At 37.6% G+C, this 115,343-nt stretch carries 110 protein-coding genes, 3 tRNA genes and 2 pseudogenes (2 of these 115 running past the window's edge); 96 read left to right on the top strand and 19 right to left on the bottom strand.

The features are described 5' to 3' along the window. The 6 genes from K4422_RS03805 to K4422_RS03780 form a co-directional block, all read left to right on the top strand. On the top strand, positions 1-497 hold the 3' portion of the coding sequence (locus K4422_RS03805; protein WP_230709263.1) for an AraC family transcriptional regulator. 334 nt of this gene lie to the left of the window's left edge; the window shows 497 of its 831 coding nt (coding positions 335-831); its start codon lies beyond the left edge, outside the window; its stop codon occupies positions 495-497. 207 nt (positions 498-704) lie between these two features. Further along, positions 705-1,382, top strand: coding sequence for an SDR family oxidoreductase (locus tag K4422_RS03800; protein ID WP_230709261.1), 678 nt, complete (start codon positions 705-707; stop codon positions 1,380-1,382). Between the two features lie 624 nt (positions 1,383-2,006). Beyond that, on the top strand, positions 2,007-4,208 hold the full coding sequence (locus K4422_RS03795; RefSeq protein ID WP_230709259.1) for a hypothetical protein: 2,202 nt from the start codon (positions 2,007-2,009) through the stop codon (positions 4,206-4,208). A gap of 13 nt (positions 4,209-4,221) precedes the next feature. Beyond that, positions 4,222-4,749: a hypothetical protein gene (locus tag K4422_RS03790; protein WP_206905218.1), complete on the top strand. Its 528-nt coding sequence runs from the start codon at positions 4,222-4,224 to the stop codon at positions 4,747-4,749. Positions 4,750-4,776: 27 nt separating this feature from the next. Further along, the gene (locus K4422_RS03785; protein ID WP_230709257.1) at positions 4,777-5,400 is read left to right on the top strand and encodes a hypothetical protein; all 624 of its coding nucleotides are present in this window, start codon (positions 4,777-4,779) and stop codon (positions 5,398-5,400) included. A 21-nt stretch (positions 5,401-5,421) separates the two neighbouring features. Then, on the top strand, positions 5,422-5,670 hold the full coding sequence (locus K4422_RS03780; RefSeq protein ID WP_230709254.1) for a hypothetical protein: 249 nt from the start codon (positions 5,422-5,424) through the stop codon (positions 5,668-5,670). A gap of 146 nt (positions 5,671-5,816) precedes the next feature. Here K4422_RS03780 and K4422_RS03775 read toward each other — a convergent pair whose 3' ends face one another. Then, positions 5,817-8,534, bottom strand: coding sequence for an FtsX-like permease family protein (locus K4422_RS03775; protein ID WP_230709253.1), 2,718 nt, complete (start codon positions 8,532-8,534; stop codon positions 5,817-5,819). 12 nt (positions 8,535-8,546) lie between these two features. Then, the gene (locus K4422_RS03770) at positions 8,547-9,248 is read right to left on the bottom strand and encodes an ABC transporter ATP-binding protein (RefSeq protein WP_206905204.1); all 702 of its coding nucleotides are present in this window, start codon (positions 9,246-9,248) and stop codon (positions 8,547-8,549) included. 151 nt (positions 9,249-9,399) lie between these two features. On the opposite strand from K4422_RS03770, the gene K4422_RS03765 reads away from it, so the two are divergent. Both K4422_RS03765 and K4422_RS03760 read left to right on the top strand, forming a co-directional pair. Next, on the top strand, positions 9,400-9,972 hold the full coding sequence (locus tag K4422_RS03765) for a TetR/AcrR family transcriptional regulator (RefSeq protein WP_230709251.1): 573 nt from the start codon (positions 9,400-9,402) through the stop codon (positions 9,970-9,972). Positions 9,973-10,105: 133 nt separating this feature from the next. After that, entirely contained in the window at positions 10,106-10,804 is a 699-nt protein-coding gene (locus tag K4422_RS03760; RefSeq protein WP_230709249.1) for a YcjF family protein, read from the top strand. A gap of 176 nt (positions 10,805-10,980) precedes the next feature. On the opposite strand, the gene K4422_RS03755 is transcribed toward K4422_RS03760, so the two are convergent. Genes K4422_RS03755 through K4422_RS03740 form a run of 4 tightly spaced genes read right to left on the bottom strand, consistent with a single transcriptional unit; the run spans position 10,981 to position 14,448 of the window. Next, positions 10,981-12,105 carry a glycosyl hydrolase family 8 gene (locus K4422_RS03755; RefSeq protein ID WP_206905195.1) on the bottom strand — a complete coding sequence of 375 codons (1,125 nt, stop codon included), beginning with the start codon at positions 12,103-12,105 and terminating at the stop codon, positions 10,981-10,983. Between the two features lie 33 nt (positions 12,106-12,138). Beyond that, positions 12,139-13,449: a glycosyltransferase family 2 protein gene (locus K4422_RS03750; RefSeq protein ID WP_230709246.1), complete on the bottom strand. Its 1,311-nt coding sequence runs from the start codon at positions 13,447-13,449 to the stop codon at positions 12,139-12,141. Further along, positions 13,442-13,579 carry a hypothetical protein gene (locus tag K4422_RS03745; protein WP_206905189.1) on the bottom strand — a complete coding sequence of 46 codons (138 nt, stop codon included), beginning with the start codon at positions 13,577-13,579 and terminating at the stop codon, positions 13,442-13,444. Before K4422_RS03745 ends, K4422_RS03750 begins: the two co-directional genes overlap by 8 nt. A gap of 11 nt (positions 13,580-13,590) precedes the next feature. Further along, entirely contained in the window at positions 13,591-14,448 is an 858-nt protein-coding gene (locus K4422_RS03740; RefSeq protein ID WP_230709244.1) for a hypothetical protein, read from the bottom strand. 536 nt (positions 14,449-14,984) lie between these two features. Here K4422_RS03740 and K4422_RS03735 point away from each other — a divergent pair. The 6 genes from K4422_RS03735 (at position 14,985) to K4422_RS03710 (ending at position 22,616) form a co-directional block, all read left to right on the top strand. After that, entirely contained in the window at positions 14,985-16,430 is a 1,446-nt protein-coding gene (locus K4422_RS03735; RefSeq protein ID WP_230709243.1) for an amidase, read from the top strand. A gap of 131 nt (positions 16,431-16,561) precedes the next feature. Next, positions 16,562-17,413 carry a transporter substrate-binding domain-containing protein gene (locus K4422_RS03730; protein WP_230709240.1) on the top strand — a complete coding sequence of 284 codons (852 nt, stop codon included), beginning with the start codon at positions 16,562-16,564 and terminating at the stop codon, positions 17,411-17,413. Further along, a complete protein-coding gene (locus K4422_RS03725; protein WP_206905179.1) occupies positions 17,413-18,081 on the top strand; it encodes an amino acid ABC transporter permease in 669 nt (222 codons plus the stop codon). The genes K4422_RS03730 and K4422_RS03725 overlap by 1 nt, the downstream gene beginning before the upstream one ends. A gap of 541 nt (positions 18,082-18,622) precedes the next feature. Continuing rightward, positions 18,623-20,356, top strand: a complete 1,734-nt coding sequence (locus K4422_RS03720) for an ABC transporter ATP-binding protein (protein ID WP_230709238.1) — start codon at positions 18,623-18,625, stop codon at positions 20,354-20,356. A 51-nt stretch (positions 20,357-20,407) separates the two neighbouring features. Further along, positions 20,408-22,162, top strand: coding sequence for an ABC transporter ATP-binding protein (locus tag K4422_RS03715; RefSeq protein ID WP_230709236.1), 1,755 nt, complete (start codon positions 20,408-20,410; stop codon positions 22,160-22,162). Positions 22,163-22,256: 94 nt separating this feature from the next. Then, a complete protein-coding gene (locus K4422_RS03710; protein WP_206905173.1) occupies positions 22,257-22,616 on the top strand; it encodes a hypothetical protein in 360 nt (119 codons plus the stop codon). 110 nt (positions 22,617-22,726) lie between these two features. Here the strand turns inward: K4422_RS03710 and rnhC are convergent, their stop codons facing one another. After that, a complete protein-coding gene (rnhC, locus tag K4422_RS03705; protein WP_206905171.1) occupies positions 22,727-23,683 on the bottom strand; it encodes a ribonuclease HIII in 957 nt (318 codons plus the stop codon). A gap of 211 nt (positions 23,684-23,894) precedes the next feature. On the opposite strand from rnhC, the gene K4422_RS03700 reads away from it, so the two are divergent. From K4422_RS03700 to K4422_RS03615, 18 genes are all read left to right on the top strand, one after another. Further along, positions 23,895-24,344 carry a cell division protein ZapA gene (locus K4422_RS03700; RefSeq protein ID WP_206905364.1) on the top strand — a complete coding sequence of 150 codons (450 nt, stop codon included), beginning with the start codon at positions 23,895-23,897 and terminating at the stop codon, positions 24,342-24,344. A 3-nt stretch (positions 24,345-24,347) separates the two neighbouring features. After that, positions 24,348-24,896, top strand: a complete 549-nt coding sequence (locus K4422_RS03695) for a CvpA family protein (RefSeq protein ID WP_206905169.1) — start codon at positions 24,348-24,350, stop codon at positions 24,894-24,896. Positions 24,897-24,967: 71 nt separating this feature from the next. Next, positions 24,968-27,337 carry an endonuclease MutS2 gene (locus K4422_RS03690; RefSeq protein ID WP_230709234.1) on the top strand — a complete coding sequence of 790 codons (2,370 nt, stop codon included), beginning with the start codon at positions 24,968-24,970 and terminating at the stop codon, positions 27,335-27,337. A gap of 218 nt (positions 27,338-27,555) precedes the next feature. Then, positions 27,556-27,870 carry a thioredoxin gene (gene trxA / locus K4422_RS03685; protein ID WP_206905164.1) on the top strand — a complete coding sequence of 105 codons (315 nt, stop codon included), beginning with the start codon at positions 27,556-27,558 and terminating at the stop codon, positions 27,868-27,870. Between the two features lie 421 nt (positions 27,871-28,291). Next, positions 28,292-29,311 (top strand): LacI family DNA-binding transcriptional regulator, encoded by a 1,020-nt coding sequence (locus K4422_RS03680; protein WP_230709232.1) that lies wholly within the window; start codon positions 28,292-28,294, stop codon positions 29,309-29,311. Beyond that, positions 29,308-30,210 carry a ribokinase gene (gene rbsK / locus K4422_RS03675; RefSeq protein ID WP_230709230.1) on the top strand — a complete coding sequence of 301 codons (903 nt, stop codon included), beginning with the start codon at positions 29,308-29,310 and terminating at the stop codon, positions 30,208-30,210. The genes K4422_RS03680 and rbsK overlap by 4 nt, the downstream gene beginning before the upstream one ends. Beyond that, on the top strand, positions 30,185-30,583 hold the full coding sequence (rbsD, locus tag K4422_RS03670) for a D-ribose pyranase (protein ID WP_230709228.1): 399 nt from the start codon (positions 30,185-30,187) through the stop codon (positions 30,581-30,583). Before rbsK ends, rbsD begins: the two co-directional genes overlap by 26 nt. Before the next feature lie 12 nt (positions 30,584-30,595). Further along, on the top strand, positions 30,596-32,080 hold the full coding sequence (locus K4422_RS03665) for a sugar ABC transporter ATP-binding protein (RefSeq protein ID WP_230709226.1): 1,485 nt from the start codon (positions 30,596-30,598) through the stop codon (positions 32,078-32,080). A 2-nt stretch (positions 32,081-32,082) separates the two neighbouring features. Then, positions 32,083-33,048, top strand: a complete 966-nt coding sequence (locus tag K4422_RS03660; RefSeq protein WP_206905147.1) for an ABC transporter permease — start codon at positions 32,083-32,085, stop codon at positions 33,046-33,048. A 124-nt stretch (positions 33,049-33,172) separates the two neighbouring features. Further along, positions 33,173-34,096, top strand: coding sequence for a D-ribose ABC transporter substrate-binding protein (locus K4422_RS03655; RefSeq protein WP_230709225.1), 924 nt, complete (start codon positions 33,173-33,175; stop codon positions 34,094-34,096). Between the two features lie 501 nt (positions 34,097-34,597). Then, positions 34,598-36,811 (top strand): L,D-transpeptidase family protein, encoded by a 2,214-nt coding sequence (locus K4422_RS03650; RefSeq protein ID WP_230709223.1) that lies wholly within the window; start codon positions 34,598-34,600, stop codon positions 36,809-36,811. Positions 36,812-37,066: 255 nt separating this feature from the next. After that, a complete protein-coding gene (gene uvrC / locus K4422_RS03645) occupies positions 37,067-38,857 on the top strand; it encodes an excinuclease ABC subunit UvrC (protein ID WP_230709517.1) in 1,791 nt (596 codons plus the stop codon). 263 nt (positions 38,858-39,120) lie between these two features. Further along, positions 39,121-39,747: a hypothetical protein gene (locus tag K4422_RS03640; protein ID WP_230709221.1), complete on the top strand. Its 627-nt coding sequence runs from the start codon at positions 39,121-39,123 to the stop codon at positions 39,745-39,747. A gap of 255 nt (positions 39,748-40,002) precedes the next feature. After that, positions 40,003-40,443, top strand: a complete 441-nt coding sequence (locus tag K4422_RS03635) for a hypothetical protein (protein ID WP_230709219.1) — start codon at positions 40,003-40,005, stop codon at positions 40,441-40,443. 117 nt (positions 40,444-40,560) lie between these two features. Continuing rightward, the gene (locus K4422_RS03630) at positions 40,561-40,875 is read left to right on the top strand and encodes a PadR family transcriptional regulator (protein WP_230709216.1); all 315 of its coding nucleotides are present in this window, start codon (positions 40,561-40,563) and stop codon (positions 40,873-40,875) included. A 68-nt stretch (positions 40,876-40,943) separates the two neighbouring features. Further along, positions 40,944-41,600 carry a DUF2812 domain-containing protein gene (locus K4422_RS03625; RefSeq protein ID WP_230709214.1) on the top strand — a complete coding sequence of 219 codons (657 nt, stop codon included), beginning with the start codon at positions 40,944-40,946 and terminating at the stop codon, positions 41,598-41,600. A gap of 51 nt (positions 41,601-41,651) precedes the next feature. After that, positions 41,652-42,551, top strand: a complete 900-nt coding sequence (locus K4422_RS03620; protein WP_206905114.1) for an ABC transporter ATP-binding protein — start codon at positions 41,652-41,654, stop codon at positions 42,549-42,551. Next, positions 42,544-43,797 (top strand): ABC transporter permease, encoded by a 1,254-nt coding sequence (locus K4422_RS03615; RefSeq protein ID WP_230709212.1) that lies wholly within the window; start codon positions 42,544-42,546, stop codon positions 43,795-43,797. Before K4422_RS03620 ends, K4422_RS03615 begins: the two co-directional genes overlap by 8 nt. Before the next feature lie 189 nt (positions 43,798-43,986). On the opposite strand, the gene K4422_RS03610 is transcribed toward K4422_RS03615, so the two are convergent. After that, the gene (locus tag K4422_RS03610; RefSeq protein WP_206905108.1) at positions 43,987-44,697 is read right to left on the bottom strand and encodes a gamma-glutamyl-gamma-aminobutyrate hydrolase family protein; all 711 of its coding nucleotides are present in this window, start codon (positions 44,695-44,697) and stop codon (positions 43,987-43,989) included. A gap of 129 nt (positions 44,698-44,826) precedes the next feature. Next, positions 44,827-45,201, bottom strand: a complete 375-nt coding sequence (gene gloA / locus K4422_RS03605) for a lactoylglutathione lyase (RefSeq protein WP_206905105.1) — start codon at positions 45,199-45,201, stop codon at positions 44,827-44,829. Between the two features lie 132 nt (positions 45,202-45,333). Between gloA and K4422_RS03600 the strand changes: the two genes are divergently transcribed. Beyond that, on the top strand, positions 45,334-45,777 hold the full coding sequence (locus tag K4422_RS03600) for an NUDIX hydrolase (protein ID WP_206905093.1): 444 nt from the start codon (positions 45,334-45,336) through the stop codon (positions 45,775-45,777). A gap of 297 nt (positions 45,778-46,074) precedes the next feature. Then, positions 46,075-47,790: an ABC transporter ATP-binding protein gene (locus K4422_RS03595; RefSeq protein WP_206905091.1), complete on the top strand. Its 1,716-nt coding sequence runs from the start codon at positions 46,075-46,077 to the stop codon at positions 47,788-47,790. A 297-nt stretch (positions 47,791-48,087) separates the two neighbouring features. Here K4422_RS03595 and yidA read toward each other — a convergent pair whose 3' ends face one another. From yidA to K4422_RS03580, 3 genes are all read right to left on the bottom strand, one after another. Then, on the bottom strand, positions 48,088-48,900 hold the full coding sequence (yidA, locus tag K4422_RS03590) for a sugar-phosphatase (RefSeq protein WP_206905089.1): 813 nt from the start codon (positions 48,898-48,900) through the stop codon (positions 48,088-48,090). A 141-nt stretch (positions 48,901-49,041) separates the two neighbouring features. Next, on the bottom strand, positions 49,042-50,400 hold the full coding sequence (locus K4422_RS03585) for an HD domain-containing protein (protein ID WP_329957724.1): 1,359 nt from the start codon (positions 50,398-50,400) through the stop codon (positions 49,042-49,044). Between the two features lie 65 nt (positions 50,401-50,465). Beyond that, positions 50,466-51,272, bottom strand: coding sequence for a lipoate--protein ligase family protein (locus K4422_RS03580; RefSeq protein WP_230709211.1), 807 nt, complete (start codon positions 51,270-51,272; stop codon positions 50,466-50,468). Positions 51,273-51,539: 267 nt separating this feature from the next. On the opposite strand from K4422_RS03580, the gene K4422_RS03575 reads away from it, so the two are divergent. The 4 genes from K4422_RS03575 to K4422_RS03560 all read left to right on the top strand — a co-directional run bounded on the left by K4422_RS03575 (position 51,540) and on the right by K4422_RS03560 (position 54,643). Then, complete coding sequence (locus K4422_RS03575) at positions 51,540-51,974, top strand: DUF1934 domain-containing protein (protein ID WP_206905085.1); 435 nt, start codon at positions 51,540-51,542, stop codon at positions 51,972-51,974. 75 nt (positions 51,975-52,049) lie between these two features. After that, positions 52,050-52,664: a DNA-directed RNA polymerase subunit delta gene (gene rpoE / locus K4422_RS03570; protein WP_206905082.1), complete on the top strand. Its 615-nt coding sequence runs from the start codon at positions 52,050-52,052 to the stop codon at positions 52,662-52,664. A gap of 153 nt (positions 52,665-52,817) precedes the next feature. Then, positions 52,818-53,345, top strand: coding sequence for a hypothetical protein (locus K4422_RS03565; protein WP_230709209.1), 528 nt, complete (start codon positions 52,818-52,820; stop codon positions 53,343-53,345). Then, on the top strand, positions 53,342-54,643 hold the full coding sequence (locus tag K4422_RS03560) for a glycosyltransferase family 2 protein (protein WP_230709206.1): 1,302 nt from the start codon (positions 53,342-53,344) through the stop codon (positions 54,641-54,643). The genes K4422_RS03565 and K4422_RS03560 overlap by 4 nt, the downstream gene beginning before the upstream one ends. An 89-nt stretch (positions 54,644-54,732) precedes the next feature. Here the strand turns inward: K4422_RS03560 and rpoN are convergent, their stop codons facing one another. Then, entirely contained in the window at positions 54,733-56,058 is a 1,326-nt protein-coding gene (gene rpoN / locus K4422_RS03555) for an RNA polymerase factor sigma-54 (RefSeq protein WP_206905074.1), read from the bottom strand. A gap of 52 nt (positions 56,059-56,110) precedes the next feature. Between rpoN and K4422_RS03550 the strand changes: the two genes are divergently transcribed. The 16 genes and pseudogenes from K4422_RS03550 to K4422_RS03475 all read left to right on the top strand — a co-directional run bounded on the left by K4422_RS03550 (position 56,111) and on the right by K4422_RS03475 (position 74,039). Next, positions 56,111-56,182 (top strand) — tRNA-Arg (locus K4422_RS03550). A gap of 412 nt (positions 56,183-56,594) precedes the next feature. Beyond that, positions 56,595-57,632: a sugar-binding transcriptional regulator gene (locus K4422_RS03545; protein ID WP_206905071.1), complete on the top strand. Its 1,038-nt coding sequence runs from the start codon at positions 56,595-56,597 to the stop codon at positions 57,630-57,632. Between the two features lie 38 nt (positions 57,633-57,670). Then, entirely contained in the window at positions 57,671-58,672 is a 1,002-nt protein-coding gene (gene gap / locus K4422_RS03540) for a type I glyceraldehyde-3-phosphate dehydrogenase (protein WP_206905069.1), read from the top strand. Between the two features lie 99 nt (positions 58,673-58,771). Beyond that, on the top strand, positions 58,772-59,962 hold the full coding sequence (locus tag K4422_RS03535; protein ID WP_230709205.1) for a phosphoglycerate kinase: 1,191 nt from the start codon (positions 58,772-58,774) through the stop codon (positions 59,960-59,962). Between the two features lie 80 nt (positions 59,963-60,042). After that, on the top strand, positions 60,043-60,798 hold the full coding sequence (gene tpiA, locus K4422_RS03530) for a triose-phosphate isomerase (RefSeq protein WP_206905056.1): 756 nt from the start codon (positions 60,043-60,045) through the stop codon (positions 60,796-60,798). A gap of 117 nt (positions 60,799-60,915) precedes the next feature. Further along, on the top strand, positions 60,916-62,220 hold the full coding sequence (gene eno, locus K4422_RS03525) for a phosphopyruvate hydratase (protein ID WP_230709204.1): 1,305 nt from the start codon (positions 60,916-60,918) through the stop codon (positions 62,218-62,220). Between the two features lie 204 nt (positions 62,221-62,424). Next, a pseudogene (locus tag K4422_RS03520) lies at positions 62,425-62,697 on the top strand (phage integrase N-terminal SAM-like domain-containing protein); the annotation flags it as partial. A gap of 12 nt (positions 62,698-62,709) precedes the next feature. Then, on the top strand, positions 62,710-63,357 hold the full coding sequence (locus tag K4422_RS03515; protein WP_230709513.1) for a tyrosine-type recombinase/integrase: 648 nt from the start codon (positions 62,710-62,712) through the stop codon (positions 63,355-63,357). 368 nt (positions 63,358-63,725) lie between these two features. Continuing rightward, positions 63,726-64,571, top strand: coding sequence for a toll/interleukin-1 receptor domain-containing protein (locus K4422_RS03510; RefSeq protein WP_230709203.1), 846 nt, complete (start codon positions 63,726-63,728; stop codon positions 64,569-64,571). Next, positions 64,568-65,413, top strand: coding sequence for a macro domain-containing protein (locus K4422_RS03505; protein ID WP_230709201.1), 846 nt, complete (start codon positions 64,568-64,570; stop codon positions 65,411-65,413). The genes K4422_RS03510 and K4422_RS03505 overlap by 4 nt, the downstream gene beginning before the upstream one ends. Continuing rightward, a complete protein-coding gene (locus tag K4422_RS03500) occupies positions 65,400-65,897 on the top strand; it encodes a TIR domain-containing protein (protein WP_329957726.1) in 498 nt (165 codons plus the stop codon). Before K4422_RS03505 ends, K4422_RS03500 begins: the two co-directional genes overlap by 14 nt. Positions 65,898-66,089: 192 nt before the next feature. Next, positions 66,090-67,613: a class I SAM-dependent DNA methyltransferase gene (locus K4422_RS03495; protein ID WP_230709198.1), complete on the top strand. Its 1,524-nt coding sequence runs from the start codon at positions 66,090-66,092 to the stop codon at positions 67,611-67,613. Further along, positions 67,603-68,829, top strand: a complete 1,227-nt coding sequence (locus tag K4422_RS03490; protein ID WP_230709197.1) for a restriction endonuclease subunit S — start codon at positions 67,603-67,605, stop codon at positions 68,827-68,829. Before K4422_RS03495 ends, K4422_RS03490 begins: the two co-directional genes overlap by 11 nt. Positions 68,830-68,832: 3 nt before the next feature. Continuing rightward, positions 68,833-69,915: a hypothetical protein gene (locus tag K4422_RS03485; RefSeq protein ID WP_230709196.1), complete on the top strand. Its 1,083-nt coding sequence runs from the start codon at positions 68,833-68,835 to the stop codon at positions 69,913-69,915. Then, entirely contained in the window at positions 69,908-73,006 is a 3,099-nt protein-coding gene (locus K4422_RS03480) for a type I restriction endonuclease subunit R (protein WP_230709195.1), read from the top strand. The genes K4422_RS03485 and K4422_RS03480 overlap by 8 nt, the downstream gene beginning before the upstream one ends. A 76-nt stretch (positions 73,007-73,082) precedes the next feature. After that, positions 73,083-74,039 (top strand): hypothetical protein, encoded by a 957-nt coding sequence (locus K4422_RS03475; RefSeq protein ID WP_230709194.1) that lies wholly within the window; start codon positions 73,083-73,085, stop codon positions 74,037-74,039. Positions 74,040-74,484: 445 nt separating this feature from the next. On the opposite strand, the gene K4422_RS03470 is transcribed toward K4422_RS03475, so the two are convergent. Continuing rightward, complete coding sequence (locus tag K4422_RS03470; RefSeq protein ID WP_230709192.1) at positions 74,485-75,042, bottom strand: TetR/AcrR family transcriptional regulator; 558 nt, start codon at positions 75,040-75,042, stop codon at positions 74,485-74,487. 90 nt (positions 75,043-75,132) lie between these two features. On the opposite strand from K4422_RS03470, the gene K4422_RS03465 reads away from it, so the two are divergent. Then, positions 75,133-76,044, top strand: coding sequence for an SDR family oxidoreductase (locus K4422_RS03465; protein WP_230709191.1), 912 nt, complete (start codon positions 75,133-75,135; stop codon positions 76,042-76,044). Positions 76,045-76,077: 33 nt separating this feature from the next. On the opposite strand, the gene K4422_RS03460 is transcribed toward K4422_RS03465, so the two are convergent. Further along, entirely contained in the window at positions 76,078-76,923 is an 846-nt protein-coding gene (locus K4422_RS03460; protein WP_230709189.1) for an SDR family oxidoreductase, read from the bottom strand. Positions 76,924-77,055: 132 nt separating this feature from the next. Here K4422_RS03460 and K4422_RS03455 point away from each other — a divergent pair, with 132 nt between their 5' ends. Then, positions 77,056-77,652 carry a TetR/AcrR family transcriptional regulator gene (locus K4422_RS03455; RefSeq protein ID WP_230709187.1) on the top strand — a complete coding sequence of 199 codons (597 nt, stop codon included), beginning with the start codon at positions 77,056-77,058 and terminating at the stop codon, positions 77,650-77,652. Positions 77,653-77,679: 27 nt separating this feature from the next. Beyond that, positions 77,680-77,787: pseudogene (locus K4422_RS13545) on the top strand (hypothetical protein); the annotation flags it as partial. Between the two features lie 150 nt (positions 77,788-77,937). Here the strand turns inward: K4422_RS13545 and K4422_RS03450 are convergent. Continuing rightward, entirely contained in the window at positions 77,938-79,143 is a 1,206-nt protein-coding gene (locus tag K4422_RS03450) for an MFS transporter (protein WP_230709184.1), read from the bottom strand. A gap of 149 nt (positions 79,144-79,292) precedes the next feature. Continuing rightward, positions 79,293-79,745, bottom strand: coding sequence for a MarR family transcriptional regulator (locus tag K4422_RS03445; RefSeq protein ID WP_230709512.1), 453 nt, complete (start codon positions 79,743-79,745; stop codon positions 79,293-79,295). 204 nt (positions 79,746-79,949) lie between these two features. Here K4422_RS03445 and K4422_RS03440 point away from each other — a divergent pair, with 204 nt between their 5' ends. From K4422_RS03440 to K4422_RS03400, 9 genes are all read left to right on the top strand, one after another. Then, the gene (locus K4422_RS03440) at positions 79,950-80,897 is read left to right on the top strand and encodes an ABC transporter permease (RefSeq protein WP_230709182.1); all 948 of its coding nucleotides are present in this window, start codon (positions 79,950-79,952) and stop codon (positions 80,895-80,897) included. Next, positions 80,894-81,847 carry an iron chelate uptake ABC transporter family permease subunit gene (locus K4422_RS03435; protein ID WP_206904988.1) on the top strand — a complete coding sequence of 318 codons (954 nt, stop codon included), beginning with the start codon at positions 80,894-80,896 and terminating at the stop codon, positions 81,845-81,847. The genes K4422_RS03440 and K4422_RS03435 overlap by 4 nt, the downstream gene beginning before the upstream one ends. Continuing rightward, entirely contained in the window at positions 81,844-82,620 is a 777-nt protein-coding gene (locus tag K4422_RS03430) for an iron ABC transporter ATP-binding protein (protein ID WP_230709180.1), read from the top strand. Before K4422_RS03435 ends, K4422_RS03430 begins: the two co-directional genes overlap by 4 nt. Before the next feature lie 33 nt (positions 82,621-82,653). Continuing rightward, positions 82,654-83,592: a siderophore ABC transporter substrate-binding protein gene (locus K4422_RS03425; RefSeq protein ID WP_230709178.1), complete on the top strand. Its 939-nt coding sequence runs from the start codon at positions 82,654-82,656 to the stop codon at positions 83,590-83,592. A 104-nt stretch (positions 83,593-83,696) separates the two neighbouring features. Further along, positions 83,697-84,089 (top strand): GntR family transcriptional regulator, encoded by a 393-nt coding sequence (locus tag K4422_RS03420; protein ID WP_206904975.1) that lies wholly within the window; start codon positions 83,697-83,699, stop codon positions 84,087-84,089. 33 nt (positions 84,090-84,122) lie between these two features. Continuing rightward, entirely contained in the window at positions 84,123-85,514 is a 1,392-nt protein-coding gene (locus K4422_RS03415; protein ID WP_230709175.1) for a PH domain-containing protein, read from the top strand. 201 nt (positions 85,515-85,715) lie between these two features. Further along, positions 85,716-85,841 (top strand): methanol dehydrogenase, encoded by a 126-nt coding sequence (locus K4422_RS03410; protein WP_206904973.1) that lies wholly within the window; start codon positions 85,716-85,718, stop codon positions 85,839-85,841. 47 nt (positions 85,842-85,888) lie between these two features. After that, on the top strand, positions 85,889-87,583 hold the full coding sequence (locus K4422_RS03405) for an oleate hydratase (protein WP_230709174.1): 1,695 nt from the start codon (positions 85,889-85,891) through the stop codon (positions 87,581-87,583). Positions 87,584-87,908: 325 nt separating this feature from the next. After that, a complete protein-coding gene (locus tag K4422_RS03400) occupies positions 87,909-88,922 on the top strand; it encodes a branched-chain amino acid aminotransferase (RefSeq protein ID WP_230709173.1) in 1,014 nt (337 codons plus the stop codon). A gap of 48 nt (positions 88,923-88,970) precedes the next feature. Here K4422_RS03400 and spxB read toward each other — a convergent pair whose 3' ends face one another. Together spxB and K4422_RS03390 are read right to left on the bottom strand one after the other, a co-directional pair. Beyond that, positions 88,971-90,695, bottom strand: coding sequence for a pyruvate oxidase (spxB, locus tag K4422_RS03395; RefSeq protein WP_230709171.1), 1,725 nt, complete (start codon positions 90,693-90,695; stop codon positions 88,971-88,973). A 137-nt stretch (positions 90,696-90,832) separates the two neighbouring features. Continuing rightward, positions 90,833-91,534 (bottom strand): TIGR00266 family protein, encoded by a 702-nt coding sequence (locus K4422_RS03390; protein WP_230709169.1) that lies wholly within the window; start codon positions 91,532-91,534, stop codon positions 90,833-90,835. Positions 91,535-91,722: 188 nt separating this feature from the next. On the opposite strand from K4422_RS03390, the gene K4422_RS03385 reads away from it, so the two are divergent. The 30 genes from K4422_RS03385 to K4422_RS03240 form a co-directional block, all read left to right on the top strand. Continuing rightward, positions 91,723-92,667, top strand: coding sequence for an alpha/beta hydrolase (locus tag K4422_RS03385; protein ID WP_230709511.1), 945 nt, complete (start codon positions 91,723-91,725; stop codon positions 92,665-92,667). A 142-nt stretch (positions 92,668-92,809) separates the two neighbouring features. Beyond that, entirely contained in the window at positions 92,810-93,079 is a 270-nt protein-coding gene (locus K4422_RS03380) for a (4Fe-4S)-binding protein (protein WP_206904966.1), read from the top strand. A gap of 1 nt (position 93,080) precedes the next feature. Further along, positions 93,081-93,350 (top strand): GNAT family N-acetyltransferase, encoded by a 270-nt coding sequence (locus K4422_RS03375; protein ID WP_230709167.1) that lies wholly within the window; start codon positions 93,081-93,083, stop codon positions 93,348-93,350. Between the two features lie 162 nt (positions 93,351-93,512). Next, complete coding sequence (secG, locus tag K4422_RS03370; protein WP_071865626.1) at positions 93,513-93,749, top strand: preprotein translocase subunit SecG; 237 nt, start codon at positions 93,513-93,515, stop codon at positions 93,747-93,749. Positions 93,750-93,856: 107 nt separating this feature from the next. Then, the gene (locus K4422_RS03365) at positions 93,857-94,606 is read left to right on the top strand and encodes an alpha/beta hydrolase (protein WP_206904961.1); all 750 of its coding nucleotides are present in this window, start codon (positions 93,857-93,859) and stop codon (positions 94,604-94,606) included. Positions 94,607-94,609: 3 nt separating this feature from the next. After that, positions 94,610-96,982 carry a ribonuclease R gene (gene rnr / locus K4422_RS03360; protein WP_230709165.1) on the top strand — a complete coding sequence of 791 codons (2,373 nt, stop codon included), beginning with the start codon at positions 94,610-94,612 and terminating at the stop codon, positions 96,980-96,982. 174 nt (positions 96,983-97,156) lie between these two features. Next, positions 97,157-97,615: an SsrA-binding protein SmpB gene (gene smpB / locus K4422_RS03355; RefSeq protein ID WP_206904952.1), complete on the top strand. Its 459-nt coding sequence runs from the start codon at positions 97,157-97,159 to the stop codon at positions 97,613-97,615. A 295-nt stretch (positions 97,616-97,910) separates the two neighbouring features. Beyond that, positions 97,911-98,627 (top strand): F0F1 ATP synthase subunit A, encoded by a 717-nt coding sequence (gene atpB, locus K4422_RS03350; protein WP_071865630.1) that lies wholly within the window; start codon positions 97,911-97,913, stop codon positions 98,625-98,627. Positions 98,628-98,719: 92 nt separating this feature from the next. Continuing rightward, positions 98,720-98,935 carry an ATP synthase F0 subunit C gene (gene atpE / locus K4422_RS03345; protein ID WP_016171491.1) on the top strand — a complete coding sequence of 72 codons (216 nt, stop codon included), beginning with the start codon at positions 98,720-98,722 and terminating at the stop codon, positions 98,933-98,935. 91 nt (positions 98,936-99,026) lie between these two features. Continuing rightward, positions 99,027-99,545 (top strand): F0F1 ATP synthase subunit B, encoded by a 519-nt coding sequence (gene atpF / locus K4422_RS03340; protein WP_206904950.1) that lies wholly within the window; start codon positions 99,027-99,029, stop codon positions 99,543-99,545. Then, positions 99,532-100,074, top strand: a complete 543-nt coding sequence (atpH, locus tag K4422_RS03335) for an ATP synthase F1 subunit delta (RefSeq protein ID WP_206904947.1) — start codon at positions 99,532-99,534, stop codon at positions 100,072-100,074. Before atpF ends, atpH begins: the two co-directional genes overlap by 14 nt. Positions 100,075-100,097: 23 nt before the next feature. Continuing rightward, a complete protein-coding gene (gene atpA, locus K4422_RS03330) occupies positions 100,098-101,663 on the top strand; it encodes a F0F1 ATP synthase subunit alpha (protein ID WP_206904943.1) in 1,566 nt (521 codons plus the stop codon). Positions 101,664-101,677: 14 nt separating this feature from the next. Beyond that, positions 101,678-102,580 carry a F0F1 ATP synthase subunit gamma gene (locus K4422_RS03325; protein ID WP_206904940.1) on the top strand — a complete coding sequence of 301 codons (903 nt, stop codon included), beginning with the start codon at positions 101,678-101,680 and terminating at the stop codon, positions 102,578-102,580. Positions 102,581-102,609: 29 nt separating this feature from the next. After that, positions 102,610-104,016, top strand: a complete 1,407-nt coding sequence (gene atpD / locus K4422_RS03320) for a F0F1 ATP synthase subunit beta (RefSeq protein ID WP_206904937.1) — start codon at positions 102,610-102,612, stop codon at positions 104,014-104,016. Between the two features lie 13 nt (positions 104,017-104,029). Then, the gene (locus K4422_RS03315) at positions 104,030-104,449 is read left to right on the top strand and encodes a F0F1 ATP synthase subunit epsilon (protein ID WP_206904934.1); all 420 of its coding nucleotides are present in this window, start codon (positions 104,030-104,032) and stop codon (positions 104,447-104,449) included. A 330-nt stretch (positions 104,450-104,779) separates the two neighbouring features. Beyond that, entirely contained in the window at positions 104,780-105,013 is a 234-nt protein-coding gene (locus K4422_RS03310) for a DUF1146 family protein (RefSeq protein ID WP_206904931.1), read from the top strand. 94 nt (positions 105,014-105,107) lie between these two features. Continuing rightward, the gene (gene murA / locus K4422_RS03305; RefSeq protein ID WP_230709162.1) at positions 105,108-106,406 is read left to right on the top strand and encodes a UDP-N-acetylglucosamine 1-carboxyvinyltransferase; all 1,299 of its coding nucleotides are present in this window, start codon (positions 105,108-105,110) and stop codon (positions 106,404-106,406) included. 19 nt (positions 106,407-106,425) lie between these two features. After that, entirely contained in the window at positions 106,426-106,602 is a 177-nt protein-coding gene (locus K4422_RS03300; RefSeq protein ID WP_016171500.1) for a DNA-directed RNA polymerase subunit beta, read from the top strand. A 507-nt stretch (positions 106,603-107,109) separates the two neighbouring features. Next, on the top strand, positions 107,110-107,778 hold the full coding sequence (locus K4422_RS03295) for a 3D domain-containing protein (protein ID WP_230709161.1): 669 nt from the start codon (positions 107,110-107,112) through the stop codon (positions 107,776-107,778). Between the two features lie 107 nt (positions 107,779-107,885). Next, on the top strand, positions 107,886-108,182 hold the full coding sequence (gene yidD / locus K4422_RS03290) for a membrane protein insertion efficiency factor YidD (RefSeq protein ID WP_230709159.1): 297 nt from the start codon (positions 107,886-107,888) through the stop codon (positions 108,180-108,182). Between the two features lie 735 nt (positions 108,183-108,917). Continuing rightward, a complete protein-coding gene (locus K4422_RS03285; RefSeq protein WP_206904919.1) occupies positions 108,918-110,099 on the top strand; it encodes an ABC transporter substrate-binding protein in 1,182 nt (393 codons plus the stop codon). Positions 110,100-110,266: 167 nt separating this feature from the next. Further along, complete coding sequence (locus tag K4422_RS03280) at positions 110,267-111,145, top strand: branched-chain amino acid ABC transporter permease (RefSeq protein ID WP_230709157.1); 879 nt, start codon at positions 110,267-110,269, stop codon at positions 111,143-111,145. A gap of 9 nt (positions 111,146-111,154) precedes the next feature. After that, positions 111,155-112,129 carry a branched-chain amino acid ABC transporter permease gene (locus K4422_RS03275; RefSeq protein WP_230709151.1) on the top strand — a complete coding sequence of 325 codons (975 nt, stop codon included), beginning with the start codon at positions 111,155-111,157 and terminating at the stop codon, positions 112,127-112,129. Next, entirely contained in the window at positions 112,110-112,886 is a 777-nt protein-coding gene (locus tag K4422_RS03270; protein WP_230709150.1) for an ABC transporter ATP-binding protein, read from the top strand. Before K4422_RS03275 ends, K4422_RS03270 begins: the two co-directional genes overlap by 20 nt. Next, positions 112,886-113,587, top strand: coding sequence for an ABC transporter ATP-binding protein (locus K4422_RS03265; protein WP_206904906.1), 702 nt, complete (start codon positions 112,886-112,888; stop codon positions 113,585-113,587). The genes K4422_RS03270 and K4422_RS03265 overlap by 1 nt, the downstream gene beginning before the upstream one ends. Positions 113,588-113,590: 3 nt before the next feature. Continuing rightward, positions 113,591-114,244, top strand: coding sequence for a CBS and ACT domain-containing protein (locus K4422_RS03260; RefSeq protein WP_230709149.1), 654 nt, complete (start codon positions 113,591-113,593; stop codon positions 114,242-114,244). 124 nt (positions 114,245-114,368) lie between these two features. Next, on the top strand, positions 114,369-114,629 hold the full coding sequence (locus tag K4422_RS03255; protein ID WP_206905334.1) for a DUF2969 domain-containing protein: 261 nt from the start codon (positions 114,369-114,371) through the stop codon (positions 114,627-114,629). Between the two features lie 87 nt (positions 114,630-114,716). Continuing rightward, positions 114,717-114,800 (top strand) — tRNA-Tyr (locus tag K4422_RS03250). Between the two features lies 1 nt (position 114,801). After that, positions 114,802-114,873 (top strand) — tRNA-Gln (locus K4422_RS03245). A gap of 324 nt (positions 114,874-115,197) precedes the next feature. Further along, positions 115,198-115,343, top strand: the 5' portion of a protein-coding gene (locus K4422_RS03240) for an aldose epimerase family protein (RefSeq protein WP_230709148.1). It continues 844 nt past the right edge of the window; the window shows 146 of its 990 coding nt (coding positions 1-146); its start codon is at positions 115,198-115,200; its stop codon lies off the right edge, out of view.

The raw sequence follows: 115,343 nt of genomic DNA, 5'->3' as shown, positions 1-115,343 counted from the left end.
AATATAGCAAGAAATCTTCTTTTTCCTATCGATTCTTAGCTATAACTACGCGAAATTTAGAAATTCTGAATAGCCTTAAAAAGAATGTAAATGATATTAATTATCTGGATGTCTATGAGTTGTTGATTAGTAGTCTAAATAATATCGATAAAAATCAGTATCTGACGAATCAGGAGGAAGAGTTGATTATTTATCAATTGCTGGATTATGTTCATAAAAATTTTCAAGAACCAATTACAGTGCAAGCTATTGCACAGACAATTCCAATAAGTAAGAAAAAGTGTACCAACTTGTTTAACAACTATACCCATCTTTCACCAATCAATTACGTAATCGACTATCGCCTAAATCAGGCGAAAAAAATGCTGTTAGAAACCCAACAGGATGTAGTCGAAATTTGTTTTGCAACAGGCTTTAACAATGTTAGTTACTTTATAACGCGTTTTAAAGCGAAATATACGCTGACGCCATTTCAGTTTCGTAAACGCTTTGGCTAAGCTGTGTTTTTATCTGGAAGTGCGGATAAGATCGTATCTTTCTGGTAAAAATCTCTTTCGTTTAATTTGCTTAAAGTCTAATGAAAAGGAATTTATAGGTTAAATTGCTATAATAAAGAATAAGGTAGAAAGAGGTAACAGTAATTTTTGAATTCTAGCTAAAGCTGTTATCAAACTGTTTGTAAACGCAAGAAAGAAGGAAGTAAGATGAAAATTTTAGTAGTAGGTGCAAATGGGAAAGTGGCAAGACATTTTGCCAATCAGATCAAAGAACATCCTTTGCTGCAAGAAAAAGCAGTCATTCGCAATGAAGAACAAATTCCATTTTTTAGGGAACGGAAAATTGAAACAGTACTATTGGATATCGTCAATAATTCTATCGAAGAGTTTGCAGCTGCCATGAAAGATGTGGATGCTGTTGTTTTCAGTGCTGGAGCAGGTGGCAAGGGCTTAGATAAAACGATTATGATCGATTTGGACGGCGCAATAAAAATTATGACAGCAGCTGAAATTGCTGGCGTTAAACGATTTGTCATGGTTAGTACCTTTAAAACAGGGCGCAAAGAAATTACCCGAGAAATTAAGGAAAACTCTTCTTTGACTGTTTACACAATTGCCAAAAATTATGCCGATGAATGGTTGAAACATCGTACCAATCTAGACTGGACGATTATTCATCCAGGTTCTTTAACCAATGAAGTTGGAACGGGCAAAATTAAATTAGCAGACAATCTAACAGGAGAACTTGAAAAAAATACGATTCCAAGAGAAGACGTGGCAACCGTGATTCTGGCAACACTGGAAAATGATGCAACTATCGGAAAAGAATTTGAAGTTGTTTCTGGCGATAGCTCAGCTTTTGAAGCTATCAAAGGGCTTAATTAACTTTTCCTCTGAATAGAAAAAACGATACAGGTAGTGCAAGATTTCTTGCACTGCTTTTTTTTGTGAATAGATTTAATTTTTTGTCCAACAGGGAAGGTTATATTACATCTGCATAATAGCTTTTTTGAAGCTAAACCGCAATTTTAGCTTAAGACGTAGCAGCAATAAGCTAGTGGGAGAGTTTTCTATCAAACTAATCATTTTATTATTTTTATCTTTAAATAACGATTTTAAAAATAATTACCAGTGATTATAAAACGAAATTTATTTTGCGTTAAATTTAAGAAATTTTTCCTTGATAGTTGACTGACTATTTTTTGAATCATCAAAAATTTTGTGAATAAAGTTTTTTTCATAAATTTTATTTTATATTAAAAATAAAAGAAAGATAAATTTATGTTTTATGAATATTTTTCGGAAATCGTGCTAAAATATAAAAGCGCTTTATTCAAAATGTTTTATTTTTTTTGCGAATCTAGATAAAATAATAAGTGTAATTAATAAAAAGTAATCGGCTTTATAATTATTGAAAAAAAACAAGAAAATTTAATGGGAAGTTGGTGAATTATGAAAAATACTTTTATTGTACTGTTGTCGGCTTCTTTGATTAGTACATTTGTATTCATGAATGGTCCAGTAAATGTTGCTGTTTCTGAGCCAACCAACGCAACTTCAGAACTTTTAGAGAGTACAGCCAGTCAAGAAAGTACTTTTAATTCAGCCGATATTCTGAAGGAAACAAATTTTTCAAACACAAATGGGACAAACGCAACAACGACAATTGAATCCACAACAGAGACGACAACAAGATCAGACAGTACCACCCCTGATACATCTCTAGAGAAAACTAAAAAAGTTACAACTTTTGCTGCGACAGCTGACGCTGTGGAAGATGGAAGTGAAGGAAATCCATATTTGGTTGAGACGTTTGCTGAGTTACAAAATGCGGTAAAACAAGCTATTCCTTCAGGTTCAGATGCACTTTATATTCAGCTGGCAGCGGACCTCACATATGACAGTGAATCACTAGCATATAATAAAAATACTGTAGTGAATGGTCTGAAAAATCCGAGTCTTGATGCAACAGACCCAGACAATCACTATGCAATTTTGTATACAGGAGATACCACCAATAATTCTAAAATCACGGCCTCGGGTCAAATAAAATTGACTTATAAAAACATTAATATTGGAAATAGCCAGTATCCTGATAATACCTTTTACGGATTTGTTCAGCTTAATAGCGGAAACAATACTTTTGAAGTTGAAAATATTTACTATAATGTTCGAAACGGTGCGCAACCTTTTTATGCTGGCGCAAGCGGAAATAGTATCATTTTTAAAGGAGTAAATACATTCATATGTGATGGTCAAACACATGGTGGTGAATTTTCAGAGGGATATGAAACGATCACTTTTGACAAGGGAAGCAAGACTACTATCTACAGTGATTCCGATGGTGGAAGCGCCTTATTATGGGATAATCCTATTACTGTCAATGTTGATGAAAACGCATATGTTTCTATTAAATCTAGTAAAGGTCGGCTTTTCTATGGCGGAAATAACAGTTCCTTAATTGTTGAAAAAAATGGTTTTTTTAGCTTTGAAAAAATCCCACCTGTTAACAATAAAGACGGGACAAAAGCTGATAACGACATTTCTGCGTCTTCAGACGTAAGTATGGAATTTAAAGAAAACTCCATAGGTATTTTCAAATCTATGTACAATAGTAAGGCAATAAACATGAAAACAACCACCATAACCGCCAGTGAGCCTAAGTATATATTGTTTGATTTTCAAAAAAACACAGCAAATTTCATGGCTGGAACTATCAATTTAACTAGACCGCAAATTGAATCACCCACAAACTACCAGCTTAACTATCTTAACAATGGAATTGTTAAATCACTAGTATCACCATTTTTACCAAATCACACTGAGGTAATCACGACTTCAAATCCAAGTGGAACTAATCAAGGCTTGATTTATGAACAAGGCCTCTCCCTTACCGGCGTTACTGGAACTCCGAACGCGTCGGTTTCTGAAAATAAAAGTCAAATTGAAGCTGACATAGACGGCTTTGTCCCTAATGATCGTACATTAACAAGTGTTGATTACCTGCTATCTAAAGAATCACTTCACGGAGGTGGTGACATCAATTCTACTGGTGTACAACAGGCAATAAATAACGCTTTTAATTCCAGTGACAGTTCTTACCTAAGAAAAACGGTTACTCTCACTACAGAAAACATAGATACAAGGACTATTTTTGAAAATCTAGCAGGTGGTGATTATTACTTATATGCACGAGCCACAGGGGAAGTCACCGAGGGATTTCCATCCACTACTTTATGGGTGACTACTGCTTCTGAACCGCTATCTCTTGCAAAAGTAATCAACACAAGTATCCCTGTAAATATGATATTCAAAAGTCCTACCACTGAATTTGGGAAAGCTGAAAATGCAGAGGAATATGAGTTTATCAATAATAGTAACATTCCGATTGCAGTAGACTTGACGGAAGTTGCTCCCACCGCTGAGTCAGATTCGGATGTTACTCTAGCAACCGACTTGGGTTCATCAGATACCTACAAATTGTTGCTAAACCTAGCGACAAATTATACAGATGAAACAAATAATCCGTTAGTTTGGGGACCACTCACTGAGGGGCCAATTTCTGAAGATAGCAAAGCCATGCTACTAGAACCATTCTGGGAGACAGATAAGAATCAAGCGGAAGTTTATCTCACCGGAAATTATTCTGGCCCGGTTTCAGAAGTTAAAAAAGTCGCCTACAACTTTACCTTTACGATTTCAGCGCAATAGGAGGAGATGGAAAATGGAAACAAAACAAGAAAATAAATCAAAGAAACGTATCTTATGGCTTTTGCTTTTATTGCTTGTAGCTATTGGTGGAATAATTACCTATCGCTATTTTACGCACAAAGATGAAGTCCCTGTTTCTATTGTCAGTGGTGATTTTCTTCCTGACGGTAAGGACGCGCAGAAAATTTCAGAAGAAGAGATGGCGAAATACGCTCAGGCTGCAGTAGATGCCAGTAATTTTAATATGGTAATTGCATCTGAGGCTACGGTCAATGAAAAAACTGCTATGAGTGAGTTGTTTATTCAAAATCCGCCTAAAAATGCTTATCCTGTTAACGTGGAAGTGCGCTTGGATGATGGTAAGGACTTAATCTATACTTCTGGCGCTATCAATCCCGGAGAGGAGATTAAGCAAGCTAAATTAGAAAAAAAATTGACAAAAGGCGTTCATAAAGCAACCGCAACATTTAGCTTATATGATCCAGAAACAAAAGAAAAACAAGGACAAGTCGCATCGGGATTAACCTTAATGGTGAACTAATAAAAAATGAAAAAGGAGCACGAGTATATGAAAAGGAAAGTGATTGCAGGACTGCTGTTAAGTAGCTGTGTATTAGGAGTAGCAATGCCGGTGTTTGCACAGGATGGGACGGAAGCTGACCTACAAGAGGATTATAGTGGTCAAAACTCAGTTGAAATCGAAGTAAATGGAACTTTAGGGGCAGATAATACAAATCCTGGTGCAACTATTACTGAAGGTGATGATAACTGGATTAATGTGACAGTACCGACAAAAACGATTTTTTATAATACTGCTAAGGACCCAGTGATTAAGTCACCAGATTACAAGATTACAAATAATTCGGGGCGACCTGTGTCAGTATCGCTAGAAAGATTTGAAAATGATGATACTAATACTAGCCTAACATTACCAAGCAGCTATTCCTTAAACTTACAAGTTGAAGGGAAGCAACCTATATCAAACATTGCGACATCAAATACTTCCACTGACTTTACAACTTCTACACCTCTGATTGATTTAGCAAATAAAGATGGCCGTATGGCGTTGGCTGACGAAGTAGATGCAAGTTCGAATGTGGCGACATTCAAATATACTGGTACTGCAAATGCTACTACCCAAGTGCAACCAAAATATACCATGACTCTAAAATTTGACGCTGTTGCTTGGTAATAGCCATACTGGAGAAAGCCTATGGATAATCAAATTGAAGTAAATGGCTGGCTAGGGAGGACTTCTGATTCTTCAGAAGAAGCAATTTATCAAGTTGATGCGACCTTTAAGGAAAAAGAAGGGGCTTTGGTTTCTAAAGTGTCTTCAGGTAGTTACCCGCAAACAAATGAGGTTGCCTCATATCAAATTGCTAGTTTGGGAATTATAATTTGTTTGATAGTGCTTATAATTTGGAAATTAAAAAACCTCTCTATGGTAAAGAATGAATAACAATGATTCATAAAATTGAAATAGTGTTTAAAATAAAACCCTTATTTTGGCAAAGCAGGTGCTTGCATATTACGTTTAGCAAGCTTCCTGTTTGTAAAATAAGGGTTTTTGAGTTAGAAAGATAATTTGTTTTAAGTTAGTTTTTTCTATTCGTTTGACTTCAAGGCATCAATCATATTGATATGTTTTAGTTTGAAGTGAGTTACAAGCATGACGATTAAGGTAAAGATAATGGTTAGACCGCCAGAATAAAGATAGGCTGCGGGTTTGATAACCAAAGGAAAGACCATATTTTCCATCGAGGCTTTATCTAAGATAAAGTGGGTTAAAACCCTGCCGACACCAAAGCCTGCAATAATTCCCAAAATAGTGAAGATGATATTCTCTCGGACGATATACATAGTTACTTCCTTGTCAAAAAAGCCTAATACTTTAATGGTGGAAAGTTCTCGCACCCGTTCGGAAATATTGATATTGGTCAGATTATACAAGACGACAAATGCCAGTAATCCCGAAAGTGTCACTAAAATCCAGACGATTGCATTTAAATTGGAGATGGACTGATTTTGCGTTTCAATTTGTTTGGAAATAAAAGTCGTGTTGACGACTTTTTTAGTATCTAATAATACTTGGGCAAGATTATCTTCTTCTTTTGTCGTCATCTTGTTGGTTTTAAGCAATAAACTATTGGCTGAAAATTTTTGGTTGGTAACTTTCTCATAGTAAGGGCGTGTCATGTACAAAAAGCTACCAAGATAGTTTTGGGCGATGCCAGCGATTTTGATTTGCTGTTTCTGTTGCTTGCTATCGTAAATATAAAGGGTATCGCCTTTTTTGATGTCATAAAACTCTGCCATTTTTTGGGTGATGACAGCACCAGTATTTGTCAGCGAAATTACCTTATTGTCTTTATTATGAAGGTGTAAATAATCTTCAAATTCTTTTGCTGCGGTTGGCACCATTAATGTGAGACTTTGTGTTGCCTGATTATTTTTGCGTATTTCGACGGTCTCATTGTGACTAGCCATAAAACTTGTGACTTGTTCATCGTTTTTTAGTGCATTGGTGATCGCTGTAGTATCTGCTACGGGTAAATCATCTTCTAGGCTGACAATTCCTTGGTAAGCAATGATTGGACCAAATTGTTTTGCAGCAACTGAAGATAAGGAGTCTTTTAAACCAAAGCCGGCTAACATTAAGCCGGTGCAACCGGCAATGCCGATAATTGCCATTAACATACGGGCTTTATAGCGAAATAAATTGCGATAGCTAACTTTTTGATTAAAGCTTAAACGTGACCAAAGGGGTGTAATGTATTCTAAAAAAATCCGTTTGCCGGGCTTTGGTGCTTTTGGCTGTAAGAGTTGAGCTGGTTTTTCCCGTAATTCTTTGGTTAAAACGATGAGGGCTGAACCTAAAGTAGCGAGTAAAAAGGCGATAATCGCTTTTAAAATAGGGTCCCAGTCGTAAAAGACATAAGCTTTATTGAAGGAATAGCGGTCGCTCATTAAATAAAAGATAATCCGGGGCAAGAAATTCGTACCGCTGACAACGCCTAAAACTAGCCCAATACTGGCAGCGAGTAAGGAGTAGATGACATATTTTTTCGCTATTTCTGCCTTTGTATAGCCTAGTGCTTTTAATGTCCCGATTTCACGGCGATTTTCTTCGACCATCCGCGTCATGGTGGTAAAGGTAATTAAGGCTGCAATGAAAAAGAAAAAGACTGGGAAGACGTCTGCGATTGCGGCGATACGGTCAGAAAGGCTACCAAATTCTTGGAAACCAACATTGTCAAAGCGATCATTATAGCGATAAACAATTTCCTTCATATTTTTGATTGTAGCTTCTGTTTTTTTTATTTCTGCTGTTCCAGTTGCTAAGTCTGACTGATTTTTTTTCAAAGTCGCTTCATTGGTTGCTAGCTGCTTTTGTGCTGTTGTTAATTCTTGTTGTGCGGCTGTTTTTTGTGGTTCGGGTAACAAGTTGATTTGCGCTGCTTGTAAGGCGAGTTTATCTTTTGCTTGTTGTAGTTGCTCTTGCGCGTTTTCTAATTCTTTTTTACCAGTGGCAATTTTTTCTTTTTGGAGACGAAGTTTTTCTGCTGCGTCTGCTTGAATTTCTTTTAAGCGTGCATTTGGACGCTGAGAAAGTTTGTCTTCAATGAGCGCGGTATTTTTTGCCATTTGTTCTTTGTAAGCATTACTGTAGGTTTCGTATTTTTTTACATTGGCAAAGCTAAGATACATGACCGCTTCTACTTCTGCTTTAAAAAGTTTTTTTGGCAAATAAGCAAAATAAGAAACACTGCCATTGCCAACATTGGCATAGCCCCGTTCTACTTCACTGATAAAAAGAGGCGAGGTCACAAAACCAACGATTTTAAATTGTGTGCTTTTTAGTTGCTCATGGTCGTTGATCGTGTATGTATCGCCAATTTTATAACCTTCTTTTTTTGCCAAGTGATCTAAGAGAATTTCATTATCTTTTTTAGGCAGAGCGCCGCTTGTGAGCTCTAAGTGATTTTGGTTATTTTCTTGATCGTAAGAAAAGACCTGGATGACTTCATTTTTCTTTGCATCCGCATAAAAGAATTGATAGCCACTCTCGATTGAAAGTCCGGTGATATCGTCTAAGACATCCTTATCAGCGTTTGTAATGCCGCCTGTTGAGACGACTTGCAGATCCGAAAGTTTGCGTTCTTTTAAATAAACGTCAGCGGAGTGATCTAAAACTGGTTGTGTCGTTTTAATGCCCACGTAAAGTAGCGTCCCTAAAAAGATAATCAAAATAATGGCGATAAAACGCCCTTTAGATTTTGTTATTTCACGAAATGTAGCCTTTAAATAGGTTTTATTTTTCATTTTACCAGCCACCTACCAAACTATTTCGTCAATTGAAATTGGATTTTCGTTTATTTCAACTGAGCGTACCTTCGCGTCATTAATGCGAATCACGCGGTCGCCAATTGGTGCTAACGCAGAGTTGTGAGTGATGATTAAAACGGTGTTGCCATTTTTGCGACTCGCGTTTTGTAAAAGTTTTAAGACTTGTTTTCCTGTTTCAAAATCCAAAGCGCCTGTCGGTTCATCACAGAGGAGTAATTTAGGATTTTTTGCAAGGGCACGGGCGATGGAGACCCGCTGCTGTTCACCGCCGGATAATTGTGACGGAAAGTTATTGAGGCGGTTTTGCAAGCCGACATTTTCCAAAGTTTGAATAGGATCAAGTGCTTTTTTAGAAACTTCTGTTGCAAGCTCGACATTTTCTTTGGCTGTTAAATTGGGAACTAAATTATAAAATTGGAAAACAAAGCCCACATCTGTCCGGCGATAGGCTGTAAGCTGTTTGTCGTTATATTTGGCAATGTCATTACCAGCGACGAAAATTTCGCCTTCATCTGGAGTATCCATGCCGCCTAAAATATTTAGCACAGTAGATTTTCCTGCACCACTAGGACCAAGAATAATGGCAAGCTCGCCTTTTTCAACGGAAAAACTGAGGGAATCATTGGCGGTAATGGTTGAATCTCCCATTTTGTAGCGCTTCGATTCATTTTTTACTTCTAAAAAGCTCATGGCTATTTTCTCCTTTAATTGAACAACTTGTTTAATTAATGATACTATGTCAGTATACGAGGAGTTTGGAAACAAAACAATCAGCAATCTTTTTTTGCTTGTTATTAAATAGACAAACTGCCATTTATTTGTTTAGAAAAAGGAGGAAATTATGGTTGGTACCAAGAATAATCGCCGTAGCCAAATGACGAAAAAAATCATTCAACAGGAATTTTTACAACTCTTACAAAATAAGGAATTAAGTGTTATTACGATTACCGAAATCGCAAAAGCCGCTGATATAAATCGTGGGACCTTTTATAAATATTACACAGATCCCAGTGATTTGATGCACCAGATTGAAACAGAATTTTTTAGCGATGTTTTGCAGCGTTTAAATGCCAAACAGCCAGACTTTAATACATGGTTGGAAAATCTCTTGGCCATTTTTGTGGAAAACAGACAGTTGGCGACAATTATTTTATTAAATCAAACCAAAGAACAAAATTTCAATTTGTTACTAGAAGAGATCAAACCTTCTTCTATTGCCCGTTTTGCAGCTGTCTTTGGTACGAAGAACCAAGCGGATTTGGAGCTTTACTTTTCTTATTTTGTCAGTGGTGCATTGGGTTGTATCAAAACGTGGCTGCTACAATATCCAAAGAAAAATCCCCACGAAATTGTCCAAATTTTGCAGAGTTCTTTTCCGGCAAATATCGCACAACAGTTAGAGCTGCGTAATTAAAAAGTAAGCTTAATTACGTTAAAAACGTAATAGTTGTTTAAAACAGGCAAAAAGTATATTTTGAAAGTAGTAGCTAATGTAATTTACCTTTTGGTAAGAAATGCCGGAAATAAAGAATGAGAAGGGGACGATTATGGTGAAATTTCCACGCCGCCGTCAAAATGGCGCTGAAGTAAAAAGGAAGGAAGATTTGGAAGAAAAAATTGTTCTAGCTGACACTGAAGTTGATGATGCTGCATTTCAATCTTTTTTTGGTGATGTCGTAAAAAAATTACCAAATTCTGCTGCGGCGATTATCATGAAGACATTTGATAGCACCAAAGAAAAGGCAGAATCCTTGTTAGCGACCACCCGCAGTCGCTTTGACAGTGTTTTTGATCCGTTTTTAAAGGGTGTGGATGAAACAACCCAAAAGAAATCCCATGGAATCATTCATATGGCTTCATTGAGTGCGGCGATTATTGGTTTGTCGCCAATTCCATTTTCGGATGCTTTTTTATTAGTGCCAGTGCAGTTAGTCATGATGGCGCGACTTCATAAAATTTTTGGCCAATCTTGGTCAGAAGGAATAGGAAAAAGCATGACAAAGGAGCTGGTGGTCGTTAGTTTTGGCCGCAGTGCAGTCGGAAATATTTTGAAATTTATTCCCGTTGTCGGCACAATCGGAGGCGGTGCAGTCAACGCCGTAGTCGCAATGGCCATCACTGAGTCTTTGGGCTGGGTAACGGTAAAAATGTTGAATGATGGTGAAGATATTTTTGAACAAGTGATGTCCTTTAAGGGGCAGTTCAATACATTGTTTAAAGCTTTGCAATCTGCTAATAAGAAATAACTAAAAATCCCGTCGCTACAACAGTTATGACGAAATTTCGTCTTTGATTGTAGGTACGGGATTTTTTTATTTGCGCGTAATTTCGTTAAATCCTAGCTGGCTATCAGTGGCGCAAGGGAATTCATTATCTTTACTTTTACTGTTAGTCAGCTCAGCTGATCGCGTTTATACAGCTTTTATTTTACGTCGAGATTTTTATACATTTCTAAAACGGAAAGGACTTTCAGCGTTTCGTCGTAATAATTTTGACCGTGAATTGGCTCTTGGATGACCCATTTTTGTGAGGTAACTAAACCACTATAAGGATCTTCGTGATAAGCGCCGACTAAAACGGGGGCAGAAAAGCTTTGATTTTGGTAATCTACTAATGCTTTGCCCTTTAAATTGTAGCCAGCAAAGACCATATTCTCTTTTTCAAAAAAGCGTAACATTTTACTTAAGATAGGTGCCAGGCGTTTGTCATTAGATTGCGCTAAACGCAAAGGAATGCGACAAGCGTTAGCGGAATAATCGCCGTCATATTTGTTATTAACTTCGTTTGCTTTAGCAGCGATCACACGGTTATCTTTGATCCAGGCAAAGTCTGGCATAAGACCGGTTTTGTGTTGCGCAGATAATTGTTGCAATAATTCAATCCCGCGGTCATTTAACTGTTGCCAAAAACGATCGCCAGTAAATTTATAAAAGGCATCAAAATAGCCCGGCATAATGTCAGAAGGACGTAAAATTTGGCTGGCTTTTTCATCGACAGTTGCCCAATCTCCGACAGTTAGAAAGCCGGTATGGGGATTATAATTGTATGCTTTAATCGCCTGTAATAAGTTTTGGGCAGCTGTTTTATAGTCATGTTTACTATTGGGCCATAACTTGCTGGCCATAAGCAGACTATAGGCAATGTCTAAATCACCATCGGTTGCATTGTGTTTACTATCTGAAACCCAACCTTTTTTTGTTTCCGCTTGCCGCCACTGCATCAGGGGCTTTTTTTCGCTGATTTGGTAATGAGTGTAATAGCGATATAATTTTTCAAAATCTGCTTCTTTGGCAAAACCTTTTTCTGCGGCTAAGGTTACAATCACCATGCCATAGCCTTGCGCTTCTGACAGGGCCGTTTTACCTTTAGCAGCTGTATTCACTATATCTCCTTGTTTGGAAGATACTAGATAGTGTTCGCGCCAATCATCATACATTTTTTGTTGGATATGGGCACGGTTGTCTTTAATCGCCATAAATAAAATTGCGACATAAGATACCAGCAAAATTGCTGCTATGCCCCACAATACTAAGGGTTTTTTCTTCATCGCAAACCTCCACCTTCAAATATTTAACAAAGATTAATCGTTGAAACGCTGTGTTTTATACCATTTTGTACCATCACGTTTAAAAATGCGGTCTAATACTAAAGAAAAGAAAGCCACAATTGAAACGCCTAAAAACAATTGGGAATAAGTAAAATAAGAAGCAACCGAGTACAAAAAGTTTTCTGTAGTTGCTTGGCCGTACTGACTAACTAAAGCAATATTGATTTGTAATAAATAAATGGCAAACATCATCGCCCAATTTACTAATAAAATAGCAGCTATTTGGCGATTGCCACCACCAAAAGTAAAGGGCATTTGCAAGGTAAAACCAATAAAATTCAATAACATCGTTACCAGATTAACAAGGAAAATCCCAGAAGAGATAACAATGGCACAGTTAAACCAAAAGAAAGTATTGATGTAATAAAAGACCTCCCATTTGATGCGCCAGTTGCTTTTGTCAAAAAGATGCTTCAAGTTGCCCGTGATGACCTCATAATTTCCCTTGGCCCAACGTTTTCTTTGGCGATAGTAAACGCCGATTGTCTCAGGTTCTTGCTGAAAAGCTTCTGCTTGGGGTGCTAAGGCAATTAATTTTCCTTGTTCCATAATTCGAAATGATAACGCGGTATCTTCTGTCAAGGCCCCGTTATCCCAGCCGCCAATTTCTCTGGCGTAATTTTTTTGGATAATAAAATTGGTGCCAGGGATATGCCCGATTTTAAAAAGTTGCCACAATCCTGTATGTTGAATGCGCTGGGATGTCACAACTTCTAAATTGATACAGCGGGTTAAAAAATTTTGTTTATAATTTCGTGTTTTATTGCGACCAAAAACGGCAGCGTAATTTTTGGGATCTTCAATCCCTTTTTTTACGAGAAAATAAAGGGCGTTGCGTTCTGGCATTGCATCTGCGTCATAGACGCACAGCCAGTCGCCTTTGGCTCTTGCTAAGGCGTCATTTAATACACCTGCTTTGCCACCTTTACCCCTGCGTTGGATAATTTCAATATTAAAGTCTGCATACTGGGGTAATCTCGTTACGCTAAGGGCCTCTTCATAGGTATTATCTGTACAATTATCCGCAAAGACTAAGATTTCCATTTGTTCTTTTGGATAGTTCAAATTCAATATTGCCCGCACAGTATCTTTAATGACGATTTCTTCATTGTGGGCTGGAACGACTATCGTAATAAGGGGATACTTTACAAGTGGATCTAATTTACGTTTAGGTGGTTTCAAATTTTTTAGTAAAAAAGTTACTGCGCCATAAATCGTTAAAAGTGAGAAGAAGACTGAAACCCAGATAGAAACAATTGTAAAAATCATTAAACCTCTAGCCACGCAAGTTCCTCCTTTTGAAATATTTCCAAACCCGCGATTGGATAATTAATGCACTGATAAATAGCAAGATTGTTGCAATGAAAAATAAAATGGTGACGACAATTGCCAGCCAATAAAAAATTGTCAGCATATTGATCCTCCTTAAACAATGTATTCTTCAGATAAATCGGTCTCGGCTTGACGATTTAGGCGACTTAAAACTTGTTCAGCAGTTAGCTGACTATCACGTTCTAAGACAATTAAACCAGAACGCAAGGTAATATCTTGGTTGCCGTCAAAAGGAATTAAAGACAGCTGCGTTTTGGTAATTTGCGTCAATTCTCTTAACTGATCGATATTTTCTGTACCAACTAAAGGTGTTAAAACGACAAATGCCCCATCCCCAACATAAAAAAGTTGTTCTTCTGGTAAACGAATGGTTTCTAAATCGTCCGCCAGTATTTTAATTAACTCATTGGTCTTGGTTTCACTTTGATAGCGGTATTGGTCTAAATAATCAATATAAAAAAGAGAAACTGCCAAACAGCGATCTAGTTTTGGCCGTAGTTCAATAGTTTCTACAAAACGTTGGTAGGATTCATTGAACTTTGTGAGGGTTCCAAGTTGGGTCAAGGCATCGGTATTTTTTAAATACGTCGCCATGTCTTTTCTACTGCTTATTACTTGTTTGCGTAAGAAAATATCCGTCTTAATGAAATAACCCAAAACAGTGAAGGCAGGAACGATAAAAATAAAATAGATTTTCAACCAATCAATCATGACAATTGGAAAAAAGTAGAGAGTAAAGATACCAATGGCAATCATCATCAGCGAAACAATCACGACAAAAAGGGAGGTCCCCATCATGCCAAAAACAATACCTAAGAAGACCAGAATATTTGCGTAATAAAAAGTCTGGCGATCCACGTAATTGTATAGAATTAAATTTTGGAGTAAGTCTAATGCCATTAACAAAATGACGCCGAATTCTAAATGGATCCGAAAGCGGAGTTTGTTCATTGTATTCACCTCGTTATAATTGTCCTTTTCAACCCTAGCGTACCATAGCTTATAAAAATCTACCTTTATTTTGATTACAATGGTGTAAAAAAATTGCAGATAATGAGCGTTTTTTTGTGAATACGATGTAAATTTTTAAAAAGGAAAATATTGATTTGACTGCTTTCGTGTTGTCTGGCTTTCATAAGAGCTTATTTAAGCAAAGGTAAAATTTCAAGAGATTTGAAAAGCCGTTTAGTACTGACGCGTTGAAGAAGTTTGCAAGCTTTTTTATGGACAGCTTCCAAAATCATCCTTTTGGTCATAAGTAAAAAATTGCTGGGTAATTTTGTAACAGGATTATTTACTGTTCTATTGATTTGGAAAATAAAAAAGTATCAGTTGGGATTAGTCAGTAAATAACAGACTTGTTTTGAATGTTACAATATATATTATTTGTACTATTTTAGTAGGTATGGTAATAATACAAAAGAAGGATAGCGCTTGCTTTAGCTAAGTAGGCATAATAAAACAGCAAAAGTTCAGGAGGGATAAACGTGAAGGATGCAACGTATTACGCGGAGGCATTAAAAGCTGGGAATATTTCGATTGAGACGCTTTTAACCGAGATAACCAAAAAAGCAGCAGCAGAAGGTAAATTAAACGCTTTTGTTAGTGATTTTGATGTTATCGCAGCCAAAAAAGAATATGAACACAATAAAGATGGTGTATTTGGTGGTTTGCCTGTACCACTAAAAATTTTAGGACAAAATAAGGCGGGCTGGGCACAAACCTCGGCTTCACGAATTTTTAAAGATGCCAAAGCTAGCCACACAAATAATTTTGTGAAATCTTTAGCTGCAAGTGGTTTGACACCTTTTGGTCAAACGAACGCACCAGAATTTGGGTTTAAAAATATTACCGATCCGACACTTTACGGTCCAACACGTAACCCGTGGAATTTAGCCTATTCTCCTGGTGGTTCAAGCGGTGGGGCGGCGGCGGCTGTTGCCGCAGGGATTTTTCCTTTGGCAGCGGCAAGTGATGGCGGTGGTTCTATTCGAATTCCGGCTTCTTTTAGCGGATTGATTGGCTTAAAGCCAACCCGTGGCACGATTCCGACTGGCCCAGATTCTTGGCGTGACTGGCAAGGAGCAGCAATCAATTTTGCATTAACCGTTTCCATGCGGGATACAGAAAAACTCTTCTACGCTATGCGAGGGCAACATCCGGCAGCCCCTTATCAAGCACCAAAACTAGAGTGGGAAGATAAACCAACTAAAAATAAATTGAAGGTTGCCTATACCACAACCTCACCAGTTAAAAGTGATGTTTCAAAAGAAGCAAAAAAAGCCGTAAAGGATGCGGTTGAATTTTTACAGCAAGCTGGACATGAAGTCACAGAAATCACTTATCCACTTGATGGCAAACAACTGATTTTAGATTATTACAAAATGAATGGTGCTGAAACAGCGGCAATGTTTGCTGAAATACAACAAGGAATTGGGCGTAACGTCACAAAAGAGGACATGGAGTTAATGACTTGGGGAATTTACCAAGCAGGATTGAAGACCTCGGCGGCAAAATATGTGGCAACTTTACAAAATTGGGATCGTGCAGCCTTTGTCATGGAGGAATTATTTACACAATACGATTTATTTTTAACACCGACAACTGCATACCCAGCACCGAAAATTGATGCAAGCCTACAAAGTGAAGCAATTTTTACTAAATTAGCGCAAGCTGAAAATTTGTCTGAGGCGCAAGCAGACGCACTTGTGTATGAAATGTTTGAAAAAAGCTTGGCTCTTTCGCCCTTTACCCAATTGGCTAACTTAACTGGGGAACCGGCAATTAGTTTACCGACTTATCTTACTGCTGAAGGGCTACCTTTAGGAATTCAATTTATGGCAGCTAAGGGTCGGGAAGATTTACTTTTTCAAATTGGCGCTATTTTTGAAGTAAATAAAAAATTTCATTTACCAAAAGCGTATCAAGATTAAATTGGACAAGACCAAACATATAGTTGCTGCTAGCTTTGGGGAATAAAAAGCATTCGCGGGTAAATCTTTGTATTTAACCTAGTAAATAAAAACTAGGATTAATAAATAATAAGCATTACAGGGGGAAGACGATGAAAAAATGGGCAACATTAGCAGTTATTGCAGTAAGCGGGATGGTTTTAGCCGCCTGTGGTAATGGAAATAGTAATACAAAAGCAGCAACAAAAGATGATAGTTGGGCTAAAGTAGAAAAGGGGAAAACCTTAACCGTTGCAACTTCGGGTACGTTATTTCCTTCTTCATACTATAACGATAAAAATGAATTAAATGGTTATGATGTGGACGTGGCCAAAGAAGTCGCCAAACGTTTGGGTGTCAAAGTTACTTTTAAGGAATACAATGTGGACGGTCAAATTTCTTCAATTAATCGCGGTGAGGCAGATTTTGCAGCTAATGACTTTGGTTTATCAAAAGAGCGGGCTAAGAAATTTTCCTTATCAGTGCCTATTAAATATTCTTTTGATAGCATGATTGTCCGAAAAAATGATGATTCTGGTATCCATTCACTAGCTGATTTAAAAGGAAAAAAAGCCGCCGGTGAACCGAATACGAGCTATATGAAAATTGCGGAAAAATATGGGGCAACACCTGTAACTTATGATAATGCGACAAATGATCAATATCTAACCGACGTTGCCAATGGACGCACTGATGTTATTTTAAATGATTATTATTTACAAAAAATGTCCGTTGCAGCATTACCGGCTATTCCTGTTAAAATTTTAGAGGACGTGTATTTTAACGCTAACCATACAGGCTTTTTGTTTGTTAAAGAGCACAAGGCTTTAAAAGAAAAAGTTGATGAAACGCTAAAAGCTATGCAAAAAGACGGCTCGTTGAAAAAAATCTCTGAAACTTATTTTCAAACTGACGTTTCAGTTAAACCAAAACAAGAAATTAAAGAAACGGTGTCACCAGACTAATGTATATTCCAAAGCTTGATTTTGGCTTGATGCTTGCATCATTACCTTTTGTGTTGCAAGGCTTAAGTTATACGTTAGGGATTAGTTTGATTACTTTTTTATTGGGAAATATAATTGGGATAATTCTTACAGTCTTGTCTTTTTTACCTAGTAAGATATTACGCAACCTAATTCGTTTTTATATCTCCTTTTTACGGGGAGTCCCAGCTCTGGTTTTGTTATTCTTACTTTATTTTGGGTTGCCATATCAACTGCCGGCGCTAACGGCTGCGATTATCTGCTTTAGCCTAACCAGCAGTGCTTTTATCGGCGAAATTTATCGTGGCGCTATTACAGGAGTAGAGCATGGACAATGGGATGCAGCTTACGCTACTGGCTTGAATTTTTGGCAGACGATCCGACTTATTATTTTGCCGCAAGCTTTTCGCTTATCCGTGCCGGCTTTAGGAAATGTGGCAATGGATTTAGTTAAAGGAACTTCACTGGCAGCCATGATTACGATTCCTGATATTTTTCAAAAGGCCAAAATTGTTGGCGGTCGGACATTTGATTATATGTCGATGTATATTTTAGTCGCTTTAATTTATTGGGGATTATGTATTTTGATTGGCTTTTGCCAACATCATTTGGAAAAATATTTTGAAAAACGTTTTGGCACGATAGCCTAAGCCAAAAGGTAGTGAGGGGATAGTTTTTTTGGCTATTCAAGATTACTGTAAAAGGATGATTAAATGTACAGAAAAATGCATATATTTAAATAATTATGAAAAAAATACTTGTGCATTTTTTTGTAACCTGTTATCCTTTGGGTAACGTTTACAAAAAAATTGGGAAGGAGGAAGCATGATGATTACATTAAACGAACTAAAATTCCATTCATTCATCGCAAATATTTCCTTACTCCCGTATGATATTTCCAATTAGTGCAATAGTATGCTGAATTAACAGTCAGACTCTGCTTTGGGTTTTATACTCGGGTAGAGTCTTTTTTGCGCGCAAAAATGATAAAAGCTATATCTTGCCAGAAAATTTTATCTAGCTTTTATAATAAAAACAGGCAAGGATTTCTTTTATTTTATCTAGCTAAACGAACTAACTCACAGCGACAATAAGCCAAAATCTTGTGAAATTAAAAAACAATTTCGCAATCTTCCGTCTTATTGCGAGTGAGCAGAGCAGGTTCGTATCGCTTTTATTTTGGAGGTTATTATGAAATACGTTTTAAAGCATTTATTCACATATATTAAAGAACATAAAAAGCGTTACGCTGTCGTTTTGTTCTTTATGATTATTAACAGCGCGTTAGCTGTTGTACCAACTTATATTATTCGCTTGTTTATTGATGCCATTATCCAAAAGACACTGACATTTGCGTTATTGCTGCAATACGGTGGACTCTTTGCGTTAACGATTATCATGTGCTATTTGGCGGACTTTACTTGGACCTATCACTTGTTTATCGGGTCTTATGATTTGCAAAAAAGTTTGCGGGAGCAATTGATGGCGCATTTTCTAAAAATGGGGGCACCGTTTTATGAACGTTTTCGCACGGGCGATTTAATGACTCGTTCTAGTGATGATGTTCAAGTGATGGGGATGACTGTTGGTTATGGGTTAATGGTATTTATGAATACGAGTTTATTTTTGGGCTTTATTTTATTGATGATGGCAACGACAGTCTCAGCAGTTTTAACCATAATTGCATTATTGCCGATGCCGATTTTAGCCTATTATATTTTTAAATGGGGTTCAAAGGTCGATCGTCTTTTTACGGAAGCTCAAAATGCGGTTTCTGATTTGAATAGTGAAGTGTTAGAAATCATCGATGGCATTCGCGTGGTGCGGGCTTTTGGCTTAGAAGAAGAAACGCGCCAAGCTTTTGAAGCGAAAACGACAGTCGTTAAAGAAAAAAACAATCGCGTTTCAGAACTAGATTCTCGCTTTGGTCCTTTGATTACGATTATCTTAGCCATTAGTTTTGTCACAAGTTTTGGTATTGGGGCCTTCATGGTTCAAAAACAGCAAATCACAGTTGGTGCCATGGTTTCTTTTCAAGTGTATTTAACCATGATTGTTTGGCCCATGATTTCTGCTGGAGATCTGGTAAATGTGATGCAACAAGGGGCAGCATCTTGGCGACGAATCAATGAAGTTTTGCAAACACAAGATGATTTGGAACAAGCCGGAACCAAAATGCTGCCAGCAGTTGCAAAAATCACTTTTGAAAATTATGATTTTTCTTATCCCTCTAGTTCTAATAAAGTTTTACAGCACATTGATCTCACGATAAAAAAAGGTCAAATTGTTGGGATTGTGGGAAAAACTGGTAGTGGCAAAACTACCTTGCTGCGACAGTTGCTCCATCGCTACCCATATTCAGATCAAGTTCCGCAATTAAACAATGTGCCTTTAACAGCTTTTGATACAGCAGCTGTTAGAAAGCAATTTGCCGAAGTTCCTCAAGAGCATACGTTGTTTTCCCGGACGATCAAAGAAAATTTACTTTTTGGTAAAGAAGATGCGACACAAGAGGAATTATGGCAAGCTTTAGCTAGTGCATCATTGGCCCAAGATGTTGAAAAAATGCCGTTACAATTGGAGACACTGATTGGAGAAAAAGGTGTTTCATTATCTGGCGGGCAAAAGCAGCGGTTATCTTTGGCCCGGGCCTTTTTGCGCCACAGTGAGGTTTTGTTGTTAGATGATGCGCTTTCAGCCGTGGATGCCAAAACGGAGCAGGCGATTATTAACCAGCTTAAACTGCTCCAAAAAAATCGCACTTCCATTATTGTCACCCATCGTTTGTCAGCTATTACGTCTGCTGATCAAATTATTGTCTTAGAAGATGGCAACATCATTCAAAAAGGGACGCATCAGGAACTGATTAAAACAGCTGGCTGGTACCAAGAACAATACTATCATCAACAGTTGCAAGAAAAATAAAAAACCCTCAGGGGGGATTTTGTCTCAAGTTGTTTGTTAAGGAGTAAAAAGATGTTTAAAACAATTAAGCGGCTTTTAAGCTATTTAAAAGCCCACAAATTAATCTTTGGCGTTAGCGTATTATTATTAATTCTAGCTTCAGGCTTGGAGTTAATCTCGCCTTTAATTGCCAAAAGAATGATCGATAATGTTATGACACCGGCCTTTGACACTGGAAATTTGCCGGTCATGTTATTAATTCAATTATTAGCGTTTTATTTGTTGTTAAATATTGTAGGTTCGCTTTTTCGTTATGTAAGTATTTTACAGTTGCGAAAAATGGCCAATCAAATTGTCAAGAAAATGCGGGATCAACTATTTTCTCGGCTACACCAACTGCCGGTTGCCTATTTTGATACATTACCAGCAGGAAAGATCGTGGCCCGTATTACTAACGATACCGAAGTTTTGCGTTCAAGTTTTTATGTGAGTGTTATTAGTAATCTTTTAAGTAATGTTATTCAAATTATTGGCGTCTACATTGCGATTTTCTTATTGGACAGCCGTTTGGGGGCAGCACTTTTAACTTTATTGCCAGTTTTAGTATTGTGGCAGCACTTTTACACAAAAAAAGCAGCGAAATATAATTTGGCGATGCGAGAATATATTTCCCAAATCAGTGGTCAATTAAATGAATTTGTTCAAGGCGTGGCTGTGATTCAAGCTTTCCAAAAAGAAAAGCAGCTGTTAAAAGAGTTTCGTCAAACAGTTACGAAATGGTTTAACGTCGGTAAAAAAGCGCTCCTACTCGATGCAGGTGCGGCTTGGGGGTTGGGTACTTTTTTACGAAATATAACGATTTTACTCGTGATCACAACGCTGGCTAGTTTCTTTTTAAATGGGCAGTTGGCAATTTCCGCGGGGCTTTTATATGCTTTTATCGATTATATTAATCGCTTGTTTGATCCCATTGAAGGTATGGTACAAACCATAGCCGGTGTACAGCAATCCCTTGCGGCCGGTACAAGAATTTTTGAATTGGCCGATGAAAAAATAGAAAGCCAAGAAGAAAATGAGATTCAAATCAAAAAAGGTGCAGTGGCATTTAAAGACGTATCTTTTGGGTATACGAAAACACAACGGGTATTGCATCATATTGATTTTACAGCAGCACCCGGGGAAACTGTCGCATTAGTTGGTCATACTGGTTCGGGCAAATCTAGTATTTTAAATTTACTTTTTCGCTTTTATGAACCAGATAGTGGTGGTATTTTGATTGATGGCAAAAAAATTGCCGACTATAGTCGCCAATCGTTGCGGCGTTTTATGGCGATAGTCATGCAAGACCCCTATTTATTTAGTGGCACGATTGCCAGTAATATTCATATGGGGGATAAAAGTATTAGTGATGAAATGGTTTTAGCGGCTTTAAAACAAGTTGGAGCCCAGGACTTAATTGCCCGATATCCAGATGGTATTCACCATTTGGTAGTAGAAAAAGGGCAGGCCTTTTCCAGTGGTGAAAGACAGTTGATCAGTTTTGCCAGGGCTTTGGTATTTAATCCGAAAATTTTAATCTTAGATGAGGCGACAAGTCATGTCGATACCCAGACAGAAGCAATTATTCAAAAAGCAATGGAAGTACTGCAAAAAGGACGGACGACGTTTATTATTGCCCATCGACTTTCTACTATTAAAGAAGCAAATGAGATTTTAGTTTTAGATCAAGGGAGAATTGTGGAACGCGGCAGCCATGATACGTTAGTGAAACAAGAGGGAATTTATTATCAAATGTACCAGATGCAAGCGGCCCAATTATCAGCATAATGGACAATTTTTGACATTCTAAATCCCTGTGTTAAAATCGTAGCAGACATTTTTAGCTGTTGGAAATGGATATTTTATAGATTGGAAGTTTAAAATGGTCAGTGATATTTTAAGTTTATTTGTCATGATTTTGGTTGGAATTTACAGTGCGTTGTTCTTAAGTACTGGCGTTTGGTTGTTGTATTTGCAAATCAAAAGTAAAGTCAGCAACATGGATCAGAGCGCTTGGGAAGCCTATTTCAATAAAATTCAACCTAAAGGAGTTATGCTTCGTGTCCTTGTTTGCTATGTTATTATTTTGGCGCTGATTGCAACGTTAAATACGTTTGCTGTTTGGCAGGGAAATTTTTACTATGGCATGTTGATGGTTGCCTGTGGTCTGTTCCATATTTTTTATAAGTTTCAAACCCAAAAAGGTGATTTTTCCAAACTTTTCAAAGGTCCGAAATCCTAGTTTTATACGTTGTAACTAAACTACCCGAAAAATTCCTACTCCTAAGTGCGCCCTGTTGTTTTTATTGAGGTGGCAAGGGAAGTGAATTTTTCGGGTATTATTTTCGCGTATTAATAGCGTGCTAATTTTTGCGCTTTTTGCGTATTGGCAAAATGCAGTTTAGCGTATTGTGCTAACAGCGTGATGCCGCCTTGCTGTAATATTTTTGCTGCCACTTGATCAGACTTACTACCAGCCCCTGAGGGTACAACAAAACCTAATTTCATTGAAGCAGCATCTAGCTCTGCTAAAAAACTAGCTCGGCATAAAATAGAAGCAGCGGCGACAGCCAGATGATATTGTTCCCCTTTTGTTACAAAATAGAGATTTTTAGTAACTTGATTTTTTTCCTGCTGCAAATATTTGCGATAATTTGCTTCTGAGGTGAATTGATCAATTAAGATTCCTTCTTCTTTAACAGGCGCAATTTTTTGCTGGAGTAAGTAAATTGCTTGATTGTGTAACGCGACTTTCATGCGTACAGCGTTATATTTTGGTTGGATTTCGTTATACTTTTTTGGTGTGACAATTAATTTTTGAAAAGGAACGACCGCTTCAATTTTAGGCGCTAGTTGCCGAATTTCCTTATCAGTTAACATTTTGGAGTCTTTGACGCCAATTTCTTTTAAGTATGCTAGATTTTCACTTGCTGCATAAACGGCACAGACTACTAAAGGACCAAAATAACTGCCATTGCCTACTTCATCACTACCGATGATACTTTTTTTGGCAAAATCTTTTGGCAGTCCACCAGTAGGTAAATTATTTTTTCCATTAGAGGTGCTGGTATTTTTTTTACTTGTATTACTTGCGACTGTCGCATTTTTGTTATCCCATTTACTAGCCTCACTTTGAGCGTTAGTACCTTGAAACATTACTTTACCAGATGTATAGCCGGTGATTGTGACACCACTTTTTTTGGCAACAAATAAGGTATAGGGAGTTTTAGTGGGAACAGTAAAGGGCGCATAATGCGCTTTTAACTGATCAAGTTGAATTTTACTTAATTTTAAAACAATTGTATTCATCAAAACGTCCTTTTTTATGTTGTATTTGCTATTAGATTTTAACATAGATATAAAAAAGCAGACGGTAAACAGGAGAATTTTAACTAATCGTGGAAATTTTACCGTTTTTACCCTATAATATACAGGAGTTTGCCACTAAAACTTTTAGTGGTAAAAGTGCTATAATAATGCAGTTGGTTTTCTGAAAGTTATGAAGAAGGGAAGACAGAGCATGGTAGCGGAACGCAAACGCTATAAAGCTGTGATCGCTAATCGTAGTTATACGATTATTGGAAATAAGAGTTCACAGCATATGAATCTGGTCACAAAGCTTGTGAACGAACAGCTAAGTGAGATAAAGATGATTTCACCCCAGATTAATGATGAACAAGCTGCGATTTTATTAGCAGTCAATGCAGTCTCAGACCAAGTAGACAAACAAGCAGAAGTATTGCGGCTACAAAAAGAGGTGCAAGAACTACGGGAGAAGACAGTTCGAATTGTCGAATTGGAAAATCGCGTCAAACGAATTGAGGCAATTGAAAGCGAAGCGCGAAAATATTTGGCGGAACAAGGACAAACAGATGTTAAAATCAAAAACCATGTTCACGCCCAACAAATTTTAAACGAAGCTAGAAAAGAACAAATTAAACAAAAGACGTCACTAGACAGAAAGGACTAACAGATGGTTGGATTATTGATTATCCTGATACTTGTGATTGCGTTTTATATTGGAGGTCGCCGTGGAACGCCATTACAATTAGTATACACGCTAGGATATTTTTTATCTTTTGCTGTGGCGTGTTTTAGTTACCAAGGCCTAGCAAAAAAATTGGAACTATACATTCCATATCCTTCTGTTACCCCAGATTCCAAAATGGTTTTTTATAGCCAAACGCAGTCTTTGGATTTGGATAAGGCGTATTATGCAGCAGTTGCATTTTTGGTAGTCATGTTTATTGGTTGGCTAGTTACAAGTTTAATTGCCGTCTTTTTAAACAATTTGCGTTTTAAGCGTCTATTAGAAAATTACGATTGGGTATTAGGCGGCTTGTTGAATGTCCTAACAGCTTATGTTGTGATTTTCTTTGTACTTTTTGTGTTAGCGATGATTCCTTTAGCAACAATTCAAAATATATTTCGAGATCACTTTTCCGCCCGCATGATTGTGGAACATTCCGTTATCTTGTCTTGGCTTTTTAAAAATCTGTGGGTGACAAGTATTCTTGCTTAAAAAACAGGGCAGTGTTTGGCAGCAGCTGAACTGGCCTGTTTTTTTCACATTTTAACAGGTAGGTGAAAGAAATGAACAAACGTATCTATGAAACCTTAGAGTTTTCTTCTGTGAAACAAATGGTGGCACAATACCTCCAAACAGCACAAGGGGAAGAAGAGTTAGGAAATTTAACCCCAAGTACTGATGAAACGGTTATCAATAGTTGGTTAAATGAAACGGCAGATGGATTAAAAGTCCAGCGTTTACGCGGTGGAATACCCATTCCTAAGATTGAAAATATTCGGCCGCAAATGAAGCGAATTGAAATTGGAGCAGACTTAAATGGTAGTGAATTAGCGCAAATTGCGCGGGTTTTATCCACAACCGGACAGGTCAAAAAATTTATCGCTGATTTAGCCGATAGTGAAATTGAGTTTTTGCGTCTTTATGATTGGAATGACCAATTAGAAACGATGCCAGAACTAACACGACGCTTGCAAAGTGCAATTGACGAAGATGGCTATGTCACCGATGAAGCTTCACCAGAATTAAAAATTATCCGCAATAACATTCGGCGAAGTGAACGAACGATTCGAGAACAGTTGGATGGAATTTTACGTGGAAATAATGCCCGCTATTTAAGTGACACGATTATTACGATGCGAAATGATCGTTATGTAATTCCCGTTAAACAAGAATACCGCGGTGTTTTTGGCGGTGTTGTTCACGACCAAAGTTCTTCTGGTCAAACGCTTTTTATTGAGCCAAAACAAATTGTTGAATCAAACAACCGTTTACGGCAACACCAAATCAATGAACGACAAGAGATTGAACGTATTTTAGCTGAACTTTCAGCTGAGTTGGTTCCTTATCAAAAAGAGATTCTTCACAATGCTTTTGTCCTAGGCAAATTTGACTTAATGAATGCGAAAGCGCGATTTGCAAAAGAGTTAAAAGCAGTCGTGCCAACCATTAGTTCAGAAAATCATGTCTTTTTCAAACAAGCGCGTCACCCGTTAATCAATCAAGATACAGTCGTTGCCAACGATATTATGATCGGTAAAGACTTCCAAGCCGTTGTAATCACGGGGCCGAATACTGGTGGGAAAACAATTACCTTAAAAACGTTAGGGTTGTTGCAATTAATGGGGCAGTCGGGGTTACCAATTCCCGCTGCAGAAGATAGTCAAATGGGAATTTTCCATGAGATATTTGCAGATATTGGTGATGAACAATCCATTGAGCAAAGTCTGTCTACTTTTTCTTCTCACATGACCAATATCGTCTCAATTTTAGCCAAAGTAGACAAAGACAGTTTAGTTTTATTTGATGAATTAGGAGCAGGGACAGATCCGCAAGAAGGCGCTGCGCTAGCCATCGCCATTCTAGATGCATTAGGCGCAAAATCTGCTTATGTCATGGCGACTACCCATTATCCAGAATTAAAAGTTTATGGCTACAATCGAAGCAATACGATTAATGCGAGTATGGAATTTGATGTTGATACATTGAGTCCCACCTATCGTTTGTTAATTGGCGTGCCCGGGCGTAGTAATGCTTTTGAAATATCAAAACGCCTTGGTCTAGATGCGCAAGTTATTGCGGCAGCTAAACAAATTATGGATGGGGAAAGTCAAGATTTAAATGAAATGATTGCCGATTTAGAAAATCGTCGTAAAATGACAGAAACAGAATATCTAGAAGTACGGCATTACGTAGATGAAGCTGCTAAATTACAACAAGAATTAAAAGAGGCCTATAGTTATTTCTTTGAAGAGCGGGAAAAAGAATTAGCCAAAGCCAAAAAACAAGCCAACGAAATCGTTGATGAGGCTAAAGAAGAAGCAGAAGTGATTATTTCTGATTTGCGTAAAAAACAATTGGCTGCAGGTCAAGGGGCAGTTAAAGAACATGAGTTAATTGATGCCCGCAGTAAACTAGATAATTTGCATCAAACAGAAGATAATCATTTGAAGAAAAATAAAGTCTTACAAAAAGCCAAGCAAGCCAAAAAATTAAAAGCTGGCGACGAGGTGCTAGTTGCTTCATATGGTCAAAGGGGAATCTTAATCAAAAAAATGAGCGATCACAATTGGCAAGTTCAGTTGGGAATTTTGAAGATGACTTTACCTGAAAGTGAACTGCAAAGTGTCGCACCTGTAAAAGAGCCGGTGCAACGTGTTGTTAGCACTGTCCGTTCTGATAACAGTAGTCATGTCGCAACCCAACTTGATTTAAGAGGTAAGCGGTATGAAGAAGCATTAAATGAAGTGGATCAGTATTTAGATGCGGCCATTTTAGCGGGCTATCCGCAAGTAACCATTGTTCATGGTAAAGGTACAGGCGCATTGCGGCAAGGTATCACAGATTATTTGAAAAATCATCGCAGTGTCAAAAGCTTTGAATTTGCACCGCCAAATCAAGGTGGAAATGGTGCGACTGTAGTAAAGTTTAAATAACTTTTAAATTAATCCAATTCAAAAAAATGTGAAAGAATGCAATGTAGCGCACTTTTTCAAAAGCTGTTTTTTACACTTACCAATTGTAAGCAAAAAATTATCATCCCTAACTTTTCAGTGCTATACTCTTTTTTAGAGAGATAATACATCTTATTTAAGGTTATCCTTTGGGGAAATTCAGTTGAGAAAATGCGCAACGCAAAATCGGAGGGAATAATATGTCAAAAGCAATTACAGATGCAACATTTGCAAGTGAAACAGATGAAGGTTTAGTTTTAATCGACTTTTGGGCAACTTGGTGTGGTCCGTGTCGCATGCAAGCGCCAATTTTAGATCAATTAGCAGCTAGCCATGATGAAGACGAGTTAAAAATCGTTAAAATGGACGTGGATGAAAATCCTGAAACACCAGCGCAATTTGGCGTAATGAGTATTCCAACTTTGTTACTAAAAAAAGACGGTGAAGTTGTGGATAAAGTAATTGGTGTGCATACAAAAGACCAATTAGAACAATTAATCGCATCACATTTGTAAAATTCAGTTTTATTATTTAAGATTGGGACAAAAGCCAGCTTGGCTTTTATCCCAATCTTTTTTTAATTCTTAAGGGAGTATAAAATTTTCACATCTAAAAACGTTAAATTAAAAGCGCTAGCGATGTCCGGCTTCACAAACTTGCTTTATCGGTAATAAGCGAAAATTTTGTTAAGTCTGAGGAGCGACTGAACAAAATTTTAGTCTTATTGCTCAAAAGCTGAGCGAGTTTGCGAAGCCTTTCTTAGTTGGTCGGGAAGTAGAAAAATAAATTTGTACCAATCAGATAACTGGCCGTAAAATTTAAAGTGTAATGAAGTTCTTTTTCTGGCAGATAATGGTGTCAATTAACTATTTTTCATTTATCCATAAAAAAATTAGATTAACTGGTTGCATTTTTAATACAAATCGTTTATATTATGTGTGTAAACGGTTACATAAGGAAGATGGTGAACAAATGGCAACGATTCGTGATGTCGCAAAATTAGCAGGATTATCCGTCGCAACAGTTTCAAGAGCAATCAACGGGAGTGGTTATGTTAGTGAAGAGTCTCGTAAAAAAATTGATAATGCCATAAAAGATTTGGATTTTCGTCCCAATGAAGTGGCACGCTCTCTCTATCAAAAAAAATCAAAATTGGTGGGATTATTATTACCGGATATTTCTAATCCTTTTTTCCCATTATTGGCAAAAGGTGTCGAAGATTTTTTGCAGGCAAAAGGTTATCAAGTTATTTTAGGCAATGTCCAAGAAAATCCTGAACGCGCTAATGATTATTTACACGCCTTTAATCAAAATAACGTGGCTGGTGTATTATCTGCTGTAGATAACGACTATGCTTTTTATGACAGTGTTCATCCCCTAGTGTTTTTAGACCGTGTAGGCAAGGATTCAGAGTATTCCATTCACGCCGATGACGTGGCTGGCGGTGCTTTAGCAGCTACAACGGTTTTAAAAAGAAAGACAAAAGAAATTATCGTCATCTCTGGTCCTAAAGAAATTGATCGCTCCCAAGAACGACTACAAGGAGTTTTGAGTGTTTTAAATCAACAAAAGAGTAATTACTATATCGTGAACTCTGCTTCTTTTTTATTGGAAGATGCAATTATTACAGCACAAGCGGTGTTTGAACAATTTCCTCAAGTTGATACTGTGATTGCTCCTAGTGATATTCATGCGATTGCGCTTATTCAAGAGGCTTACCGCCGGAATATCAAAGTGCCCGATGCCCTACAAGTAATCGGCTACGATGATATTCCAATTAGTAATTTGGTGGTACCGCCGCTAACGACGATTCATCAGCCGGCTTATGAAATGGGATATAAAGGTGCTGAGATGTTGTATCAGTTAATGAACGGACAAAAAGTGATGCAAAAAAAATTAGTCTTACCAACTCGTTTAGTCAAACGGGATACTTTACGAAAGAAGGAAGCACAATGAAAATTACGGTTGTAGGAAGTATGTCGACAGATTTTGTGGTTACTACAAACATTAAGCCTGATCAAGGCGAGACTGTTTTTGGTGAAAAATTTGCGACTGCATTTGGCGGTAAAGGTGCCAATCAAGCAGTAGCTGCCAGTCGTTTGGGTGTGGAAGTGGCGATGGTTGGTGCAGTTGGCAGTGATGATTTTGGTACAGCAATTTTAAATAATTTAGTAGAAAATGGGGTTGATGTAAGTTGTGTGGAACGGGTTACACATGTTGAAAGCGGTTCTGCCCATATCGTATTATACGATCATGATAATAGCATTATTGTCATTCCTGCTGCTAACAACGAGGTAAAGCCTAGTAATATTGAGAAATTCGCATCGCAGTTGTTAAATAGTGACTTAGTTATCTTACAAAATGAAATTCCCCAAGCAACAAATGAAGCAATTATTGATTTTTGTTGGGAACATGGCATTAAAACTTTGTTAAATCCTGCACCAGCCCGCCCCCTTGCAAAAGACTATCTTGAAAAGATAACTTATTTAACTCCTAATGAGCACGAATCGGCAATTATTTTTCCTGATCAAAGTCGCTCACAGGTATTAGCAAAATATCCCAATAAGTTAGTGATTACCCTCGGGGCGATGGGGGCAATTTATCACGATGGTAAAAAAGAAGAAATTGTACCGGCTTTTGAAGTGCAACCAGTTGATACAACAGGGGCAGGAGATACGTTTAACGCTGCGATGGCAACTGCTTTACTATATGGCTTGAAGATGTCAGAAGCTTTGCGTTTTGCCAATTTGGCTGCTGCAATTTCTGTCCAAGGCTTTGGTGCCCAGGGCGGTATGCCAACACTAGAAAAGATGAAGGAGCAACCTCAATATGAAAAAACATGGCATTTTAAATAGCGAGATTACAAAAGTTTTAGCTGATTTAGGTCACACAGATCAAATTACTATTGGGGATGCCGGACTGCCGGTACCCCATGGTGTAGCAAAAATTGACTTAGCTTTAAAGTTTGGGCTACCAAGTTTTAACGATGTATTGTTGGCGGTGCTTTCAGATATGGCAATTGAAAAGGTCGTTTTAGCAGAGGAAATTAAAACGCAAAATGTCCAACAATTACAAGCAGTTTTGAAAGCGCTACCTGAAGAGGCGGAAATTGTCTATGTTTCTCACGCAGAATTTAAAAAGCAAACGCAAAATAGTAAAGCCGTTATTCGTACTGGTGAAGTAACGCCTTATTCCAACATTATTTTACAGTCTGCTGTCATCTTTTAAGGAGGGAATAACATGTACGTTGAAATGAAAAACATTTCAAAGTCTTTTGGCACAAATCAGGTTTTACGGGATGTCAGTATTGAAATAAAAAGCGGTGAAATTCACGCCTTGATGGGTGAAAATGGTGCAGGAAAATCAACGCTAATGAATATCTTGACCGGTTTGCATAAAAAAGATTCTGGAACGATTTTAATTGATGGACAAGAAAAGACATTTTCAAGTCCTAAAGAAGCGGAAGAGTTTGGGGTTAGTTTTATTCATCAAGAAATGAATTCTTGGCCACAAATGACCGTATTGGAAAACCTATTTTTGAACAACGAACTAAAGACCCCTTTTGGTTTATTGGATACAAAGAAAATGCGAGAAATCGCCTTGCACCATTTTGCTCAGTTGGGAATTTCACTTGATTTAGATAAAGAATTAGATGAGCTATCAGTCGGGCAACAGCAAATGATTGAAATCACCAAATCTTTAATGACCGATGCAAAAATTTTGATTATGGATGAACCTACCGCCGCCCTTTCTGATACGGAAATCAAAGCCTTATTCAAAATTATTTACCAATTAAAAGCACAAGATGTCGCAATCGTTTATATTTCCCACCGAATGGAAGAGATTTTCCAAATCAGTGATGAAATCACCGTGATGCGAGATGGTCTTTCCATTGATACGACAAAAACCAGTGAGACAGACGTCAATGAAGTAGTTCGCAAAATGGTGGGACGCGAAATTTCAGATTATTATCCTCAAAAAACGGCTATCATCGGAGAAGTCGTCTTTACAGCAGCGCACTTAACCGGTGCAAATGGGGTTTTCAAAGATGTTTCCTTTAACGTTAGAAGTGGTGAAATTGTAGGTTTCTCAGGTTTAATGGGGGCTGGTCGTACAGAAATTATGCGGGGAATTTTCGGTTTAGATCCTTTGGAAGAAGGAACTATCACGATTGAAGGCGAGTCAAAAAAAATCGAGTCCCCGGCTAAATCTATTCAAAATGGTATTGGCTTTTTAACAGAGGATAGAAAATCAGAAGGCTTAGTTTTGGACTTCTCTGTGTTAGATAATATTAGTCTGCCTTCCATTGATGGCTTTGTAAAAAATGGCTTGATAGATAAAAAAACAGAAGCAGAATTTGCCGAACTATTAATTAAACGACTTCTAATTAAAGTGCAATCTGAGGATGATATCGTTGGTGATCTGTCTGGGGGAAATCAACAAAAAGTTGTTTTAGCCAAATGGATCGGTGCTGGACCAAAAGTATTGATTTTAGATGAACCGACCCGTGGAGTAGACGTGGGTGCTAAACGTGAAATTTACCAATTGATCAATGAATTAGCAGATCGCGGGGTAGCAATTATCGTCGTTTCCAGTGACTTGCCAGAAGTAATGGGAATAAGCGACAGAATCTTGGTCGTTCACGAGGGCAGGATTAATGGTGAATTGCAAAAAGTAGATTTTGACCAGGAAAAAATTATGACTTATGCAACAGGAGGAAAATAAAAATGGAGAATAAAAAGAACGTCGCTAAAAAAAGTAATTTTGATGCAGCAGGTATTATTGCAAAATTAGGACCATTACTTGCGCTTATTGTCTTGGTCATTGTCGTTTCTGTTATGAATCGTGAATTCTTAAATCCCAACAATCTGTTGAACTTATTGCGGCAGGTTGCTGCCAATGGTTTTATTGCTTTTGGAATGACATTTGTCATTTTGACTGGTGGAATTGATTTGTCAGTGGGCTCAACACTCGCTTTATCCAGTGCATTAACAGCCGGTTTTATCGCCAATGGTATGAGTGCACCTTTAGCCGTTTTACTTGGGCTTTTAACCGGAGCGATTTTAGGAGCTATTAATGGGTTATTAATTTCAAAGGGAAGTATGGCACCTTTTATTGCTACCTTGGCAACAATGACGATTTATCGCGGTGCAACACTTGTTTATACAAAAGGGAATCCTATTACCGGTTTAGGGGATAGCTTTTTCTTTAGCTTTTTAGGTCGGGGCTATTTATTTGGCATTCCTTTTCCAGTAGTTTTACTGTTTATTATGTTTATTGTTCTTTTTGTTCTTTTGCACAAAACGGCTTTTGGTCGTAAGACTTATGCTATCGGTGGCAATGAAAAAGCGGCTTTTGTTGCGGGGGTCAAAATCGATAAAATCAAAATTTTGATTTATTCGCTATCCGGTTTAATGGCTTCAATTAGTGGGATGATTATCACCTCACGTTTAAATTCTGCCCAACCGACAGCTGGTCAGTCATATGAAATGGATGCAATTGCGTCTGTAGTTTTAGGCGGAACTAGTCTTTCAGGGGGGAAAGGACGTATTTTTGGTACTTTAGTCGGGGCTTTGATTATCGGTACTTTGAACAACGGGTTGAACCTATTAGGTGTTTCTAGTTTTTATCAACAGATTGTCAAAGGGATCGTAATTGTGATTGCGGTTTTACTTGATCGTAAAAAGAAATAAACCCAGATAACTAAAAAATGTAAGCCCTTAAAAAAGCAACACACAATGGAAAAAATGGTTTTTAGGAGTGAGCAAAAAGCTTAATCCTTTAAAAGAAATTCACTCATATGAGGAGGAAGAAATAATGAAAAAATTTTTCGTATTCGCAGCAAGTGTACTAATGTTGGCAGGATGTGGCGCAACTGGTCTAGAGGGCGGCTCAAGTAGTTCTGAAGGTAAAACAGATGACAAAAAACCGGCTGAGTTAACTGTCGGAGTTTCTGTTTCCACGTTAAATAATCCCTTCTTTGTTTCATTACGTGACGGAGTTCAAAAATTGGCTGATGAAAATAAAACCACAATTAAAGTAGTCGATGCCCAAGACGATACAGCAAAACAAAGTAACGATATTGATGATTTAATTCAACAAAAAGTTGATGTTATTTTAGTTAATCCGGTCGACTCTTCAGCAATTGTGCCAGCTGTGGAATCTGCTAATAGTGCCAACATTCCTGTAATTGCAATTGACCGTAGCAGTGATGGGGGTAAATTATTAACGACTGTTGCTTCAAATAACGAAGAAGGCGGTAAAATGGCAGCCCAATTTATCATTGAAAAATTAGGTGAAAATGCAAAAGTAGCAGAACTAGAAGGCGTACCAGGGGCTTCTGCCACACGGGAACGGGGTAAAGGTTTTGATGATTACGCTAAAGGGAAATTAAATGTAGCTGACAAACAATCTGCTAACTTTGACCGTGCTAAAGGATTGACAGTGATGGAAAACATTTTACAAGCCCACTCTGACTTGCAAGGTGTCTTTGCACAAAATGACGAAATGGCATTAGGTGCTTCAGAAGCAGCAAGTAGTAAGGGAAAAGACTTTATCATTGTTGGCTTTGATGGAACAGAAGACGGCTTAAAAGCGATTAAAGATGGTAAAATGAGTGCCACAATTGCTCAAAAACCAGAAGAGATGGGAAAATTAGCCTTGCAAGCTGCATATGATCACTTTGCTGGTAAAAAAGTGGATGAAAAAATCGACTCACCACTTGATTTGGTAACTAAATAAAGAGATAAATTCTAAATGAGGCTACGCTAAAACATCATTTACACAAAAGGAGGTGTGACAAGATTTTTGTCACACCTCCTCTTTGTGCAAATCATAGTCGCATCAAAATAATAAAAATCCCTGCAAAGTGTGCAACAGTTGGAGCTAAAAGACTGTCTCTTAGAAGTCTATTAACAAAAGTAAAGCAAGTACAAAAAGCATTAGTGGCTATTTTACAGTAGTTTTACATATATAACAAAAGGTCTTGCAGTCATAAATTGAAGGAATGAAAAATGTTTTCTCGTATTTTTAGGATCATCTGATTTATGGAAAGATGTGGTTAGTTAGAAAACGTTCTTTATTTGTAAAAAGAAAAATTTAGTAGCTTTATGGTACCTACATTTGGCTAAAAAAATAGTGGAAATTTATTTTTCTGACAGGTTCTCACTTCTGTTTTCCTTAACTGGCGGTTATAATTGATTTGTAAAGATAAAAGGAAAATTAAATATAAAGGAGTAGACAATGAAAAAAAACAAATGGGTTAAAGTATTGTTGGTTGCAAGCATTTTAACGACTTCATTGCCGCTGAATGCTTGGGGGCAGACAGCTACACCGCAAACGAGTGAGTCAAATTTAGCTGCTACACAGACACAAACAGATACGAGTTCTGCTAATGGAGAAAGTGAGTTAAGTCAATCAACAACAGCGACAAATGCGACAACTTCCAGCGCAACACAAACAACGCAAACTTCAACAACACAAGCAACACAGAGCCAAACCACCGAAACTTTTGAAAATACAACAGAAACTACCACGACAGCAGATACGCTTCAAATCAAACAGGCTGACGTGCTTGAAACTTTGGTAGGCAAGAAAGAAAGTTTAAAAACATATGCCAAAATTAAAGCAGGAGATGAATTTTTCTATCAATTAGATTCTCAAAATCAGTTTGTAAAAAAGGAAAGCTTGGCTGCTTATCAGGGGAATGTATACCGAGTAACAAATCGCGCAAAAACCAGTGAAAATCGGGAAATGATCCAAATTGTCCAAGCAGATGGGAATAATTCTGAACTTGGTTGGGTGCCTGAAACTGCGTTAACGCTGCACAATGGCAGCTATGTGACAAAAACAGGTTATGTTGCTGTAACTACTAAAAATTTAAGCGTCCAACCAGACGTCTTCACCGCAGCTAAAAATCAAAATTTTAACGGTAAAACATTACAATATCGCGAGATTTACACCGTTAACAAAAAAGAGTACTACGCTTTATACAACAATCAAAATCAATTTTTAGGCTTTGTTGCAAAAGGCAGTGGGCTAGATCTAAATACTAGCCCCGGAGGAAAATATTATGCCAAAAGCAGTTATGGCACCTTTATGCAAAAAGGTAAAACACGCTGGAACAATTTTTACTTTAATAGTGTTCGCGGCAATACAACCTCCTATTATGGTAAAACGGTCAAAATTAAAGGTTATTATCAGCATTTTAATGGAAAAACCTACTATACAGTTTATGAAAATAAGAACAACAAAGATAGCTGGGTAGGGTATATAGAGGCAAAAGATATTAAATTAGCAGCTGGTAGTCAAGGTGTGTACCAAAGCTTGAATCGCTATGTGACGATCACCAATAAAAATTACACGACGTGGAGTAGTTTTGGCTGGAAAAAAAGAAGTACTACAGCTGCCATGCTAACAAAAACGTATCTTGCCAAAGGAATGTATCGTCATTACAATGGGGCAACGTATTACAGCTTAAGTGACAATAAGGATAAATGGGCGGGCTATTTGAATGCCAATGCGGCAAAACAAGCCAATAATGCAGGGGGGATTGCCCAAAAAGAAAATCGTAAAGTAAAAATTACTTCCAAAACTGCAACTTTTTGGCGTAACTTTAATTGGCAGAAAAAAGACAGTGCCGCTAAATATTACGGTAAAGTTTATACTGTAAAATGCAAGTATCGTCATTTTAACGGGGCCTGGTATTACTCTATTTACAATGGGAACACGTGGATTGGTTATTTAAATGCGGACTTTACCGGTAATCCCCATACGATTTATAGTACTAAAAATATTAACCGCTACGTGCGCATGAACGCTAATTCGGGGAATTTTTATAGTCAAGCTGATCCTAATAGCAGTAAAAAATCAGCAAAGAAAACGTATAAAGGCTATATGGTGCAGGCGATAAAAGAAGCGAAAACAAGTGGCGGGACATATTATTATGTGACACTTCCTGGGGGTGCTTTGGGGTGGCTAAAAGCAAGTGAGACGACCAATGTTCATAATCGCTATTACATGTATACCACCGGCGGCAAGTATCCTTCTTTAAAAGTTAAAAACTTAAATATTCAAGTTTCGGTAAAAAAACAGCGCGTATATATTCGTTCGGGTTCTAAGACGATCTATACCATGCTTTGTTCAACAGGCTTAGGTTTATGGCCGAATAATTTAAGTACACCATATGGTAATTTTAAAATTCAAGCCGAACGGGGCTCATCTTTTTGGTATGCAGGGTCGGGTGGTGCCTTTTACCGCTCTTACCATCAACACGGCGTCTACTTGTTCCATACGGTTCCGATTGCCTATCCTGGTACTACCAGTGCCTTTAATCATATTGAAGGGATGAAATTGGGGCGCAGAGCTTCCCATGGCTGTATTCGGATGTCTGTAGCAGATGCCAAGTGGTTTTATTACAATATGCCGGGAAATACACCGGTTAAAATTTATTATTAGAAAAAAGATTTAGGCAGAGGCATCGTGTCTTTTCCTAAATCTTTTTTATTTTTTGCAGGTGAACAATTTATATGAGCAATTCTTGTTTAGCATGGTTCTAAAAATAAAGTTAGCTTTACTAGAATTTAAAAAAAGGATTGTGGTGTTTTTATTGGGCTGTGGCAGATGCGCCAGTTTTTATTTTCGTTGACGCCCATGTTATAATTGGTAGGTATTTTAAGAAAGTTGATAAAAATGAAGTGGGTGAAATTACGCGTGAATGAACGGATTAAAAATAAATTAGCACTCTTACCCGATCAGCCTGGCTGTTATCTGATGAAAGATAAAAATGGTACGATTATTTATGTCGGAAAAGCCAAAATTTTAAAAAATCGTGTCCGCTCTTATTTTACCGGCAGTCATGATACAAAGACAGAACGGCTTGTATCTGAAATTGAAGATTTTGAATATATCGTCACCGAATCCAATATTGAAGCATTGTTGTTGGAGATTAATTTAATTAAAAAAAATGATCCCAAATATAATATCATGCTAAAAGATGATAAAACGTATCCCTTTATCAAAATTACCAATGAAGCTTACCCGCGGTTACTCATTACCCGGAAAGTCTTAAAGGATAAAGCTTTGTATTTTGGCCCGTATCCTGATGTTGGTGCGGCAAATGAAACCAAAAAACTTTTAGATCGACTTTTTCCATTACGTAAATGTAAAGTTTTACCAAAAGAAGTGTGTCTGTATTATCACATGGGACAATGCTTAGCTCCTTGCGTTTTTGATGTACCGACAAAAGTTTATGAAGAAATGGTAGCCGAAATTAAACGCTTTTTAAGTGGAGGTCATACAGAAATTCGCGCTAATATCGCAACGGAAATGGAAGAGGCCGCAGCAAATTTAGAATTTGAAAAGGCCGCAGAATTACGAGATCAAATTAAAGCCATTGATACTGTGATGACGAAACAAAAAATGACACAAACTGATTTTATGGATCGTGATGTTTTTGGTTATGCGATTGATAAAGGCTGGATGTGTGTTCAGGTCTTTTTTGTCCGTCAGGGAAAACTAATTGAACGAGATGTTTCAATTTTTCCTTTCTACAATGATGCACAAGACGACTTTTTAACGTATGTCGGGCAATTCTATCAAGAAAATGAACACTTTATTCCAAAAGAAGTTTTAATCCCTGATGATATAGATTTAGCGTCGGTTGAAGCATTGTTACAGACGAAAGTTTTAAAACCTAAACGGGGAGAGAAAAAGAAACTAGTAGCATTGGCAAATAAAAATGCTGGGGTTGCTTTAAAAGAAAAATTTGATTTAATTGAGCGTAAAGAAGAGCGGACAATCGGTGCAATCGAAAGTTTAGGCAATGCGATGCAAATTCCAACGCCAGTGCGGATTGAAGCTTTTGATAACTCCAATATTATGGGGACTAACCCAGTATCTGCCATGGTGGTTTTCATTGACGGTAAACCAGCCAAAAATGAATACCGTAAATACAAGATTAAAACTGTAACCGGTCCAGATGATTATGCTTCCATGCGGGAAGTCATTTATCGCCGCTATGCGCGTGTCTTAAAAGAGAATTTGCCTTTTCCTGATTTAATCATTATTGATGGTGGTAAAGGGCAAGTGGATGCTGCCCGGGAAGTTTTGGATAATCAATTAGGTTTAGATATTCCGATTGCCGGTCTTGCCAAAAATGACAAACATAAAACCAGCGAGATGCTCTTTGGTCAGGACTTAGAAGTGGTACCGTTAGCTCGCAATTCACCTGAGTTTTTCTTGCTCCAACGCATACAAGACGAAGTTCATCGCTTTGCCATTACTTTTCACCGCCAACTTAGAAGTAAAACGAGTTTTGCTTCTAAGTTAGATGATATTGCTGGCTTGGGACCAAAGCGCAAAAAAGCATTGTTAAAAGAGTTCAAATCTCTAAAAAATATTCAAAATGCTTCTATTGATGAAATTCGCGCAATTGGTATTCCCGAAGCTGTAGCCAAAACCATTCAAAGTGCTTTGGCTGCTGAGACAAAGCCAAAAGAATAATCAAGTAAAAGTGGAAATCACTCCCTACAAGTAAGCAAATTTTTAATGCTTTGCTTGTAGGGGTGATTTTTTTGTTGCCTAGAGATGCAGTAGCATTTTACTGTCACGCACAAAAAGCTGCTATATTTAGCTGGTTAATCTGAAAAAGTAACTTTTTTTTCAATAACTTCGTGAGAAAATGCACAATTAACTGGTAAAATTAAAATACATTAGTTATAATATTTTATATTTTGTGAATATTTCGAATAATATTGGAGGTTATTATGGGAATTGAGGGACAAACAGTGGTTTTATTTATAGCCAGCTTGGGGATTATCGTTTTAGTTATGGTTTTGTGGATTACACTGGGGCAAAGAAAACGCATTACGAAATTGCAACGTGAACAAGAAGAATTTGCCGATAAACAAGAAAAACAATTGGCACAACATTATCATTCGATGAATCAGCTGAGTATTGAAACGATTGATGACAGTCGCCGCTTACTTGCAGGGGAAAAAGAGGCGCGTGGTGAGTTATACGATCATTTTAAACTTGAGCTGCAAGAGCATACTGAATTAATGTTGCATGAAGTAAAGCGTGTTGAAGAATTGGTGAAAAATGAATTAAGCCAGCTAAGTGATTGGCAGACCCAAATTGCACAACAAGTTGCTAATCAGCAAACAGATCAAAACGAGTTTGTTGATTTTGTTGATGAAAAATTAACAGCTTTTGCCACACGGAGCCATGGTCTACCAGAGCAAATTGAACAAGTAATTGGCAAGATGAATCAATTGCGTCAATTACAGCAAGAATTGGCAGAATTTAATCAACCTTTAAAAGTGGAAAAATGGGATGCCCATAAAAAAGGAAATCACAAAAAACGGCAACAATTAGTTGAAGAAGCAATTTGATAGAGATAAAACAAAAATAAAAAAATTCGGGGTAAGAGTCGTGGGGAGACTTTTATGCCGAATTTTTTTAATTATTTAACTCAAAAGGACGGATAAATTTTCACAAGAATAATTCAGGTTAAAGACAAAAAAGTACTTACGTTAATTTAGCCGCAATTTTCATAAAAGCTTTTAAAACGGTGATTTTTTTTAGCGTGTACTGTTTTTTTGACATGTACCGTTTTTTTTTCGTTGTTAAATAAAGGAGGTAAAAAAATGTATCTAATCGTGAGTCCTAACCAATTGGGTTACTTTAAACCTGCGACAACAGCACGACGCTTAAAAGCTTTTCTAAAAAAAGAAGGCGATGTCAAAGTTTTTTTAGGGCATCTGCATTTTATTGAAGTTTGCCATAAATTATTTGTGAAGATTGCACCACTGGATGTTACCCTTTATCAAAAAGAAGTTGATGCTATTTATGAAAAAAAGACGTGGAATCATTATCTGGCTTATTACTTTTACAAATTACGTTTATTCTTTAAAAATGAAAAGTGGCTTTTTTTGTTGCAAGCATACCGCAGTTATCAACGCCAATTTCTTCTTTTATATATTGCCTGTCAGCAAATACAAGAAGTCGCTAAGATAAGTGATGACAAGGCAGCACAAATTCTAGTTAGAAAGTTAGGCCTACTCAAGCTTCAGAAAAACACGAGTTAAGATTTAGGATAAAGATGAAAGAAGGGATACAATTTTTTTATAATTGACAGCGGTTCTTGACTAGCGTACTATATCACTAAGCGATATATCAACTTGTGATATAGAGGAGGAGCAGGAATGGATGAGGCCTTGTCAGATAGTGTTTACGCGATTTTGCTCGTATTGCTAAAACCCCAACATGGCTATGCCATTATGAAAGAAATCAGTGAAATAACTAATGGCTACATGGAAATTGGTCCAGCCAGCATGTATACGAATTTGAAAAAACTACAAAAAGCCGATTACATCAGGTTACAAGAAAATTCTGATCGTAAGAAAGTTTATCAGATTACTACAAAAGGTCGAAAAGCTTTGGAACAAGATATTGAACGCCGGCGTCTTTTTTATGAAGCAGGGGCAGCGTTATTGGCAAAAAATCGGGAAATAAGCTAAATAAATTCAGCTTAAAGGTGCTATAGCGCCGATTTTTACAACCGGTTTGACAAGTTGGGAGGTAAAAAATGCGAATTGGGGACAAAAAGTATTTAGTAAGTCTTGGGGTAGCTTTTTATCCTGAAAAAGAGATGTTACGTTTGAATAAACAAGCCAAGCAAGGCTGGCATTTTGTCAAAATGAATAGCTTGGGCATACTGGTTTTTCAAAAAGGGATGCCACAAAACCTTACCTATAGTGTGGATTATTTTACGGGGTCAAAAGAAGATTACGCAGAATATATTGCCTTATACGAACATAGTGGTTGGCAACACGTCACAACTTTTATGAAACGTTACTGTTATTTTGTCAGTAATTGTCCTGCTGCTATTTTTACCGATGAAAAAAGTTATCAAACTCGTATCAGACAAGAATGGCGTCAGCAGTTTTTGCAATCGTTGTGGGTCACACTTTTGGGCGTTCTTTTTTACTTAGCAGGCAACTTTTTTTTTGGGGGCAGCTTTGATAATTGGCCGATAATATATTTTGCCGTCACGCTTGTGGCGATCACTTTTCCAGTAGTTTTATTGATGAGTATGGGAACGATAAAACTGCTCTATCAAAAAAGAACCAAATACTACAATAAACCAGAAAAATTTGCCAAAAAGCAAAATATTGTGCGAGATACAGTGGTGCTAATGATCTTAGGTGCAATTCTTGGGGGATCACTGGCTTTATTATTATAAATTCTGCCCGTAGCTGGCTTTATTTAGACCAAAAAAACGAGGAGTGAAAAAATGCTAACGGTTAAAAATTTGAAAAAAAGTTTCGGGGATTATACCGCAGTAAAAGATTTATCCTTTGAAATACAAGACGGTACGATTATGGGGTTAATTGGGCAAAATGGGGCTGGTAAAACAACCACTTTTCGCTTGATTTTGGATTTTTTAACTCCTGATGAAGGTGAAATTTTATGGAATGGTGAAAAAATTAGTAGTAAAGATTATGACATTATTGGTTATCTGCCAGAAGAACGGGGACTTTATCCCAAGGTCACCATTGAAGAGCAATTGATTTACTTTGCGGAGCTAAGAGGGAAAAAACGCAAAGATATTGTTCCTGAAATTGACAAATGGATGGAAAAGTTTGAAGTGAAGGGAAAGAAAACCGATAAAGTCAAATCCTTGTCAAAAGGAAATCAACAAAAAGTACAGTTAATTGCAACCTTAATTCACGAACCAAAATTGGTTATTTTGGATGAGCCTTTCAGCGGGCTGGATCCAGTGAATGCTGAGTTATTAAAAAATGGCATCATCGAGTTACGCCAAAAAGGTGCGTGTGTCATCTTTTCAAGTCATAATATGGATAACGTTGAGAAGATTTGTGATCATTTGATTATGTTGAAAAATGGTGAAACAGTTTTAAACGGAAAAGTGCGGGAAATCAGAGAATCTTTTGGACGGAGTAAACTGTTTTTGGAGTCGTCCTTGTCACAAGCTGATGTTCAAGCTATTGAAGGCGTAAAAGAGGTCGTAGTCCAAGAAGACAAAAGTTTAGCCATCACATTATCCAATCCAGATGCAGGCAAAGAAATCTTTATGCGAGCGACTCAAAACGGCTATATTCCAATGTTTAATCAACAACCGCCAACCCTAGAGGAGATTTTCAAATGGAAAGCAGGTGACAATCATGAGTAAGTTTTGGGTGATTGCTAAAGATGTCTATAAGAAAAATGTTAAATCAGTTAGTTTCTTAATTTTAATTTTGGCACCATTTTTAATGGGTGCATTTTATTACTTTACTGGCCAATTAGCTGGCAGTTCCGATGTCAATACCATTGGCGTCTACTCAGAAAATACCGCTTTGGGACAAGCTTTCACCCAATTGGATCATAAAGATTATGATTTTAAAGTCGTCCCGTCAAAAAAAGCAGCGGAAAAAGACTTGGCAAAAGAGAAGCTGGATGCCTTTTTGGTTTTAACAAATAAAGGAGACAGTTTTTCAGGCGAAATCTTTACCGAATCTTCCTTAGGACAAACAACACAGCTGATGATTCAACAGCTATTGACACAAATGCAGTCAAATGTGCGGGCCAAAAAGATGGGACTATCAGCCCAAGAGGTGGGCTCATTGAGTCAAACAGCCCAATTAACGACGCAAAAAGTTTCCTTTGATAAGTCTGGTACAATGACCTCAGAAGACGATCATAGCAGTTTGCAGATGATTGTAACCAATGTTTCGGCCATTATCTTGTTTATCTTTGTCGTGACGTATTCTAGTATTATTGCCCAAGAAATCGCTTCTGAAAAAGGAACACGAATTATGGAAGTGATTTTATCAAGTACCAAAGCCCAAACTCATTTTTATGGGAAATTAACCGGGGTCTTATTGGTTGCTTTAACACAATTGTTAATTTATGGGCTTATGATTATTTTTGGGTATCAAAAATTCAAAGATATGGACATCGTCAAACAATTTTTAGGTGATGCATCTTTGGAATCTCTCTTTGGTCCATTTTTGATTTTTTCAGCGATCTTTGTAATCTTAGGGATTTTGTTGTACGCCGTTTTAGCGGCATTGTGTGGTTCTTTAGTCAACAAGGCAGAAGATACTTCAAAAGCGATTATCCCAGTCACTTATTTATCCATGGGAGCTTACTTTTTAGCCTTATTTGTCGGAATGTTTGATCCACAAAATATCGCGCTGAAAATTTGTTCCTATATTCCTTTCTTTTCATCATTTGCAATGCCAGTTCGTCTGGCTAATGATACAGCCAGCATTTCCAGTGCGATTGTTTCTGTCGTGATTTTAGCCGTCTTTACTGTTTTTCTTATGCTGATTTCATCGGGTTTGTACAAATCAAATGTCTTGGTTTACAACGAAAACGGCGTTATTGCAGCCTTGAAACAATCTTTAAGTATGATGAAAGCAGAAAAGAAGTAAGAAATTTAGGCAATTATCATACCGGATAAGTGAATAGAGTTGAGAATTAATAAATAGCGTCACCCCTACTTTTTCTTCTAAAGTTGAGGCAAATTAAAAAGCAGCTTACTATTTAGCTCGTTAACACTTAAGTTAGCGGACAAATTAGATAAGCTGCTTTTTATTTAAAAGGATTTCATTCCCCTTTTTTTAGGCGAATTTATTAACAAAATACTCAAAAAATGCGCGTTCTTTTTCGATGGTGAAATAAGCCAACTCTGGATGCCACTGGACACCCATGACCGGGGATTTGACACTTTCAATTCCTTCAATGACCCCATCAGGTGCCGTTGCAGTTACGACAAATTCTGCTGCTAATTCGTCGATTACCTGATGATGAAAGGAATTAACTTGATAATTTTGCGGTAAAAATTCAGCTAAACGACTGTTCATATTAATTTCAACAGGATGGGTGGGAAGTTCAAATGGTGTTGGTACCTGTACGTGTTTTAAGAGGGGTTCTTTGGCTAAGCTTAAATCTTGTAGTAAGGTCCCACCAAAGGCGACATTTAATAACTGCATCCCACGACATACGCCGATAACAGGTTTGCCGGCCTTGACTGCTTCTTTTACCAGCGCCATTTCAAAGAGATCGCGTCTGTGATTGGTCGCACCTAATTTTTGGTGAGGTAATGCACCGTAGCTTTCTGGGGATACGTCTTGGCCACCGGCTAAAAGTAATTTATCGATTTTTTGTATGTAGCTTTTTGCATCATAAATTGTGCCAATGGGCAACAATAAAGGTAAGCCGCCAGCATTTTGAACACCAGTGACAAAGTTTTTTGGCGTGTAGCTAATCCAGTGACTATCAGTGTCTATCATGGTCTGTTCATTTGCGGCGATGCCAATAACAGGTTTCATTTTTCCACGTCCTTTATTTAAAAAAACTGTTGCTAAAAGCAATGTCAAAGTAAAACACAAAAAAAGTCAGTAGTAGCTTTTCTTTTATTTCCTTTGCGCTTTTAGCACAGTTTTTTTATTTATTTATCCTTATTTTTCACGAATAACTTCGATTTTGTAACCGTCAGGGTCAACAACAAAATAATAAGAAGGTGCAGTACCAGGTAATCCTTTTAAGTCGGTTACATTATAATTATCATTTTTTTGTTTTTCATGTAATGCTTCTAAGTCGCTTACTGCAATGGCGATGTGGCCATAGCCATCACCTAAATCATAAGCAGCGTGATCATAATTATAGGTCAATTCTAATTCATAATCATCCCCAGGTAAGCTCAAGTACACTAAGGTAAATTTATTTTCGGGAAAGTCGCGGCGGCTTTTTTCAACAAAGCCAAAAGCTCCTTTATAAAAGGCTAAAGATGCCTCTAAATCTTTGACACGTACACATGTATGGGCCATTTTCATAAAAAATCAGTCCTTTCTCCTTGATAAAGATATCTTATCATAGGCCTTTAGCTGTGATAAGAAATACGCTTTAACTTGTGAAAGTATCTGCATTTGGGTAAAATGAATGAAATGAAAAGTGGAGGTTACAAAATGGAACCAGTGTTTGGGAAAAAGGAGTCAGATAAGCCTTATAAAGCGCGTTATGGCGCTTATGTGGTAGTGAGTCGTAATGAAGGACAAGAAGTAATTTTGGTACAAGCCCCAAATGGCGCCTATTTTTTACCTGGCGGCGAAATTGAAGGAACAGAAAACCACGTGGAAGCGATAAATCGCGAAATGTTAGAAGAGCTTGGTTTTGAAGTGACAGTTGGAGCGTATTTAGGGGAAGCGGTAGAATATTTTTATTCCAGTCATCGCGATACATATTTTTATCATCCCGGTTATTTTTACGTTGTCGACAGTTGGGAGAAAGTCGCTGAGCCGACAGAAAAAACCAATAACCTGGCTTGGGTAACAGCAGATGAAGCGATGCTTTTATTAAAGCGCGGCAGTCATCGCTGGGCAGTCCAAAAGTGGATGAAAAAATCTAATTAATTAAAAAAAGAAACAGGCTTTAGCAGTTTTTTTCCGACTGACTGATGTCTGTTTTTTTATCTATAATAAAAATATAATTTTTCTCGCAGGAAAATACAGATTTCGTAAGCTTTTTTTACTTGTGTTTTTCAAATAGATGTTTGTTTAGCTGGGAAAATTGTGTTTTTATTGGGATTTTCGGTATAATAGATGGAGTTGTCTTTTGACAGTGTAAATTTTTAACGTCTAAATTGTTACAAAAAAAAGGGTAGCAACAATTTAAGTTGCAAGAATTTTTAGGAATAAAAGGAGAAAAAGATGTTGAAACGTTTTTTTAGTTATTATCGTCCGTATAAAAAACTGTTTATTTTGGACTTTAGTTGTGCAGTTTTAGCCGGGTTACTGGAGTTGGCTTTTCCGGTAGCCGTCAATGAAGTGATCGATAAAATTATGCCGCAAAAAGAATTTCGAATTATTTTGTTGGCTTGTTTGACCTTATTTTTATTTTATATTTTGAATACGATTTTGCAGTATATTGTTGTCTTTTTTGGTCATAAGTTAGGGGTCAATATTGAAACAGATATGCGGCGTGAATTATTTGCCCACCTTCAAAGTCAGCCTTACGCGTATTATGACAATCAAAAGACAGGGAAATTGATAAGTCGGCTGACGACAGATTTATTTGAAATCTCTGAAGTGGCCCATCATGGTCCAGAAGATATTTTTATTACGATTATGACATTGGCAGGCTCGTTTTTACTGATGCTACACACCCATGTAAAATTAGCAATCGCAACTTTTGCTTTATTGCCCCTCATTACAATCGCTTTGGTTTTCTTCAATAAAAAAATGACGAAAGTCAACACGCGCATTTACGAAAATCTTGGTGAATTTAACGCTGGGGTGGAGGCTTCTGTTAGTGGTATTCGCGTTACGCAATCTTTTGGCAACGAGGATTTTGAAGCAGCACGCTTTGGCGGTTTAAGTGAAGCTTATCGGCAATCAAAAATCTTATTTTATCGGGTAATGGCTGTTAGTTCAGCCTATAATTATTTGTTAATCCGTTTAATTAATTTATTTACTTTAATTTTTGGGTCCTATTATGTGATTCAAGGGCAGCTGACCAATGGGCAATTTGTCGGTTTCATTTTATTGGCAAATGTCTTTGTCAGACCCATTGAAAAAGTGAATACGATGATTGAAAGTTATCCCAAAGGAATTGCAGGGTTTAAGCGCCTGACAGAAGAATTGGATAAAAAGCCAAGCATTGTGGATTCAAAGAATGCTAGGGTCGTTAAGGATTTAAAAGGCGACATTTTATACCAGGATGTTTCTTTTTCTTACGCAGAAGCAAGCAAGGTTTTAGATCACATTAATTTGACAATTAAGCCAGGGGAAACAGTGGCTTTTGTTGGCCAAAGTGGTTCAGGCAAAACGACGCTTTGTAACTTGTTACCTCGCTTTTACGATGTAACAGAAGGGGCGGTAAAAATTGATGGGATAGACGTTCGGGATATGACTTTGAGTTCATTGCGAAGTCAAATTGGCATTGTGCAACAAGATGTTTTCTTATTTCCTGGCAGCATTAAAGAAAATATCGCTTATGGGCGTTTGGACGCAAGCGACAAGGAGATTATGACAGCAGCGAAATTGGCCCATTTGGATAGTGTTTTAGCCCAGATGCCTGAAGGAATTGAGACGCAAATCGGGGAGCGGGGCGTCAAATTATCTGGTGGTCAAAAACAACGGGTAGCGATTGCCCGGATGTTTTTAAAAAATCCACCCATTTTGATTTTAGATGAAGCAACATCAGCATTAGATACAGAAACCGAACAAGTCATTCAAGAGTCTTTAAACTCACTTTCAAAAGGGCGGACAACTTTAATCATTGCCCATCGCCTAGCGTCAATAAAACACGCAACTAGAATTGTGGTAGTCAGTCCAGCTGGTATCTTACAACAAGGTAGCCATGAAGAATTAATGGCTAAAGGCGGAGCTTACCGCGCATTGTATGAAGCCCAGTTTCGCAAATAGATAAAGAAAAGCCAGACAGCTAGAAAAGCTGAAGGAATCGGGCAGCTCTGAGCCATAAGATCTAAATGTGCTAAAATGGCTCCTTCATTTTTGCAAATTTAGGCTTTGGGCCGAAGGGTTGATTCGTGAAGCCAGACAGCTAGAAAAGCTGAAGGAATCGGGCAACTCTGAGCCATAAGATCTAAATGTGCTAAAGCGGGCAAATCACTTTTTTTCTTAGGTGAAATTCATATTTACTTTATAAAAAAAACAGCGCCAGACAAGTTATCAGGACTTGTTTGGGCACTGTTTTTTTGTCTAGCTGAATTTTTCGATTGCTTCTTTGACGCCATCTTCATCGTTTGAAGCCGTGGTGATGTAATCGGCAACGGCTTTCGTTTTATCGACGGCATTTTGCATCGCCACACCGACACCAGCATACTCTAACATGGCCATATCATTTTCATTGTCGCCAATAGCCATAACTTCTGCTTGTTGAATGTTTAAATGTTCTGCCAGTTTCGCAAGTGCAATTCCCTTATTGGCGCCTTTGTGTAAGATTTCCAAGTAAAAAGGGGCACTTTTGACAATATTGTATTGTTCTTTAAAATCAAGGGGAAGTTGGGTAATGGCGTGATCTAAAATTTCTGGTTCATCAATCATCATCATTTTAATCATGTCGTACTCATTTTTTACCATTTCATCGGAAGTGCGGTATTTAATTGGCATGTGCACCAATGTTGATTCGTGAACGGTGTAGGGACTAATATCACGATTAGCTGTAAAAATTGCATCCACACCAGATACGTGAAAATGAAGCCCGAGTTTTTGTGCCATATAATTTACTTTTAAGTAATCGTTTTTCGTTAGGCTGGCAGAAAAGACGGTATGTTGGGTGGCAACATTTTGCACCAATGAACCATTATAAGTAATGACATAATCGTCAGCACTTAATAAATCTAACGTATTCAAGTATTCTTTTACCCCTGGTAAAGGACGGCCAGTGCATAAAACGATTCGTACCCCTTTTTTCTTTGCGCTTTGTAAAGCGGCTTTCACACCGGTTGTTAATTGTCCTGCGCTGTTTAACAAGGTGCCGTCAATATCAATAGCGACTAGTTTAATACTCATGAAAAAAATTCCTCCTAAACAAATAGCTGTATTCTTTCAGCTGCTTAAATTGCCAAAAAGTGGCAAGATCCGCTTTCTATTCTACTAAAAGAAAGCTCCCTTTTCTAGTGGTGAGAGAAAAGGGAGGCAAGTTTGGTCTTATTATTCGACTAATTCGCCATTTTTGATATGGCGGGCAAATGCTGCATACGTATCGCTAAAAAGATCGTAATTATTTTGCAAGGAGCGATCTACCATTTCTTTAGGGAAATAATAGCGGTGATCGCCAGTTTTTTGTCCAGCGAGTGCTGCGACTAATTGGCTTACTTTTGAAAGTTCTACCAGAGTACCGTCATTTTGTTGCAATTCAATTTGCGTGCGGTGGACCCCTGATTTTGGTCGATAAAAGTCATAAGGTAAGTCATAGCTGGAATTAATCGCAGTATAGTATTTCGGATTATACCCGACTTCTTCCACCAGCTTGCATAGTTTTGTGATTAAGTCTTGTTGACCTTCTTTGAATTTTGCTGATTTTAATGGTTTTCTAGATAACCAGCGATTGGCTAAATCACTTAAAATAGCGTCATCTTCGTCAACCCATTGAATAAAATAGGTAATTAAAACGCCATCGTCTAATTTTAAATAATCTGCTAGTGTAAAGTCTTCTTTTAAAAAAGGAATCAACAACTGGGAATGTTGCTGAAATACATCGGAATTTTCATTATATAATTCGTGGGCCCGATTTAATAAGTGTTCCAACAAAACTTCCATACTCCGGGAAACTTGGTGGAAATAAACTTGAACATACATTTGATAGCGACTGACGATATAGTCTTCGACCGCGTGCATCCCATTCATAGCAAAGGCAATCCCCCCTTCATAAGGGCGAATGACCCGTAAGATGCGGGTTAAATCAAAAGTGCCGTATTCGGTGCCGGTAAAATAAGCATCTCGTAATAAATAATCCATTCGATCAGCGTCAATTTGACTTGAAATCATTTGTACCACCTGCGGATTGGGATAATCATGGGTAATGACACTGGCGACTTTTTCTGGAAAACCAGGCGCAACCTTATTCAAAATTTGGTAAACCTCAGTTTCTGGCGAAGTGATAATTTCGACAGTGATCTTCTCATGATCTGTGTGGAAAATATGTTCAAAGGTGTGGGAAAAAGGACCGTGGCCCACATCGTGAAGCAGTGCCGCACATAAAGCGACCAAGCGTTCATTATCATCCCAGCCGCCAGCACCAATTTTAGCAACAGAAAAATTTCGTTCAAAGATATCGCAGATGCGGCGGGTGATCTCGTAAACACCTAATGAATGGGAAAAGCGGCTATGCTCGGCCCCGTGGAAGGTAAAAGAAGACGTCCCCAATTGTTTCACGCGTCTTAGGCGCTGTACTTCTTTTGAGTTGATTAAATCCAAAACTACTTGATGTTGGACGTGAATATAATTATGAACGGGATCTCTAAATACTTTTTCAATTGGTAATTTTTGATCTTTATATAAGGTCATCATCGATTTACTCCTTTGTTTGATTTGGCAAAATTGTCTGAGTCTCCCCACTCTTTGGAAAAATTGATTTATAAGGAAGCAAGAATTTCATTACGGGTAATCATACGGCTTAGCTTTTCTGTATAGTCAGTTCTTTTTTTTGTTGCACGCAACCAATTCTGACTATCAACTTGAGTGATTTCTTCTTTGGTAAGTTGTGAAAAAGCATTTAAAAAGCGTATTTTTGTTTGCTCAATCGTTAAATTATTTTTCATTACGGAACCGACAGTCGTCATACTGTCAGGATTTACCGGCGGATATCCGTCTTGTCCAAACTTCTCTGCTAAACTTGCACGATAAAAATCTTTAACCACTTGCCCACGCTCTTTTTGCGGGCCACTAACACTGAGATACATCATAATGGCGATACCGTCTTTAATTTTTCGTTGGGCGATACCGGCAATTTTTTTACCCGCGCAACTTAAGTCGTAAGTCCCCGGGCAATAAGAATCAAAAACTTCCCCAGTGGTAATCAAAAGCTCAGGAAAAGCGTGCTGTGTTAGTTGGAACATCTTCTCATAAGCAGAATCGGTCGTCTGCATATCGCGGGGAATAATAAGGGAAATATTTAAAATAGCAGGGTCACTAATGACGCCTAAACCACCAGCGCTGCGGACAACCGGTGGATAACCAGCCTGCTGTAGCGTTGTAACGCCAGCTTTTAAATGAGGTACCCGCGTATCTTTCATACCTAAAATCATGGTCTTTTCCAATTGCCAAAAATGCAATAGGGGCTGTTTTGTTTGACTGACATGTTCAATTAAGACGTCAGTTAAGGCAAAAGGCAATAGCGCCTGCTGATTGGGATAAATGGTTTGATCTAAACTTAAATTCATCGTCTAACTCCTAAATAACGCTTTTTTGTTACAGGTAAGTCTAATTTGGATAATCGTCTTACCCCGGGCGCTTTTTTGTTAAGCATTTCTAAATCACGTTTCCTTCATTATATACGAAAAAGCTCTGAAAAAATAACGGAAGGCCTTGAAATAGACGCAATGTTTGACAAAAAGGGTAAAACTGTGAAGAATGAAACTAAAGATGAAAAGCCTGCTTAAAGTAAGCAGCACTTTTTGTGAGGATACTGTGAAGTGGAGGATATAAAAATGGATTTAAAAAATGGCGTACCAGTTTCCATTCATTTGAAAACCAAAGTCAAACAACATGAAGAAATACAAGAATTTACTTTTGATTTACCAGGTCAGCTGGTAACCATTGGTGATAAGCTGTACATTCGTTATCAAGAAGTACAAGAAAGTGGCGAAGAAATTCCTGTTATTATTAAAATTATGCCAGATGGAACCGTGCAATTAACGCGATCTGGAGAAATGCGATTACGGCTAAAATTTGACTATAAGAAAAAATTAGAAACCAGCTACACAACACCTTATGGGGTGATGTATTTTGGGACGTTTACGCGTAATCTTCATGTTAGCTTGAAAGATCGCCCGATGTCTGGCACAATTTTTATTGACTATGATTTGTATATGGCCGATGAACGAGTAGGGGAATATCAGATCAGCTTAGATTTCACAGCATAATTTTGCGAAATAAATTGATTTTTTCAGTACATTTTTGTATGATAAAGCGTAGACTGCGAAAGGACGTGTCCTATTTTGGAAATTACAGTATTTGAAGGGGCAAACAAAAACGAGTTGTCCATGATTGAAGTGGCCCATGCGATTTTAGAGCAACGTGGCGACGTAATGGATTTTTCGGATTTAGTAAACCAAATCCAAACGTATTTGGGTAAATCAGATAGCGAGATTCGTGATTCATTGGCACAATTTTATACCGACTTAAACATTGACGGCAGCTTTATCTCATTAGGTGAAAACCGTTGGGGATTGCGTTCATGGTATGCCATTGACTCAATTGATGAAGAATTGTCTCATGGGCTTGATGAAGACGAAGAAGACACACCTCGTAAACGTAAACGTAAAAAGGTTAATGCCTTTATTAACGATGATGAGGATGCCATCGATTACAACGATGACGATCCAGAAGATGCCGATCCAGAAGATGAAGACGACAAAGAATTGTACGACGATGACGATGATGACGATGATGAAGAAATCTCTGCATATAACAGCGACTTACAAGAAATTGGCGCCGATGATAATTCTGATGACGAAGAAGAAGTACCCGGAAATATCGAAGAAGACTTAACCATTATCGACGATGACGATGATGATTTAGACGACTTTGATGACGAAGATGAAGACGAATAAAACTAAAAAATGCGAGGGTGAAGGTCAGATGACTTTCATCCTCGTTTTTTTTTTTAGTGTAGTGTCTTTACGCCTTTTTTTAGTGCTTGTGAAAAAATCGTTTAATTTGCAAATCTTGGTTAAATACGAAATACTAAAAAAAAGGAGGGGCATATGGAAAATAAAAAAGACGCCACCAACAACGAATTAGAGGATAAGAAAAAACAAGAAACTGTTTATGAAGATAAATTTTTTGAAAAAGGCCATCTCTGGTTAAAACTACGCACGATTATTTTAACTATTCTCGCCTGGTTGGGCGTAATTATACCCATTTATTGGACGCTCACTTCTACTTTGTTGCGCAATCATGTTAAAGTAAAAGCCGTTTGGAGTTATCAAGAAGGAATCGATACTTACTTCTTCTTACTAAAAGCTTTTGTCTTCTTTTTTATTGGGGCAACGGTTTTCACTGTGATCATGACACTACGAAGTAATCGCGAAATAAAAGAAAATTATAGTAAAAATTTTACGTACGATTTTGATGATATGTTAAAAAAACGGCACGAATTGGATGATTTTTATGCGGCACGATTTGGTCCCAGTGACAAGCGTGTAAATATAAAAACGTATTCTGTGCCGGAAGAAAAAAATATTTCAAAAGCAGAGTTACAAGCTGTCTTTAAAAAGGAGAACAGTAAGTGAACATTATTCAGACTGGTCATGAATTTTTAGATATTGTTTTGAACGTTATTTTGTTTGTTTTATTTACTTATCCTATTTTAGGGGCTTTTATGTGGTTTATTGGGGTTATCTGCTATCGCTTTTTATTTAAATATCAAATTAAAAAGTTTAAAAAAATTAAAAAAGAAGAGCAGCCCTTTATTACGATCATGGTGCCTGCACATAATGAAGAGGCAGTAATTGAAAAAACACTGGCTTATTTATTGCATCAATTATCTTATGAAAACTATGAAGTGTTAGTAGTAAATGATGGTTCCACCGATGATACCCCACAAATTCTGGCCGAGTTGGCTCGTAAAGAAGCGCGCTTGCGGGTTATCACAATTGAAAAAAACAAAGGAAAAGCGCATGCTTTTAATGTTGGCTTTGCTTTTGCACAAGGTGAATATATTTTAAGTAATGATGCAGATACAATCCCAGAACCAGATGCTTTAACTAAGTATATGAATTATTTTATGGAGTCCGGTGAAACCAATATCGGGGCAGTAACTGGGAATATGGATGTTTTAAATCGCTCAAAAATTATTGAAAAGGCCCAGACGGTTGAGTTTTCTAGTATCGTCGGTGTCATTAAGCGGAGCCAGCAAGGAACGTTAAATACCATGTATGCTTTTAGTGGAGCCAATACCATGTATCGTAAAACGGCGCTACTTGATGCGGGTTTGTTTCGCCAAGATCGCGCCACTGAAGATATAAGCATTGCTTGGGATGAACAGCTCTTAGGATGGTTACCGGTTTTTGCTCCAGATATTATGTTTTACATGATGGTCCCAGATACTTTAAAAATGCTTTATCGGCAACGCAAACGTTGGGCTAAAGGCGGCACGGAAGTTTGGTTGACCAATTTTCCTAAAGTTGCCTTACATCCAATCAAACACTTTAATCAGCTGGTTATGTTTATTGACCAAACCCTAAGTATTTTGTGGTCGCTTTTCTTTTGGTTTTCAAGTTTCATTTTTATTGTGACATTGATTTATTTTCTTGTAACGCAAAATTATGAACGAATTTTTCATATGTTTGCAATGGCCTTTATCTTTGTTAATTTTCAGATGATTGCCGGCTTTTTGCAATTGGGTTCGGCACTAATTTTAGACGATCGCGGTCATAAATTACGCTATTTCGTCTTTGCTCCATTTTACATGTTGCTTTATTGGATGATGAATGCCCTCACCATCTTAACAACGCTAATTCCCGCCTTCAAGACAATTTTAGGCTATGGTAGTGGCACATGGGTGAGCCCAGAACGGAAAAAAAGTTGATAAAAAGTAAATAATAGAGAAAATCCCCAATCGATTCTGATTGGGGATTTTCTCTATTATTTCTTGTAATTTTTCTATAAAAGATAGTGTTATGAGTCAAAGCGTTTTCGCTTGCTGGAGCTTGGGATTTTTAAGGCGTCGCGATATTTGGCAACCGTGCGGCGGGAAATAGTAATTCCTTCTGCTTTTAGTAAGTCGACTAATTTTTGATCAGAGTGTGGTTTACCTTTGTCTTCTTCTTCAACGAGGGCTTGAAGACGGACTTTGACGTTATCAGTCGACAAATCTTCGCCACTATCATTTTGAATCCCGACTTTTTGACTGAAGAAGTGCTTTAATTCAAATATTCCAAAATCTGTTTCCAAGTATTTTCCATTGACCGCCCGGCTGACGGTGGACTCATGAATTTCCAGCTCTTCTGCGATATCTTTTAAAATCAAAGGTTTAATCGGTCGGCTTTCATCTAAGAAGAATTCTTGTTGGTGGGCGATAATTGCTTGTCCCACGCGTAAAATTGTATCACCACGTTGTTGTACCATTTTTTGCAGGGATTCAAAATCTTGTTTTTTCTCATTTAGATATTTTTTGGTCTCGTCATCGGCTTTTTTTGCCATTTGGTCAAAGTAGCTTTGCTGGAAGTGCATTTCTGGCATGCCCCGCCGGTTGCTGGTGATTTTAATTTTCTTTCCGTCACTTATTTTGACTGTCAAATCCGGGATAATGTATAAGCCATCGGTGGTGCCAAAACTTGCTCCTGGCGTAGGGGTTAGCGTTTGAATATAGTCGAAGACTGTTTGTACTTCGCTAACTGGAATAGCTAACTTTTTCGCTAGTTCAGGCCATTTGCGATTTACCAAGTCCTCAAAATGTTCTTCTAAGATAAGATAAGCCAAATTAGGCGCTAAATCATCTCTTTCAGTTTGCAGCATGAGACATTCTTGTAAGTTGCGGGCACCAACCCCAGCAGGGTCCAATTGCTGAATTAAAGTTAAAGCGTCTAAAACTTGTATCTTTGTGGCCTGCATTTTTGTAACAACTTCATCTAAATCAATTGTTAAAAAACCGTTTAAATCAATATATTCAATTAAAAATAAAACAATGTCACGTAAAAACGTATCGCGATAATTCAAGTGAACTTGGTCGATGAGATATTCAAACAACGAAATACGATCATCCGGAATTTGGCTTAAGTAGTTCAATTCTTCGCCACTGGATGAACGGGGCTTGGAATAGCTTAAGGCGTAATTAGCTTCTGATACTTCGATTAAAGGATTTTCCATTGCTTTTGTTTCGACAAATTCAGCTAATTCATCAATTGAAAATTGCAAAACTTGAATTGATTGTTGCAATGACTGTGTCATAGCAAGCTTTTGCGATTGTTTTTGCTTTTGTGAAAAACTTTGTTGAAATTTCATGTATTTTCCTCTTGATTTTATTCTGATTATTAGCTAAACTAACATATGTTCGGCGCTCTTAGTGTAGTGGATATCACGTAAGATTCCGGTTCTTGAGACAGGGGTTCGATTCCCTTAGAGCGCGTTAAGACATCTTCTAGCTAAGAAGGTGTCTTTTTTTATTGCGGTGAAAAAACGCTATCAAACAGCTACTGAGCTATTTTAACACGATTTTTGTTGGAAATGAATGCTTCAAAAGTGATAATTTAATTTTTCCCTTACGCAAATAAAGGATCAATTAGAAATAAAGGCTTTTGTTTTCGTTGTGCAATTTATCACTTGGCGTTAAATTAATTAGTAAAGCGATTTAACGTAATGGCACAGTTTTCAGAAGTATTTTTCTTAGCTTTTTAGTTGCACAATAGAATGGAAAATGGTACTATTACTTCCGTAAGGTTAAAGGAATTTGACCTGCAGCAAATTTTTTTTGGTCTCGATGGGTCGAAATAGGTCTACGATGGACATAAACCGTCCATTGTCAAAAAAGGAGAGTAATCATGCTTGATGACTTAAAATTGATTGAAGCAGTTGCTCCTGATATCCTGCATGTTTTGCAAGAGCGTTATAAAATCTTGCGAAATATTTACTGGATGCAGCCTATTGGTCGCCGAAACTTAGCAGATAGTTTGAATATGACCGAACGGATTTTACGTACCGAAACGGATTTATTAAAACGATTAGCTTTAATTGACGTCTCAAAAAGTGGTATGAGCTTAACTAAAACGGGTGAAAAAGTTTTTACCGATTTAGGCAAAGTAATGGATCAACTTTTTGGCATGCATCAATTAGAAAAACAGTTGGCCAATCATTTTGGCATTGCCCGCTGTGTAATATCTGCTGGTGATAGTGACCGACAAGAAAAAGTCGTGAAAAACTTTGGTGAGAGTTTAAATGAATCGTTAGATTTACTTTTACCTGAAGGCAAGAACGTCATCGCGGTAATGGGTGGGACAACAATGGCCCAAGTTGCCGAATGTCTGACAAACCTTGAAAGTGATGAACGACATAACCTTTTTGTACCGGCCAGAGGTGGTATTGGAGAGGCTCTGACTGTACAAGCCAACTCAGTTTCTGCTATGATGGCAATGAGGTCAAATGGTGAACATCGGGCACTTTATGTCCCAGAACAATTAAGTTCTGACACGTATCGTTCCCTTATGAAGGAACCCTCAATCCTTGAGGTGTTAAACTTGATAAGCCATGCTGACTGTGTTATTCATAGTATTGGGCGTGCTTTGCATATGGCGGCTAGACGCAAGATGAGTGAAAATGAAATCTTGATGCTAAAACAGGCCAATGCAGTCGCTGAATCATTTGGTTATTTCTTTGATGAAACTGGTAAAGTGGTCTATAAAGTGCCACGGATTGGTTTACAATTAAAAGATTTACAAAAGGTGCCAATTATTTTAGCTGTTGCCGGTGGCAAAACTAAAGCTAAAGCAATTAATGCGTATATGCAAAATGCACCAAAACAAACGTGGCTTCTAACTGATGAAGCTGCTGCAAATGAGATTTTAAAAGGGGTAACCCTTTAAAATAAAAAACCTGATTTTCATAAGGAGGAAATCGCAATATGACAGTTAAAGTAGGTATTAATGGATTTGGACGTATCGGCCGTTTGGCATTCCGCCGCATCCAAGACGTAGACGGAATTGAAGTTGTTGCAATCAACGACTTAACAGATGCGAACATGCTTGCACACTTGCTAAAATACGATACAACTCAAGGACGTTTCAACGGTACAGTTGAAGTTCACGATGGTTCTTTCAACGTTAACGGTAAAGAAGTTAAAGTTTTAGCTAACCGTAACCCTGAAGAATTACCATGGGGCGAACTAGGTGTAGAAATCGTATTAGAATGTACTGGTTTCTTCACTTCTAAAGAAAAAGCTGAATTACACTTAAAAGCTGGTGCTAAACGTGTAGTTATCTCAGCTCCTGGTGGTAACGATGTACCAACAATCGTTTACAACACTAACCATGAAACACTTACAGGTGACGAAACAGTTATTTCTGGTGCTTCTTGTACTACTAACTGCTTAGCTCCTATGGCTAAAACTTTACAAGACAAATTTGGTATCATCGAAGGCTTGATGACAACTATCCATGCTTACACTGGTGACCAAAACACATTAGATGCTCCACACCCTAAAGGCGACTTCCGTCGTGCGCGTGCGGCTGCAGCTAACATCGTACCTAACACAACTGGTGCTGCTAAAGCTATCGGCTTAGTAATTCCTGAATTGAACGGCAAATTAGACGGTGCTGCTCAACGTGTTCCAGTTCCAACTGGTTCATTAACAGAATTAGTAACTGTTTTAGATACTAAAGTTACTGCTGACGAAGTAAATGCAGCAATGAAAGAAGCTTCAGACGAATCATTTGGTTACACTGCTGACCCAATCGTCTCTTCTGACATCGTTGGTATGACTTTCGGTTCATTATTTGACGAAACTCAAACTAAAGTAATGACAGTTGGCGACAAACAATTAGTTAAAACTGTTGCTTGGTACGACAATGAAATGTCTTACACTGCTCAATTAGTTCGTACTTTAGAATACTTCGCTAAATTATAAGATTCGCTTACGCGTAATCTAATGTAGTACTTTTAAAGCGGGGAAGCGACGCGCTTCTCCGCTTTTTTTATGAGATAAATTTAGGAGGCAAACATACAGATGGCTAAAAAAACAATCGAAGACATTCAATTAAAAGATAAAAAAGTTTTAGTCCGTGTTGACTTTAACGTGCCGTTAAAAGATGGTGTAATTGGTGATGATACACGTATCAAAGCTGCTTTACCAACTATCAAATATGTAATCGACAACGGCGGCAAAGCAATCTTGTTCTCACACTTAGGTCGTGTGAAAACACAAGAAGATAAAGCTGGCAAATCTTTAGCACCCGTTGCAAAACGCTTGGGCGAATTATTAGGTAAAGAAGTAACTTTCGTACCTGAAACTCGTGGTAAAGAATTAGAAGACGCCATTGCAAATATGCAAGACGGCGATGTTTTAGTATTTGAAAACACACGTTTTGAAGATATCGACGGTAAAAAAGAAAGCGGTAATGACGCTGAATTGGGCAAATACTGGGCATCTTTAGGCGATGTATTCGTAAACGATGCATTTGGTACTGCTCACCGTGCCCATGCTTCTAACGTTGGTATTGCTTCAACAGGTATCCCAACTGTTGCTGGTTTCTTAATGGAAAAAGAAATCAAATTCATCGGTGAAGCTGTTGAAAATCCTAAACGTCCAATGATCGCTATCTTAGGTGGCGCTAAAGTGTCTGATAAAATCGGTGTGATTGAAAACTTGATTCCAAAAGCGGACAAGATTTTAATCGGCGGCGGTATGACATATACTTTCTACGCAGCTAAAGGTATGGCAATTGGTAAATCATTAGTTGAAACAGACAAAATCGAATTAGCAAAAAGCTTAATCGAAAAAGCTGGCGACAAATTAGTTTTACCAATCGACAATATTTGTGCCGCAGAATTTTCAAATGATGTGCCAACTGAAACTGTTGAAGGCGAAATAAAAGACGATGTTATGGCTTTAGATATCGGCCCTGCATCTATTGCTTTATTTGCTGAAACATTAGCTGGAGCAAAAACTGTTGTTTGGAACGGACCTATGGGTGTGTTTGAAATGTCTAACTTTGCTAATGGTACAATTGGTGTTTGTGAAGCAATTGCTAACCTTGAAGATGCAACAACAATCATCGGTGGTGGTGATTCTGCAGCAGCAGCTGAACAATTAGGCTTTGCTGACAAATTCACGCACATTTCAACTGGTGGTGGTGCCTCTCTAGAATTATTAGAAGGTAAAACATTACCAGGTTTAGCTGCTATTAACGACAAATAATTTAAAGTTGAAATGGTCTTGAAAGGGGAACCTTTTGAGCTAATTTTACGAGTAAATTTTTAAAAGAGGAGTTGCACAAAATGCGTAAACCCATTATCGCCGGAAACTGGAAAATGAACAAAACCTTATCAGAAGCACAAAGCTTTGCAGAAGCAGTGAAAACTGCGGTTCCTTCAAAAGATTTGGTAGATTCTGTGATCGGTTCACCTGCTTTATTCTTAGCACCATTAGCTTGGAGCTTGAAAGATTCTGAAGTACAATTATCTGCTCAAAACTGTTTCTGGGAAAACGAAGGAGCCTACACTGGTGAAAACTCACCAGCTGCGATTGCAGACCTTGGCGTACAATATGTGATCATTGGTCACTCAGAACGTCGCGAATATTTCCACGAAACAGACGCAGAAATTAACAAAAAAGCAAAAGCAATTTTTGCCAACGGTATGACACCAATCTTGTGCTGTGGTGAAACTTTGGAAACTTACGAAGCAGGTAAAACTGCTGAATGGATCGAAGGTCAAATCACTGCTGGTTTAGCTGATTTATCTGCTGAACAAGTTTCAAGTATGGTAATTGCTTATGAACCAATCTGGGCAATCGGTACAGGTAAATCTGCTGATGCTAACATTGCAGACGAAATCTGTGGTGTTGTACGTCAAACAGTTGCTAAATTATACGGTTCAGAAGTTGCTGATAAAGTACGTATCCAATACGGTGGTTCAGTTAAACCTGAAAACATTGCAGAATACATGGCCAAAGAAAACGTTGACGGCGCATTAGTCGGCGGCGCAAGCTTACAAGCGGATTCATTCTTAGCCTTATTAGATGCAGTTAAATAATCTAACAACAACATTAAAAAAATGAGTTTTAATTTGCAGAAATGCATAAAATTCACTAAAATTGTGGATGAAGGGTTTTAACCCTTTTGAAATACAAATCAAAGGAGAGAGACAAACATGTCAATTATTACTGATGTTTACGCACGCGAAGTCCTTGATTCACGTGGTAACCCAACAATCGAAGTAGAAGTATATACAGAATCAGGTGCTTTTGGTCGCGGTATGGTTCCTTCAGGCGCTTCAACTGGTGAATACGAAGCCGTTGAATTACGCGATGGTGACAAATCTCGTTATGGCGGCAAAGGCGTTCAAAAAGCCGTAGACAACGTAAACAACATTATTGCAGAAGCTATCATTGGCTACGATGTTCGTGACCAAATGGCTATCGACAAAGCAATGATCGAATTAGACGGAACTCCTAATAAAGGTAAATTAGGTGCCAACGCAATCTTAGGCGTTTCAATCGCTGTAGCTCGTGCAGCTGCTGATTACTTGGAAGTACCTTTATACCACTACTTAGGCGGTTTCAATACTAAAGTGTTGCCAACTCCTATGATGAACATCATCAATGGTGGTTCTCACTCAGATGCGCCAATCGCATTCCAAGAATTCATGATCTTACCTGTAGGTGCACCTACATTTAAAGAAGGCTTGCGTATGGGTGCTGAAGTATTCCACGCATTGAAATCTATCTTATCTGAACGCGGCTTAGAAACTTCAGTCGGTGACGAAGGTGGTTTTGCACCTCGTTTTGAAGGTACTGAAGATGCTGTTGAAACAATCGTTAAAGCAGTTGAAAAAGCTGGCTACAAAATCGGCGACGATGTACGTTTAGGTTTTGACTGTGCAGCTTCTGAATTCTACGAAAACGGCGTATATGACTATGCTAAATTCGAAGGTGAAGGCGGAGCAAAACGTACTTCAGAAGAACAAGTAGCTTACTTGAAAGAATTAGTTGAAAAATATCCATTCATCATCACTATTGAAGATGGTATGGACGAAAACGACTGGGAAGGCTGGGAAAAATTAACAGCTGAACTAGGCGACAAAGTTCAATTAGTTGGTGACGACTTGTTCGTTACAAACACTGAAAAATTATCTGAAGGTATCGAACGTAACGTTGGTAACTCAATCCTAATTAAAGTTAACCAAATCGGTACATTAACAGAAACTTTCAATGCTATTGAAATGGCTAAAGAAGCTGGTTACACAGCAGTTGTTTCTCACCGTTCTGGTGAAACAGAAGATTCAACAATCTCTGATATCGCTGTTGCAACAAACGCTGGCCAAATCAAAACTGGTTCTCTTTCACGTACTGACCGGATTGCTAAATACAACCAATTATTACGTATCGAAGACCAATTAGGCGAAGTTGCTGAATACAAAGGCGTTAACGCATTCTACAACTTGAAAAACAAATAATCATCGCTAATTAATTAGTGAATTGAAGCAATTTAAAGCCTGTGAGAATTTTCTCATAGGCTTTTTTGCTATTTTAGGTTATTAAGGATACCAATTTTTGCGTACTGCCAGTTTTCACGTATTGCTAAGTACAAAAAGCATCTAATTAGTGATATCTGGTGATTTAACTTTCTTCTGTTTTTCTTAAGAAAAGGGGCGTTAAAAATGCTATTTCAAGAAGGCGTAGAAGAATTTTTGTTGGATTGTCGGGTAAGAAATTTGTCTAAAAGGACGATTGAAACGTATCGATCCCAAATACGAGTTTTTAGTAGTTACATATTTTCAGAGTTCGATCTAAATAAGTTGGAAGAGATCAAGAAACCTCATGTAAAGAGTTTTATCTTATGGATGAAGGAAGAACGCAGTGCAAATTATATTAATCAGATTTTAAAAGCTCTCAGAACCTTCTATAAGTACCTTTTTACGGAAGAATATATTGATCGTAACTTTATGCTAGACATTCAATATTTGAAATCAGAGAAACGCTTAATCAATACTTTTAACGATCAAGAGGTAGCAGCGATGATTGGCTTTTACAATCACTCAGGATTTGTCAATCAACGAAATCGACTAATCATTGAAATTATGGCTGATTGTGGTTTACGTGCAGAAGAAGTCCACTGCTTATCAAATGATAATTTTAAGGGGACTTTCTTTCAATTAATGGGGAAAGGGCGTAAAGAACGTGTTGTTCCTATTTCGCAATATCTGCAATTGTCCATCAAAAAATACCAGAAGACGAAACGAGGTTACTTTAATAATTTGCGCAATTATCATGAAATAGATGATTATCTTGTCGTCAATAAATCTGGTAAGAAAATAACTAATAATGTTCTTTTGGAGAAGATAGTCAAAGATGCAGCAAATGGAATTGGGGTCAGAGATGAAGTCAAACAAAGAAGTTGTCATAGCTTAAGACATTATTATGCGCAGAAACTATTGAAGAGTGGGGTTAATCTCTATACAATTAGCCGCTTATTAGGACATTCCAATATCAAGACGACGCAAACCTGTCTCAATTCCTTGAGCGATGCGGATTTCTTAGAGAATACAAAAGTTACACCATTGGAACGGTTATTAAGAGAGGGGAAGATGTGATAGGGATACAAAGCTGTTTGATTACAATAACAATGAAGTTTGAATAAAAAAAATTTGATAAATTATAAGTATGTTACTGGATCAGAAAGTGATTAGAAAATACATGCATCCCCATTACTTTCCGCTATATGTATCCGAGAAAATTAGTGTGTAAGAGACCATTTATTTCACAACCAGTCTAAGCAGTGATGATTGTATTGAGAAATTGATTAAACAAGTACGTTGAGTAATTTGAAATAAATAAGAAGTCCGTAGAAATTTGATTATTTAATCAGTCTACGGATTTTTTACCTTCTTCAAAAGCGAACGTACGTTTGAAAATGAACTTAAAATGCTATAATAATAGATATAGATTGGAGGATAAGCAGATGTACAAAGGTTACAACCTAGATTTATCAGTTATTGAGAAACAATCATTTTTGAACGTTACTAATTATGAAATTGATCTATTTGAAAAGAAAATAGATTCGAAAAAAAACGAGCTCTTATCCAGAATAAATGAGACTATTTATTTACCTAGAACTGAAGATAATAAAATTGATGGATCGCAATTAATAAATGATTGGTTTCCTAATTATAAATCTGATATTTTTTTATCTCACTCGCATAATGATCACAGGACCGCCAAGAGACTTGCTGTATGGCTGAAACGTGAATTTGGACTGGAAGTTTTCCTAGATTCTATTGTTTGGGGGAGTGCTGATAAGCTTTTGAAAAATATTGATAATGAATATGCAATACTCAGAAAAAAAGGAGACAATATAACTTATAACTATGATATAAGAAACTTCACGACTAGTCATGTTCACATGATGCTATCAACAGCGCTGAATGATGTTATCAATAATACGGAATGTCTAATCTTTCTTAACACACCAGAGTCAATAAATGTCGGCGAAGTTTCCATGCGTAAAACCAATTCTCCATGGATATATAATGAGCTCAAAATAGCATCACTTATAGAAAAGAAAAATCCAAGAGAAACAATTTTGAAAGAGCAATTGGGAAAAAGACAAAAAGAAATATATGCGAATGGTGGTCTTGATATTTTATATGATGTACAAACTCAGCTAGGCTGTTTAGAGACACTTGATAATAAGAAAATACAAGAATGGCAAAAAGAATGGAGAATATCCAATCACAAGTTTCACCCTTTAGATTTGTTGTATTATGGTAACTCTAATTACTTTTTAAAGAAGGCGAGTAAGAAATGAAAAAAATAAAGTTTATGGATCACCGTGTTAGAAAAGTCTTTTTAAGATTCCTTGGTGTAATTAGCACCTTTCTTTCCTTGGTTCTGATTTTTATTGAGATTCCAGATTATTGTAAGTTATATCTGGGAATTTTATTTGGAGTAATCTTGGTGATAACTTATATTGGAATATGGGTTTATGCCAATATGAAAGCATCTGCAAGTTTAAAAATTGGAGGAACTACGGTAGAAATAATTCGTGGAGATATTTTTACACAGGATGGATTGAAGGTTATCCCCTTTAATGAATATTTTGATACGGTAGTTGATGATAAAATTATTTCTAAAAAGTCATTACATGGCAAATTTATCCAGAAATATTATACAAAACCATCTGATTTAAAACAAAAAATTGAGGATGATCCCGATTTTAATAATGATGAAAATTCGTGTATGAAGGAAAGGTATAAAGGTGTTTATCAAAAAAGCTATCAACTGGGAAGTACTTTTGTTGATGGTGATTTTATTCTTACTGCTTTTTCAAAATTTAATGAGAAGAATGAAGCACGACTTTCAATGTCTGAGTATATCAATTTCCTATTGATTTTTTGGAATGAAATCAATAGGGTATATTCACTAGAAAATGTCTCTGTTCCAATTTTTGGTGCAGGGATTACACGTTTTTCTAATGGGTTTAATAATATTCCGATTAACGAACTACTGAATATAATGTTGTGGACTTTCAGAATAAGTGAAACAAGGTTCAAATATCCAGCTAAACTAAGGATTATCATTTATAAAGATCAGTTTGATGAAATAGATTTATTCGGATTGAAGGGGGAAATTAATGATGGTAGCTTATAGAAATAAAACGTATGTAGCTTTTGATGGAGATAACGATATTCACTATTATTGGATGATGAAAGCTTGGAAGCAGAAAGATAATACAGCTTTTAATTTTTATGATGCTCATGATCTTAATTCTGCAAGAGATACCAGTAAAGAAGAATCTATAAAAAGACAACTTAGAGAGAGAATGAACAATTCAAAAGTATTTGTTTTGTTGATAGGTAAGAATACAAAATATCTGAGAAAATTTGTTAAGTGGGAAATAGAATCAGCTATAAGATTAGGGTTACCAATAATATGTGTGAACTTAAATGGAAATCGAGTGAAGGACGACATGTGTCCACCCATACTGAACAATGAACTTGCAATTTTTATTCCATATGAAAAGAAAATAATGCAATTTACTTTGGAGAATTGGCCAAGTTATCATACTCAATATAAAAGAAGCGGTAATTCAGGGGATTACCATTACGAAAATATTGTTTACGATAAACTCTAAAATTACCAGATAGTGATACAAACAACTAGGAATAGTATTGAGAGTTATGATGTTTTTGATATTGAATGCAGAGTGTATTTTAATCTGTTAAAATAGAAGTGCGTCTATGCACGGATTCCAGGCGTTTTTTGTACTTTTGTACAAAGCGCCTTTTTGTTGAGAAAATTTAAGTTATAACAGGAGGAATAACGAATGGCTTCAGCCGAACTAAAAATTGAAGAGCGATTATGGCAAACAGCTGACAAATTACGTGGCAGTATGGATGCTTCAGAGTATAAAAATGTGGTTCTGGGATTAATTTTCTTGAAATATGTTTCAGATAGTTTTGAAGAAAAGCATGCAGAATTGATGCAAGATGAATATGCAGATCCCGAGGATAAGGATGAATACATTGCCGATAATATTTTTTGGGTGCCAGTAGATGCTCGTTGGACGAATATTAATAAGAAATCTAAAACTCCAGAGATTGGTCAAATTATTGACAATGCTATGATTGCCATTGAAAAAGAAAATTCAACTCTAAAAAATGTATTGCCTAAAAATTATGCTCGTCCACAATTGGATAAAGTACGTTTGGGTGAAACAATTGACTTGATTTCCAATATAAAAGTTGGCGACAAAGCTAGCCGTAGTACCGATGTCTTAGGCCGTACATATGAGTACTTTTTAAGTAAATTTGCTAGTGCAGAAGGCAAAGGCGGCGGAGAGTTTTATACGCCTCGTTCTGTAGTCAGTTTGTTAGTTGCCATGCTTGAACCCTATGAAGGTCGAATTTATGATCCTTGTTGTGGATCAGGTGGCATGTTCGTTCAATCAGAAAAATTTGTAGAAGAACATCAAGGGAAAATTGGGGATATTTCTATTTATGGACAAGAATCAAATCCGACTACTTGGCAATTGTGCAAAATGAATTTGGCAATTCGGGGAATCGATGGCAATATCGGCCAACATAATGCGGACACCTTTCACAATGATCTACACAAAGGATTACGGGCTGATTATATCTTGGCAAATCCGCCATTTAATATTAGCGATTGGGGCGGTGAAAAATTAACGGATGATGCCCGCTGGAAATACGGTATTCCCCCAGTGGGGAATGCCAACTATGCTTGGATTGAACACATGGTGTCAAAACTAGCACCAGAAGGAACAGCCGGTTTTGTATTAGCCAATGGCAGTATGTCTACTAGTCAAAGTGCAGAACTCGCAATTCGTAAAAATCTAGTGGATGATGACATCGTGGAATGTATTGTCACGTTGCCGGGGCAAATGTTTTATTCAACCCAGATTCCAGTATGTCTTTGGTTTACGACAAAATCAAAAGCGAAACTGAATGAACGTGATCATCGCGGTGAGATTCTCTTTATTGATGCTCGCAAAGAAGGTTTTATGGCGGATCGGACGCATAAAGAATTTAGTCCAGAAGATATCGCGAAAGTTGCGGATACCTATCATGCGTGGAAGAGCACCGATGATAAAGCTTATGAAGACATTGCCGGTTTCTGTAAATCAGCGACATTAGAAGATGTGCAGAAACAAGAATATATCTTAACGCCGGGTCGCTATGTCGGCTTAGCAGCTGAAGCAGAAGACAGCGAACCTTTTGAAGAAAAAATGGCACGACTGACCACGACTTTATCAGAACAATTTGCGAAATCCCATGAGTTGGAAGAAGAGATTAGAAAAGCCCTAGGAGGGATAGGGTATGAAATTTAAAGAATATGTTCTTGGTGAGATAGTCGATATTCGCTCTAGTAAGAGAATATATTATAAGGATTATGTTGATAATGGGGTACCCTTCTATCGATCAAAAGAAATTATTCAGAAAAGCAAGGGGCTAAATATTGACAATCCTTTATATATTTCTCTAGAGAAATTTGATGAAGTGAAAAATAAATATGGAGTTCCTAAAAGTAATGATATTTTGTTGACATCCGTAGGAACCATTGGCATACCATATTTAGTAAAAGATGATGATCAATTTTATTTTAAAGATGGAAATTTAACATGGTTCAGCAACTTTTCAAAAGATATTGTTCCAAGATATCTCTTATACTGGTTTCAATCAAAGGTTGGTAAAAAAGCGATTGATAATATCGTAATCGGTTCTACTCAAAAAGCCCTTACGATGGTTCAATTGAAAAAAGTCCAAATCGAATTACCTTCCATAGATGTGCAAGAAAAAATTGTTAGTATTATTGATTCTCTAGACTCTAAAATCGAACTCAACAATCAAATGATTGCTACGTTGGAGGAGTTGGCGGCGACGCTTTTCAAACGCTGGTTTGTTGATTTTGAGTTTCCTGATAAAAATGGTGATCCTTATAAATCCAGCGGCGGCAAGATGGTGGCGAGTGAGTTAGGAGAAGTGCCTGAGGGGTGGGAAGTTTCACAATTAAAAAATATTGCTACAATAATTATGGGGCAATCTCCTAAAGGCACCTCTTATAATACTGAAGGAAATGGGCTACCTTTAATCAATGGAGCAAGTGATTTTAAAAACGGAATTATTACACCACAAAAGTACACTACTGAACCTAAAAAAATTACTCAATCAAAGGACTTCATTTTTGGTGTAAGGGCAACAATTGGTGGCACGGTAGAAGTAGGGAAAGAATATGCTATTGGGAGAGGGGCAGGCATCGCTCGTGCGAAAGAAGTTGAATTGCGCGAATATCTGTTTCTGATTATGAATAAACTTTTTAATTTCTTTTCTGAAACAGCTACGGGTAGTGTATATATCAATATATCACGTAAAGATTTTGAAGACTACGAATTTGTCAGGCCTTCTTCTGATATTATAGATTCTTTTCATAAATTGATGGAACCAATTTTTATTGAGACACGTAATAAGCGGGAGGAAAATAAGTATTTGGTCGAAATTAGAGATGTGTTACTTCCTAAATTACTATCTGGTGAGTTGGAGGTTTAAAGTATGGAAAAAGCTGTGAATTACGATTTCTCAGTTTCTATTACGGCTAACTGTCCAATTAAAGAATCTTCTTTTGTTACTGTTACTAAAGACAAAAGGACTAAGATTAATAATATTGATTCTTTATTGGTACAACCTATTCTGAACTTTTTGATTAGCTTCAGTATTAAGGCAGAAGAATTTAATGCTATATCTTTCTTTCGAGGCTTTAAACCAAATTTTAAACTTCGAAAGCAATTAGAAATATCTCCAGCACGTTTTTTTGAACTCTTTTTTGTTGTTGGTGAGAAAGGAAATGCATATCGAGAAGACGTGGGTATTAAAGGCATCAAACCTTATTTTGACAGGCCAGCAACAATTGAAGACGTCAAGGCACTGCTCAATAAAGTGAATAGTATTTTGAAAATGAAAGATTTTGGTTCTATTTGTGTAGAAGATCTTCTTGAGGCTGTTGATGAGGATGTTCAAAATGCTTACATTTTTTTATTGAATCTTGCTCATAATATCGGCGGACGCTGGGAAGATAAGGTCAGAAGTCCTTTTGTGTCTGCTGCTCATGGAGAGAATGGGTTTGATACTGCGTTGAAATTTGCTCACAGCAGAAATGAAAATGATTTTTCGTATGTAATCTGGGGATTTATTCCAGAGTCAAGGAAACACAATATAATTTTGACTAAAGAATTAACGAAAGATATCCAAAGCTTAAATGCGGATTGGTATGAAGATATTCATTCTGAAATCATCATTAAAGACGGCATTTTCCCATCGAATATTTTAGGTGTTTTTGAAATTCACAGAGAGTCGGGACGTAAAAAGTTTATTATCAATCCATATCTTTACCAATTATTTGATATAGATAAAGAGGATTCCTCTGAACATATAGGTGAAATATTTCAATATGTTTGTACTAATGGGATACCTATTGACCAGAAACATTTTTCTGAATTTGCTAAGCAGTTAGGTTATGTCTCTAGAGGTCTTGATAAACATGATGGGAAAATTAGAGCTGGACGTATTGGTAGTTCGGCAGATATTATTTTGCCAAGAGAATATCACTTTTCAATTAAGGAGGTGCCCAATGCCTAACGATTTCCGTTTCATTGAAGCAGATTTAGAAGAAACCGCCCTCGAGTGGTTAGCTGAAGTTGGCTACACTGCTTTATCTGGTACATCATTTGAACCAGATGGCGATTTGGCGGCACGCAAGAGTTATAGCGACGTTGTGTTAGTCGATCATTTGAAAAATGCACTGATAGCGATTAATCCTGAGATGACAATGGAAGTGATTGATGAAGCAGTGCGCAAAGTGACGATTCCGCAACATCCGAATCTGATGGTCAACAATCGAACTTTTCATAAGTTGATCACTGATGGCGTGGATGTGGAAACGCGAGAAGGAATCAATAATGTTACGAAAAAATTGTGGCTGTTTGATTTTGATCATCCTGAAAATAATGAGTTTTTAGCCGTTAATCAATTTGTGATTAAAGAAGGTGACAAAGAAAAGCGTCCTGATGTGATTCTTTTTGTGAATGGCTTGCCGTTAGTAGTGATCGAGTTGAAGAACGCGACGAATGAAAACACGATCACCAGCGACGCCTACAATCAGCTGCAAACCTATAAATCAACGATCCCTAGTCTCTTCAACTTCAATGAGATCATGGTCATCAGTGATGGATTCAACGCAAAATCTGGAACGATATCTAGTAATGAAGAGCGTTTTATGGTTTGGCGTACGATGGATGGACATAACGAAACGGGAACGGCCCATACACAGTTAGAGGTTCTAATCAAAGGCATGCTAAATCCAACCGTCTTACTAGATTTAATTCGTCATTTTATTATTTTTAAGGACGATGGTAGGGAAACAATCAAAATTTTAGCAGCCTATCATCAATATCACGCTGTCAATCGAGCCGTGGAAGAAACCAAACGTGCGGCATCTTCAGAAGGTGATCAGAAAATCGGTGTAGTATGGCATACGCAGGGTTCAGGGAAAAGTTTGTCGATGGTTTTTTATTCTGGAAAGCTGATTCAAGAACTGGATAACCCGACGATCGTCGTTTTGACTGACCGTAATGATTTAGATGATCAACTTTTTTTAACCTTTAGTCAATCCAGTGAAATTTTACGTCAATCACCAAAGCAAGCAGAGAATCGTGAGGATTTGCGGAAGTTATTAGCTGTTGAGGCTGGGGGCATTGTTTTTACTACTATGCAGAAATTTTCTCCCAATGAAGGCATAAAGATGAACGCGTTGACTGATCGACGAAATGTAATTGTGATGGCAGATGAAGCGCATCGCAGTCAATATGGTTTTTCTGGTAAGCTGACCCAGACGGAAGATAACGACTATATTATGAAGTATGGCTATGCGAAGTATTTGCGGGATGCTTTGCCCTACGCTTCTTATATTGGCTTTACAGGAACACCAATCGCAAGTTCAGACAAATCAACTCGGGCTGTCTTTGGTGATTATGTGGATGTTTATGACATGACCCAAGCAGTTGCCGATGGTGCTACTGTGAAAATTTATTATGAAAGCCGGATTATTCCGCTAAAATTATCTGATGGAGCAGACCTCGATCCTTTGGTTGATGAAATTATGGAAAAGCAAGAGGAGTATGTGGTTTCCAAGTCAAAGAGTAAATGGAGTCGTTTAGAAGCAGTTGCTGGCGCACAATCCCGCCTGGAAGTCTTGGCTAAAGATTTTGTAGCACACTTTGAAGAACGACAAAAAGCTTCGTTTGGAAAATCTATGATTGTGACGATGTCTAGGCGAATTGCAATCGACTTGTATAAGGAAATCGTAAAATTACGTCCTAGCTGGCACTCAGATGATGATGACAAAGGTCGTATCAAAATCGTTATGACAGGTTCTTCTAGTGATCCTGAAAGCTGGCAACCATTTATTGGCAATAAGGCACGGCGTGAAAAGTTAGCTAACCGTATGAAAGATAATGATGATCCGCTTCAAATTGTGATTGTCCGAGATATGTGGCTTACAGGTTTTGATGTCCCCGCAATGAATACCATGTATCTTGATAAACAAATGAAAGGTCACAATTTAATGCAAGCCATTGCTCGAGTGAATCGAGTCTTTAAGGATAAAGAAGGCGGACTGATTGTTGACTATATTGGTATTGCAGATAGTTTGAAAGAAGCCTTGCAGGAGTATACACCTAGTGATCAGGAACAAGCTGGTGTAGATGTCGCGGCGGCCGTGAACGTGATGCTAGAGAAGTACGATCTAATCACTGAGTTATTGTACGGTACTAATTATGAGCTATTCAACAGTGAAAAAGCTTCCGTGAAAATGAAGACGCTTAATAATACAATGGATTACATTTTAGGATTAGGGCAAACAAAGACGAAACTTTTTAAAAACTTGGTAACCGAGCTGGGGAAAGCTTTTGCGTTGTGCGCCACAGAAGAAGCAGCGCAAGAAATTAATGCAGAAGTAGCTTTCTTTAAAGCCGTGAAGGTTGCATTGATGAAGCTGGATATTACTGGGAGCAAACCAACGCAAAAGCAAGTAGACGAACAGTTGAAACAATTACTTTCAAAATCGGTAGTTGCAGAAGGAGTCGTTGACATCTACCAATCTCTTGGTTTGGAAAAACCAGATTTGTCTATATTATCAGATGAGTTTTTAGCCGAAGTGCGTGCTTTACCACAAAAGAATGTTGCGGTAACACTTTTAGAACGTCTATTGCGTGGCAAGGTGAAATCTATCCAAAGAACGAATCTCGTTCAGTCCAGAAAATTCACTGAGATGCTAAATGGCTCAATTGATAAATACAATAAGCGGACTATTGAAACATCAAAAGTCATCGAAGAACTGATTCAAATGGCAAAAGAAATGAGCGAAGCTGTCCAACGTGGAGAGAACTTGGGACTTTCTAGGGATGAAATTGCCTTTTATGATGCACTTGCAGATCATGAAACGGCTAAGGAAGTATTGGGCGATGATACACTAAAAGCGATTGCTCACGAACTGACCGTAGCAATAAAAAATAATATGAGTGTTGATTGGTCGGTTAGAGAAAGTGCGCGTGCTAAAATGCGTGTGACAGTTCGCAGGTTATTGAAGAAATATGGCTACCCACCTGATTTGCAAAAAATGGCAGTTGATAAGATTGTGCAACAGGCAGAATTGATGGCAGGTATGCTGTAAGTGTTATAGTCTTTGAAGTGATTATAATATAACCTTGAACTAGAAAGGTCTGTTTTATTATGTCATTAGGTATGATTTGTTTCGTAAACAAAATGAAAAATCGATTGATAGTGGATCTCAATATGCTGAATTAATTATTTCAGAAGTAGGGAAGAAAATCGAAGATCCTGAATATTTCTCACCATACATTGCATCCCATCCAAAAAGTAAATACGGGTTTGTCCTTTTAAGAGAGAAAAAGTTTGATGAACTTGAATATGATAGTATGAAAACCACTTTTGAATTAGAATCGTTTAACTTAGTATCTGAGTCTATAAATGATAATAAATATCTAGTTGTATATATCGATGATAGTTATTCATTGAGAAGTGTAAGTTCTGAAAAAAGAAAGAGGACTATAGTGGCAGTTTCGGTTCTCGTTATAGCTGCAGTAGTAATAGTTTCGATATTTCTTCTGAACGCAGATTCTAATTCACCCGATAAGCTAGTCGACGAACAGGATGCTGTTAAAAATATCATTGATAGTACTACTGTTCCACCAAGCTCTACTAACGATAGCGCTAGTAACCTGACAGTGGAAAACAAAATCTATCAAATAAACGAATGGGCACCTCTTGTATACGCTGGAAGACTCCTTGCAGAAATTAGAATTACAAAAGCAACAAATAATGTTAGCGATTTTCCAGACTACATCCAGTTAGCAGAAAAAAGTAACATAAAAAGAATTGTACGACTGAATATTGAATACAAAAATATTAGCGTTGATAAAGGATATTCACCAAATCGATATGATGATATAGCTTTTTTTAAGGATAATAAGATGCTAAGTTTTTCGAGCTCATGGAATGGTGGAGAGAAGAATGTTTCAAAGGGACGAACTGGTGTCATGAAACCATCATATATGTTTGACACGGATATATCCCAATTTAATTCTTTAGAAATTGACTTTGATTATAGTTTTCTTGTGTCAGGTGAGTTTGGACTAAATGGTACAAATTCTGTTATCCACTATAAAGTTAATTTGGAACATTGATTTTAACGTGCTGTAATATATATTATAATATAATCGAAGATCAATTAGGCGAAGTTGCTGAATACAAAGGCGTTAACGCATTCTACAACTTGAAAAACAAATAATCATCGCTAATTAATTAGTGAATTGAAGCAATTTAAAGCCTGTGAGAATTTTCTCATAGGCTTTTTTGCTATTTTAGGCTATTTAGGATACCAATTTTTGCGTACTGCCAGTTTTCACGTATTGCTAAGTACAAAAGGTGCCAAGTTAGTCATACCTGCGTATTAACTAGATGAGTTAAAAAATATAAAAAAGGCTATTAAGCAAGCACGATTAATCTCAACATTAGTTGACTGGAAAAGCTATTTGCCATTTCGTTGAAGAAAATTTGCGCAAATAAAACCCTATGCGTGTTAGGTTGTAGTTGAATAAAAGAAAATTGTTAGTGTTATGACGAATCCCATCAAATACTAACACCGACAATATGACTTGAAATACGGTCACAAATCAGCAAAGCCATTTCGTCAGCACTCTCAATCATACCGCCATTACACCAACTTCTGATAACGTTAAATAAGCCGCCAGCAAGGAACTCGATATTATACGATCGATATTTTGGTGAACATTCTATATTGCATACCAATTTTTCAGAGAATGATTCTAGAAATTCAACTAATTCAGATAGAATGAGTATTGCCGAAGTTGATTTAAATATTGTAATAAAGAAATCCTGTTCTTGCCGCAAAGTTTCAAAATATATCCGTGTCAAATTAAAATTATCAACGTCCTCTTCAGTAAGACTATTTCTATACTTGTTATTGATTTCCCTAATCTGACATTTTACTACATCTTCTAAGCTATCGTAATTTCTGTAAAAGGCCATTCTAGAAACACCAGCTTTATTCGCTACCTCGCTAACTGATATCTTGTTGTACTCTTTATTTTTGGCGAGCAATATGAGAGCCTGAGAAATAGAATCTCTCGTAAGTTTCTTTTGCTCTTCATTATATGAATTGGACATAACAAAGCCTCCTGTTCTGTAACATCGCTGTGTATAAGAATTGCTTATTTCAATAGCAAAAACTATACTACAAATCACAAGGCGTTACAATTGAAACGTCAATTTGATATTGGAGTGATTTCTATTATGAAAACTTGGTTTATAACTGGAGCTACAGGTGGGCTTGCAACAGCTGTAATTAAACAATTACTTGAAAATGGTGACAGGGTTGCGGTTACTTCCAGAAAAGAGGGTGCTTTTGACGACTTGAAAAAACAATATGGTGATCAGCTTTGGCAAAGTTCATTAGACTTATCCGATGAAGATGATGTAAAGCGTACTGTAAACGCGGCATTTAATGATCTTGGAAAGATCGATGTTTTACTAAACAATGCTGCATATGGTTTGTATGGTGCTATCGAAGAAATTTCTGAGCGGCAAATGAAAGACGTTTTTGAAATCAATCTTTTTGGCTCTTTGAGAACCGCAAAAGCTTTTCTTCCTCATTTTAGAAAACAGGGTGGTGGACAAATCATACAAATATCAAGTATGGCTGGCCATTATTCTACACCTGCAATGGGAATGTATAGTGCCTCAAAATGGGCTGTTGAAGCGGCTTTTGATGCTTTGTCACAAGAAGTTGCTCCCTTCAATATTCGTGTAACAATTGTGGATCCCGGCGGTATAAGAACTAACTTTGTTGGTGGAAATGGTGCTTTTGGCGATCGTTTATCTGCCTACGATAATACGCCGACAGGAAAAATTACGGATATCATGCAAAATGGTTTAACTGGAGCAAGTCAAACAGAAATTGATTCTTATCTTAAAACAATTGCAGGGGATCCCCAAAAAATGGCGACCAAGATTGTATCGTTAACACAAACCGATACTCCTCCGTTAAGAATAGTCTTAGGTAGCGACGCATATCAAAAAATTCATTCTAGCTTAATCTCGCGAATTCATGCTCTAGAAGAAAATAAAACATTATCATGGTCTACTGACGCAGACGATTACACTAAATAGTGGTGTTAGGATGATTTAGTGGACACAGATCTTTTAGGTTAGTTTTCTATTCAATTCTAATATCCAATCAACAAATTTCGTTGGAAAAAACCGAACCATAGGTAAAGTCATTTTTGCGTCCATGCCAAGTGAATAGCGAGTGCGAGGCTTCTTTTTTGTCGCAATAGCGGCAACTTTTTTACCAGCTTTTTCTGCTGTCATTGCATGTTTCAAGAAATTCGATTGAGAAGCAACGGCAGATTTAATTAAATTACTATATAGCTTTTTATCTTCTACGCTAAGCGTTTTTTCAAAGTTTAACGACAGGTCTCCGCTATATGCCGCCATTTCTGTTTGAATACCGCCAGGCTCTACAATTACTACCTTAATTTTTTGATCTTTAAGCTCTCTACGCAAAGAGTCACTAGCAGCTTCGAATGCAAATTTAGTTGCAGCATAGGCAGAATAATTTGGCATAGCTACTTTTCCTCCGACTGAGGTTATGTTCACGATAGAACCATGACTCTTTCTTAAAAAAGGCAATAGAGCTTTGGTTAGTGCAACTTGGCCAAACAAATTTACGTCGAATTGATTTCTCCAATCCTCCATTTTTAACAATTCAAAAGGCGCATTAAATTCTATACCAGCATTATTAATTAGTGAAACAATCTTATAAGTTTTTCTGTTTTTATTTAATAATCGAACTAAAGAAGCAATGTCATCTTCGTTGGTTATATCTAATAGCACAGGTTCAACATTAGTTTCGGTGAATAGCTTTAATTCCTCTTCTTTTAGTACACCAGCAATGACATGGAAATTTTTCTTAGACAATTCAACAACAGTAGCTTTACCTATTCCAGATGAGGCACCCGTGACAATAACTACTTCATTTATACTCATTTCGTATAATCCTCTCTTGATTAAAATGATGTTTACATCGGAAACATGGTTTGAATCTATCACAATCGAAGTTATGTTGTCAATGTAAACATCTTAATTGTTAATGTAAATCCACTGTGCTATTATTCTTATATGAATAATAAAACTAATCAATCATATCATCACGGAAACTTAAAAAATGAATTACTACAAGTAGCTAGAGATGTACTAGAGAAAAAGGGATTAGATAAAGTCACTATTAGAGAAATAGCTAGAGAGGTTGGGGTGAGTCATACAGCCCCACAACGGCACTTTAAGAATAGACAGGCATTGCTTGATTCTTTAGCATTAATGGGGTTTAACGAATTAGGTGAGGGCATTCGAGAAAGTCAGTTAGCAGATACGACCGATTTTGCAGAGCGACTGAATAACGCAGCATTAAGTTTCGCTCATTTTGCAACTAGAAATGGCCAGTTATTTGAATTGATGATCTCAAGCAAACACACAGATAAGACTGGTGATATTCCCAGTGCTTCAGAGAAGGCATTTTTTCCAATACTAGATTTAATCATTGATGGACAAAAAAATAATATGATTCAAGATGGCGATTCTGCTCGAATAGGGCTGAATTTATATGCAACTCTTCTGGGGATTACTACAATGGTAAATGGTGGATTGATCGACAGCAATAAATTAGATGAGTTGGTTGTTGAATCTACTCAGCATTTTTTAAGAGGATTTCAGCCATAAAAGTTTTCTGTGTTTTTGAGAACGTTAACCTTCCGGATTGCTAAATACAACCAATTATTACGTATCGAAGACCAATTAGGCGAAGTTGCTGAATACAAAGGCGTTAACGCATTCTACAACTTGAAAAACAAATAATCATTGCTTAGTTTAAGACCACAGACAGTTTTGTCTGTGGTCTTTTTTTGTCTCTATGCAAAAATATAAAATTCTACACGAATAGTCATTTTAAAGAAGTTGGTTTCTGTCTGCTTCATACTCAGCTTTTCTTATAGCTGTTTCTAATTCTTATTTAACAGGAAGCGGTATTTTTATTTGTCGTAGAAAGATTAGCGCACAAGAGATAAAGACAACGCCTAAAACAGCAGGGCTAAAGTGGCTAAAGCGATAAAGTTGCCCGGCAATAATAGGACCGATAATCCGTGCCAAAGCTTGGATGCTTTGGGCACCGCCTTGTACTTGTCCTTGGGTATTTTCATCAGCAGATTTGGAAAGCAGGCCGTTAAATGCAGGGTTAAAGATAGCATCGCCTAAACTAAAAATTATCATGCTTAAAACAAAAATGATTGCTTGATGGGTAAGATAGGCGCTACCAATAAAGAGATAGCCGAAAATTTCTGCTGTCATACCCAAGGAGATAATTTTTTGATCGGAAAAATGTTTCAAAAGTAAAGGCATAATAAAGGTTTGAGATAGAATATCTAAAATACCGATCAGCGAGAACATCAGACCGATAATTGTCGGTTTCCAAGCAAAAGTATCGATTGAAAATTGTGAAAAAATTGCCTGCAAACCGCCATTAGGTAACCAAAGTAAAAAGGCGGTAAATAAAAGGCGATTAATGATGGGTAACTTTAAAATGGTAAGCAATTGCTTTAAAGGATTCAATTTTTGAAAAGAAATGTTTTGACTTCTTCTTTCTTGTGACAAGCTTTCAGGCATAAAAAAGAAACCATAAGCTGCATTCAATAAGCTAATTGCGGCCCCAACAAAAAATGGGGTGCTGTTACCAAAATTAGCTAACAAGCCACCGATAACTGGTCCTAGTGCGGTACCAATACCTACAATGGCGCTAATCCAGCCAAAATATTGTGTTCGTTTTTCAAAGGGCGTAATATCGGCAAAGTAAGCGAAAATCGCTGCGATTTCACCGCCGGTAATGCCGTCAATGATGCGTCCTAAGAACAATAGCCATAACGAGCCACCGACACCAAAAATACTATAACCGATGGCAGCCCCAATTAAACTGAAAATCAAAATCGGGCGTCTACCAAAGTGATCACTTAATGCACCTAAAATCGGCGCTGCTAAAAACAGCGCGGTTGCATAAGCTGCGGCTAAACATGTTACAACGCTTGCTTGTTGACTAACCTTAACATAAGGTGCGACTAAAAATGGTAAGACTGGATTTACAATCGTTAGGCCTAGTCCGGTTAAAAAGACTGAAATAAAACCAAAAATTAATGCATGTTTATTTGAATAAGAGTGGTTCATCGAAATTTCCTCCAATGTAATTTTGTTTCTTTGTTAACAAAAACGAGTGTAAAACTTTTATGTTTCTTTGTCAACAAAAAAAGCCACACGCATGATTTACTTTCAAGTGTGTGGCTTTTACAAATTATTGATTAGAGTAAGCTAGGGGATTAGCGGGATTTTGGCAATTTTTTCAAGTGTTCACGGTAGCGGCCGATAAAACGAAAAACAGTGTCAAATTCTTCATCGGTCATATTCGTAAAAACTTCTTTATCACGATTGGCAAAGCGCTGATGTAGCATTTGGTGGGTTTGGTTAATGTGTTCTCCTTGAGTTGTTAAACGAAAATAGATTTCTTTTTTATTTTCAGGTAATTGATAACTGGTGATTAACTCTTTTTCCATTAGTTTTTTAGTTAGTTTACTAATGGCACCGCGGGTCATATAAGTAGCATTGGCTAACTTGGTTACGTTGGGATGAGTGAGTAATCCGATTTTTTCAAGCAACTCAATTTCGTTTAGTTTATACCCTTTTAAGGCACTTTGCATTTCTGGTCGATTGAGCCAAACTAATTCATTCGTTAAATCCATCAGTTGACCCATCAGTACTTGTTGACGCTGCATAATTTTCACCTTCAATAAAATATGTTCTGGCGTAAGTATAGCATGTTTTTTATCGGTACCAACGTAAAAGATTTGAAAGAGAAAAATAAAAGGTTGAAAAAAACGATAAAAAAACATCAATTTTCTATTGTCATTTTGAAGATAATTGCGTATAGTTAATTGCGAGTGAGAATCATTATCAATTAGATAGTTAGGATTGTGCATGTGAAAAAAATAGGAATCTTTTTACTTGTCATTTTATGTCTGTTTTCAATTTTTATTGGTGTGGGAGAAATGCACCTTACTGGTTTGATAGCTGGAACAAAGAGCCAATGGCTTCTTTTAGGAGAAACGCGTTTACCTCGGACTGTCAGTATTGTTTTAGCGGGAAGTATGCTAAGTGTTTGTGGTCTTGTGATGCAAAAGGTATTACAAAATCGTTTTGTTTCTACGAGTTCGATTGGCATGATGGACTCAGCTCGTTTTGGAATCTTACTAGTCATGTTATTTATGCCCAACAGTAGTATCTGGCAACGTTCCTTTGTTGCTTTTATTTTTAGCTACATTGGTGTTTTAGCTTTCCTATTTTTGACCCGGCTATTGCCAAAAAATAACCCATTAATCGTTCCATTAACAGGCATGATGTTTGGTAATGTGATTGGTGCACTTGCCAATTTTTTTGGCTATCAATTTCAGTTGGTGCAAAATATGTCTTCTTGGTTACAAGGAAATTTTGCGACAATTATGAAAGAAGATTATCGTTTGATTTATTTAACGATCCCGGTGTTTATCATTATTTTTTTGTTGTTACAACAAATTATGGTGTTAAGTTTAGGTGATGATTTGGCGCAAAATTTAGGCGTGAATGTTAAATTAATGCAGTTTTGTGTCTTGGGCTTAGTCGCATTAGGCTCGAGTGTTGTTTTAATCATGGTCGGCAGTATCCCTTTTTTAGGGATAGTCGTGCCAAATCTTGTGACGTGGTATTTCGGAGATCATTTGAATCACTCCTTGGCTTTTACTGCCATTTTCGGTGCAAACTTCTTATTAATTTGCGATTTATTGGCCCGCGTGTTAATTGCCCCCTACGAGTTGCCGGTTAGTGTTGTCGTCGGGGTGATTGGTGGCATTATTTTTCTAACGTTAATTATAAGGAGGCGCAAATTTGCATGAAAATTTATGGGATAAAAGTTCTATTGCTAACGCTTTTAGCCTGCCTTTTAGTAGGACTATATCTAAGTTATGGGACATATGGAAATTGGTCTTTTGCCTTGGAATTGCGAGGAAAGAAGCTTTTAGCCTTCATCTTAGTTGCGATTTTAACCACAGTTAGCACGATTACTTTTCAAACATTGACGCAAAATAAGTTTTTAACCCCTGGTATCTTGGGAATTGATCAGTTATATGTACTGGTGCAAACAGGCTTGTTTTTTCTACTAGGTGGTGTGAATCTCTTGGCAGAAAAGTCAACGGGATTGTTTTTATTGAACATTATCTTAATGGCAGGACTCAGTGTTGTTTTTATTATTTTTTTTCTAGGAAAATCAGGAAAAGACTTATTTACTCTCTTACTAGTGGGGATGGTTGCCTCAAGCTTATTTTCAAGTATTAGTACTTTTTTGCAGGTTTTAATGGATCCAAATGAATATGATTTATTGCAAGGACGGCTTTTTGCTAGTTTTAGTAATGTTTCAAGCCATCATTTAGTTATCAGCGCAGGATTATTGCTGATCATTGTTGGGTTTTTCTGGTATTTTACCCCTGAGTTAGATGCCTTGCACTTAGGAGTCGATTTAGCTGTCAATTTAGGGATTTCGGTTGCTTTTTTACAAAAGTTATTGCTATTTTTGATTGCTGCCGCTACTGGAATTGCTACGGCTTTAGTAGGCCCCACAATCTTTTTAGGTTTTGTGATTGCAACCATTAGCTATGAAGTCTTCCCTAAGGAAAACCATCGCCAGCTTTTTGTAGGAGCCAGTTTAATTGCGGTAATCTTTTTAGTTGGCGGCCAATTTTTATTAGAACAAGTATTCGGCTTAAAAACGACAATCAGCATTTTAATCCAATTTATTGGGGGATTATTTTTTATCATTAAAATTATTTTGGAAAGGAAAAAGGCATGATTGAAGTTAAAGAAGTAAGTAAAGTGTATCAACAAAAAATTGTCTTAGATAAAATCGAACTCCAACTTCCTAAAGGTGAGCTCGTTGCCTTTATCGGTCCCAATGGTGCCGGCAAAAGTACCTTGTTAAGTATTATGAGCCGCCTGCAAGGTGAATTTAGCGGAGAACTTTTTATTGATAATGGTGAAATCAGAACATGGCATTCCAAAGAATTAGCCAAACGACTGGCCATTTTAAAGCAGAATAATCAACTTCAAGCACGCTTAACAGTAGCCGAATTAGTCGCGTTTGGTCGCTTTCCGTATAGTCGTGGTCGTTTAAATGAAGCAGATAAAAAAATTGTATCTGCGGCCATTGCTGCCATGTCTTTGACAGATCTCTCGGCAGCTGAGTTGCAAAATTTATCTGGCGGGCAATTACAAAGAGCTTATATCGCCATGATTTTAGCACAAGATACAGAATATATTTTATTAGATGAGCCATTAAACAATTTAGATATGAACCATGCTAATCAGATGATGCGCCTTTTAAAAAAATTAGTAAAAGAAACAAATAAAACGATTTTCTTAGTTATTCACGATATTAATTTTGCTGCCGCTTTTGCCGATACCATTGTCGCCTTGAAAGATGGTGCATTATTCAAGATAGGGACAGCCGCAGAAGTCATTACTTCTGAAGTTTTAGGTGAGCTTTATGAAATGGAAGTACGGGTTTGTGAGTTGATGGGAAAACGAGTCTGCATGTATTTTGACGCAACAGATATTAGCGGTTAACCGCTTATCAATAACTTTTTTTGGGAGGATATGATGAAAAAAACAGTTTTAATGGTGATAGCAACGGTGATGTTGGTATTAGCCGGATGTAGTAATAATAGTAGTGCCGATACAAAAGAGTCAACGGCTGCAAAAGATAAGAGTGAAGTGACAATTCAAGATGCTAATGGCAAAATAACCGTGCCCAAAGCACCAAAAAAAGTAGTCGTCTTTGACAATAGTGCTTTAGATACGATGAATGTTTTAGGTGTTGGCGATAAAGTAGTGGGTGCTGCAACAGATAACTTGCCTGATTTCTTACAAGACTATAAAAAAGTTGAATCTGCTGGTGGGATTAAAGAACCAGACCTGGAGAAAATTAACGCATTAAAGCCCGACTTAATTATTATTTCAGGGCGACAACAAGATTTTCAAAAAGATTTAGAAAAAATTGCGCCCACGATTTTCTTTTCAACGGATAATAGCGATACGTGGGGCTCGATTCAAAAACAAGTAAACGCCATTGCTAAAATCTTCGATAAAGAAGCAAAAGCGAAAAAAGAAATTGCTTTGTTACAAGAAAAAATTGATGCCACACATAAAAAAGCCTCTGCTAGTGGAAAGGCATTGGTATTATTAGCAAATGAAGGCAGTATCTCAGCTTATGGTAAAGGTTCTCGTTTTGGCATTGTCCACGATACCTTTGGCTTTAAAGAAGCTGATGATAAAATCAAAGCTTCAACCCATGGACAAAATGTTTCTTATGAATATGTATTGGAAAAAAATCCTGCAATTATCTTTGTCGTAGATCGCACGAAGGCAATTGGTGGGGATGATAGTCAAAATAACGTTGCCGCTAATGAATTAGTGAAACAAACAGATGCTGGCAAAAATCAAAAGGTCATTAGTTTAGATCCAAGCGTTTGGTATCTGGCAGGTTCAGGTTTAGAGTCTGTTAAAATCATGCTTGAAAATGTCAATCAAGCCTTTTAATACTCTTCAAAAAGCGTATCTTAGTGATTGTCACTAAGGTGCGCTTTTATTATTGCGAATTTGTATCGTTTGTATTATAATTTATAATACAAAGGGGTGAGGGCATGTTATTAGAGATCAACACACGTTCTGAAATTCCAATTTACCAGCAATTAAGCGAGCAAATAATTATGGGGATCGCAACTGGCGAACTTGCAATCGGTGAAAGTTTGCCAACGGTACGACAATTGGCAGACGAATTAGGCGTTAATACGATGACGATTTCAAAATCGTACAATCAATTAAAAGAAGCGGGCTATTTAATTACCGACCGCAGAAAAGGCTCCGTTGTGACTTTGCCGCAAGCTTACCAAGAGGCAGACAAAACAGACTTAAAAAAACGATTGGCACAGTTATTAGCAGAAGCCAAAATTCACCAACTAAAAGAAGTGGAATTACAAACGTTTGTTGCTGATATCTGGTCGAATTTTCCAGAACTGGAGGAAAAAAAAGACTAGCTTTATCTGCTTAATAGAAAGAAGGAATGAAAAATGCTTGTTGTGATTTTAATTGGGGTACTTATTTTTGTGAATGTCATTATGGCTTTTTCATTGGGACTCGCAGCTAAACCCCACAAAAATGTTATTTTGGAAAATACATTGCCAAAAGAAGTCTTGGAAAAACCAGAAGTCAAGGCTTTAGCCAAAAAGTATCGGTTGCGTTTATGGCAGATTGCAGGGATTTTTAGTCTATTGAATTTTACGATGTTTTTGACACAGTATGAATCTTTTTTAATGACTTTATTTTGGCTGTTACTGCTTATTCCCATGGGGGCTTTTTATGGGACCGAGATTTTTTATATTCGTCAAATGGCGCAACTGAAAGCAAAAAAAGGGTGGCAATTACCAGTAACTCCTATTTTGGTTGATACTAAGCTAACTCAGACTAAAAATCGAAAAATGCTTGGTTTTAAATATTTAATCCCTGCCTTTATTTTATCTGTTGTCTTGGCTTTAATCATGTTGAAAAGTCAAAACGATAATGCTGTGATTTTATCGATTTCTTTGGTTGTTGGAGGGCTGATTTCTGCAGGTCTTTTGTACGGCGTGAAACGTTTGCCCGTCTCTGCACCAACGAAGGATGAAACCATTAATCGACAATATAACGATTTAACTAAGCATGACTGGTCAGTTGTTGCCGTTGGCAGCGCTTATGGTATCTTAGTTGCTTTAGCAATGCCCTTTTTTGCGAGTCAATTAAGTGGATTTTGGGCCCAAATCACGGTTTGGCTACTTTTAATTCTGGTGGTTGGCTTTAGTTTTTTACTGGTGGCCTATTTAATTTCACTGCGGAAAAAACAAGATGCACTTTTAAGCCAAGTGACAGAATTTCGCTATCAAGGAGAAGATCAGTACTGGCGCTTTGGTGTCTATATTAATGAAAGCGACCATCGTTTATTATTACCGGACCGAATTGGGTTGAATATGACCATGAATTTAGGTAGACCGATGGGTAAAATTTTTATGGGGGCAATTGTCCTCTTGGTAGTGGGCGTATTATTTGCTACTTTAATTCCAATTTATTTGATGGATTTTACCAAAGATCCTTTTCAAGCAGCGTTAAAAGAAGATGAATTAGTTTTAAAGGCGCCTTTTGCTGCTACTAGTGAAGTCAAATTAGCCGATATTCAACAGGTGACCTTGGTCGACAAATTAAAAAGTCCAGTAGAGCGTACGAGCGGTTACGGTGGTGAGGATTACAGTACTGGTTATTACATGGTTGCTGATAAAAAGGCGACCCTTTATTTAGACAACCGTTCCCAGCCCTTTTTAAAGATTACAACTAAAAATCGTGATTATTACTTCACTTTTAAAGAAGAACAGAAAACCAAACAACTCTATCAAAAATTAGTAACGAAACTTCAATCATATAGCAAAGCGTAGACAAAAGAGGTCTGCGCTTTTTTTGTGTAAAGGAATTCATATTGGCACTTTTAAAAGTTTTATTTTTGGACAATGAGTAAAAAATGTCTAAAAAATAAGGTGAAAAAGTAGTTTATTTTTGCACAATAAAATCTTCAGGGCTATTCTTAAATCAGAGGAAAAATGACCGGTTTAAAGTTTCAGTGAGAGGAAGTGACAATGATGAAAAAAGGATTACTACGTTTAGGCATTGGGGTTGCGGTTTTATCCCTTGGGGTTGCCTATATTGCTAAGAAAACAGGCTTTTTTGAAGATGATAGTCATTTGTATGACGAATTTGAAGCATAACAGGTGGCACTTTACCTGCTGTAATGTTTTGATTGGAGGGAATTACGATGAGAAAAAACAAAGCGATTATGATTGGTGCCGGACTTGCTAATATGGCGGCTGCGGTTTATTTAATTCAAGAAGGAAATTGGTCAGGTGATAAAATTACCTTTTATTCATTGGATGATCATGGCTCAAATGATGGTTCACCCTTAAAAGATGCAACCGATGAATATTGGAATGAAAACCACCCTTTAGAAAATCAAAAAGGTTATATTGCCCGTGGTGGTCGAATGTTGAATTATCGGACTTATGTTGATTTGATGGATCTTTTAGAACGCGTGCCATCAGTGACAGAAGAAAATATGACTGCTGCAGAAGATACGCGTGATTTTGATGCCAAACATCGTACATTTGACAAAGCACGGTTGATGCAAGGTGGCAAAGGGATTATCGATGGGGGCCATTTAGGTTTTAGCAATAAAGATAGAATGTTGTTAACAAAACTCATTGCTATGCCAGACTCAGAAGAAGAAAAATTGGATAATGTGACGATCGCAGAATATTTCAAAGATTCACCGACATTTTTTGAAACAAACTTTTGGTATATGTGGGAGACTACTTTTGCTTTTCGGACAAAAAGCTCAGCCCAAGAATTACGTCGTTACATGCATCAAATGATTTATGAATTCACTCAAATTGAACATTTAGTTGGGGTGAATAGAACGCGCTACAATCAATATGAAAGTATCATGTTACCATTAATCAACTATTTAAAAGATCAAGGAGTTACCATTGTTTTAGATCGTTTGGTAACAGATTGGGAATTTAAAGAAACAACAATGCAAGATGAAATTACTGTTACTGGTCTGCACATGCTAAACACTCAAACCAACGAAGAAGAATTTGTCCCAGTCGATGACGATACAGCGGTCATTTTCACGAATGGTTCGATTACCGATGCGGCTACAATGGGTGACTATACTACTCCGGCTGTTGAAAATATGGATTATGGTGCAGCTTCTAGTCTTTGGAAAAAAGCGGCTGAACGTTTTTATAATCTTGGAAATCCAGATAAATTTTTTGCCGATCGTGACGCTAGTGAATGGGTCAGCTTTACATTGACAACAAAAGACCATTTGCTATTAAATGAGATTGCGCGAATTACTACACAAGAACCTGGTAATGCCTTGAATTCTTTCTTATCAACAACTCCGATTACGCCGTTAAATCAAGTGGATGTGAATATGTCGATTGTAGTCCATCATCAACCGCATTTTACGACGCAAAAACCAAATGAAACCGTAATTTGGGGCTACTTCTTATATCCACGCCGCAGAGGTGAATTTGTCGATAAACAATACATTAAAATGACAGGCAAAGAAATGGCGCAAGAATTGATTGGTCAACTATCAAAAGTTGATCCAGGTCCGGTCAATATTAAAGAACGAGAAGCAGAAATTTTGGACAGTATCATTAATAATATCCCTGTCTATATGCCTTATGCTTCGGCTTTATTTAACAATCGGGCGAAAGTTGACCGTCCTAAAGTAATTCCTAAACACAGTACCAACTTGGCTTTCACGGGTGAATTTGTGGAACAACCTTACCAAATGATTTTCACAGAACAAAGTGCTGTACGCTCTGGTGAAATTGCGGCTTTCCATTTTGCAGGTATTCCAATGAGTCGTTTGGTTAAAACACCGCGTTACGACAAAGATTTACCAACTTTATTACGAGCCGCTAAAAAGATGTTTGAATAAAAGTGGGGTTGGCGTTTAAGTTTTGCTGAAGAAGCTTTAAACATGAAACCTGTAATAAGAATTTAAGCAGTGGCAAGGTGGCACTGCTTAGATTCTTTTTTTGTCTAAAAGTAGTATTTTTTTACAAGAAAAACATTGATTGGACCGTTTTAGCGCTGTCTGGTCTTTCAAAGGGCTCTGTTTTATGATTCCTTCAGCTTTTCCTATTTGGATTATTATTTTTGGGTAATTGTTGAAATTTTCAAAAAATTCATGACAAAATCCTGAAAGTGTTGTACCATAGCAAAAAGCACCTTAAGAATAGGTCAAAGGAGAGTGGTTTGGCATGAAAATAAACTGGGATGAATTGGGTTTTGATTATATTAAATTACCATATCGTTTTATCGCCCATTGGAAAAATGGCGCGTGGGACAGCGGTCAATTAACAGAAGATGAATATTTGCCCATCCACGAAGGCTCTACTGCCTTACATTATGGTCAGCAATGTTTTGAAGGTTTAAAAGCCTACAGCAGAAAAGATGGGAAAGTAAATTTATTTCGAGCCGATCAAAATAGTGCCCGCATGAATAGGAGTGCGCGGCGCTTGTTGATGCCTGAGGTACCAGAAGAGCTTTTTCTTGGTGCAATTAAACAAGTTGTGGCAGCAAACCGTGAATTTGTGCCACCCTATGGTACTGGTGGTACGTTATATATTCGTCCATTATTAATTGGCGTGGGACCAAATATTGGTGTTCACGCAGCACCAGAGTATATTTTTACTGTTTTTTGTATGCCGGTGGGAGCGTATTTTAAAGGTGGTTTGACGCCAACGAATTTTATTGTTTCTGATTATGATCGCGCTGCGCCAAATGGAACCGGAGCTGCCAAAGTTGGTGGTAACTATGCGGCTAGCTTATTACCAGGAGAAAAAGCACAAGAACGTAACTTTTCAGATTGTATTTACTTGGATCCCGAAACGCACACAAAAATTGAAGAAGTCGGTTCTGCCAATTTCTTTGGAATTACCAAAGAAAATGAGTTTGTAACCCCAAAATCACCATCGATTTTACCAAGTATCACCAAATATTCTTTATTGCATCTAGCAAAAGAGCGCTTGGGATTAGAAGCTTTAGAAGAAGATGTGCCAATGGATAATTTAGATCGTTTTAAAGAAGCTGGAGCTTGCGGCACGGCCGCGGTTATTTCACCGATTGGTGGTATTCAATTTGGGGATGATTTTCACGTCTTTTATTCTGAAAAAGAAGTCGGACCCGTTACACAACAATTATATGATGAATTGACTGGCATTCAATTTGGTGATAAAAAGGCGCCGGCAGGTTGGATTATTACGCTTGCTTAAAACGTAAAAAAGCAGTAGCGAAATTTCGCTACTGCTTTTTTGTTCACTTTACTTTTTTAATAAGTCAGCTAAGTTTGGCATGTCATGAATTTCATAACGTTCTTTGAATGCTTTGATTTGTTCTGCTGAGAAGTTATTTGGATCAAGTTCCATTGCATCAACAGGGAATGGACGATCGTTTGCAATTTTCACTTCAATAACAACCGGACGATCACTTTCTTTTGCCGCATCAAAAGCGGGGGCTAATTGATCGTAGTCTGTAATTGTAAAGCCTTTTGCTCCCATTGCTTCGGCTGCTTTACCAAAATCAACGTCATATAAATCAACACCAAAGATTGCTTTATTGGTTTCTTCTTGTTCTGCTTCAATGAAACCAAGTGAATCGTTCGTTAAGATCACGTTAATGATTGGTAATTTGTATTTTACTTGCGTGATGATATCTTGCATATTCATAGCAAAACCACCATCACCATTGATTGTGAAGACTTGACGATCTGGGTAACTTAATTTAGCACCAATTGCACCTGGCACCGCATAGCCCATCGTAGCAAACCAACCAGAAGTTGTAAATTGTTGTTTGCCGTTCATTTCCAAATGACGAACGGAATGTGTCGTAACATTCCCGACATCAACAACGAAAATTGCGTCATCTTCAGCAATTCGATTAATTTCTTTGTAAACGGGTTCTGGACGCATTGGTTTGCGGGCATCATCGTAGAAACTACGACGCCAATTATGCCAGTTTTTAATATTTTCTTGGTTTGCTTTGTACCAATTGTCAGCAGAGCGCGCTTCTCCAAGTTCTGTTAAACGTTGTAAAGTTAAAATACCGTCACCTAAAATCGCAACGTCAACATCATGACGACGTCCAAATTTTGAACCATCAATATCTACTTGAATGAATTTAGCGCCTTTGTTGAACATAAAGTTACCAAATGGGAAATTGCTACCAACTGAAATAATTAAATCAGCACTAAGTAAGGCTTCATTAGCAGGTTTAGTTGCTACACGTGCAGCAGAGCCTAAATAATTTTCATAGTCATCGTTAATAATTCCCTTAGCTAAAACTGCGGCTGCAACCGGCATACTAAAGTGTTCAGCAAAAGCTTTAACCACGTCAGCGCCACCGCGTACTCCTTGGCCGATATATAAAACAGGTTGTTTTGCTTCTTTAATTAGTGGCAAGGCAGCTTTTAATTGAGTTTCATTTGGTTGAATTGTTGCAGTTTGATATGTTGCAGCCGTTGAAACGAAGTTGTCTTCAATTTCAGCATAGCCGTAATCAACGGGAATAGTAACGACAGCGACACCACTGTGGCGATAAGCTGCTTTAATTGCTTCATCGATTACAAATGGCAAACTTTCAGCATTCATAACCGTCCGATTGTAAACACTAACATCTGCAAAAATTGGATTTTCATTTAATTCTTGGAAAGCGTTGGTGTTCATAGCTGTTGATGCAACTTGACCAAGTAAGGCTAAAACAGGGACGTGATCCATTTGGGCATCATATAGACCGTTGATCAAATGTGTTGCACCAGGACCCGCAGAACCAAAGACAGCACCGATTTTGCCAGTTACTTTTGCATCAGCTGCAGCGGCTAGTGCCCCAGTTTCTTCATGACGGACTTGAATATATTTGATATGATTTTGTTCATCGAATAAAGCATCCATTGTGGAGTTGAAGGAACCACCAGGTAATCCGTATAAATGATCAATTCCCCAATCTTCCATGACTTTTAACATTGCGACGCCGGCATTGATTTTTGTCATTTTAAACACTTCTTTCTTATTTATATCGCGCGCTTTAAAGAACGCTCGTTTTATTGACCTGTCTTTATGTTACCGCCAATTAAAAAAAATTACCAATAATCTTACTCAAAGTAAGTAAAACGCCTGCAATCATTTACTTAATTACTGCTTGTGGGAATAAAAGGCGCAATTAAGCCTGCAAAAGCTTCAATATTTCGACTTTGAATAATAATTTTTCCTTGACCAGAAAAGCGATTCACTAGCCCTTCACCTGTTTTAAAACCAAAAGTGCCAGAAGCAAATTCAATGTGATAATCAAGGGACTTACTCCAAGCTAAGACATGCTCATTATCAACAACAAACTGTTGACTACCATCCATGGTGATTTCTACGAGATCGCCAAATCCATTGATCAGCATCATCCCTTCACCAGCGGTTTCCATGACGAATAAACCACCAGTACCGCCTAATAAGGCACCTTCTAATTTTTGACGTTGCATCGTATAAGAGACACTACTCTCACTGGCTAAAAAGGCCCCAGTATTTAAACGCCATTGCGTTGGACCAATTGGCAATTCTCGAATAGTACCAGGAGTCGAAGGCGCAATCGTAACTTGGGCATTCTCTGCATCTCCTTTTACTTTAGTAATAAAGAAGCTTTCACCACTGGACAATGAGCGACCAAGAGCTTTCATCATACCGCCGATTCCTTTTTTACCATTACTATTCATGTGACCTTCAAGTGTAACTAAACCATTGTGATAAACCATTGAACCTGGTTCGATTTGAACTTCTTCACCTTTTTGTAGTGCAATATCCACTAAGGGAAAAACCGAAGTAGAGCTTAATTTGTATTTCATTTGCTAACCTTCTTTCCTCATTCATATTATTATTATATGACAAACTTGCTTTTGGGCAAAAAGTTAACTTCTGACAAAGAAGAGGGTTATTTATGGTGGTTTGATTTTTGAAATGATAAACTAAATGCAAAGAGAAAGTTTATGCGGGCAGCTGAATTGTTGAGTTTAGATAGAAATAGGTGACGTGGATGTTGATGATTATTGGAATAGTTTTAGGAATAATAGTAATTGGGTTGCTGTTTTATTACCATTACTTAAGGCGTTGGGCGCGTTTTTTTGTCGATGCCATTGTCGAAAGAGACGATCATTGGTATTTGTCAAAAGGACAGCCGTCATTAAATCCAGATGCAAAAAAAGAAGAGCCTACCGATGATCTTTACAATTTTTGGTTAACTGAATATGAATGGGGCGCACTTAGTTTTGACCAAGAAAAATTAGTGGCTTCAACTTTTTTGCAAGATAGTAGCCGGTGGGTCATTTGTGTCCATGGTTATCGGAGCACGGGCTTTGATGAAATGTCAGCCCAAGCTAAAACGTATTTTGAAGCAGGGTATAATGTTTTAGTCCCAGACCTTAGAGCCCATGGCCGCAGCAGTGGCAAAATTATCGGCCTGGGGTGGTTAGACCGTCTAGATTTAATTACTTGGATTAATTTAATTACAGAAAATAACCCACAAGCAGAAATCATCTTACATGGTGAAGGGATGGGAGCGGCTGCGGTATTGATGGCCAGTGGGGAAAAATTACCGCCTCAAGTAAAGCTATTAATTGCCGACAGTAGTTACACTTCCGTTTATAGTGCATTTAAATATCAACTCCACCGCTTAACCAACTATCCGGTTAATCGCTTTATGGGTCTGGCAAATCAATATGCCAAAAAAAGGAATGGTTATTCATTACTAGAGGCATCTGTCAGCCGACAGTTGGGGAGCAATCACTTGCCCGTTTTGTTTCTTCATGGCCAAGAAGATCAATTTATTCCAGTAAAAGAAACGGTTACCTTAATGGAAGCCACCGCCGATAAAAAAGAGCTTAAAATTTTTGCAGGAGTAGGGCACTTAAAAGCTAAAAAAGAACAGCCTGAAGCTTATTGGCAGACAATTTGGTCATTTATTGAAAAAAATTTAGGGTAGTGTAACGTAAAAGTGACAGGATCTTTTTAAAAGGATAATTATTTGTCTAAAAATGACACTACTGATAAAATGTAAGTGGTTATAGTTCTGATTAATACGCATTAATTAGAGTAGCGACACTTAAATTAAAGGAGGCAATCAGATGGAAGGTAATAAAATCGGTGGCCAAGAAGTCACAGAAGAAATGCTAGTTGCTGATGGGTATCGTAAGTACTCCGGCAAAGATATCGATATTTATTATAACAAAGACATTTGTGCCCATGTTGGCAATTGTGTTCGCGGAAATGGTGCAGTCTTTGAAGTCGGGCGCAGGCCGTGGATTTTAGCAGACAATGCCAGCGCCGATGAAGATGCACGCGTTATTAATACATGTCCGACAGGGGCATTAAAATTTATTCGGAAGGATGTTTAAAATGGAATTTAAAGAAGAAAAAGACCGCTTTGCAGTATATGACGATGGAAAAGAAATTGGTGAAATGACTTGGTCACCTGCTGATAATATGATGATTATCGATCACACTTTTGTTGACCCAGCATATCGTGGCCAAAAAATTGCTGAACAATTGGTATTGCATGGTGTAGAACGTGCACGCCGGGATGATTTAAAGATTATTCCACTATGCCCATTTGCCAAAAAAGAATTTGCTGAAAAACCAGAATACGGTGACGTATTACGCAAATAATCTTTACCTATTAAACAGCACAACGAAGGTTATCTTCGTTGTGCTGTTTTTAGGTGGAGGAGGTAAGGTTAAAGTCTTTTTTTAAAACTATTCCTTGTGGCAATCTAGCAGTATTTATGCTAAAGTAAACTAGATGAATTGTATTTAAGGAGGAAGCGGCGAATGTATAATTTTTTATTAGGCGTAGTGATTGTGCTTTCAATCATCATTATTATCGCTATCATGATGCAGCCGAGCAAACAAAATAGTGCAGCCAGTGCCTTTACCGGCGGTGCCGACCAATTATTTGGTAAACAAAAAGCCCGCGGTTTTGAAGCCGTGATGCAGCGTACAACAGCAGTTTTGGGCGCTATTTGGTTAATTTTGTTATTTGTATTAGCCTTTTTATCATCAAAATAAACGGATAAAACCGATCATTTTTTGGCTGAAACTCATGGCGTATCCAGCGTCAGGTTTCAGCCTTCTTTTGTTTTTATGGTAAAATTGGGCTATTGAGGTGAGAAATCGTGGAAAAAAAACCAGCATCATTTTTTACAAAAAAAGGAAAGAAAGCTGTTTTGCTCTTTCATGCATATTCTGGCAGTCCCAATGACGTCAGAATGCTATCGCGAGCATTGGAAAAAGAAAACTATACTGTCTATGCACCACTTTTTTTGGGGCACGGTACTATGGAGCCCAAAGAAATTTTAATGACAGATTTTAAAAGATGGGAAGAAGATGCCGAAAATGCTTTTTCTACATTAGTTAAAGAAGGCTTTGAAGAAATTGCTGTTTTTGGCCTATCGATGGGTGGGATTTTCGCCATGGACTTATTAACCAAAGGCTACCCAGAGATTGTAGCAGGTGGTGCTTTTTGCTCGCCTTTATTTAAAACAGAAAATAATGTCGAAGAAAACTTCCTATTATATGCTAAACAAATTTATCAACGTCAAAAAATTAGTGGTGATATACTAGCAGCAAAGCTAAGTGAGCTAAGACCACTAGTAAATAAACAATTGCAAAATATTGAAGCGCTAGGAGCGCGAGTTAGTCAAAATCTTTCTTCTGTACAGGTGCCGGTTTACTTGGCCCAAGGCGGTGCCGATGAAATGATTGATGCAAAAACGGCATATAAAACTGCCGCAGCATTAAGACAAGTAGATGTAACATTGGACTGGTACGCCCAAAGTGGTCACGTCATTACCGTTGATCCGGTGCACCAACAATTTGAAAAAGATGTTATCCACTTCTTAACTAAGCTAAATGAAAAGAGGTAGAAAATGAAAGCAACAATCAAAGAGCAGATTTTAACTTTTCTAGCTACAAGTAATAAGAAAAGCTTTTCTGCCGAAGAAATTGCCGAAGGTTTAAAGCTGCAAAAAAGTAATGATTTTAAAGTGCTCATCCAGACAATCGCTGTGATGGAACGAGAAGGGACTATTGTCTTTAATAAAAAAGGTAAAATTAAATTACCACCTCAAAAAGTATTGGTGGAGGGGACTTTTCGCGCCAATGAGCGGGGATTTGGTTTTGTGACCATCGATCCTGAAGAAGATGATATTTTTATTCCAAAAGAAGCCACAGGTTTTGCCATGGATGGCGATACAGTTGCCATTGATATTGTGAAGGTCTCTGATCCTTTTTCTGATCGTGGTGCCGAAGGGCAAGTCGTTGAAATTAGACAACGGGCGGTCAAACAAATCGTGGGTGAATTCACGTTATTTGATGAAAGTGAAATCGCAGAAAGTGATTTGTACGGCAGCGTGAAACCAAAGGATAAAAATTTTAACGGCCTAAGAGTTTTAGTTGCTGCTGAGGGTATTAAACCAGTAGACGGCAGTATTGTCATTGTGGAGATTACCCATTACCCAGAAAAAGGCTATCCGACTAGCATTGAAGGTATCATAAAACAAGTTATCGGCCACAAAAACGACCCAGGCATGGATATTTTATCCATCGTTATTAGCCATGGCATTCCAACCAGCTTTCCAGCTAATGTCTTAGCACAAGCAGACAAAGTACCTGAGACAATCAACCCTGCTGATTTTCCAGAGCGGATTGATCGCAGCGACCAATTGATCGTGACAATTGACGGCGAAGATGCAAAGGACTTAGATGATGCAGTTACTGTAAAAAAATTAGCAAACGGTAATTTTTTCTTAGGTGTGCATATCGCAGATGTCTCGTATTATGTAACAGAAGGTAGCCCGCTGGATCAAGAAGCCTATGAGCGAGGGACTAGTGTCTATTTAACCGATCGCGTTATTCCAATGATTCCCCAACGGCTGTCAAATGGTATTTGTTCTCTAAACCCACACGTGCCTCGTCTCACTATGAGTTGTGAAATGGAGATTGATTCAAGTGGGAAAATTGTCAAACACGCTATTTTTCCAAGTATTATCCAAACTAGTGAACGAATGACCTATACGGCGGTGAACGCGATTATTGAAAATCATGACCCAGAAGTCTCCCAACGGTATGAAAAATTAGTACCGATGTTTTTTGAAATGGCGGAGTTACACCATATTTTGGAACAACGCCGGATACAAAGAGGAGCGGTTAGCTTTGAAGATCGCGAAGCAAAAGTTTTAGTAGATGAAGATGGTCATCCCAAAGATATTGTTTTGCGGAGTCGCGGCATTGGAGAACGTTTAATTGAATCTTTCATGCTAGCAGCCAACGAAACAGTAGCAGAGCACTATAATAAGTTGCATTTGCCGTTTATTTATCGTATTCATGAAGATCCAAAAGAAGAAAAATTGCAACGCTTCTTTGATTTTACTGCCGCTTTGGGGATGGTAGTTAAACATACTAAGGGAAGTATTACACCAAAAGATCTGCAAAAAGTTGTTGCTGATGTGGCAGAACGTCCCGAAGCAATGGTTGTGAACATGATGTTGTTACGTAGTATGCAACAGGCAAAATATTCTGAACACAATGCAGGCCATTATGGCTTAGCGGCAGATTATTACACACACTTTACTTCACCGATTAGGCGCTATCCCGATTTAATTGTGCATCGTTTAATTAGAAGTTATGCAAGCACTACGGATAAAAAGATGCAAAGTAAATGGCAAGAAAAACTGCCAGAAATTGCTCATCATTCTTCTGATATGGAACGTCGGGCTGTTTTGTGTGAGCGTGAAGTTGACGCTATGAAAAAAGCTGAGTTCATGCAAGCACATATTGGTGAAGACTTTGACGGAGTTATCAGCTCGATTACGAAATTTGGTATCTTCATTGAATTACCGAATACAATTGAAGGTATGATCCATATTAGTAATTTAAAAGATGATTACTTCCATTTTGTTGAACAACAGCTGGCACTCGTTGGTGAAAGAACAGGAATGACTTTTAAAATTGGCCAAAAAGTACGGGTAAAAGTGACCAATGCAAATCCTGAAACCAGAGAAATTGATTTTGAATTGGTTTCAGCAGAAGAAGTTACCCAATTACCACGTCCACAAACGAGTCGGAAAAATCGCGGTGGTAAAAAAACCACGAATCCTGCTAACTTCCGCAAGAAAAATTCTACAACTAAAGCTAAGACCGGTGATAAAAAAGGTCAACTAAAAGTTGATTTAGGAAATAATAAGAAGATAAAAGGTAAAAAACCGTTTTATAAAGGAGTCAAAAAGAAAAAACATAAATAATGAAAAGCGGTTGGGACAAAGGCGTTGGGCTTATCTGTAATTGAAAGCAGGATTATAGGAATGTCTCAGCCCTGGTTAGAAAGCTCTGACAGTGCAAAGGCAGTCAGATCAATGTTTTTTCTTGGGGAAATTTTAGCGGCCTTTATAAATAAAAAAGCACAGGAGGTGGCTTATATGCCAAAAGGCGAAGGTAAATTGATCGCCCAAAATAAAAAAGCCCGCCACGACTATACAATTATTGATACGTTAGAAGCCGGGATTGTTTTACAAGGGACAGAAATTAAGTCAATCCGCAATGCTCGCATTAATTTAAAAGATGGTTTTGTTCGTGTTCGCAATGGGGAAGCATTCTTATACAATGTCCACATCTCACCTTATGAACAAGGCAATTTATTCAATCACGATCCACTGCGGACACGAAAACTTTTATTACACCGTAAACAAATTGATCGTTTATATGGTGAAATGAAAAGCGCCGGGATGACCGTAGTCCCGCTTAAAGTCTACTTAAAAGACGGTTTTGCCAAAGTCTTAATTGGCCTTGCTAAGGGGAAAAAAGAGTATGATAAACGTGAAACATTAAAACGTAAGGATCAAGAAAGACAAATAAGCCGCGTTTTAAAAAACTATTGAAGAAATTTGCATTTAACAGGGGCTATTGCTTTATAAAGTTGGGTCTTTTTGATAGCATTTACTCAGACGGTGTGTCAAATTTCGCTTTTTTAGTTAATGATTCGTTTTACTGATTATAGGTATTACACATTTCTATTAGTCATTTTGCTAAAACTGTCAAATCTTACTGAAAATCTTTTGAAATTTTCTATCCGTGGTGGTATGATACCCATTGGTTATCATGCCAAAAGCATTAGCAGCACTTATTTACCAGCTTTTTTAGCTGGAGCATACGTATGAAAAGAGGTGAGAAATATTGAAAGAAAAACCACTCGTTTTCAATATTGGTCCCATCTGGTTTGATGGCACCATCCTTTTAATGACACTTATCACGTGTGTTATTGTCTTTACACTAGTTTTTGTTTGTACACGGAATTTACAATTAAAACCAAAGGGCAAACAAAACTTTATTGAGTGGGTAATTGATTTCGTTCGCGGTATCTTAGGAGATAACCTCCCAAGTAATGAAGTGAACAACTTCCATTTATTATCATTTGCCTTGTTTCTATTTGTTTTTGTCGCCAATGAGATTGGTCTTGTGACGAAAATTGTTGTCGGTGAAACAACTTTTTGGAAAAGTCCAACCGCGGATCCCTTTGTGACATTGACATTGGCATTGATGATGATTGCAATGACCCATTTCTTCGGGGTGCAAAAATTTGGGTTGAAAGGTTACTTTAAAGTATCATTTTTACAACCCGTGGCCTTTTTGCTACCAATTAAGATCATCGAAGAATTTACCAACATCATTACCCTGGGTTTACGTCTTTACGGGAATATTTTCGCCGGTGAAGTTTTGCTTGGCTTAATTGTTGACATGTTAAACAATGTTGGCTGGCTAACACTTCCTGTAGTTATTCCATTAGAGATGATTTGGATTGGCTTCTCATTATTTATAGGCGCCATCCAAGCGTACGTATTTGTCACCTTATCCATGGTATTTATGGGTCACAAATTGGAAACAGAAGAGTAGATTCAAAAGACATTTATCAACTGGTTTGACGACAAAATGCAAAAAACATTTATCCGGTCGTCTCAACTTTATAATTTAGGAGGAAAAAAATTATGAACTTTATCGCAGCAGGTATCGCAATCGTCGGGGCAGCTATCGGAGCTGGTTATGGTAACGGGAAAGTTATCTCACAAACTATCGAATCTATGGCACGCCAACCAGAAATGTCTGGTCAATTACGTTCCACAATGTTCATCGGGGTTGCGTTAGTAGAAGCTGTGCCTATTTTGGGTGTGGTTATTGCTTTGTTACTTGTGTTCATGGGTTAAAGCCACGAGAAAAGCAGAAACGGATGCAAACTGTTTTTGCTTTTTTGCCATGATACGGCAACCTTAAATAGTAGAAAAGGAGCTTACGCTTATGCTAAATATTGTATTAGCAGAAGTCGGGAATACAACTATCAGTAGTATCGTCGTTGTATCCGGTTCTTTCTTATTGTTAGTTGCACTTTTAAAGCACTTTGCTTGGGGCGCAATTTCAGACATGATGAAAAAACGGGAAGATAAAATTGCTAACGATTTAGATTCCGCTGAACAATCCCGGACTAAAGCAGCTAAGCTTGAACAAGAACGTCAAACTCAATTGATGTCTTCCAAAAGCGAAGCAGCTGAAATCATCAAAAATGCTAAAGACAGCGGCGAGCTCAGCCGTCAAAATATTTTAAACGAAACCAAAGAAGAGGTATCTCGTTTGAAAGATAAGGCAAAAAGTGATATTTCCATGGAAAGAGATGCTGCAATGACAAGTGTTAAAGACGATGTAGCTGAACTTTCTTTACAAATTGCCGAAAAAATCTTGAACAAAGAGCTATCGCCAGAAGCCCATGAAGCATTAATTAATCACTATATTGAAGGATTGGGCAACCATGAAACTCGATAAATACACGGTAGGCAAACGCTACGGTAAAGCGTTGTTTGAGCTGGCGGCAGAAGAACGGGTTACCGATGCTGTCTACCAAGATTTGCTTAGTTTGAAAAACGTTTATGAAGCAATTCCTGATCTTGGTAATATGCTGAGTGATGTTCGTTTGAACTTAGGAGCAAAACGCGCTTTAATGGACAAAATCGTTTCCGAATTTGACGGAATCACCAAAAACTTTTTAGAAGTTGTTTTCCGTTATAATCGCATGGATGATTTAATTTTAATCATCGATGAATATGAACGCCGTTATGATGAAGCCCAAAGCCTAGTTTTGGGTACGGTGACAACCGCCGTGACTTTGTCTAGTGAGCAAAAAGGACAATTAGAAGAAAAAATTGCCAGCTTATTGGGCTATAAAAAAGCAAATTTGGTTGAAAAAGTTGATCCCAATATTTTAGGCGGGGTCGTGGTGGAAGCCAACCATCAAGTAATTGACGGCAGTGTAAAAAGCCGATTAGAACAACTACGATCGATGATTGGTAGATAAGTTTAATTAAAGAGGTGAAACAAATGGCCATCAAAGCAGAAGAAATCAGTGCTCTGATTAAAGAACAAATTAAAAATTACCAGAGTGAACTAGCAGTCGAAGAAATTGGGACTGTAACTTACGTTGGTGACGGGATTGCCCGGGCTCACGGTTTGGAAAATGCCATGAGTGGTGAATTGCTAGAATTTTCCAATGGTTCATTTGGGATGGCGCAAAACTTAGAAACAAACGACGTCGGGATTATCATCTTAGGCGACTTTGAGACCATCCGCGAAGGCGATAAAGTAAAACGTACTGGGAAAATTATGGAAGTACCAGTTGGGGATGCTTTAATTGGTCGGGTTGTAAATCCATTAGGTCAACCAATCGACGGTCTAGGTGCAATTGATACCAATAAAACACGCCCAGTGGAAACATTAGCACCAGGTGTTATGCAACGACAATCCGTTTCTGAACCTATGCAAACTGGGTTAAAAGCCATTGACGCTTTAGTGCCAATTGGTCGTGGTCAACGGGAACTCGTTATCGGGGATCGAAAAACCGGTAAAACATCCATTGCGATTGATACAATTATCAACCAAAAAGGTCAAGATATGATTTGTATTTACGTGGCAATTGGACAAAAAGATTCAACCGTTCGTGCACAAGTGGAAACATTACGTAAATATGGTGCCTTAGATTATACAATCGTTGTTTCTGCTGGGGCATCACAACCAGCTCCATTACTATACATCGCACCATATGCTGGTACGGCTATGGGTGAAGAATTCATGTATAACGGCAAACACGTATTAATTGTTTTTGATGACTTATCAAAACAAGCTGTTGCTTATCGTGAACTCTCTTTACTATTACGTCGTCCACCAGGTCGTGAAGCTTATCCAGGGGATGTTTTCTATTTGCACTCTCGTCTATTGGAACGGGCGGCCAAACTTTCTGATGAATTAGGTGGCGGTTCAATGACCGCGTTACCATTTGTGGAAACGCAAGCCGGAGATATCTCTGCTTATATCCCAACCAATGTGATTTCAATCACCGATGGACAAATTTTCTTAGAAAATGATTTGTTCTATTCTGGTGTGCGACCTGCTATTGACGCTGGTTTATCAGTGTCACGGGTTGGGGGCTCTGCTCAAATTAAAGCAATGAAAAAAGTTGCGGGAACGCTTCGTTTGGACTTAGCTAGTTATCGTGAACTAGAAGCCTTTACACAGTTTGGTTCTGATTTGGACCAAGCGACCCAAGCAAAACTAAATCGTGGTCGCCGTACCGTAGAAATTTTGAAACAAAAATTACATGCACCATTAGCTGTTGAAAAACAAGTTATCATCTTATATGCCTTAACCCACGGTTTTATTGACAGTATTCCAGTTAACCGTGTCTTGGATTTTGAAGAAAACTTGTTTGAGTATATTGATGCAAACCATGCTGATATCTTTGAAACTATTCGTACAACCAAAGATTTACCGGCTGAAGATCAAGTGGATGCAGCAATTAAAGAAGCAAAAGATATCTTTATGGCTGCCGGCAATAGTAGTAGCGGTTCTGCCAAAGAAACTGTCGCTTCAATCGAAAACGAACGTTCTTAAAAGAGGTGAGATAAATGGGAGCTTCCTTAAACGAGATTAAGCAACGGATTGCTTCAACGAAGAAAACCAGTCAAATCACCAACGCCATGCAAATGGTATCGGCGGCTAAATTGACCAAGTCTGAAGCTCACTCAAAACAGTTTCAAATTTATGCCTCAAAAGTTCGGGAAGTAGTAACGCATTTGACTGCACAACAGTTAAATGATATTTATTCTGCCGGCCCACAAGATGGGGTGAATTACAATAGCATGCTGATTAGCCGTCCGGTAAAAAAAACCGGCTACATCGTGATTACCTCTGATGGTGGTTTAGTTGGTGGCTACAATAGTTCAATTTTAAAACAAATGATGTCGATGTTAAAAGAAGACCACCAATCAGCCGATGAATACGTGATGGTAGCTATTGGCGCGACAGGAGCTGACTTTTTTAAAGCACGGGGAATTAATTTGGCATATGAATTGCGTAATTTGTCTGACCAACCAAGTTTTGAAGAAGTTCGTAAAATCGTTACCATGGCGACAACAATGTATCAAAATGAAGTCTTTGATGAATTATATGTGTGCTATAATCACCATATTAATTCATTAACGAGTCAGTTTCGAGTTGAAAAAATGTTGCCAATTGTTGACTTGGATCCAGAAGAAGCGGAAAGTTATGAACAAGAATATTTGTTTGAACCTTCCAAAGAAGAAATTCTAGATCACTTGTTACCACAATATGCTGAAAGTTTAATTTACGGTGCAATCGTTGATGCGAAAACCGCTGAACATGCAGCCGGAATGACAGCTATGAAGACAGCAACAGACAATGCGAAAAATATTATCGGTGATTTGACGATTTCTTATAATCGCGCACGTCAAGGGGCAATTACCCAAGAAATTACCGAAATTGTAGCGGGAGCTTCGGCACTCGATTAATGATTTCGTGAGTGAATGGAGGAAAACAGATGAGTTCAGGCAAGATTGTTCAAGTAATCGGTCCCGTTGTTGACGTGGAATTTTCTTTAGATCAATCATTACCAGACATTAACAATGCCTTGGTTGTCTATAAAAACGACGAGCAAAAAACCAAGATTGTATTAGAAGCTGCCTTGGAACTAGGTGATGGTGTAATTCGAACTATCGCCATGGAGTCTACCGATGGTTTGCAGCGGGGAATGGAAGTTGTCGACACTGGCAGTTCAATCTCTGTGCCAGTAGGTAAAGATACTTTAGGTCGTGTATTTAACGTTTTGGGGGATACAATCGACTTGGAAGCACCTTTTCCAGCTGATGCTAAACGTAGTGGTATCCATAAAAAAGCACCTGATTTTGATGAATTAAGCACTAGTACAGAAATTTTGGAAACTGGGATTAAAGTTATCGACTTACTAGCCCCTTACTTAAAAGGTGGTAAAGTTGGGTTGTTCGGTGGTGCCGGTGTTGGTAAAACCGTTTTAATCCAAGAATTAATTCATAATATTGCCCAAGAACACGGCGGGATTTCTGTTTTTACCGGTGTTGGTGAACGTACCCGTGAAGGTAATGACTTGTATTATGAAATGAAAGAGTCTGGCGTTATTGAAAAAACTGCCATGGTCTTTGGTCAAATGAATGAGCCACCAGGTGCCCGGATGCGGGTTGCGTTGACTGGTTTAACAATTGCGGAATACTTCCGTGATGTAGAAGGTCAAGACGTATTGCTCTTTATCGATAATATTTTCCGTTTTACGCAAGCCGGCTCAGAAGTATCTGCCTTGTTAGGCCGGATGCCATCTGCTGTTGGTTATCAACCAACACTAGCAACTGAAATGGGACAACTGCAAGAACGGATTACTTCAACGAAAAAAGGTTCTATTACGTCTATTCAAGCGATCTATGTACCAGCCGATGACTACACTGACCCTGCGCCAGCAACAGCATTTGCTCACTTAGATGCAACAACCAACTTGGAACGTAAATTAACAGAACAAGGGATTTATCCAGCGGTCGATCCCCTTGCATCATCTTCTAGTGCTTTAGCACCAGAAATTGTTGGTGAAGTTCACTATGAAGTAGCCAGTGAAGTCCAACATGTCTTGCAACGTTACCGTGAATTACAAGATATTATCGCCATCTTAGGGATGGATGAATTGTCAGATGAAGAAAAAGTCTTGGTCGCTAGAGCGCGCCGAATTCAATTTTTCTTATCACAAAACTTCCACGTTGCCGAACAATTTACCGGACAACCGGGTTCTTATGTACCCGTTGCCGAAACAATTAAAGGCTTCAAAGAAATTTTAGATGGGAAGCACGATGAATTACCAGAAGAAGCCTTCCGTAATGTCGGTACAATTGAAGAAGCGGTGGAAAAAGCGAAAAAACTAGGCTACTAGAAAGGGGTGCACCATGGAATACTTAACTGTAAATGTGGTAACACCTAATGGTTTAGTTTATGATCACCACGCTAAAATCGTTGTTGCCAACACAACGGCTGGTGAAATTGGTATTTTACCAAAACACGCACCGATTATTACACCTTTAGCAATTGATGAAGTTCGGGTAAAACGTACCGATTCTGATACCCATGTTGACTGGATTGCGGTTAACGGCGGCATTATGGAAGTGCGAGATAATGTGGTCTCCATTATTGCCGATAGCGCTGAGCGGGAACGTGATATCGATGTTTCTCGGGCTGAACGCGCCAAACAGCGGGCTGAACGTATGATTGAAGAAGCACGGGAAAAAGAAGATGTCGATTCTTTACGCCGAGCGACTGTTGCTTTGCATCGGGCTATTAATCGGATTAATGTTTCAAAACATCAATAATAAGCAATGATGCCTAACCGCAATTTTACACTTGGTAGCAAATTGTGAGGACATCATTTATCTGTAAATAGACTGTGATAAAAATTTATCGCAGTCTATTTTTTACATAGCGTAAAATAAAAAATACGTTTTACGGATACATTTTACAAAGTGTTATTTTGTTTTGTCATACTTTCGACCTTTTTGTTTTGCAGGAAAAGCAAAATAAGCTAAAATTATAAAAGAGACTTTTAAAAAACGCTTTAAAGATTTTTAAAATATTTCTGTTTTTTTAAGTTACTATTTGTGGTACTATGGGAGTGTTGAATTTTTTACTCAGGAGGAAGAAGGATGCAAGTATATGGTGTCGATGCAATTGTACGGATTATCAGTCACTTTGCATTTGTTTACTTAGCCTTTTGGGGATTGCGGTCTTTACGATTGGATACACTTTTCAAATCGTTTCAGACGGCGCAAATCAGGATTGTTATTTTGATGTTAGCTATTAGCTTGGGCTATCTGACAAGTAGCTTTTTCTTGGAAATCCTGAATTTATTGAAGAATACTTTTCTTTCAATTGTTTAACGAATACAAAAAACGTACTTTATGAAAAAGTTATGGTATAATAAAACAGATTTTGAGTGCAGAAGCATTCAGGCTATTTTCTGGAGGGAATTTTATGGAAGAGATTATCGTTCAAAGTGGTAATCAATTAAAAGGTACTGTCAAAATTGAAGGCGCAAAAAATGCCGTTTTACCAATCTTAGCTGCAAGTCTATTAGCAGAAGAAGGGACTACTACTTTACGTAATGTGCCAATTCTATCTGACGTTTTAACGATGAATGAAGTTATTCGCCACTTAAATGTGGACGTAGATTTTAATGAAGCTGCAAACGAAGTGACGATCAACGCTTCTCGTCAATTAGAAATTGAAGCACCTTATGAATTAGTCAGCCAAATGCGGGCATCTATTGTTGTTATGGGACCATTATTGGCGCGTAACGGACATGCTAAAGTTGCGATGCCTGGTGGTTGTGCAATTGGTAAACGTCCAATTGACTTACATCTAAAAGGGTTTCAAGCTTTAGGTGCTAAAATTAATCAAAAAGATGGTTATATTGAAGCAATTGCCGATGAGTTACACGGCAACACAATTTACTTGGACTTCCCAAGTGTTGGTGCTACGCAAAATATTATGATGGCTGCTGTTAAAGCAAAAGGAACAACGATCATCGAAAACGTGGCCCGTGAACCTGAAATTGTTGATCTTGCGAATGTCTTAAATAAAATGGGAGCACAAATTTTTGGTGCTGGTACAGAAACCATGAGAATTGAAGGCGTGGATCATTTGCACGCAGTTAACCATTCAATCGTTCAAGATAGAATTGAAGCTGGAACTTTCATGGTGGCTGCAGCAATGACAGAAGGTAACGTTTTAATTCAAGATGCCATTTCAGAACATAATCGTCCTTTAATTTCTAAATTAAGCGAAATGGGTGCTGAAATTATTGAAGAAGAAGGCGGAGTTCGCGTTATTGGACCTAAAGTATTAAAACCAACAGACGTGAAAACAATGCCTCACCCAGGTTTCCCAACAGATATGCAAGCTCAAATGACTGCAATCCAAATGGTTGCACCAGGCACAAGTATCGTAACAGAAACCGTATTTGAAAATCGTTTCCAACATTTAGAAGAAATGCGTCGTATGAATGCTCATGTGAAAATTGATGGCAATGTGGCTGTCATTGAAGGTGGACATGAAATGCAAGGGGCATTAGTTTATGCAACGGACTTACGTGCTGCAGCGGCTTTGATCTTAGTTGGTTTACGTTCAAACGGCATTACCCGCGTTCGTAATTTGAAGTATTTAGATCGTGGCTATTACAACTTCCACAAAAAATTACAAGCTCTAGGTGGTAATGTGGAACGTGTTGAGATTGAACACAAAGCGGCTAAAAGTGCTGCTACAATTGCTTAAAAGATAGAGGTGTGACTGGATGAGATTAAATCGTTATATTATTACGACTTTAGTGAAAATTCTTTTTGTCCTTTTACTTGCAATGATTATGTTCATTATTGGAACGATGATTGGCTATGGTGGAATTGGTGAAGGAATGCCATTAAAAGTTTTTTATCCAGGACTCTGGACGCATATTTTAGATTTTATGAAATAAAAACTGTTAGTCGACCGTATATGGTCGACTTTTTTTGTGTTGTTTCATACCAAGGGGCGAAATTTTCCTAATAAAAATTAACTATTTTAAAACAACAGTGGGGAAAATTAGTATTGATAACGCTTCATTTTTTGTCTTTTTTGTAAAACTAACGTAATAAACAGCGGTTTTTGGGTCGATTTCCCAAATTTCATGTAATCGTGATTTTATAACTTGTGATAAAAGCGTTCTCAAAAAAACTTTCTGTATTGAAAATTACGCTTTTGTAATAATTTGAAAGCCTATAGTAGCAAGGCTGTTGCTTATTGCTTTATGCTTATAAGACAAATATTTCGTTTGTAACAAAAAACAGCAGCGTTTCTTTTTTCTTGTCAAAGAGGTTTAACTCTCTTGTAACCTATCAGCTAAAAAGAGATGCTATGATACTTCTCGTGGAAAAATTCAATTTAATTGTAATGGTACAAGTTAGACCATTAGAGTTTTTATATTTTTGAGGAGTGTCGATTAATGCAAACCCGTTTATTACCAATTTTAAGTGCAACGATTGTGATCGCCGTAGGTAGTATGTTACCTGTTTACGCAGCTGAAAATGAAACGGCTAGTCAGCCAACACTTCAGACTGAACTTGTTTCAAAAGCTGAAGCAACTAATTTATCAAGTTCACTGTTAGTGGAAACAACAAATAATAAAGCTGTTGATTTAGTCAAAGCAGATATTAAAGCAAAAGAGGCCGCTAAAAAAGCCGCCGCCGAAAAGGCAAAAAAAATCGCAGCGGAAAAAGCCGAAAAAGAAAAAGCAGAAAAAGAAAAGGCAGCACAAGAAGCAAAAGAAGCTGCCCAACAAGAAACAAAAGCGCAGCAAGCAAATGAAAGCCAACCAAGCGGTCAAACAATGATGATGGAAGCCACAGCCTATAGTTCAGATCCAGCGGATGCTTTAGGTGGCGGTTCTGTCACTGCAACTGGCCAAAACTTACTTGCCAACCCAATGGCGGTAGCTGTTGATCCAAGTGTAATTCCATTAGGAACGCATTTATATGTTGAAGGTTATGGCGAAGCTTACGCTGTGGATACCGGTTCAGCAATTCAAGGCAATATTATTGATGTTCATTTTTCGACAGCAGGCCAATGTGAAGCTTGGGGACGTCGTCAAGTGAAAGTAACAATTTTAGGATAGGAGTTAAAAGTTCAAGTTCATGTGACTTGAACTTTTTTACTTGTAACAGTTTTAAAATTGACGTATGCTTTGGCCAGTGGCAATCATTTCCAGAAAGGATAATTTACATGAAAAAAATAATGATTGGACTGGTACGAGGGTATCAACGCTTTATCTCTCCTTTGTTTCCCCCCAGTTGTCGTTATTACCCTACTTGTTCGTCATATATGATTCAAGCAGTAGAAAAACATGGAGCCTTAAAGGGTGGTATTATGGGGACTGCAAGAATATTACGCTGTCATCCTTTTGTAAAAGGCGGCCTAGATTATGTGCCGGAAACTTTCTCCTTGCGTCGGAACCCTAATAAACCAAAAGAAAGTAAAACACAACTTCATCATCACCATCATCACCATCATTCGCGCTAAGAGCTAACCATTCTCTTGGCGTTTTTTTATTTGCCGAAATTAAAGAGTTTCAAAAGAAAGCTAATTTCCTCTATTGAAGGCAAAATAACCGGCAATGCATGACTTAAAAAAGAATACCTGTCTATAGCTAAATAGTACCCCAGTGAATTTTTGGCAGATAACAAAAACAGGTTTAGCGTATTAGATCACTTGTTATAGGATATCTGAAGGTAGACTATCATTACATGTTAGCTAAAAAAGTATTTTAGCTGTTCTGGTCATGAAGTAAACTTCAGTTTTTTTAGCGATTTTTAATGGGTTTGAAGCGTTTAAAATAAGTTGCGTGCTTAGAATATCGTTTGGCTTAACTGAATTTAAATGATAAAATTATTAAAAGAAGATAATAAAAAACTTTGTTTGTTGTTTTTTTACAAAAGCAGTTCCTGGTGTTTATGTTAGTTTGTCATGTTTTCGATGCTTTTGAAATATGTAAAAGGCTTACATAAAATAATTTCGCAATAATTGATGAAATATTCTGAATATTCATTGACTTTGTTCTGAATTTTCAGTATATTTTATAGCATATCCCATCGTCCATGGCGGTGTCATGATTATTTTATGAAAACAGCTTGTTTTTAGAAGGCATAATTTTTAACTTTATTGGTTAGCCAAAGCTTTGGGTAAATTTAATATTTATATAAATAGAAGTTTTGGTGTAATCAAAAAATTTTTGCCGAGAAAAAGAGGAGGAATAATATGAAAAAGAAATTTGCATTTTTGTTTACGGGGTTAGTGTTGTTATCTGCATGTAGTGCAGCGCCAAAAGGAGGCGGAGCCACAGAAGGTTCTGCTGGAGGAAATAAACAAGAAGGCGATACGATTAAAATCGGAATGAACATGGAATTATCCGGTGCAGTGGCAGCCTATGGAAATGCTGAAAAAGAAGGTATTGAATTAGCAGTCGAGCAAATCAATGCCGATGGTGGTATTGACGGCAAAAAAATAGATTTAATCTCAAAAGATAATAAATCAGATAATAATGAAGCAGGAACTGTCGCAACCAACCTAACAACAAACAGTAAAGTTGTGGCGCTAATTGGGCCAGCGACATCTGGTGCGGTAAAATCTGCATTACCAAATGCAACTAAAGCAGAAGTACCTTTAGTTACACCATCAGGAACAGATGATGCAATCACAAAACAAGGGGATAAAGTCCAAGCTTACGCTTTTCGTTCTTGTTTCCAAGATAGCTTCCAAGGAAAAATTTTAGCAAAATATGCCCATGAAAACTTAAAAGCAGATAAAGCGATTATCTTAGGTGATAATTCCAGTGATTATGGTATTGGCTTAACAAAAGCCTTCAAAGATGAATACAAAGGCAAAATCGTTGCGGAAGAAAACTTTACAGAAGGTGACAAAGATTTCCAAGCAGTCTTAACAAAAATCAAAGACAAAGACTTCAACGTTTTATACATTCCAGGCTACTACACAGAAGCTGGTTTAATTATCAAACAAGCGCGGGAAATGGGAATTGAAACACCAATTGTGGGGGCTGATGGCTTTGGTGATGCCAAATTGGTAGAAACAGCTGGTGCTAGCAATGTCACAAATGTCTTTTACACAGGTCACTTCTCAACGAAAGCTCCGGCAACAGACAAGGTAGAACCTTTCATTAAAGCTTTTAAGGAAAAGTATGGCAAAGAACCATCTTCATTTAATGCATTAGCTTATGATGCTGTTTATATGGTAAAACAAGCGATTGAAGATGAAGGGTCTGCTGATTCAAGTGCGATTAAAAAAGGTTTAGAAAGCTTGAAAGATTTTAAAGGGGTAACAGGAGAAATGACAATTGATAAAGAACATAACCCTGAAAAATCAGCCGTAGTCCTGGGCTTAACAGATGGAAAAGAAACTTCAGCGGAGACAGTAAATCCGTAAATAAGAACTTTGAAAGGTTGGATAAAGACAGCTGTAGTAAACGATCAGTCATTTGTTTTTAGCATACTGTTAAAAGACAGGCGCTTTCTAAAATAAATGAGGGATACTTTTACTGCAGCGCGACTTTTATCTCAACCTTTTTTTAAAAGATAAATGGATGTGATGAGATGGAAACGATGATTCAACAATTAATAAATGGCTTATTTTTAGGCAGTATATACGCATTATTGGCCTTGGGCTACACAATGGTTTATGGAATCATCAAGTTAATTAACTTTGCCCATGGTGAAGTTTATATGATTGGTAGTTTTATTGGCTATTTTTTGATTAATCTTGGCGGATTGGGATTTTTCCCAGCCCTTTTGATTTCAATGGCGGCTAGTGCGGCATTAGGTGTAGTGATTGAGTTCTTGGCATATCGTCCGTTGCGTAAATCAACTCGAATTGCTGCTTTGATTACAGCGATTGGGGTATCTTATTTACTGCAAAATGTTATGATTTTCTTCTTTAGTCCAGATGTGCGGGCTTTTCCACAAGTAATTAAACGGGCAACATATAGCCTTGGTTTTATTAAAGTCAGCAATATTCAGCTTTTAATTTTAGCAGTCTCAGTTATTTTGATGGTTTTATTACAATTAATTGTAAAGAAAACGAAGATGGGAAAAGCGATGCGGGCAGTCAGCGTTGATCCAGATGCTGCTCAATTAATGGGAATTAATGTGAATCGTACAATTTCTTTTACCTTTGCCTTGGGCTCAGCTTTAGCGGCTGCTGGCGGAATGTTAATTGGTCTTTATTATAACTCGATTGATCCCATGATGGGGGTTACGCCAGGTTTGAAATCTTTTGTTGCCGCCGTATTAGGAGGGATTGGGATTATTCCTGGTGCAGCTTTGGGGGGCTTTGTAATTGGTCTAATTGAGACAATTGCAACGGCGTTAGGCTTTTCTGATTTTAAAGATGCTATTGTTTATTTAGTTTTGATTTTGATTTTATTAATTCGGCCGGCAGGAATTTTAGGCAAGAATATTAAAGAGAAAGTGTAGGTGACCAGGATGAAAAAGAATTTGAAATACAATTTAACCTGGTTAGGCTTGGCTGCTTTAGTCTATGTGGTTTTGTTAGTTTTGTATAACACCGGTGTAATTACCATGTTTACTGACCGGATTATTGTCAATATTGGTATCAACATTATTTTGGCTGTGGGTTTGAATTTGATTATCGGTTTTTCTGGTCAGTTTTCTTTAGGGCACGCTGGTTTTATGGCGATTGGTGCTTATTCCGGTGCTATTATGTCCATTAATAATCCTACTTATGGCGGCTTTTTTACTGGCCTCTTATTAGGAATGGTGATTTCAGGCGCGGTGGCATTAGTAGTCGGCGTTCCAACACTGCGATTAAAAGGCGATTATTTGGCGATTGCAACGTTGGGAATTTCAGAAATTATCCGTATTTTAATTGTTAACATGCGGGATATCACCAATGGTCCAACCGGAATTTTTGGTATTTTACAATTTACCACTTGGGAGACGGTCTACGTCTTTGCTGTATTGACGATCTTAGTCGTGGCAAATTTTGTTCATAGTGGTCCCGGTCGTGCGACATTAGCTGTGCGCGAAGACGAGATAGCAGCTGAGTCGATGGGAGTTAACACAACCAAGTATAAGGTCGTTGCCTTTGTGTTAGGGGCTATTACGGCTAGTATTGCCGGCACGTTATTTGCCGGTTACCAACAATCGGTTTTTCCAAAAGACTATGGCTTTATGAAATCCATTGATATATTAATTATTGTCGTCTTTGGTGGGATGGGCTCAACGACAGGTGCAGTCGTTTCAGCGATTGTTTTGGGCGTTTTAAATATGTTTTTACAAGACTTTGGTTATGTTCGTATGATTGTCTATGCACTAGCGCTAATTATCATTATGATCTTTAAACCAAGTGGCTTGTTGGGAACTTGGGAATTTTCTGTTAAGAAAATTTGGAAAAAATTCACAAAGGGGGATGATGCAGATGCCTCTATTAACAGTTAAAAATTTGACGAAAAACTTTGGTGGCCTGGCTGCAGTTTCTCATGTGAATATGGCGTTGGATACTAATGAATTAGTAGGGTTGATTGGCCCAAATGGTGCAGGAAAAACGACACTATTTAACTTATTAACCGGTGTTTATGAGCCTAGTGCCGGTGATGTGTTATTTTCACCGCAAGGACAAGTTGAAAAGTTAAATGGCGTTAAGCCTTACCACATTGCCAAAATGGGATTATCTCGGACGTTTCAAAATATTCGTTTGTTTAAAGACTTAAGTGTTTTAGATAATGTTCTAATTGCGATGAACGCCAAGCATCAAGAAGGCTTTTTTACAAGTATTTTACGTTTGCCGAAATTTTACCGTAATGAAGATGCGCTGAAACAAAAAGCAGTGGAGCTACTGGCAATTTTTGGTTTAGAAAGTAAATTAACAACTTTAGCTAAAAACTTGCCCTATGGCGAACAACGGCGTTTAGAAATTGTGCGGGCTCTAGCAACAGAGCCAAAAATCTTGTTTTTAGATGAACCAGCAGCAGGAATGAATCCGCAAGAGACAGCCGAATTAACGGAATTAATCCGTAAAATTCAAAAGGACTTTCAGCTGACCATTTTGCTAATTGAACACGATATGAGTTTGGTGATGGATGTGTGTCAGCGGATTTATGTTTTGGAATACGGTCGCATTATTGCTGAAGGTGAACCAGAAAAAATCAAAAAAGATCCCCGTGTCATAAAAGCGTATTTGGGAGGGGATATGTAATGTTAGAAATTAAAAATTTAACTGTCCATTACGGTGTTATTGAAGCGGTTCATGATGTGTCATTTAATGTCAATAAAGGGGAGATTGTTTCTTTAATCGGTGCCAATGGTGCTGGAAAAACAACAATTTTACGGACAATTTCAGGTTTATTACGTCCAAGCCAAGGTGAAATTACGTTTAAAGGACAAAGTATTACCAAAACGCCGCCACAAAAAATTGTGGCAGCTGGGTTATCTCAAGTACCAGAAGGACGCCATGTTTTTAGTGGTTTAACGGTACAAGAAAACTTGGAAATGGGTGCATTTTTACGTAAGGACGGGGAGGTAAAACAAGATTACGAACAAGTCTTTCAAAAGTTTCCGGTTTTAAAAGAACGCCGCAACCAAGATGCCGCAACACTTTCTGGTGGTGAACAACAAATGTTGGCTATGGGGCGCGCTTTAATGTCAAAACCTGAATTGCTTTTGTTAGACGAGCCGTCAATGGGACTCGCGCCGATTTTTATTAAAGAAATCTTCAGTATTATTGAAGAAATCAAAGAGCAAGGTACGACGATTTTACTGATCGAACAAAATGCTAAAATGGCTTTGTCTATTGCAGACCGCGGGTATGTCTTGGAAACTGGCAGTGTTGTTTTAGATGGCACAGGAAAAGCATTATTAGCCAGCGATGAAGTGAAAAAAGCTTATTTAGGGGGTTAGAAGATGAGTGTTAGTGATTTTATGACAAAAAACTTAGTAGTAGTAGCACCAGATACACCTATTTTTGATGCGATTGATTTAATGAAACAACACGATATCCATCGTTTGCCCGTTTTGCAACAGGATAAATTAGTCGGATTAATTACAGAAGGCATTATTCAAGAAGCGATGCCTTCAAAAGCCACAAGTTTAAGTGTCTATGAAGCCAATTATTTGTTAAATAAGACGACCGTAGGCGATGTCATGGAAAAAAATGTGCTGACCATTGCACCAGATGCATTGCTAGAAGATGCCATTTATAAAATGCGGGAAAATAAGATTGCTGTACTACCAGTAGTAGAAAAAGAAGCAGTCAAAGGAATCATAACCAATAATGATATCTTCGCGGCCTTTTTAAAAATTACTGGCTACAACGATGGTGGGACCCGGATCAGCTTACAAATAGCCGATGATCATGTGGGGATTTTAGCAGAAATTACCAAACTTTTAGCCGAGCATGATTTTAGTATTTTAACGATTGTCGTTAATCGGATGGAACTGGCTACAATTGTTGAAATTCAAGTTCAGTCTCGTAATGTTGAAAAAGTTAAAGAAGTACTAACAGAGGCCGGTTATTTGGTAACTGCAGCAGTTTTAACCAATACGCACAATATGTAAGAAAGATTACAACCCAAACAAAAAATGCACGTACCTTTTAGCGGTTAAAAGTACCAAGATGAGAAGGGGAGGCGGACTTGTTTGGGTTTTTCATTTCCTTTTTTATACCCAACAAGATAAGAATATGATAAAATACTTTAGCGAGGTGAGAAGTGTGACGAAGAAAAAAGATATCGAAGTTAAAGTAGAAGAAGTAAAAAAAGATATTAAAGGTAAAAATTACACCGTCAACCAATTATCAATCGGTAAAAAAGTTATTGGTGAAATTTTGACTATGGGTGAAAAGAATTACGAAGCTTTCTTAGGAAAAGAGGATCTAGGAGCTTATAAATCCTTAGATTTAGCGGTGGAAGCTGTGTTATTGCAACATAATTTGCATGACTAAAATTTCTGTAAAAAAAATTGAAATTACCACTTGCATTTTTTAGTTATCTTTTGTATTATAACTAAGTCAGGTTGATTAAAACCTTTCGGAGGAGTAGCGAAGTGGCTAAACGCGACGGACTGTAAATCCGTTCCTTAGGGTTCAGTGGTTCGAATCCACTCTCCTCCACCATTGGGGTATAGCCAAGCGGTAAGGCAAGGGACTTTGACTCCCTCATGCGTTGGTTCGAATCCAGCTACCCCAGTTTCAAACGTATCTTCAATCGAAGATGCGTTTTTTTTGTGCAATAAAAATCTCGCTTTTGTTTTTGAAAAAGCTATTTTCAGACCAGACTTTGTACGTAAATAGGGGCTGGAATTATATTAATGTTTTAGACCATACGTTACATCTTAAACTTGCTTTTTTTTAAAGGTGACAGCTCCTCTTACGTGGATACGAAAAGTAGTAAAATTAAATTTACTAAATGTTACTAAATAAATTGACGTTCCTGCTGATCACCGCTATACTAAAAAAGAGATTGAAAAGGCTTTTTTCATCGAGATAGTGGATAAACAAAGGAGCGGTGCAGATGGCAACAGTTACAAAGTTAGACAGTAAGGCATTCGGAACGTATTATGAAGTGAAAAATGAAAATGGAGTAGTTTTGGGGCTACATCCTTTTGGGGCGCGTGCCATTTCGTTAGCATTACCAGTCGATGGCACTTTGCGTGATGT

Origin of the sequence: Enterococcus sp. SMC-9 (assembly GCF_021011285.1) — a bacterium.
GTDB classification, from domain to species: Bacteria; Bacillota; Bacilli; order Lactobacillales; family Enterococcaceae; genus Enterococcus_C; species Enterococcus_C montenegrensis.
The sequence above is the reverse complement of the archived record's forward strand: the minus strand, read 5'-3'. Positions and strand labels throughout refer to the sequence as shown.

What these genes read in the sequence shown, in the direction of transcription:
- K4422_RS03800 (WP_230709261.1), top strand. Translation starts at nt 705, where the DNA reads ATGAAAATTTTAGTAGTAGGTGCAAATGGGAAAGTGGCAAGACATTTT.
- K4422_RS03795 (WP_230709259.1), top strand. Translation starts at nt 2,007, where the DNA reads ATGAATGGTCCAGTAAATGTTGCTGTTTCTGAGCCAACCAACGCAACT.
- K4422_RS03790 (WP_206905218.1), top strand. Translation starts at nt 4,222, where the DNA reads ATGGAAACAAAACAAGAAAATAAATCAAAGAAACGTATCTTATGGCTT.
- K4422_RS03785 (WP_230709257.1), top strand. Translation starts at nt 4,777, where the DNA reads ATGAAAAGGAAAGTGATTGCAGGACTGCTGTTAAGTAGCTGTGTATTA.
- K4422_RS03780 (WP_230709254.1), top strand. Translation starts at nt 5,422, where the DNA reads ATGGATAATCAAATTGAAGTAAATGGCTGGCTAGGGAGGACTTCTGAT.
- K4422_RS03775 (WP_230709253.1), bottom strand. Translation starts at nt 8,534, where the DNA reads ATGAAAAATAAAACCTATTTAAAGGCTACATTTCGTGAAATAACAAAA.
- K4422_RS03770 (WP_206905204.1), bottom strand. Translation starts at nt 9,248, where the DNA reads ATGAGCTTTTTAGAAGTAAAAAATGAATCGAAGCGCTACAAAATGGGA.
- K4422_RS03765 (WP_230709251.1), top strand. Translation starts at nt 9,400, where the DNA reads ATGGTTGGTACCAAGAATAATCGCCGTAGCCAAATGACGAAAAAAATC.
- K4422_RS03760 (WP_230709249.1), top strand. Translation starts at nt 10,106, where the DNA reads ATGGTGAAATTTCCACGCCGCCGTCAAAATGGCGCTGAAGTAAAAAGG.
- K4422_RS03755 (WP_206905195.1), bottom strand. Translation starts at nt 12,105, where the DNA reads ATGAAGAAAAAACCCTTAGTATTGTGGGGCATAGCAGCAATTTTGCTG.
- K4422_RS03745 (WP_206905189.1), bottom strand. Translation starts at nt 13,579, where the DNA reads ATGCTGACAATTTTTTATTGGCTGGCAATTGTCGTCACCATTTTATTT.
- K4422_RS03740 (WP_230709244.1), bottom strand. Translation starts at nt 14,448, where the DNA reads ATGAACAAACTCCGCTTTCGGATCCATTTAGAATTCGGCGTCATTTTG.
- K4422_RS03730 (WP_230709240.1), top strand. Translation starts at nt 16,562, where the DNA reads ATGAAAAAATGGGCAACATTAGCAGTTATTGCAGTAAGCGGGATGGTT.
- K4422_RS03725 (WP_206905179.1), top strand. Translation starts at nt 17,413, where the DNA reads ATGTATATTCCAAAGCTTGATTTTGGCTTGATGCTTGCATCATTACCT.
- K4422_RS03720 (WP_230709238.1), top strand. Translation starts at nt 18,623, where the DNA reads ATGAAATACGTTTTAAAGCATTTATTCACATATATTAAAGAACATAAA.
- K4422_RS03715 (WP_230709236.1), top strand. Translation starts at nt 20,408, where the DNA reads ATGTTTAAAACAATTAAGCGGCTTTTAAGCTATTTAAAAGCCCACAAA.
- K4422_RS03710 (WP_206905173.1), top strand. Translation starts at nt 22,257, where the DNA reads ATGGTCAGTGATATTTTAAGTTTATTTGTCATGATTTTGGTTGGAATT.
- rnhC (WP_206905171.1), bottom strand. Translation starts at nt 23,683, where the DNA reads ATGAATACAATTGTTTTAAAATTAAGTAAAATTCAACTTGATCAGTTA.
- K4422_RS03700 (WP_206905364.1), top strand. Translation starts at nt 23,895, where the DNA reads ATGGTAGCGGAACGCAAACGCTATAAAGCTGTGATCGCTAATCGTAGT.
- K4422_RS03695 (WP_206905169.1), top strand. Translation starts at nt 24,348, where the DNA reads ATGGTTGGATTATTGATTATCCTGATACTTGTGATTGCGTTTTATATT.
- K4422_RS03690 (WP_230709234.1), top strand. Translation starts at nt 24,968, where the DNA reads ATGAACAAACGTATCTATGAAACCTTAGAGTTTTCTTCTGTGAAACAA.
- trxA (WP_206905164.1), top strand. Translation starts at nt 27,556, where the DNA reads ATGTCAAAAGCAATTACAGATGCAACATTTGCAAGTGAAACAGATGAA.
- rbsK (WP_230709230.1), top strand. Translation starts at nt 29,308, where the DNA reads ATGAAAATTACGGTTGTAGGAAGTATGTCGACAGATTTTGTGGTTACT.
- rbsD (WP_230709228.1), top strand. Translation starts at nt 30,185, where the DNA reads ATGAAAAAACATGGCATTTTAAATAGCGAGATTACAAAAGTTTTAGCT.
- K4422_RS03665 (WP_230709226.1), top strand. Translation starts at nt 30,596, where the DNA reads ATGTACGTTGAAATGAAAAACATTTCAAAGTCTTTTGGCACAAATCAG.
- K4422_RS03660 (WP_206905147.1), top strand. Translation starts at nt 32,083, where the DNA reads ATGGAGAATAAAAAGAACGTCGCTAAAAAAAGTAATTTTGATGCAGCA.
- K4422_RS03655 (WP_230709225.1), top strand. Translation starts at nt 33,173, where the DNA reads ATGAAAAAATTTTTCGTATTCGCAGCAAGTGTACTAATGTTGGCAGGA.
- K4422_RS03650 (WP_230709223.1), top strand. Translation starts at nt 34,598, where the DNA reads ATGAAAAAAAACAAATGGGTTAAAGTATTGTTGGTTGCAAGCATTTTA.
- K4422_RS03640 (WP_230709221.1), top strand. Translation starts at nt 39,121, where the DNA reads ATGGGAATTGAGGGACAAACAGTGGTTTTATTTATAGCCAGCTTGGGG.
- K4422_RS03635 (WP_230709219.1), top strand. Translation starts at nt 40,003, where the DNA reads ATGTATCTAATCGTGAGTCCTAACCAATTGGGTTACTTTAAACCTGCG.
- K4422_RS03630 (WP_230709216.1), top strand. Translation starts at nt 40,561, where the DNA reads ATGGATGAGGCCTTGTCAGATAGTGTTTACGCGATTTTGCTCGTATTG.
- K4422_RS03625 (WP_230709214.1), top strand. Translation starts at nt 40,944, where the DNA reads ATGCGAATTGGGGACAAAAAGTATTTAGTAAGTCTTGGGGTAGCTTTT.
- K4422_RS03620 (WP_206905114.1), top strand. Translation starts at nt 41,652, where the DNA reads ATGCTAACGGTTAAAAATTTGAAAAAAAGTTTCGGGGATTATACCGCA.
- K4422_RS03615 (WP_230709212.1), top strand. Translation starts at nt 42,544, where the DNA reads ATGAGTAAGTTTTGGGTGATTGCTAAAGATGTCTATAAGAAAAATGTT.
- K4422_RS03610 (WP_206905108.1), bottom strand. Translation starts at nt 44,697, where the DNA reads ATGAAACCTGTTATTGGCATCGCCGCAAATGAACAGACCATGATAGAC.
- gloA (WP_206905105.1), bottom strand. Translation starts at nt 45,201, where the DNA reads ATGAAAATGGCCCATACATGTGTACGTGTCAAAGATTTAGAGGCATCT.
- K4422_RS03600 (WP_206905093.1), top strand. Translation starts at nt 45,334, where the DNA reads ATGGAACCAGTGTTTGGGAAAAAGGAGTCAGATAAGCCTTATAAAGCG.
- K4422_RS03595 (WP_206905091.1), top strand. Translation starts at nt 46,075, where the DNA reads ATGTTGAAACGTTTTTTTAGTTATTATCGTCCGTATAAAAAACTGTTT.
- yidA (WP_206905089.1), bottom strand. Translation starts at nt 48,900, where the DNA reads ATGAGTATTAAACTAGTCGCTATTGATATTGACGGCACCTTGTTAAAC.
- K4422_RS03585 (WP_329957724.1), bottom strand. Translation starts at nt 50,400, where the DNA reads ATGATGACCTTATATAAAGATCAAAAATTACCAATTGAAAAAGTATTT.
- K4422_RS03580 (WP_230709211.1), bottom strand. Translation starts at nt 51,272, where the DNA reads ATGAATTTAAGTTTAGATCAAACCATTTATCCCAATCAGCAGGCGCTA.
- K4422_RS03575 (WP_206905085.1), top strand. Translation starts at nt 51,540, where the DNA reads ATGGATTTAAAAAATGGCGTACCAGTTTCCATTCATTTGAAAACCAAA.
- K4422_RS03565 (WP_230709209.1), top strand. Translation starts at nt 52,818, where the DNA reads ATGGAAAATAAAAAAGACGCCACCAACAACGAATTAGAGGATAAGAAA.
- rpoN (WP_206905074.1), bottom strand. Translation starts at nt 56,058, where the DNA reads ATGAAATTTCAACAAAGTTTTTCACAAAAGCAAAAACAATCGCAAAAG.
- K4422_RS03545 (WP_206905071.1), top strand. Translation starts at nt 56,595, where the DNA reads ATGCTTGATGACTTAAAATTGATTGAAGCAGTTGCTCCTGATATCCTG.
- gap (WP_206905069.1), top strand. Translation starts at nt 57,671, where the DNA reads ATGACAGTTAAAGTAGGTATTAATGGATTTGGACGTATCGGCCGTTTG.
- K4422_RS03535 (WP_230709205.1), top strand. Translation starts at nt 58,772, where the DNA reads ATGGCTAAAAAAACAATCGAAGACATTCAATTAAAAGATAAAAAAGTT.
- tpiA (WP_206905056.1), top strand. Translation starts at nt 60,043, where the DNA reads ATGCGTAAACCCATTATCGCCGGAAACTGGAAAATGAACAAAACCTTA.
- eno (WP_230709204.1), top strand. Translation starts at nt 60,916, where the DNA reads ATGTCAATTATTACTGATGTTTACGCACGCGAAGTCCTTGATTCACGT.
- K4422_RS03515 (WP_230709513.1), top strand. Translation starts at nt 62,710, where the DNA reads ATGCTAGACATTCAATATTTGAAATCAGAGAAACGCTTAATCAATACT.
- K4422_RS03510 (WP_230709203.1), top strand. Translation starts at nt 63,726, where the DNA reads ATGTACAAAGGTTACAACCTAGATTTATCAGTTATTGAGAAACAATCA.
- K4422_RS03505 (WP_230709201.1), top strand. Translation starts at nt 64,568, where the DNA reads ATGAAAAAAATAAAGTTTATGGATCACCGTGTTAGAAAAGTCTTTTTA.
- K4422_RS03500 (WP_329957726.1), top strand. Translation starts at nt 65,400, where the DNA reads ATGGTAGCTTATAGAAATAAAACGTATGTAGCTTTTGATGGAGATAAC.
- K4422_RS03495 (WP_230709198.1), top strand. Translation starts at nt 66,090, where the DNA reads ATGGCTTCAGCCGAACTAAAAATTGAAGAGCGATTATGGCAAACAGCT.
- K4422_RS03490 (WP_230709197.1), top strand. Translation starts at nt 67,603, where the DNA reads ATGAAATTTAAAGAATATGTTCTTGGTGAGATAGTCGATATTCGCTCT.
- K4422_RS03485 (WP_230709196.1), top strand. Translation starts at nt 68,833, where the DNA reads ATGGAAAAAGCTGTGAATTACGATTTCTCAGTTTCTATTACGGCTAAC.
- K4422_RS03480 (WP_230709195.1), top strand. Translation starts at nt 69,908, where the DNA reads ATGCCTAACGATTTCCGTTTCATTGAAGCAGATTTAGAAGAAACCGCC.
- K4422_RS03470 (WP_230709192.1), bottom strand. Translation starts at nt 75,042, where the DNA reads ATGTCCAATTCATATAATGAAGAGCAAAAGAAACTTACGAGAGATTCT.
- K4422_RS03460 (WP_230709189.1), bottom strand. Translation starts at nt 76,923, where the DNA reads ATGAGTATAAATGAAGTAGTTATTGTCACGGGTGCCTCATCTGGAATA.
- K4422_RS03455 (WP_230709187.1), top strand. Translation starts at nt 77,056, where the DNA reads ATGAATAATAAAACTAATCAATCATATCATCACGGAAACTTAAAAAAT.
- K4422_RS03450 (WP_230709184.1), bottom strand. Translation starts at nt 79,143, where the DNA reads ATGAACCACTCTTATTCAAATAAACATGCATTAATTTTTGGTTTTATT.
- K4422_RS03445 (WP_230709512.1), bottom strand. Translation starts at nt 79,745, where the DNA reads ATGCAGCGTCAACAAGTACTGATGGGTCAACTGATGGATTTAACGAAT.
- K4422_RS03435 (WP_206904988.1), top strand. Translation starts at nt 80,894, where the DNA reads ATGAAAATTTATGGGATAAAAGTTCTATTGCTAACGCTTTTAGCCTGC.
- K4422_RS03430 (WP_230709180.1), top strand. Translation starts at nt 81,844, where the DNA reads ATGATTGAAGTTAAAGAAGTAAGTAAAGTGTATCAACAAAAAATTGTC.
- K4422_RS03425 (WP_230709178.1), top strand. Translation starts at nt 82,654, where the DNA reads ATGAAAAAAACAGTTTTAATGGTGATAGCAACGGTGATGTTGGTATTA.
- K4422_RS03420 (WP_206904975.1), top strand. Translation starts at nt 83,697, where the DNA reads ATGTTATTAGAGATCAACACACGTTCTGAAATTCCAATTTACCAGCAA.
- K4422_RS03415 (WP_230709175.1), top strand. Translation starts at nt 84,123, where the DNA reads ATGCTTGTTGTGATTTTAATTGGGGTACTTATTTTTGTGAATGTCATT.
- K4422_RS03410 (WP_206904973.1), top strand. Translation starts at nt 85,716, where the DNA reads ATGAAAAAAGGATTACTACGTTTAGGCATTGGGGTTGCGGTTTTATCC.
- K4422_RS03405 (WP_230709174.1), top strand. Translation starts at nt 85,889, where the DNA reads ATGAGAAAAAACAAAGCGATTATGATTGGTGCCGGACTTGCTAATATG.
- K4422_RS03400 (WP_230709173.1), top strand. Translation starts at nt 87,909, where the DNA reads ATGAAAATAAACTGGGATGAATTGGGTTTTGATTATATTAAATTACCA.
- spxB (WP_230709171.1), bottom strand. Translation starts at nt 90,695, where the DNA reads ATGACAAAAATCAATGCCGGCGTCGCAATGTTAAAAGTCATGGAAGAT.
- K4422_RS03390 (WP_230709169.1), bottom strand. Translation starts at nt 91,534, where the DNA reads ATGAAATACAAATTAAGCTCTACTTCGGTTTTTCCCTTAGTGGATATT.
- K4422_RS03385 (WP_230709511.1), top strand. Translation starts at nt 91,723, where the DNA reads ATGTTGATGATTATTGGAATAGTTTTAGGAATAATAGTAATTGGGTTG.
- K4422_RS03380 (WP_206904966.1), top strand. Translation starts at nt 92,810, where the DNA reads ATGGAAGGTAATAAAATCGGTGGCCAAGAAGTCACAGAAGAAATGCTA.
- K4422_RS03375 (WP_230709167.1), top strand. Translation starts at nt 93,081, where the DNA reads ATGGAATTTAAAGAAGAAAAAGACCGCTTTGCAGTATATGACGATGGA.
- secG (WP_071865626.1), top strand. Translation starts at nt 93,513, where the DNA reads ATGTATAATTTTTTATTAGGCGTAGTGATTGTGCTTTCAATCATCATT.
- rnr (WP_230709165.1), top strand. Translation starts at nt 94,610, where the DNA reads ATGAAAGCAACAATCAAAGAGCAGATTTTAACTTTTCTAGCTACAAGT.
- smpB (WP_206904952.1), top strand. Translation starts at nt 97,157, where the DNA reads ATGCCAAAAGGCGAAGGTAAATTGATCGCCCAAAATAAAAAAGCCCGC.
- atpE (WP_016171491.1), top strand. Translation starts at nt 98,720, where the DNA reads ATGAACTTTATCGCAGCAGGTATCGCAATCGTCGGGGCAGCTATCGGA.
- atpF (WP_206904950.1), top strand. Translation starts at nt 99,027, where the DNA reads ATGCTAAATATTGTATTAGCAGAAGTCGGGAATACAACTATCAGTAGT.
- atpH (WP_206904947.1), top strand. Translation starts at nt 99,532, where the DNA reads ATGAAACTCGATAAATACACGGTAGGCAAACGCTACGGTAAAGCGTTG.
- atpA (WP_206904943.1), top strand. Translation starts at nt 100,098, where the DNA reads ATGGCCATCAAAGCAGAAGAAATCAGTGCTCTGATTAAAGAACAAATT.
- K4422_RS03325 (WP_206904940.1), top strand. Translation starts at nt 101,678, where the DNA reads ATGGGAGCTTCCTTAAACGAGATTAAGCAACGGATTGCTTCAACGAAG.
- atpD (WP_206904937.1), top strand. Translation starts at nt 102,610, where the DNA reads ATGAGTTCAGGCAAGATTGTTCAAGTAATCGGTCCCGTTGTTGACGTG.
- K4422_RS03315 (WP_206904934.1), top strand. Translation starts at nt 104,030, where the DNA reads ATGGAATACTTAACTGTAAATGTGGTAACACCTAATGGTTTAGTTTAT.
- K4422_RS03310 (WP_206904931.1), top strand. Translation starts at nt 104,780, where the DNA reads ATGCAAGTATATGGTGTCGATGCAATTGTACGGATTATCAGTCACTTT.
- murA (WP_230709162.1), top strand. Translation starts at nt 105,108, where the DNA reads ATGGAAGAGATTATCGTTCAAAGTGGTAATCAATTAAAAGGTACTGTC.
- K4422_RS03300 (WP_016171500.1), top strand. Translation starts at nt 106,426, where the DNA reads ATGAGATTAAATCGTTATATTATTACGACTTTAGTGAAAATTCTTTTT.
- K4422_RS03295 (WP_230709161.1), top strand. Translation starts at nt 107,110, where the DNA reads ATGCAAACCCGTTTATTACCAATTTTAAGTGCAACGATTGTGATCGCC.
- yidD (WP_230709159.1), top strand. Translation starts at nt 107,886, where the DNA reads ATGAAAAAAATAATGATTGGACTGGTACGAGGGTATCAACGCTTTATC.
- K4422_RS03285 (WP_206904919.1), top strand. Translation starts at nt 108,918, where the DNA reads ATGAAAAAGAAATTTGCATTTTTGTTTACGGGGTTAGTGTTGTTATCT.
- K4422_RS03280 (WP_230709157.1), top strand. Translation starts at nt 110,267, where the DNA reads ATGGAAACGATGATTCAACAATTAATAAATGGCTTATTTTTAGGCAGT.
- K4422_RS03275 (WP_230709151.1), top strand. Translation starts at nt 111,155, where the DNA reads ATGAAAAAGAATTTGAAATACAATTTAACCTGGTTAGGCTTGGCTGCT.
- K4422_RS03270 (WP_230709150.1), top strand. Translation starts at nt 112,110, where the DNA reads ATGCCTCTATTAACAGTTAAAAATTTGACGAAAAACTTTGGTGGCCTG.
- K4422_RS03265 (WP_206904906.1), top strand. Translation starts at nt 112,886, where the DNA reads ATGTTAGAAATTAAAAATTTAACTGTCCATTACGGTGTTATTGAAGCG.
- K4422_RS03260 (WP_230709149.1), top strand. Translation starts at nt 113,591, where the DNA reads ATGAGTGTTAGTGATTTTATGACAAAAAACTTAGTAGTAGTAGCACCA.
- K4422_RS03255 (WP_206905334.1), top strand. Translation starts at nt 114,369, where the DNA reads ATGATAAAATACTTTAGCGAGGTGAGAAGTGTGACGAAGAAAAAAGAT.